The sequence below is a fragment of the Nocardia amikacinitolerans NBRC 108937 genome (genome assembly GCF_001612615.1).
Taxonomy (GTDB): domain Bacteria; phylum Actinomycetota; class Actinomycetes; order Mycobacteriales; family Mycobacteriaceae; genus Nocardia; species Nocardia amikacinitolerans.
In genome coordinates this window covers 285,167-397,126 of record NZ_BDAU01000009.1, presented here as the reverse complement: position 1 = coordinate 397,126, position 111,960 = coordinate 285,167, and the positions used below count along the sequence as shown (strand labels likewise).

Below are 111,960 nucleotides of genomic sequence, written 5' to 3'. Positions count from 1 at the left end.
CAAAGGGGCACATGATGACTCGCAGACAGCGGAATCATGAACATGGATGAGCTAGAGATTGCCCAAATCGAAATCCGTGTGATCAGAGACGTAATCGAGGCAACAGAGAAGCGATTACAAGCACTCGGCGCACACGGACCGATAGCCGTACCGCGTTCCCAGATATACGCAAGAGTCTTGTATGAGGTACTGGTGAGTGCGCAGCAATCAAACCGTGGTCAAGGTTTCCTGATCAATGCTGCGGTACTCGATTCGATCCTAGACGGTGCCGATGTTGTCGAGGGCATCAACCTGTTTGATCGAATCTTGGAAATGGCTATCACCAACTGAATAGCTTCCCGCGTTCCGCCCATTGGATACGTAGCACGCGGGATAGAGAGAACCCCCGGAAATGACTCAGGCGATGTATAACCGGGGGTTCTCGCATGTCTAGGGCCTCTCATTGCCCCGTAGACGAAATATCAGGGCTCAGGGGTACTCAGACCCTCATCCGTTGCGCCAGTGGCGCTGTACGCCTTCCCGGTACTGTTCCAGCGGTACGCCAGCGTTGTTGATGAAGCCGTCACCGACTTCTTTCGTATCGCCACGAATGACAAGAGCCGCTAGCGAGTCTTCCCCTCTGCGCTCACAATCCAAAGAGATAACGTCAAGCAATCCCCTAAAGTTGCGGTAATTGAATCGACTGTCTTCTATGGCTTTCTCTAGTCCCTTATAGGTAATCGTTCGACCCGTGTAGGCAATGGCTATCAGCGCTGCCCGCGCTTTGCTCAATGCGGCAATCATCCGTTCGTCAACGTCCACAGTGAAGCCCGGACGCCAAGGAAACGTGAGCGTTTCACCAACTGTGATCATGCAAGCATCCTCGCACACCCGGCCGGACTCTGCACACAAAAATACCCAGTTGCCTAGTCTCTGGTAGGACTGTTGTTGTGACAACTGGGCACTTTTGCCGTTCTAATCGAACAGAAAGGAAGCATCAACATTGATGCCTACTAATTATATCAAATAATAGAGATGTCCCCCGCCTCCCTTCCGAAGGAGTAGAAGGTTACCAATTACAGGCGGGGGACTGAAAGGAGACCGGAAGTGAGTACCGTTCTCAGTCTCAGTATATCAAATCTCCAAGGTTCCGAAGTATTCGAGATAGCTAACATGACACACAGCATTGCCCAATACATCAACCTGAGTGCTGATACCGCTTACGTTAAATATCATGGGTAGTCTAGGTGACCCGTAATAATAAACTTGCTCGTCTTTACGTCTCAGGTTCCCGGCCTGATCGGATAGCTTTACCGTATCGGTAGGATGCTCAATCTTGAGAAAGACTTTCTTCTCATAATCGGTGCTGAATCTTTCCAACGACTCTTGCGGATTGATGGCAGTAACATTGCAAGGGATAGTTACCGGGTTCTCATAATCCCAAGTATTGATGACTTCTCCGGTCTCTTCGTTCACTTCGGTTATCTTGGCGTAGACATCAACCAAGCTCGGATAGGTCTTGGTAATCAGTCTCACCATGTCCACCACCAAGGCATTTCATTACGTTTGCAATCATACGGCTTTGTCTTTACGCTTCTACTCCCCCGCCAAGATAGGTGCTTGATTGCCTCAATTGTCAGTCTCGACACCGCATAGACCTTATCGCCAATGGTTACCGAGCTATCGTCTTGCGTCACCTTATCTACATTGGCTTGCTGGTAAACGTCGCCATGTTCCATATAGGCAGCTTGCCAAGCGCATGCGTACATTAGCCATTGCTTGTCATCTTCTCGGGTAACCAACGACTCAGGTCTACCGCTCATCACTTCCACTATGGCTTGCGCACGTCGTATAGCCGAATCATCAACCGAGTATCCGGTTAGAGTCGAAACCTCGCTAGGTGTTACATACATTACTCATCAAGTCCTCTCAATACTTCAATCTCTCCGATATCCGACCAATCCCACCGATCACCGTCTATCAACTTCACTTGTATTCGATACCTTCCAACCGTGCCGAACACACTATTGCCGGTAAAAGTGAAGGTGATTCGACCGTTAGCGGCATCGGTGATTGAAGCCGTACCGGCATCATCGAAACCAAATCCATTAGTGCCAGAAATGAACACTTGTGCGCTGTCATAGGCGGATAGGTTTCTAGGTACCCCCCGCTCGTCTCGCACGGTCAATACCAACGGCTCTACCGGCTTTTGCTCTACGTAATATCGCTTGTTCATAGTTGCTTACGATCCATCCTCACATCAAAAGTATTACCCGGCATCAATGCATCAAGCTCAGCCCTAGGCATTACTAGGTCTAGCTCAAACGGATTGTTGATTATCAGAGTCGGCGCATATGCGGATACGGCCAGCGCTGCGGCTGAATCGCTCGCTACCGATATTCCAGGGCTAACGACACCTACACTCGGAGTCTTGGCGTAAAACTCCACACGGGCCGCTGAGCCGCTAGCAATCGATACCGGGGCGGTAGCGACACTTAGTGTTGGCTTCTTGGCTTCAAACCAGACGCTCGGCGAGGCATTGGTACTCAGGATCGGCATTAGAACCTCATCACCAACAGACCGGGCAATGTGTCGGTCTCGCCGGTTTCATGGCTCAGACCTTCAAATTCCCATCTCAAAGTTAAGTCCTGTGCCGTGACGGTTTGGGTAGTGAGGAAATCGAGTGCGGCAATCAACGGCTTACCCGTAGCTGTATCGTCATACAACACGGCATATCTGAAAGCTGTAGTTACTGCCGTCCAAGTCGTATTGGCCGCAAGGAATATATAGCCCTCATACTGGTTTTCTTCTAATGCCTTACCAGTAAGAACCTTACCCCCGGCTGTGTATCCGGTACCCGTTGCCTGATTGGTCAAGGCAGGATAGAACTCGTGTGTTTCGTAGTTCGGAACGTAGCTAGACGTAAATAGAGCGACCTTGATTGAGTCGTCTAATAGGTCTATCTGCTTATCTAAAATCTTCGGTATGGCCTTGCCGTACCATCGTGTTGCTATTGTCCTGTTCCTTCTTTCCTTAGATTTAAAGAGAGGTTGTGTCCCCGAACCTCAATAAAGAGACACAACCTCTCAGCTTCTTATGCCGAGGTGACCTCTAGCACACCAAACGCGGTAGCTCTACCGACTGCAAAAGCTCTACGGCTACGCATCTTTAGATGGATTTCGTCTGTACCAAATCCGGCTTCTGTGCTCAAAATTGATTCGGGACCACTGCGCACACCTAGAATCAAATGGTTCTTGTTGCCGACAACCAATAGCGGGTTACCAGTTGGATTGACAACGTTAGTTGCACTTGTCTTGGCTCCCGCACTGAACTGGATTGGATATCCGAACAGAGTGCTTGGCTGTGTATCCGGGATAGCGTCAATGAACAATGGTCGGCCGGTAGTGTCCTTTAGTCCGCGCAATGCCTCTTTTAGGCTGACATGCGCAACTACGATGGTGTCAGGATCGCTAAAGTATCCGCCATTTTCGTACTTACCCAATACCGATGACACATGGTCATAGGTAACCGCTCCGACTGTCTGCACTCGGTGGGTTGCCGCGTTCTGGCTTACCTCACGATATACAGAGTTGAATGGAACCGTAGTTAGGTTTCCTGCCGCTGTAGTGCCGAATACGGCATTATCCAGCTTGCGCGCATACGAACGTGCCCAAGAGCTTTGTAGCTCGGTCACAATTCCGATATTCGAGTCGTCTAGCTGTTCGTATGGCACTAGCACACGTCCACCGAACTTGACTGCCTCTAGCAAAACCGTATCTAGGTTTGCTGAATCTTCCGGGTATGCACCGGACATAGGAATAACGGTTACGTCTACATCGCTCATACGTGGAACACGTAGCGCGTCGCTATCCATATTCTCTCTGCGGGCATAATTCTCTGCCGCGCTGTTTTCAGTAACTGTCGTAAGAACCTTTGAACCGGTCTCTTCACTTACCCAGTTACTCGCATTAATTGCTGCTATTGTAATTCACTTCTTTACTTAAATTTACGCTTCAGGCGCGCATAGCCTGTAACCTCCGTTCCATCTCGGAACTCGATAGGTGTAGAGTCCATCTCGGATTCTTACTATGTTAATTGTAACAATTATGAGTAGTGTTTGTTTTGCGCATAGTAATCACGTCTGTACGCTCTCCAACAATCCTTACACCACCGCATTAGCCCATCTTTACCCGTCTTGCGCTTATAGAACTCTTCGGTTGGTTTCGTCTCGCTACATTTCGAGCACGTACGCTCATAGGGCCAAACTCGAACGCTCACCGTGCATGCTGCCTTAATAGCTTCTCGGCTGAGCTTAGAACCTTTTTCGATGCCTTCTTGTCGGCAGCATCGATAGACGGGGCACGACGCTTGGAGTCGAAGAACTCTGGAAACTCTGCCTTGATTTCGGTTAGCTGTTCGTCAAAACCAATCAACTCCCCCGAGTCGTCTACATCGATCTTGCTTACGTCCAGCACACGCACAATCTTCGGATTAGTCGCACCATGATCTTTCAGCGCCGCGTTAATCTTTGACTGTACATAGCTCTTCTTATACTTCTCGGCTGCTGCGGTAGCGGTTTCCAATTGTGTTTGTAGCTCTGTGTTTCGATGTCTGAACGTTGCCGCTTCTCCGTTGGCGCTCTTCAACGCTTCCCGAACCTTAGCTAGTTCATCACCTGTCTCTGTCTCTACATTCTGATTCTCAGTGTCACTCATTTATGTTTTCTCCTTCCTTTAAATTGATAGAATCGGCCGGCCGTTTTGCATTATTTAATTGGCCAGCATCCTTCCATTCATTGATTTTCTCAACGTCATAGCCTTGTTCCAATAGCACTTGTTCAATCGGCAACCCGGCTTGAATCTTCTTATACGCAATGGTCCACTTCTCGGACTCGTCAATAGACTCGACTTGTCGCCATTGGATTTGTACGTCTTCCTCAATCCCGTTGAGCTTCAAGACGAACAGGAACAACTTGCGTAGCGCGTTGCCTATGGCCAGCTGGCGCGTGCGGACCTTCTTCACTAGGGGTGCCTCTGCGGCGCGTACCGCTTCGCCGCTCACGTTCGTAGCCACTGCCTCGAACACGTGGAACGGCGTGTCAGTGACAGACGCCATCGTGCGTACTTGCTCCCTGAACGGCTCTATGTACGTCTTCGGGTCGGCGGGGGTGAACTGACCTACCTTGATGACGTTCTGTAGCCACAGGAACGCGCCTGGCTCGTTGCTCAGGGCCTCCGTGTCGTCGGCTGTCTCGTCCCAGTCGCTCGGGGTGCCGGTGTGCTCCCCCTGTAGCGCCCAGCGCTGCGGGAACCCGTAGTATTCGATGCTGGCTAGCTGGGATACCAAGAGCTTGTTAATGGCATCCTGCGGACCATAGGCATTGATGTGTTCGGGTCGGCCGTACTGATCTATACCGGTAGTGAAGTGGAATACCGGAATGACGCCGAACTCATTCGGCACTGTCCAGTCTTCGCCGAACGGGTCGAAAGCGGTATCTTTGACGTTCATAGGCAAAGTGGTAGCTTTGCTTATGTACTTCTCGATTCGATCCGCATAGAACAGATTCAAACGGCTTCTAGGTTTGCCGTCTACCTCGATAGTCCATAGCTTGGCAGCAACCAACGGTTTGCGTGGATTCTCAGGATCATAGAGAACCACTGTACTTAATGGACTGTTGTAGTAAATCTGAATCTCGCCGGATTCATCCGGCCAACAGATCACATAGGCCGAACCATAGATCAGCGTCTTTGTAATGAGCTGTGTTAGCTCAAGTTCCAGGTTGTTCAGTTGCCAAGTCTGATCAATGACCGATTCAGCTTCGGTCGATAGTGTTGTTACTCCGGTAACTTCAAGTCGATTGGCTACCGCATTGACGGGGGTAGCGGCGTAGTTGACTCGGTGCCCGCTTCCCGCTTCGGCTAGTGCCTGCTTTACTCGCTTACTGGCGAATATTTCATCTACGGTGCCGTAGTAATAGTTCTCAGCGCGTATGTACTCGTCTTGGTTGTCCAAGATGGTTTGTACGGCTTGCGTTAAATCTGACAATGTTTGTCAACATGATTCCCTTCATAGTATTTGCATAACAATTGTAACAACTTATATGTAACTTCGCTTTCTCACTCTAGGCACTACCGATTGACTCAAGAAGTATTCGATACCCGTACCCAAAGCGTCTACCAAGTCGTCATGTGCAACCTTTGGAAAGCTGTACATCTGTTCTTCTAGTTGGTCAAAGTGTCGAGTATGACGAACCTTATGCTTACGGTAATGATCTAATGCTCTACCCGCGCGAATCGTCTTAGGTTCGGTTTGATGCACTGCCCTGTACTTGGCCTTGATGCCATCAAATACCGATTTCCACAACATGCCGCCCTGGTTTGTCTCGCAATACACTAGGCCGATATCGAATCTCTCTATCAGTTCGTTTACCCGGTCTCGCAAGTCGGTAGATACCAATCTGACTTGTTCGGCATGTCTGACATATACCAAACCATCTAGACCCAGTGAAACCACTACCAGCGCCGTATAGTCGTTGGTTGTCTTGGTAGACACGGCAGGATCAACAGACAATAGGGTTCGCTTGTATCCTTCGGCACACTCGGCTATCTCGATATCAGACTCTATCCAGTATTGTGCGTCTACGTTTACCGGCCGATTCTGATAGTTCATCTGAAACGCACGAGTATGTCTAATGCGTTCTAGTTCCTCAAAAGTTTTGAACTCAGGCCACCAACTAGATTCGCTTCCATCGGCATTGATAACGATAGCTGGGTAATAGTGCACCCGGATACGTTCATCAATAACCCAACGTAGATCATTATCCAATGAGTCATAGAAGCTCAGTGAGCTTTCAGCTCTGTTGGCTTCGGTTTCCTGTTCTCCCCTATTGGGTGCTACAGGATCGGTCAACTTAGCTAGCTCAGTCTTTTCTCTATCAGCAAAGGTTGCTTGCTCGTTTTCAGGTTGTCTTATATGTGATGTAGGTATAGATGTACCCGAAAAAGAAGCAAAAAGTTTAAACTCAGATTCTCCGGCAGATGTCAAGCACTCAGCGGAATCTTTGTCAAGTCGAGTCTTTGCAAACTCTGCTAATGATAACGATTCTGTTTCAACTTCGTTGCCCTGATCTTGTCCCCCAGAGTTTGACAATCCATCGATGTTCTGAGTTGTTCGGCCGATTTCGTTTGTGGTAAAACTGGCCTCAGATTCGCCCGTGTGGCACTGTTGGGTACTAGTTGGACTAGGGAGGCCGGAAGCATGTTCATTAGCTCTGCGGGCCGAATAGACCCTATTTCCTGCCTGATCATTGGTTAGGTTACCCTTACCCAGGTTGACATAATAGCAAGTATCGGTAGTTGCATTGATTTCCATTGTCGTTAATGGTGTCAATGACTCTATACGCTCGGCTTGCAGCTCCCCCACCTTCCTAATCTGATCAATGATCGAATTAGACATAGTGGTAGTACCAATGATTACTATCCTTGCTTTGTCATTCAGATAGAACACACCATCTAATATCGTGCGTAATCTCTTCTTGGCTTCATGAGGGGAATAGTTGGATTCACTTGGTTCTATGTCATCCAACAGAATCAATTGAGGTCTAGTGTTTCCTATCTTCATACCAAGAGACTTACTATCTATTCCCTTTGCCATGAATGAGAAGCCGTTAGCCTGTTGTATTTCCTCATTGGATTGAGCTACGTATCTCTTCACTGCCCCGCCCATTAGCGGTTTGCATAGCTCTGGATAGTCGAGCTTCAATAGTTCGTTGCTATCTATTTCCTTCTTGAATGTCTGCAAGTGCTGAGTAGCTTGTGATGCTGAGTCACTGAATGCAGCGATAAAGGTTAGATGTCTATGCGCTGCCGCCCACATAGGTAGCAGTAGGAACAACCACGTAGTCTTGCCGCTTTGTCTCGGTGCGATGAAACAATCTCTATTTGTATTGCTCTGCTCAAGCCACGACTTGGCATAGTCGGCTAGGTCTAGATGAAACTGAGACAGGCTCGGCTCATCTTCTCCGAATCTCAGATGGTGAGGAAAGTACAGGATTGCGAACAGCAACGGGTCGTCACGTGACGCTATGCGCCTACCCATAGACGTACCCAGCAACTCACGCGGGTACTGGCTCAGGTACTCCCCTACCCTCATTTAGTATCACTGCCGTTCTTCCAACTGTCGTACAACTTCAAGGCTTCAAGCTCGGTGGTATCTTCCTTGGCTTGATAGTTGTTTGCCTTACCATTGATTACCCGAATCATTTCGATAGACTTCTTAATCGTATTTGATAGCTTGTCCAATTGTTCGGGGGAAAGATTTGGATCGTTCATCATTTCCCGTGCGCGGTCTATCAAGTCCTGTAATGCAATCTGCTGTTCGGTATCTTGGTAAAAACAGTTATAGTGTGCTGCTTTACTCTTTAGCTCGGAAAGTTCTATCTCCACTCCCCTATCTTTGCACCATCTATAAAGCGTATTCCATGACGATGGGTATTGAAGTGTTCTTCTAGTTGCGGCTATTCCAATATCCCCGGCCATTTCTACCGCAATAGCTATTTCCTCTTCGGTGTATTTAGCCATTCATTATCATTTCCTTTCATTTATTCCTTTCGTTATTCTAACTAATGTGATGATCATTAGCGACCTAAAGTAATGGGTTGCGCATTGAAAATAGAGCCCCGTTAAGCACAGGGCCGCGTTTGCAATACCTTAAATAACCTATCCCTCATCCCTCTTTACCGTTCACCAATACAGCTTTTGCTTTGCAGATTCTACAAATCGTACGATTATTGAAGCGGTAACTATTCGTATGATCCAATTGGTGACCAGACGTACAAAAGGTTTTCTTATCCCTCTCTCTATCGTCCACATTGTCTTGCACTGTTCCTATTAGTAGGTGCTTTGGGTTACAACATGATGTGTTTTGGCATTGATGCCTAACCACCATCCCCGGCGGAATCGTACCTACGTACTTCAAATAGTGGTATTGATGAGCCCTGTAGGCTTTGCCGTTGACTTTGAGCCGACCATAGCCCTTGTTGTCTTTACAGCCATCGAATACCCAACATCCCCTCTTGTTGACTGTGTACCGTAGTTCTTTTGGGTAATCCGGGTTACTCTCCTTCCCCGCCGACTTAATAGATGACATCACATCATTTTATCAATTTAGGTAACGACTCGCTCGCATAGTATTCCGTTAGACCAGTCTCGATAGTCCGTAGCATGACGATTGCCTTTAGATGAATTGCAGGGCTTACAGAGAATCTGGGAGTTGTAAAGGCTGTGTGTTGATTGAGGCCAGGTTATCGGTATTACGTGATCGTGCTGTGTATCGTCGCTAGAGCCACAGTGAGCACATTTGGACTTATAGAAGCCAAGCAAGATGTTCCACCACTCATTAGGCATTGTGTCGGGTATCTGCTTTCTTGCCACCCGGCGTTTCCTGTTGTGTTCGCGTGTCTTCTCTGGATTATCTTGCTTCCATCGTCGCCGTCTAACCTTTTCCTTATCTTGGTTGGCTTCCCGGTACGCTTTGGCCGAAGCCTTATTCCGGTCTAAGTTGATCCAATAATGTTGTTTTCTGTAGGCGGCAAAGCATGTCTTACAGTCGGCTCGCACGCCGTACTTGCCTGTCTTGCTTTTAAAGAACTCATCTAGACTCTTAGTCTCCTTGCATTTAGTGCATGTCTTAGTTTCCATTGGGTCTGTCCTTTACCAACCCCCGCCATCTTTCAGCCGCTAGGGCTAGGCGCATCGGTGGACAACCCACTAGCTTTAGCTCATCTATCAGTTCCTCGATTTGGTCAAGCAATCTGTCTATGGTCGGATCGTTCGGGTTGAGCTTGCGCGGTACGTTCGGCCCCTTACCCGGCTGTGTGGCGCTGTGGCGAAATATCTGCCCTAGCCTGCCCTTGGGTACCCCCGGAGTCTGTTCGTCCCTCTCTGGGCTCGCTGGCTCGCTCATAGCTCCCCCTCTACGTCGGACACGTCTAGGTAGTACTGCACACCTATGTGTTTCATCGTTTGCCCGCATGTAAGGCATTTGTTGTTATTTCTATCCCCGTACTTGCAGTCGCTACAAAAGTACAATTGGTCTTCTTTGAATCTATCGCTCATTGGCTCTTCCTTTCGTTATGAACTCGTTACTAAGATTTTGTCTTTTTTGGTCCGGTTTTCACGTTATATAGTTTGTGAGGCGAAGCCGAACTAGGTACATCATGTTATCTAGATAATAGGTAGATACTTCTCTGCCAACCTATCGAGAGAACGTAAAGACGTAGGATTAGGGTTAATGACGCTCTGCAAGAGCGCTTTGTGTTCACCCTTACTCATCATCTTATAGATAGAATACAACCTATCTTTAGTAAGAAGAGACAGAGTGTAGGGAGCTACTATAAATAGCATTAGCCCCGCCTTGAGGGTCTTAGCGGTAAAAGCTATTTCCTCATCCACCCCCGGCACATCGAACCGGGTATGTGTAATGACTTCATCTGTAATCTTGTTGACTTGCTGATACCCGATTTCTTGCCGGGCGTAGTCATGAACGGCGTTCTGTAATGATGTCATGATGTATGCGGGTTTGACCCAATCTCCCTTTTCGTCTAGGTGGTCTTCCAGTTCCCAAGCTTTGAGTTCTATTTCTTGGCTTATGTCGTCTCTATCGAGTTGCGGATACTTCTTGTATGCCCAAGCCTTGGCGTTCTTGATGAGTTGTTCTCGCTGGCTCAGTGGCTCATAGTCAACTACGGGCATGTCCGGCTGTGCGTCTACCTCATCGGCCCAATAGGTCGCATACAGAGTGCCTTTAGCTACTATGCGCTTCTTACCCCATTCGGCTTTATAGCGTTCGGTGCGCTGTCTCTTATCGTTGGGATTGGTACCGATTATCTCGTACCAATACTTTGGTCTAACATTGTTCAATTGGTCTTGCTCCTCATTTAGATATTAGAAAACCCGGTAAGAGCGACCACTCTCTTACCGGGTTATCATGTGTTATCTTCTTGAGGAGAAGTTTTCTTATGAATTCAGCCTTTCAGTCGTGGTCGTTACTGTCGGAACTTCGCTTACCATTATAGCAATAACGGATGCTATTCCGCTATTCGTGACTATTCCGTGTTGTCGAATATAAAACAAAAAAGCCAGCATACCTTTCGGCACACTGGCTAATTTGTATCTGGAATTAGGAGCTGTGCGCTTCCTCGAATTTGGTCCAAACTTCTTCGGACAGTCGGCCCTTTTCGCTGACCTTCAAGCCGTCCTGCTGCATTGCCCACGCTCGGACCTCTGCAAGCGTGTGGCCTGCTGCCTCTACGCGGACCTGAGCGGCAGGCTTGGCACCGAAACCACCACCCGCGCCCGCTGCGGTGCCCGCCGTGACCACCTCAGCGTCCTTAATGAACTTCTCCAGCGCCGTGTCCAGCTTGCCCTTGTTGATGTCGGAAAGATACAGCTTGTAGCTAGTGCCCTTGTAGGTGATGAACGTAGGTTCGGTGTCCTCTGGCAATTCCTTTCCATCCAAGTCGTCAAGGAACTGAACGATGGTCTTCTTAGGCATTGTGCTTACCCTTCGGGTCGGTTTGGCTGAGCTTGATACTACCCTATCGATAGCCTAGGGCATGTCGTTACCTATCAAACATCTTGTGTATGTCCTCATCGTTGTGTTCAGAGTATGCCCTCAAGGTAACGGCAATGTCCGAATGTCTCATCTGAGCTTGAACCAACGTCAACGGTGCCCCGCGTTCAAGCATCGTAGTGGCGTACCAATGCCTCAACAGATGAGGATTCAGGCTAATACCGCACTTATTACCGGCACGTCTAAGGCTTTCGCGTACCCGACTAGGTACCGCCGTGTCTTCAAGAGTCAATACCAACTTGGCCAACCAAAATGGTATGACTATCTCGGCTTCACTGCCCTTGACCGGAGCAAGTACACAGATTTTCTCTACCGCTCCCCCGGTGTCTCGCTCAGATGCATACAGTTCGAGTATTTGCCTATCAACTAGAAGCTTATCCCCATTTACTTGCTTCTTAGTCACTGCGCATGCTTCACCAATACGCAATCCGGCATACATCATCAATAGCCCTCGGATTTCATGAGGACTAGTCATCAAGGCAAGCCTCAGCGTGTCTTCGGCGGGGAGGACATAGGAGCGCTTAGGAGCCTTTGGAATCTTTATCTTGAATCCAAGTACCGATCTAACAGCAATGACTGTAGCTCGGCGGGTAGATGGGTTATCTATGTTGAATAGAAGTGCTTCTACTTCTTGCCTGGTTATAGAGTCATCCTCTACACCAAGCATGACAAGCAATCTTCTATAGCTAAAGATAGTGCTTTGCCTCAAGCCCTTTTCTTGGCCGATTTTCTGGCAAAGTTCCCTGATCTGCACTCAATTTCCTTCCAAGGATGGAAGAAACTACATCAAAGATTCAGGCCAAGATTCGCGTTCGATCGTGCACGTTCATCTGGCAACCGAAGGTGCGGACCTCGTAACTGCGTACGCCCGCCACAACCTGATCGATCGAATCCACCCATTAAGGGTACGGGGGCCGGTCGAGCGGGTTTCCAGCGCATCGCCGCAGGCTCCGGGCCTCGCCGCGGTCGAAGGCCGGAACCGGCCGCCAGGTTACAGAGCTGTGACGATGCGGCGTGGCGTCACGGTGTGTCGCGGAAACCGGGGCAAATTCGGTTTTTCCCCTTAAGGTCAAGGACCATGACCGACGCCGCCGCCGCGCCCGACACGACCGGGGACGCCACGAGCTTGGACAAGGGCCCCGCCACCAGCGCGCCGCCGATGATCTCGATGCGCAATGTGGACAAGCATTTCGGTGATCTGCACGTGTTGCGCGATATCAACCTCGAGGTACCCAAGGGACAGGTCGTCATCGTCCTCGGACCCTCCGGTTCCGGGAAATCGACCCTGTGCCGCACCATCAACCGGCTCGAGCCGATCGACTCCGGCGACATCGCCATCGACGGCGTGCCGCTGCCCGCGGAGGGCAAGGCGCTGGCCGCGCTGCGCGCCGATGTCGGCATGGTGTTCCAATCGTTCAACCTCTTCGCGCACAAGACCATCGTCGAGAACGTGATGCTCGCGCCGACCAAGGTGCGCAAGGTCAAGAAGGACCAGGCACGAAGCCGCGCCATGGAATTGCTCGAGCGCGTCGGCATCGCCAACCAGGCCGAGAAGTACCCGGCCCAGCTGTCCGGCGGACAGCAGCAGCGCGTGGCCATCGCCCGCGCGCTGGCGATGAACCCGAAGGTGATGCTGTTCGACGAGCCGACCTCGGCGCTGGACCCGGAGATGGTCAACGAGGTGCTCGAGGTGATGGTCTCGCTGGCCAAGGACGGCATGACCATGCTGGTGGTCACCCACGAGATGGGCTTCGCGCGCCGCGCGGGCAACCGGGTGCTGTTCATGGCCGACGGTCAGGTGGTCGAGGACACCGAGCCCGAAACCTTCTTCACCGCACCGAAATCCGAGCGCGCCAAGGACTTCCTGGGCAAGATTCTGAGTCACTGACCGGCCCGGCACAGACGACGGCATCGAAATTGATACAAGGAGTTAGGAACTCGATGAGGATCAACCGTGCACTTCGACTCGGTGTCGGGGCGATCGCCCTGGCTTTGGCCGCCACCGCCTGCGGCGGCGGTGACGAGGGCAGCGCCCTCGACCACGCCAAGGAAGGCAAACTGACCATCGGCATCAAGTTCGACCAGCCGGGTCTCGGTCTGCGCAACAAGGACGGCTCCTACAGCGGCTTCGATGTCGAGGTCGCCAAGTACGTCGCAGGAAAGCTCGGCGTGCAGCCGGAATCCATCACCTTCAAGGAAGCGCCGACGCCGCAGCGCGAGACGCTGATCGAGAACGGCCAGGTCGACTTCGTCGTCGCCACCTACTCGATCAGCGACAAGCGCAAGGAGAAGGTCGATTTCGCGGGCCCGTACTACGTGGCGGGCCAGTCGCTGCTGGTGAAGGCCGACAACACCGACATCACCGGCGTCGAATCCCTCACCGGCAACAAGAAACTGTGCTCGGTGAAGGGCTCAACGCCCGCGCAGAACGTCAAGGAGAAGTACGCCAAGGACGTTCAGCTGCAGGAGTTCGACACCTACTCGCTGTGCGTGGAGGCGCTGCGCAACGGCTCGGTCGACGCGGTGACGACCGACGACATCATCCTGGCCGGCTTCGCCGCGCAGTCGCCGGGCCAGCTGAAGGTGGTCGGTAAGCCGTTCACCACCGAGAACTACGGCATCGGCCTGAAGAAGGGCGACCAGGAGACCCGCGACAAGATCAACGACGCGATCGAGGCGATGATCGCCGACGGCTCGTGGGCCAAGGCGATCCAGCAGACGGTCGGCGGCGCGAGCTTCACGCCCTCGCCCGCTCCGCAGGTCAACCGCTACTGAGATTCCGCACACGGGTGGTCCGGGGCGATCCTCCGGGCCACCCGCTCGGCTCACCACCGATGAACCACACCGCACCGATGGGAGGGACGCGCCCGCCGTGTTCGATCTGATCTCGGAATACGACACCAAGATCCTGGAAGCCTTCTGGGTCACGATCAAATTGACCGCGTTCTCCGCGGTCGGGGCGCTGATACTCGGCACGATCGTCGCCGCCATGCGCGTGTCCCCCGTACCGGTCGCCCGCTGGGTGGGCACCGCCTACGTCACGATCTTCCGCAACACCCCGCTGACGTTGATCATCATCTTTTGTTCGTTCGGGCTGTACACCACCTTGGGCTGGAAGATCGCGGGCGATTCGATCACCGAAAACAATTACCGCTGGGCCATCATCGGTCTGAGCGTCTACACCGCGGCCTTTGTCTGCGAGTCGCTGCGCTCGGGCATCAACACGGTGCCGTTGGGCCAGTCCGAGGCGGGCCGCTCACTCGGCTTCGGTTTTCTCCAAAACCTCCGGCTCGTGGTGCTGCCGCAGGCCTTTCGCTCCGTGATCGCCCCGCTGGGCAGCGTGCTGATCGCGTTGACCAAGAACTCCACCATCGCCGCGGTAATCGGCGTGGCCGAGGCGGCCAGCCTGATGGCCGAGATGATCGAGGTCGAGGCCGCCTTGCTCGCGATCGGTGCGATCTTCGCGCTCGGGTTCGTCATCATCACCCTCCCAATGGGCCTGCTGTTCGGTTGGCTCGCCAAGCGATACGAGGTGGCCCGATGAGCAGCGCTTCCGTCCTCTTCGACGCGCCGGGCCCGAAGGCTCGGTTGCGCAACAACATCTACTCCGTGGTGGTTGTCGCCGCCGTCCTGGTGGTCGGCTTCGTGCTCTACCGCGCATTCGAGGAGCAGGGTCAATTCGAGGCGGCGAAGTGGAAGCCTTTCCTGGAGGCCGACGTATGGTCCACCTACCTATTGCCGGGCCTGCGGGGCACCATCGTCGCCGCGCTGATCTCGATCGTCTTCGCCTTGGTGATCGGCATGGTCTTCGGCATCCTGCGGCTCTCGGAGCACCGCTGGGTGCGGCTGATCGCGGGCGCGATCGTCGAGTTCGCCCGGGCCATTCCAGTGCTGATTCTGATGATCTTCCTGTTCGCCCTCTTCAGCGAATACAACCTGTTCAAGTCTGGCGATCTCGCGCTCGCTGCGGTAGTCACAGCGCTGACGATCTACAACGGCTCGGTCATCGCGGAAATCGTGCGCGCGGGCATCCGCTCGCTGCCCAAGGGGCAGACCGAGGCCGCGGTCGCGCTCGGCATGCGCAAGAACCAGCTGATGCGGCTGATTCTGCTGCCGCAGGCGATCACAGCCATGCTGCCCGCGCTGATCTCGCAAATGGTTGTCGTCCTGAAGGATACGGCGTTGGGTTATCAGATCACTTACGTCGAGATCGTCCGCTCGGGCCGGCAACTGGGCGCGGCGGTGCCGAACATGCTGCCGGCGCTGATCGTGGTGGCGATCATCATGATCGCGCTGAACAGCACGCTGACGATGGTTGCCACCAAGCTGGAGCGGCGGCTGCGGGAACGCAAGAGCGGCAAGGGCGGGGCGGTCCTGGCGGCCGATTCGATCATCACCGACGCCGCACCGGGTGTCGATGTAGTGAAGAGGCCTTAAGGCTCCAGGACGGTCGCTAGTACCGGTAGAACCCTTCGCCGGTCGCGATGCCGAGTTTGCCCTTGTCGATGTAGTTGTCCTTGAGCCAGGTCGCAAGGCGCTGCGCATCCTCGTCGCCGTGGACGAGGATGTTGTAGGGCGTGGTGAGACCGATGACGTCGAGGATCTGGAACGGGCCCATCGGCGCGCCCGTGGCGATCCGCCAGGTCTTGTCGACGGCCTCCGGGTCGGCGTAGCCGCCCGCGCCGAGCGCCATGGCCGAGTTCAGGAACGGCACGAGCAGCGAGTTGAGCACGTAACCCGCCTTCTCCTTGTGCACTTCGATCGGGACCATGCCGATCGCCTCGGCGAAGTCGACAAGGGCGCGAAAGACCGCGGGATCGGTCTCGGGCGTGCCCATGATCTCGGCGGTGTTGAACTTCCACACCTGGTTCGCGAAGTGCAGCGCGAGGAACTTGTCGGGGCGGCCCGTGGAGTCCTTGATATCGCTGGGCAGCAGGGTCGAGGAGTTCGTCGCGAAGATGGTCCGTGCGGGGGCGACCTCGCCTAGGTGGCGGTAGAGCTCCTGCTTGATGGTCAGCACCTCCGGCACCGCCTCGATCACCAGGTCGGCGTCCTTCACCGCGTCCGCGAGATCGGTGGTGAGCGCGATGCCCGACGCCGTCTGCTCCGCCTTGCCGCCCTCGGCGCCCGGCACCTCGGCCGCGTAGACCGCCGCGAGTTTGGCGAAACGCTCCCGCGCGGCCTCCAGCGCGGGTTCGTTGATGTCGTAGGCCGAGACGGCGAAGCCGCGGAACGCGGTCTGGAACGCGATCTGCGAACCGAGCACCCCGGTCCCCAGGACCGTCACCTTACGAATAGCGATGGTCATACTCCTTCTCCTCCTCTGTCGCGTGGCACCAACCACCCCGGAATACGCACGGCAGCGAGACAGACCCCACGAGCACCGGAGCCACGGCGCACACTTCGCGCGACACGACCCCACGCTCCGTGGACTCCATACCCCCATCATGGTCCCGCGCACCCCACCGCGCCGCCGAACCACCGTCCGGTATCGGACATACCAGACAAGCGCGAGTAACAATGCGGCAAACCGCTGCGGCCCTCCTACCCTCCGCGATCGGCGACAAACGAACTCGCGATCCTCCGTCCGGCTGGGTGGTGACACGTCGTTGCGAGCCACGGGCGCGATCGGGTCGACATGTTCGGTGCATGCCGCTTCACCGAACGCTGGAACGTTCCCGGTGTCGGCGAGATCGCGGCCTCGGGCGCTGTGCTCGTCCGGGCCGACGGCTACCTGGTTTCAGGTGACCGACAGATCTCGCGACGACGGCTTCCGGGAAACGCTCCGAGGTGGGCGACGACGGGCGGGTGAGGTCAGTCCGGTGGGTTGTCCGGCTCGTCGAGCGGTTCGGAGGCCCAGTCGGCTTGGGCGAGTTCGGCTTTCACCACCGTGAAGGCGGTGGATTGGCTGTAGCCGCGGCGGGCGAGCATGCCGACGAGGCGGCGAATGGCCTTGTCGCGGTCGAGGTCTCGGGGCAGGGTGCGGAGTTTGCGGCGGACCAGTTCGATGGCGCGGGCTTGCTCGTCGTCGGAGCTGATCGCTTCCAGCGCGGGCGCGGCGTCGGCCGGGGCGACGCCTTTGCGGCGCAGCTCCTGGGCCAGGGCCTGTTTGCCCTTGCCGGAGAAGGTGTGCCGGGAGTGCACCCACTGTTCGGCGAAGGCGGCGTCATCGATGAGGCCGACCTCGGCGAGGCGGTCGAGCGCACGCTCGGCGACCTCGGCGGTGTATCCCTTGGCGGCCAAGCGCTGCGCCAGTTCGGCGCGGCTGCGGGCGCGGACGGCGAGCAGACGAAGACACGCCTCCTTCGCCTGCTCGACCGTCCCGCCGTCGGGGGTGCGTTCCGACGTCGACCGGCTCGCGCCCGCCTCCGTCTCCCGCGCATCCCCTTCGGATCCGGCCGCCACCGGATCCACCCGTCGGCCGGTGCTTCGACCAGTATCGACCGATCGGGAGTCGTTGCGGCGGTGTGTGTTCCGCCGTTCGCGCCGGGACGGGTGCGGGGCCCCGGTCGAGCCCGCCCGCTGCGGATCGGGCGTGCTCGACCGGGCTCCCAGGATGTCCGAATCGGCCGAACCACCATCGGCCGACCGGACAGGTCCCGGCTCCCGTCCGCCGGGGCGGGATCCGCGGCCTTCCGCGGATCGCCCGTCGGCGGACAGGAGTTCGTGCAGTCGGCGCCGCATGTCGTGCACCGGATCGGGCCGCTCGGCGGCGGCTCGATCGGTACGGCGCGGCTGCCGACCCGAGGTGAACTCAGAAATCGGCGGGCACCTCGCCCGCGGCGTCCGCGGTCACGTCGGCGCCGATCCCGAGCTTCTCCTTGATCTTCTTCTCGATCTCGTCGCGCACGTCGGTGTTCTCCAGCAGGAACTTGCGGGCGTTCTCCTTGCCCTGGCCCAGCTGGTCGCCCTCGTAGGTGTACCAGGAGCCCGACTTGCGGATGAAGCCCTGCTCGACGCCCATGTCGATGAGCGAGCCCTCCTTGGAGATGCCGTGCCCGTACAGGATGTCGAACTCGGCCTGCTTGAACGGCGGCGAGACCTTGTTCTTGACGACCTTGACGCGGGTGCGGTTGCCGACCGCGTCGCTGCCGTCCTTGAGGGTCTCGATGCGGCGCACGTCCAGGCGCACCGAGGCGTAGAACTTCAGCGCCTTACCACCGGTGGTGGTCTCGGGCGAGCCGAACATGACGCCGATCTTCTCGCGCAGCTGGTTGATGAAGATGGCGGTGGTGCCGGAGTTGTTCAGCGCGCTGGTCATCTTGCGCAGCGCCTGGCTCATCAGGCGGGCCTGCAGACCGACGTGGCTGTCACCCATCTCGCCCTCGATCTCGGCGCGCGGCACCAGAGCGGCGACGGAGTCGATGACGATGATGTCGATGGCGCCGGAACGCACCAGCATGTCGGCGATCTCCAGCGCCTGCTCACCGGTGTCGGGCTGGGAGACGAGCAGCGCGTCGGTGTCGACGCCGAGCTTGCGCGCGTAGTCCGGGTCGAGGGCGTGCTCGGCGTCGATGAACGCCGCGACACCGCCCGCCGCCTGCGCGTTGGCTACCGCGTGCAGCGCGACGGTGGTCTTACCCGAGGACTCCGGACCGTAGATCTCGACGACGCGGCCGCGCGGCAGACCGCCGATGCCGAGGGCGACGTCCAGCGCGATGGATCCGGTCGGAATCACCGAGATGGGCTGGCGGGCCTCCTCGCCGAGCCGCATCACCGCGCCCTTGCCGAAGCTCTTCTCCACCTGGGCGAGCGCGAGCTCGAGCGCCTTGTCGCGGTCGTACGCCTGTGGTGCCATGTCCTTGGTCCCCTTTTCGACGGGTAAGTCTCTCGATCTGTGGTTGGCGCCCACATTAGAGGGCGGCACCGACAAGTTCTGACGACAAGACTAGACGAACAGGTGTTCGAGTCAAGCGACGCGCCCGGCGACACGCGCCGAGCGTTCCGCGACCAGCAATTTCCGCGCAATCGGGCGGCGGACGCCCCGCGAATCCGCCCGCCGCCCAGACCTTCCGCTACCGCTGCGGCAGCGCGGCGTCCGCCTCCTCCGGCCCGCGCGGACCGAGGATTCGGCGCTCCGACTCCTCGATGGGCACGTCGTTGATGCTGGCCTCGCGCCGCGCCATTCGTCCGTCCGGCGCGAACTCCCACTGCTCGTTGCCGTAGCTGCGCCACCACCGGCCTGCTTCGTCGTGCCATTCGTACTGGAAGCGCACCGCGATGCGGTTACCGTCGAACGCCCACAGGTCCTTGCGCAGGGCGTATCCGTTCTCCTTCGCCCACTTACGGGTGAGGAATTCGACGATGGCCGCCCGCCCGGTGAAGAACTCGTCGCGATTGCGCCACACGGAATCCTCGGTGTAGGCGGCGGCGACGCGTTCGGGATCGCGGGTGTTCCACGCGTCCTCGGCGGCGCGCACCTTGGCTTCGGCGGCGGCACGGTCGAACGGCGGCAATGGGGGTCTCATGAGTAGGCCTTTCGAGTGATCAGGGGTTGAGGGGGGACAATTCCGGCGGGCTCCAGCGCAGCGGGCCCTCGGCCCGCCACACCACTTCGGTGACGGTGAAGTCGATCGAGCACTGCGCGCCCGCGGCGAAGGTGCTCGAGTCCCAGTTCAGTTCGGCCGTGCCGGTGAGCTGGAGCGCGCCGCCGGTCGGCCAGTGCGGGATCAGCAGTCCGCAGCGCGGGCGTACCGCGAGATTGCCGAGCGTCATGAACATCGAGTTGCCGCGATAGTCGGGCCAGCGCAGCCGCGTCGGCGAGAGGACGCGCAGCACGCCGGGATTCCCGCCGCGATGCGAGGCGTCGGCGTGTCCTTCGGCGTCGGCGCTGGCGACGAAGAAGGTGTCGGCGGCCGCGACGATCCGCCGCTGCCGAGCGTCGAGCGCGGTCCCGCGCCGCGCGTCGCTGCGCACGGCGCCGGGGTCGTAGGCCGTCACCCACCGGCGTGAGATGTATTTGGGGCAGTTCGAATACACCTGGTCGGTGGCTATCCGCAGCCCGTCGTCGTGCGGGCGCGCGACCCCGTTGACCCGCATGCGCCTGCGCCGTCCCGGCTCCAGCGCGATCATGCCGACCCGCGCCGGACGGGTCAGCGCCTCGGCCAGCGGGTCGTCCGCGTCGGGCCGCGCGTCGACGGCGATCGCCTCGGCGTCTACCGCGTGCACGAACCCGGGCCTGCCGACCAGCGGGCTCGCCCACAGCCGTCCCGCGGCGTCGGCGGCGGCGAGCACCACCATCGGCTGTACGGCGAGGAAATCCGCGGCCACCGAGGGGATGTCGCGCCGGATCATGCGACCGACCTTCGCCGCGATCTCCGCCTGCCCCATGCGCCGCTGCACGGCCAATTCGCCCGAGTGGTAGAGCGCCATCTCGACACGCTCGTCTCAGAAGAACCCGCACGTGGGTGCGGCGCCGCTCGGCGCGGGCGCGGATTCCGCACCGGAGGGCGCGTACACCTCGAGCCGGATGCCGTCGGGATCGGTGAAGAAGATGCCGCCGGAGGCCACCCCTTCGCCGTGCGCGACCACACCGTCGTGCACGAAGTTCACGGACAACTCGCGCAGCACGGATTCCACCGCGCGCACCCGCTCGATGTCGTCGACCTGGAACGAAAGGTGATGCAGCCCGGGCGTTTCCGTGGAGAAGACGCCGTCGGACTGCTCCCACAGGGTGATCACCAGCTTCCCGTCCGCGCCGAGAAACGCCCACCTGCGCCCGTCCGCGTCGCCCTCGGCGAGTCGCTCGAAACCGAGCGCGCGCCGATAGAAGTCCACCGAGCGGTCCAGCTCCGAGACGTTCAGTCCGATGTGCCCGGTCGCGAGGCGAGGTGTGGTCACTGCGGTCATGGCGTTGCCCTCCTGGAATTTCCAACCACTGTTGATCGTTTCAACGGTTAGAACATAATCCCGCATGACCGGGTCCGTCAACCATTGATATTTGTTTGATCGGTTAGAACGGTGGTGGTTGTCCTGACTCCCCTAGACGGCTCGTTACCCTCAGTCATGCTCGATCCACGCCCCCACCTCGGTGAACCGCCGGCGCTCGATCTGCTGAACACGCGGTGGATCGAGGGCGGCCCGCGGGATCTGCTCACCGATATCGATGGTCTGCGCGTCTGGCTGAACTCGGCGGGCCTGGCCGACAAGGCGTCCGCCGACGAACGGACCCTCGCCGCGGTGCTCGCCGCGCGCAGCGCGATCTACGACGTCGTCCAGCACGGTGCGCACGCGGCGCTCAACGACGTGCTCGAACACGGCAGGCTCAAGCGTCGCCTCACCGACGACGGACCCGAGAACCTCCCCGAAGTGACCGACCCGGCCTGGCTACCCGGCTGGCTCGCGGCCGAGAACCTGCTGCACCTGATCGCCAAGGCCCCGGACCGGATCCGCCAGTGCGCGCACCCGGAGTGCGTGTTGTTCTTCTACGACACGTCCAAGAACGGCACCCGCCGCTGGCACTCGATGGCGACCTGCGGCAACCGCACCAAGGCCGCCAGGCACTACGCCAAGAAGCCCTGAGGCTCAGAAGAGCTCGTCGAGCAGACGGTAGTAGTCCAACCGCGTCCGATCCGGCGCGTCGAGGCCGTAGGCGGCGAAGAAGGCGCGGACCTCGTGGTCGCCGAAATCCTCGCGCAGGTCGCGTTCGGCCAAGGCCAGATCGCGGTAGCGGTCGGCGACGCCGAGCCCGCCGACGTCCAGCAGGATGCCGTTCTCGAGCACGTTGGGCGGGGTGAAATCGCCGTGCGCCACCACGAGGTCCTCGGTCTGCGGACGCTCGGCGAGCAACCGTTCGAGGACCTGTTCCGGGTTCAGGTCGCTGTTGTCGTCGTCGAAATCGTCGGGATCGACCAGGCCCTCGAGCACGTGCCTGCGGGCCTGCGCCAGCACGGTGTCCAGTCGGCCGTCGAACGGGCATTCCGCGACGGGCAGCGCGTGCAACCACCGCAGCAGCTCGCCCATGACCGTGCCGATCGATGGCGCGGTCGCGCCGTCGCCTTCGCGCGCGGCCAGGCTCGGCGCGCCCGCGTCGGCGAGCACGAGCACGTCCTCGGCGAACGCGGCCACCTCCGGAACCCGGATTCCCCTGGCGCGCAACCAGTCCAGCCGATCGTGCTCGGCGGTCGCCCGCGGTCCGCGCTTCACCCAGTAGGCGCCGTTCACCAGGGCGACGCCGCCGCTGAGACCCTCGTGCTCGCCCGAGAACTCCGGGTCCTCGCCGAGCACGGCCCGCACGGCAGGCGGCAGCGGAATCCGCAGCTCCGCTAGCCCTTCCAGCGCGGTGCGGCTGGATTCGATCAACTCGGCGTCGCCCTCCGCGACCCGCAGTTTCAACGCCTCGGTCAGCAGTTCGCGGGCCTCGGCGACGCAGCCCTGTTCGGCCAGCGCCTTGCCGAGGTGCTGGGCGGCGAAGGAGAGCGCCTCGGCGTCGGTGCCGCGCGCGGCGTCGACGGCGCGCCGGTAGAGGATTTCGGCGGTCGGCGCGTCGCCGCGATACCGGTACACGTCGGCCAGGTTGATCCAGACCGAGATGCGCTGGCGCGGCGTGCGCGCCAGTTCGAGTGCCCGGTCCAGGTGATCGAGCGCCTCGTCGTGGCGGCCGAGCAGCATCAGTTCGAGGCCGGTCTGCCGGAAGCTCGGGAAATCGTCCGGGTGCGCCTGCGCCACGCGGGTGGCCAAGCCCTCCGGGTCGACGGGGACCATCCGCAGTCGCTCGTCGAATCGGTACGGCCTGCGCTCGGCCACCGGGTCGGGGGCGGTCACCACCGCACCTTCGGCACGTCGAAGTCGGCGCACAGCGCGCGCCACACATCACGCGGATCCACCCCGGCCTCGATGGCGGCGGCGCCGGTCCGGCCGCCGAGAGAGGGGATCACGTGGTCGGTCAGCAGCGCGTCACCGCGCGCCACCCCGAACTCGGTATGCAACAGTTCCTGGAACTCAGTCAACCGCACCGTATTCAAGATACTCCGGTCCCCCGCGACCGCCATTCAACGGCTCTTCGACGGCACCCGCACGCCGGTCGACCGCCGCTGCCGCGACGGGGCGTAGACGCCGCCCGAATGGACGGAAATCCATTCACGCGTTACGATACGACACGTGTCGTATCCAAACCTTTCCGGCGCTCCCGCGCGAGAACCGCGGCAGAGTCGGCGCGGAGGACGTCCACGAAACGACGAACGCGAGAGCGAGATCCTCGGCGTAGTGACCTCGTTGCTGACCGAACGCGGCTATGACGGTGTCACCTTCGAGGAGGTCGCGCGCCGCGCCGGTGCGTCGAAACCCACCCTCTACCGACGATGGAAGTCCAAGAGGGACATGGTCATCGCCGCATTGAAGGCGGGGCCTGCCGGTCGAGACGGACCGGACGACATCGACACGGGCAGCCTGCGCGGCGACCTGATCGCCTTGTGCCGACGACTCGTCACGACGATGCGGTCGACAGGCGGACAGACCGCGCTGCTGCTTCTTCAGGCAGGACTGGAAGACCCGGAGCTGTGCGAGGAGATCGAACGCGCGGTCGGCCCGACCGGGGCCCGACTCCCCGCATCGGTTGTGGACGCCGCCATCCGCCGCGGAGAGCTGCCCGAGGCCGTGGATCCGTTCGCCTTCGAAGAGGTGGCCGGAGCCGTGCTGCTGCTGCGGGGACTCAACGGTCTCGATACCGGCGACGACTATCTCGAAGCACTCGTCGATTCGATCCTCCTCCCCGCGTTGCGGGCCGAATCGTCCAGGCCGACACCACTACCGGGCGGAATCTTCTCCGGACGCCCGACCGCGCAATCGACCAGTGAAGGACACCTGTGATCACACCGACCATCGACGGATTCCACTACCAGACCCTGCGCGGCGCGGGAGGCGTCGAACTCAACGTCGCGGTCGCCGGAGCGGGACCGGCCGTCGTTCTGCTCCACGGCTTCCCGCAAACCCACTACATGTGGCGCGACGTCGCAGCAGACCTCGCCGAGGACCACACGGTCGTCGTCCCGGACCTCCGGGGCTACGGCGCGAGCGGCAAACCGCCGGAGAACGGTCCCCACACCTACTCCAAGCGCACCATGGCCGAAGACATCGTTCGGGTAGCCGAACAGCTCGGGCACGAACGCTTCGGACTGATCGGCCACGACCGCGGCGCCCTGGTCGGCGTGCGGGCCGGCCTCGACCACCCCGACAAGATCCGGTACCTCGGGGTGCTCGACGTCCTGCCCACTCTCGACACCTGGGAAGTCCTGCACGGGGTCGACGCGAAAGTCGCCTGGCACCTGTATCTCATGGCGCAACCAGCCGGGCTGCCGGAAAAGATGATCGCGGCCGTGGCACCGGAGTTCTTCGCTTCCTTCCTCGACGCCTGGGACACCGAAGGCACCACCTTCGCGCCAGAAGTACGGCAGCACTACATCGACAGCTCTGTCGGAGCCGTCGACTCGATCGTCGCCGATTACCGCGCCAGCGCGAGCATCGACCTGACCATGGACCGGGAGGACCGCAGGGCCGGCGCGACGCTCGCCATGCCTGTCGGTGTGATCTCCCAGGATTGGGGCACGCGGCTGGGCTTCGACGCGGCGGCGCTGTGGCGGGCATGGGCACCGGACCTGACCTACGAACCGATCGGCGCAGGCCACTTCATGGCCGAGGAGCAACCTCACGAGATCGCACGCTTCATTCGCGAACTCGCCACCCGGTGCGCGAACTGATCCTTGCCGACAACACACGGAGTCGGCGGCGGGGCTACGACGTGTGCACGCCCTCGCGGACCCGGTGGCAGAGCTCGATCGGGTCGGCGACGTCCGCGATGCTCATGGCCGCTTCCTCGGCCGCGGCGGTGTAGCGCGGGTGGTCGAGTACCGCGAGGACGGCGGCGCGTACGGACTCCACGGTGAGCGGTCGCACGACGATCGAACTGCCTTGGCGGGCCGCGCGGTTGGCCAGTTCCCACTGGTCGCCGCCGCCAGGAACGGTGACGATCGGCACGCCGGCGAGCAGCGATTTGGCGAGCAGTCCGTGCCCGCCGCCGCCGACGACGACGGCCGCGTGCCTGAGCAGTTCGTCCTGGCGGCCCAAGCCCGCGGTGGCCCAGGACGGCAGCCCGGTCGGCGGGGTGTCGATCATGGAGACGGCGACGCGGACGCCCGCGCCGTCGAGCGCCTCGAGCACCGTTTCGACCATGCCCGTGACGCCGGTGTGCGCGGTGGACGGCGCGACGACGACGAGCGGATCGTCGCCGGGCGGCGGCGTGAGGATGTCGTCGGTGGGCTCCCACAGCAGCGGGCCGACGACGTGGGCATTGTCGGGCCAGTCGGGGCGCGGCACTTCCAGGGCGGGCAGCGTGGCCAGCAGGCGGGCGGCCGGGCCCGGGTCGGCGGCGGGCAGCCCCACGCTCTCGCGTGCCCTCGCGCGTTGCTTCAGGCCGTTGTGGATCGCGCGTGCGGACATGGCCCGCAGCAGGTTGTCGCGCAGTCTGCCGCGCAGGTCCGCCCCGGGCGCGAGTCCGCTGCCGATCGGCGGCAAACCCTTGGACGGCAGGTAGAGCGGGTGCGGCGAGAGCTCAACCCACGGCACGCCAAGCCGCTCGGCGGCCATCCCGCCGCCCGCGGTGAGCACGTCGGAGACCACGAGTTCCGGCAGCATCGCGCTCAGGTCGGGCAGGATCTCGGTGGAGATGTGCGCGGCGCGCTGGTGGATGCGCTGACCCGCGTCACCGTCGTCGTCGACGGCGCGCGGTGCGAGACCCTTGAGCCTGCGCACCGCGATGCCCGCGTCCTTGGCGGCGTCGAACCAGCGGGGTCCGGTGAACAGCACCGGCTCATCGCCCGCGGCGAGAAAGCGCTCGCACAGCGCCAACGCCGGAAAGGCATGCCCCGGATCGGGACCGGCTACGACGGCAACACGCATCCGCCCAGCCTGCCACACCGCCGCACCGAACCGACGGCACCCGCCCTGAGATGCCGCGTTCACCGTGCCGCTATCCGAGCGCCACGCCACGGACGGGCGCCAAAGGCATTCTCGCCCAGATTATTCCGGCCACGCCCGCGTCCCCGGTGACGAGGCGGGCCACGGCAGGCACGGTGTGGCCGCGGTGCGCGCACTGCTCGGCGATCGGTCGCGCGCCTAGTGGAGTTGCACGCAGTAGCGAAACGCTATCTCGAATCCCTGGCGCGGCCTTCGAGCACGTGGCAGCGCGGTGCGAGCGGAAACCGCTCAGCCGAAGTAGTACAGCTCGAAGCCCACGGCGCGCTCGGCCGGGAAACCTTCCTTCGGCCCGGTGGCCATGTCGACGATGGCTGCGACCTGATCGGCGACCGGCTCGGAGCTGAGCACCTCCAGGTACCGACGGTGTTCGGCCAGCGAGGCGGCGGCTTGTTCCACGGTGGCGGTGACATCGACGGCGTGCGTCGCGATCGGACCGACGACCGCGGCCCAGCGCGGCGACCAAGGCGGCAGGTCGGACAGCTCAGGGAAGATCCACTCGTTGCCCGCGTCGGAGGCGGCGTCCAGTCCGGCCCGGCCGACGGCGCGGTGGTCGGCGCTGTTGGCGTAGCCGGGCGCCCAGGTGTCGCCGAAGTTGAACAGCACCAACATCTCCGGGCGGTGCCTGCGGATCGCGGCCGCCAGATCGCGACGCAGTTCCAGGCTCTCCTGCACCCGACCGTCCGGATACCCGAGGAACTCCACCTGCTCGACCCCCACCACCTTCGCCGACGCGATCTCCTCGGCCTGGCGCAGCGGACCCGCCTCCGCGGGCGGCATTCCGGCGATCCCCGCCTCGCCGCTGGTGACGAGCACGTAGCGAATGTCCTTGCCCTGCCCCGTCCATCGCGCGACGGCCGCGGCAGCGCCGTACTCGATGTCGTCGGGATGCGCGACGATCACCAGGCCGCGCTGCCAGTCCTCGGGAACCTGCTCCATGGCCCTATTGAAACACCCGAAACAGGCATGCGGCGGGTCCGGTTGCCCGCCCGAATCGGTCCTGCTGTAGACAGTGTGGCCATGACGAAGCTCACACGCGCCGCCGCCGTCCTCGGTCTCGCGCTCATCGCACTGTTCAGCCCCGGTCCGCTGACCGCGGCGCCCGCCAAGGCCGATCCGCTGCCCAGGGTGTTCTTCGATGTGTCGGTGGCGGGCATTCCCACCGGCCGCATCGTGATCGAGCTTCGCTCGGACGTGGTGCCCGAGACCGCGGAGAACTTCCGCGCGCTGGCCACCGGCGAGCAGGGCTTCGGTTACAAGGGTTCGGTGTTCCACCGCGTGATCCCCGGTTTCATGGCCCAGGGCGGCGATTTCACCAACGCCGACGGCACCGGAGGCAAGAGCATCTACGGCCCGACCTTCGCCGACGAGAACTTCGAGCTGACCCACGCCGTTCCCGGCACGGTGAGCATGGCCAACCGCGGGCCGGGCACCAACGGCTCGCAGTTCTTCATCACCATGAAGGACACCCCGTGGCTGGACGGCAAGCACGTCGTGTTCGGCACCGTGGTCGAGGGCATGCACGTGGTGCACGCCATCGAGCAGGTGGGCTCGCCCTCCGGAGCGCCGGTGCGTCCGATCGTCATCGACAACAGCGGTCAGCTCTGACCAGAGAAAACGCCACGGGCCGTGCGCCATCCCTCCCGGATGACGCACGGCCCGTTGACTTTTGGCGTTACAGCTTGCTGACGGTCGAGTTGTCCGAGCCCGACACCGCCTTGTACAGCAGGTACAGGCCGAACACCACGGCGCTGATCACCAGGATCGGGAACAGCCCCTTGATCAGCGCGCCGATGATGGCGAGCGCGATCCACACGACCGCGACGACACCGATGATCTTCCACAGCATTTCCAGCCTCCTGGACGTTTCTCCCGAACCGCCGTCCGGCGATCCGATACCTCCATGCTGGCAGTCGCTGGACCCGAAATCACCAGGTCAGTAGCGATATCCGGGTGTAAATCAGGGTTCACCCCGACACGGCGCGGAGAGCCTACTCCCCGCGCACGGCTGAAGCGGCCGTAGAGCCACGGCCGCCAGGCGTGGCCGGTCGGAGTTTGTCGACACCCCGCGCGGCCGGAGCGAAGGAGTACGCCCAGGGGCGCGATCGATGTCCGTCCTCAGCCCGAGCGAAGGCAGGGGTTCGCCTAGTGCGGCAGACCGGGAGGCGGCGGGGAAACGGTGAGGGTCGGACGGTCGGCGATCTCGGTGAGCGCCTGCGCCCAGCCGTCCAGGCGATCCGCGGCATGCCGTAGCTCCGCGACGATGCCGTCGAATTGGTGTGCGACGACAGTGGTTTCGGGCACCGCGAGCACACCGCTCGCCGCGGCGACGACGTGCTCGTATTCGGCGATACCGGATTCCAGCCTTGTCATCGCGAACCGCACGTTGGCGGTGAGCGCGGCGGTGGCCTCCGGATTGGTCCGGCCGACAACGGATGCGGCGCGCTCCATCTGGACGATGTCGGCGGCGAGCGCGTGCAACGCGGCGGCGCCGGAGGCGGCCGTCTCGACCATCTCGGCGAGTTCTTCGTGGGGCAGTCTGCGCGAGGCGGCGATCTGCGCGGTCAGCCCGTGCAGCGCGCGTTCGGCCTGCACAAGGCGGGCGATCGGGGCGCGGGCGGCCGAGCGCAACGGCGGCTGTTTGCGCGGCAGGAAAGCGGCCTGCGGCAACGGAGTTCGGCGCATCCGCAGGTAGCGCCGGGCGCTCAGCGCCGCACCGGTGACGAACGCGACCGCGCCGCCGCCGAGAACGACCACGGCCCAGGCGGGCGCCGAGACGACGACGAGACCGACTGCGCCCGCAGTGGTCAGCCCGGAGACGGTGCCGAGCTGATAGCTGCGCCGCCGGGCGCGGCGGCGCTTACGGAGTTCCCGCTCGCGCGGGTCGGCCCAGCGGCGCACCGCGACGAGCGCGTGTTCGCCCATGTCGCGCAACGTGTCCGGCAAGGGGCCCTGCGGCATCCCGAACGTCGGCTGCGCCGGCACCGCCGGAACGCCGGTTCTCGACGGAATTCGCTTGCGACTCATGCCCGCGCCTCGCTGACGCTCGGCTCCGGCATGCGTCGAGGACGCTGGCACACGATTCGCTCACTCCGTTTCATGCGTTTCCCTCACCCCGTTCGAGCCGAATCGCAGACCGGACCGGCCGATGACGACACGATGTGCGCGTCGCAGCCGCGGGGCGTGACGAGGGCGCCCCTCGGTGATACGACGATCTCGCGCTGCCCGCGTCCCGCACCGCACCGGTCCTTGCCTGTATCGAGCTGTTACTGCTGGGCGGCCTGGCCCTTGTTCATCTGGGGCTGCGCGGGGTTCGCCTGGGTCTGGGCGGGATTGATGGCGGACTGGCCGCCGCCCGCGGGCAACGCCTCGCCGCGCATCGAGGCGCGGATCTGCTCCAGCTTGCTGTGACCGGCCATCTGGATGCTGGCCTGCTGCACCTCGAGCATGCGGCCCTGCACCGAGTTCTGCGCGAGCTCGGCGGCGCCAAGCGCGTTGGCGTAGCGGCGCTCGATCTTCTCGCGCACCGCGTCCAGGCTCGGGGTGGTGCCGGGCGCCGACAGCGTCGAGTCCATCTGCTGCAGCGACGCGGAGACCTGCTCCTGCATCTTGGCCTGCTCGAGCTGGCTGAGCAGCTTGGTGCGCTCGGCGACCTTCTGCTGCAACAACATCGCGTTCTGCTCGACGGCCTTCTTGGCCTGGGCGGCGGCCTGCAGCGACTGGTCGTGCAGCACCTTCAGGTCCTCGACGGACTGCTCGGCGGTGACCAGCTGGGCGGCGAACGCCTCGGCGGCGTTGGTGTACTGGATCGCCTTCTCGGTGTCGCCCGCCGCGGTGGCCTGGTCGGCGAGCATGACGGCCTGGCGCGCGTTGGCGTTGAGCTTCTCGACCTCGTCGAGCTGGCGGTTCAGCTTCATCTCCAGCTGACGCTGGTTGCCGATGACCGACGCGGCCTGCTGCGAGAGGGCCTGGTGCTGGCGCTGAGCTTCCTCGATAGCCTGCTGAATCTGCACCTTCGGATCCGCGTGCTCTTCGATCTTGGCATCGAAGAGGGCCATCATGTATTTCCAGGCCTTGACGAACGGATTAGCCATCGATTGATCCCGCCTCCATCTGATGTACCGCTTGACGCGGCCCGGGTACACGACCCTCGCGCACCCGCTTGTGCCTATCCTCCACCATGCGGCACCTGGACCGGGGCGACCCGGCCCAACCGACGCCTACCTACCGAATCTATCCGTTTTCGGCGTCGGCCCGCAGCGTTGCCCGCGGCTGGGCGTCCGGCGTTCTGTTGTCAGTTGCTCTTCACCAAAACCAGCATGTCCGCCTTCGGCGCCGGAATGACGATCCGGGTGTCCTCGGCGATCTGTGGCCGGACGGCCGACATGGACGCGGAGGCCGGAGCGAGCGCGGGCTCCTGCGCGGGCGCGGCCTCGGCGGATTCCGCGGCGGCGGCCGTCTGCTCGGCTTCCGCGGCGGGCGTCGCCGCGGCCTCGGCGGACTCGCCGACCGGTAGCCCGTCGACCCCCGCCATGATCGTGCTCACATCCCATAGCACCCGCGACAACGGCACGTCGAGTGCGGCGCAGATCGCGGCGAGCAGTTCGCTCGACGCCTCCTTGCGGCCCCGTTCGACCTCCGACAGATAGCCCAGGCTCACGCGCGCCGAAGTGGACACCTCGCGCAGGGTCCGATGCTGGGCGAGACGAGCACGCCGCAGACTGTCCCCGATCGCCTCTCGCAGCAGCGTCATCTCGATCTCCTTCGCTCCGAACACCGGGCGCCGCTGGCGCAGTCGCCTGGCGAGCACCGTTCTTTCTGGCACAACGTCCGGGGGCGCCCGGATGGTTCCCGGCGGGTGAACTCGTCACGCGAATCCACGCGCGACGCGCTCAACCGACCTGAACGCACCGAAGCAGTTCCCGCACCGCGCTCTCGGTCGCGGTGAGTCTGATGGTCCACCGGTCGCCGGACAGTTGCAACCGCATCACTTCGGTATGCCACGGACTGGACAGCCCGAGGAAGACGGTGCCGACGGCGTGACCGTCCTGGCCGTCGGGTCCGGCGACGCCCGTCAGCCCGATCCCCCAGTCGGCGGCGCAGCGGGTGCGCGCGCCGACGGCCAGCTGTTCGGCGGTGCTCGCCGCCACCGGTCCCTCGGCGGCGAGCAGCTCCGCGCTGACACCGGCCAGGCTGCTCTTGAGATCGGTCGCGTACACCACGAGTCCGCCGCGCAGTACCGCGCTCGCGCCGGGCACCCCGGCGATGGTCGCGGCCACCAGCCCCGCGGTGAGCGATTCGGCGGTGGCCACGGTCTGGCCCGCCGCGCCGAGTGCGCGCACCAGGTCGGCGGCGGGGACGGACGCGGTCAGCGGATCTGTCATGCTCCGCGCGCCCGGCCGGAGCCGCCGGCGAACCACACCCGTGCGGCCTGCCCGACGTAATCCAGACCGGTGACGACCGTCAGCACCACCGCCAGGTACATCAGCGCCATGCCCGCGGTCTCGAAGCCGCCCGACAACGGCAGCAGCAACACCCCGATCGCCAGCGACTGCACCAGCGTCTTCAGCTTGCCGCCGCGCCCCGCGGGAATCACCCCGCGCCGCACCACGAGCAGCCGCAGCAGCGTGACCCCGATCTCGCGACCGCAGATCACCAGGGTGATCCACCAGGCCAGATCGCCGAGCACGGAGAGTCCGATCAGGGCCGCGCCGATCAGCGCCTTGTCGGCGATCGGGTCAGCCAGCTTGCCGAAGTCGGTGACCAAGCCGTACTTGCGCGCCAGCTGTCCGTCGAAGCGATCGGTGATGGCGGCGAGCCCGAACAGCGCGGCCGCCGCGATCCGCCACCCGGTCTCGTGCCCGCCGCCCGTGAAGAGCGCGACGACGAACAGCGGAACGATCGCGATGCGCGCCATGGTCAGCACGTTCGCGATGTTCATCAGCGGTACGGCGGTGTCGGCCGGAGTGGCCGCGAAGCTCCCGGATCGCTCGGTTCCCTGACGCAGGACACCCGCGTCGGGCCAGCGACGATCGATCTCTTCGGGTTGCACGCTCATGCCCTCGCCTCGAGGGCGCGCGATACGAGGACGGCCACGTCTCCATCCGGTTGCGCTACCCCGGCGCGATGCGGTGAGCGGAACGACAGGATGTGCGGCACATGTTCAGACTATCGGTAAGGGTGCCGACTACTGTGCACCCCATGACCTCTCGGGGACCACTAGGTGGTTCGACCAGCGACGCGAATACCAGCGCGGCCTCCGCCGCGCCCGGCTCCGTACCGGTTGTGCGACGCGCCCGAACCTCGGACGTGCCCGAGATCAAACGCCTCGTCGACGTCTACGCGGGCCGCATTCTGCTGGAGAAGAACCTGGTCACCCTCTACGAGTCGGTCCAGGAGTTCTGGGTGGCCGAGGTCGACGGACGCGTCGTCGGCTGCGGCGCGCTGCACGTGCTGTGGGCCGATCTCGGCGAGGTGCGCACCGTCGCGGTGCATCCCGACGCCAAAGGCACCGGGGTCGGCAAGCTCATCGTGCAGCGGCTCGTCGCGGTGGCCAGGGAACTGGAGCTGCGCAGGCTGTTCGTGCTGACCTTCGAGGTGGAGTTCTTCGGCAGGCACGGCTTCGTCGAGATCGACGGAACGCCGGTGACCGCCGAGGTCTACGCCGAGATGTGCCGGTCCTATGACACCGGTGTCGCCGAGTTCCTCGACCTCAGTTATGTGAAGCCGAACACGCTCGGCAACACCCGCATGCTGCTGACCCTCTGAAGCGCCGACCGAGAAAGCGATACGCCGTGCCGATCTTCGCCGTCCACTACACCTACTCCGAGGCCACCGTCCCCGGCCGCGACACCCACCGGCCCGAGCACCGCGCCTGGTTGTCGGGGCTGGTCGAGGCGGGCACGCTGCTGTCGAGCGGGCCGTACCCGGACGGGTCGGGTGCGTTGCTGATCTTCCGCGCGGCGGACGAGGCGGCGCTGAAGGACCTGCTCGCGCAGGACCCCTTCGCGCGGGAGGCGCTCATCGACGCGGTACGCGCCGTGGAGTGGTCGCCCGTCATGGGCGCTTTCACCGACTGATCGAGCGCCGCCCGATCGAACGAGAGAGCCCCGCACCGTGTCGATACGGTGCGGGGCTTCTCGTTGTCTTCGCGACGAGCGTTCTCGGACTCCGACGCCCTGATCGAGCGGAGACCGGTACGCCTACTGAGCGTCCTGGCGCGCCGCGCCGCGTGTCTTGAGAAGGCTGGCGACGGTGGCCACGATCAGCACGCCGATGATGACACCCAGCGAGACCGGGGTGGAGATCTCCGGTACGGCGACGTGCTCACCGCCGTTGATGAACGGCAGCGTGTTCTCGTGCAGCGCGTGCAGCACCAGCTTGATGCCGATGAACGCGAGGATCGCGGCGAGGCCGTAGGACAGGTACACCAACCGGTCAAGCAGGCCGCCGATCAAGAAGTACAGCTGACGCAGGCCCATCAGCGCGAACGCGTTCGCGGTGAAGACCAGGTACGGCTCCTCGGTCAGGCCGTAGATCGCGGGGATGGAATCCAGCGCGAACAGCAGGTCGGCGAAGCCGATCGCGAGCAGCGCGAGCAGTAGTGGGGTGACCGCCCTGCGGCCGTCGATCCGGGTGACGAGCTTGTCGCCGTCGTACTCGTCGGTGGTCGGCAGCACCCGCTTGGCCAGCGCGACGATGCGGCTGTCGCGCTTCTCCTCGGCCTCCACCTCGTGCCCGCTCTCGCGCAGCAGCTTGACCGCGGTGTAGATCAGGAAGGCGCCGAACAGGTAGAACACCCAGCTGAACGCGCTGATCGCGGCCGCGCCGACGGCGATGAACACACCGCGCATGACAAGCGCGAGCACGATGCCGATCAGCAGCACCTTCTGCTGGTAGATCCGGGGCACCGCGAAGGTGGTCATGATGATCAGGAAGACGAACAGGTTGTCCACCGAGAGCGCCTTCTCGGTGACGAAACCGGCGTAGTACTCCCCGCCGAAGGTCGAGCCCCATCGCCAGGCGACGAAGCCGCCGAAGGCCAGGGCGAGGGTGATGTAGACCGTCGACCAGAAGGCCGACTCGCGGAAGGTCGGTTCGTGCGGCGTGCGCACGTGGGCGAAGAAGTCGAAGACGAACAAGCCGAGGATCACCGCGATGGTGATCCCCCATTCCAGTGCGGTCACCTGCATGCTGCGGCCCGATCGGAGGCGGTAGTCATGACGGCCATCATGCCCGATTTGTCCGTTCTTGTCGGCTAGCGGGTTCGTTGCTGACCATCCTGTCACACTCCCGCGACGACCTCTGGGGCGCATAAGACGTGCATCCGGCGCCCTGAGCGCCGCATCACGACGATTGCGAGCGCGTTGCGAATCCCTCGAAATTCCTGGTTCCGACCGGTCTCGAAAAACCGGTTTCCCGTGGCGGATTCGGGTGTTAGCGTCGAAGACGACGAAGCACCGCTCCCGAAACCCGAGAGGCACAGGCGATGACAGCGCGAAACCGGCAACAGCGACAGTGGTCGCTCGGCGCCGCGCGCCCGAACGCCGCCCTTCGCCTACTCGGCGTGCGCTGGACGCGCGTCCGGAGCGGCCCCTGAGTTCTCGGCACCCGAGAACCTTTTCCAGGGGTCATTCCGCGGCGATCAGCCGGGAACGGCCCCTTTTCGTATGCGGGGGTAGCTCAACTGGTAGAGCACCGGTCTCCAAAACCGAAGGTCGGGGGTTCGACTCCCTCCCTCCGCGCCGTCCAACTGCACAGCGACCCGGCAGCATGCCCGAGCCCTGCTGCCACCAGAGTTCCGGCCTCCGGGCCGCACTCCCTCGTAGCCCAACTGGCAGAGGCACCGGCATTAGGAGCCGGGAGTTGCGAGTTCGAATCTCGCCGAGGGAACCGGGTTCGCGGGAAACCGCGGACGAGCGTTTGTAGCTCAACGGGAAAGAGCGCCTGCCTACGAAGCAGGAGGCTGGAGGTTCGAGTCCTCCCAAGCGCGCCGATGGAGTGTGGTGTAACCCGGCATGATTCCGCCGGTTCAGGTTCGAATCCTGGCGCCCCAGCTGCGATGGAGTGTGGTGTAACGGAAGCATGGCGGGTTTTGGTTCCGCCGGTTCAGGTTCGAATCCTGGCACTCCAGCCCCCGGCTTGAGCAGGGGTGGCCGCTGGGCTCCGATGTCAGCGGACGTGTCAGGGATTTGTCAGAGCGGTGTCAGCCGAGGCGGCGAAAGTGTGTACATCGAACAAAACGACCGGAACCGGAACCGGCACCAGTCGAAATCACAACGGAGCCAAAGGAGTACACACCATGTCCACCATCACCGTCGCCCTCACCGACCAGGACAAGTCGACCGTGCGGACCGCCGCCTACGGTGCCGTGTCGCTGATGGCCGCCGCCGGCGCGCCGCACAAGGGCATCGCGAACGGCTCGATCGCACTGACCTCGGCGACCGGCCTGGTCGGGCATGTGCTCGCCGCCAAGAGCAGGGACATCGAACTGCCGGGCAAGTCCGTCGCCGCACTCGCCGACCACGTGCTGCCCGCCCTGACCGCGGCCGTCGAGCTGCTCGAGCAGCGGGATCCGGCCGAGGCCGCCAACTTCCGCGACACGGTTCTCGTCGCCATCGAAGCAGCCGCCCGGTCCCATCGGAGCGAACCCAGCCCCGCCGTCGCCGCGATGACCCGCAAGATCACCGCGGCGCTCGACGCCTGAGTGCAGGTCCGGCCGCGCCGCGACAACTCGCGACGGGTCCGGCCCAACACCCGCACAGCCGCCGACTCACAGGGTTGCTCTCGCGCCAACCGCCGAGAGCGACCCTGTCGTTGCTCTTCCGGGAAGTAGCTGTGCGGCTTCGACTGTGGCCCCCGTACCCCTGCCGCCGCAGCTGTCTGACGGCGACCATGACGTAGCCAGCACCCGGCGCCAGGACCGTCGTCGCTCGAACCATTTCGACGTTCGCCACCCCTCCGGGCCACTCAGTCCCATAACTGTGCGCACGGCAGCAGCGGCAAATCCGCACGCACGTCGTCGTCGACCGCGACCGTCAGCTGCAAACCAGCGAGCGCGGCGGCAACGCTCTGCACCTGCTCAGCGCTCGCCTGGTAGTCGAGGATCAATGCACCGGACTCGATGTGGATGTGCCGGAGACGTCGGGATCCGGCAGCAGTGTCGTCAAGAGTCATCGCGGCTTACTGGACGGCACTATCCGGCCAGCCTCGACCAGAGTTTGCAGCGCTGCGCTCTTTCGCGGGCAGCGCTTCGCCCGGCAAGCGACGTGGTACCGCATAACCGTGTGCGCTTGCTCGATGGTGAACGGCACGTTCGGTGCCTGATGGGCGGATTCATCGCACAGTGCGAGGAGTTGGTAGATGGCAACGGAACTGGTAGTCATCGCGCAACCTGTCTTTCCGGTCCGGAGCGGCAACGGTTCGGGCGATACCCGGCACCGGGGGCTTCCGCCACCGACCTGCCACCCTGGCGCCCGGTGCGCCGCATGGGATTACGGCGTCGGCCCGGTGCCGGGTACCAAGGTCAACAGTGGTCTGGGTGAGGTGCACGGGCTATACCGCGCGGCGTAGGTGCCCTGTACGTGAGATGTATCTCCGGCGGCCGGTATGCCAAAAGACCAGTTACAGACCTATTTCGCGGTATGCGTAGAACGCATAATGGCATTCACTCCACGCTGGTACGGTCCAGTTGACCAGGGCAAACAACAACCGGGGACCAGGGGGGGCGGCATGACCCAGGGAGGGCAGGCGCGGCGATACTGCGCACGCTGCGGCAGCAAACTCAGCCGCTACAACCCTCGGACTCTCTGTGCCCCATGCGAAGCCAACCTTCGCGGTGACCGCCAAACGCCGCCATCGGTGCCATCGACGTTCTGGCAGACCGACCAGATGCGGGATGCTCTCGCAACCTGGCACATGGGGTTGGTGATCCATGCCTATCGGACACATCCATATCACGGACGCGCGCTGCCGCAAGAAGTCGTGGCAGCTTGGCTTGGCTTGACGCAAGCGCTACTGAGCCGAATCGAGAAAGGGACAGCGCCGGACCAGATTTCGAAGTTGACCCGGTGGGCCGAGGCTCTCGGAATACCTGGCGAGCTGCTCTGGTTCAAGTTGCCCCACGAACGGCGGCCGACCGACGTTGACGCGCCGCCCGGGGTCGAGGCGCATACTGATCTGGCACGGCCGATCGAGGAGGCGAATGCCGAACGGTGTGTGGCACCCGTGACTGCCGGACTTGTCCATGGCCTGTCCGAACCGGGAGGTGATCCTACGAACCGACGAGAAGCCTTGCGGGTGCTGAGCGGAAGCGGCCTCGTTGCCGGTGCCGCACTCCAGGATCTGATACTCGGCGCGGCTCGTGAATCCGCGCAACTCACCAATGCCTTGGATCGTCCGACGGTCGATCCGACGACGCTGTCCGAGGCCGCGGAAGATCTCCACCGGCTGGCCGGCGCCTATGCGCTCGATCCCGACCTGCACCGTATTTTCGTCCACCTGACCGTGCTGCGCGACCAGCTCGGTTCGATCATCCACCGCGCCGGAAAGCTGACCGATCTCCAAGAGCTGTATGTCCTCTTCGCCGCGACCTGCACATTGCTGGCTTCCGTATCGCACGATCTCGCGGAACCGCAGGCGGCGATGATCCAGACTCGTACCGCCGCACGGTTTGCCGAGCTGGCGGGTCATCGGTCGCTGGCGGCATGGGTGTCCTGCACCCGCGCCATGATCGCCGCATGGTGGGGCTCACCCGAGCAGGTACTCACTGAGGTGCACAAATCTGGCGGCGCCACAGGCATTTCCGGGATCAGGCTCGCGGGCCTCGCAGCCCGCGCGCACGCCCAGCTCGGTAACCGCCCTGCGGCGATAGACGCTATGCGTGCGGCACGGCGGCAACGTGAGCGGCAGTCCGGGGCCGACAGTCTGCGCGGACTCGGTCCGATCTTCGACTTTTCGCCGGCTCGTCAGCACTACTACGACGCAACCACCTACGCCCGGTTGGGCGAGTGGACGCAGGTTCACACAGAGGCCGGAATCGTCATCGACCTGTACGCGCCGGAGCAGTCCTCGACGTGGCCGACAACCTTGACGCTGGCGCAGATCCATCTCGCCCATGCCCGATTGCATTTCGACGGCCCAACTGCCGCAAGGGAAGCACTCGAACCGGTGCTGGCCGTACCGACGGGACAGCGGATCCCGCAAGTCACCACAGCTCTCCGCGCGCTCCGCGACGATCTTCAGGCGCAGCCGTTTGCCGCGACTGCCGGTAGGCGCGAACTCGTCGACGCCGTCGATGCCTTCGCAGTGGGGGCCGATTATGCCCACTGACAGCCCTCTTGGCATGGCCCATCGTCTGCTCGCACCGCGCATCGCATATCTGATCGGCACACGCGGCGAGAACGGCGCACCCAACCTCATTCCGGTGTCCAACCTCACCTCGGTATCGACGAAGCCGCAGCAGGTGGCGGTTGCCGTGTACAAGGAGTGGAAGACGCACCAGAACCTGCGAACGGCAGCAGGATTCACGGTCAGCGTGCCGACATTCGAGCAGCTGGACGGTGTCTGGAAACTGGGCGCACGATACTCGAAGTTTTCCATCACAGAACCCGCCGACAAGCTGGCTGCCAGCGGCTTGGCCCTGGACTACGAATCCTCGAGTTACGGCCCCGTAGTGCCCGCTGGCCTCGGATGGATGGCATGTCGCATAGTCGCGCGGCTCGATCTGGGCGGTGACCACGGGCTAGCAATCGGTGAAGTAGAGCAGGTTTGGTTCAATGCCGACTACCTCACACCCGATGGGGTGCCGCACAACGTGACTCACCCCCTGATGCAGCAGACCGGGAACCAATTCATCACTACCGCGGATACTTCGTCGACTATCTCGTACTTCTAGCAACGAAGTCCGCGACTCGACTGCGGAGGATTTCGTATCTCCGCCGGGTTCTTTCGTGGGAGAGGCAGTACTCGCGGGTCGAGGGGTAACGGCCTGGCTTTGGTTTCGGCGTCGTGAAGGTGGTCCCTTCGGGGAACTGTTCACGGGTCAGGTCGATCGTCTTGTTTTCGACGAGGTTGAAATAGTGCGAGATCGTTCGATTGTTCGGCAATGTGGCGATCGTATTGAGAATGTCCCCGCCGAGATAATCTTGAACCACGCATGCGGTGACGGCGCATTGGCCCTTGGAGGGGTTGGCTTCGGTCCAGTCCGCAGCGCTGCTGGTGTCCGCGGACCAGGATTTGTGGAGCGCTTGTTTCAGTGTCTCCAGCGTTCCGACACCCACCGCCCCAGCTTAGCGCTGGAGTATCCGTGGTCGCTCACGGTTGGGTGCGTGAAATTCGGGTGCGGCAAGCGGGGCTGGGGTGCGAGAGTCGAGGGTGTGGCCGATGACTATCGGGTCCTGAACAGGGCCAATTGGGATGAGCGGGCGGCGATGCATGTGGCGGCGCCGGAGTATCGGGTGTCGCGGTTTCTGGCGGAGCCGGATTTTCTGAGCGACGTGGTGCGGTTCGATCTGCCGCTGCTCGGGGACGTGCGCGGGCTGCGCGGGGTGCATCTGCAGTGTCACATCGGCACCGACACGATTTCGCTGGCCCGGCTGGGCGCGAACATGACCGGGCTCGACTTCAGTGCGGCGTCGCTCGCGCAGGCCCGTAAGCTCGCGGAACAAACGCAGTCGGACGTGGATTTCGTGGAAGCCGATGTGTACGACGCGGTTTCGGCGCTGGGTGCGGAGCGGTTCGATCTGGTGTTCACCGGTATCGGCGCGCTGTGCTGGTTGCCGAGCGTCGAGCGGTGGGCGAAGACCGTGGCTGGGTTGCTGCGGCCGGGCGGCCGCCTGTTTCTCCGCGAAGGGCATCCGATGCTGTGGGCCATCGATGAGACCGTCACCGATCGATCGACCCTCGGCTACCCGTATTTCGAAACGTCCGAACCGATGGTGTTCGCCGAGGACACCACCTACGTCGAGACCGACGGCCGCCTCGAGCAGACCACTACCCACGAGTGGAACCACGGTCTCGGCGAGGTCGTCTCGGCGTTGCTGGCCAACGGCATGACGATCACCGGCCTGACCGAACATCGCAGCGTGCCGTGGAACGCTCTGCCGGGCCGGATGACCTGCGACGAGCACGGCGAGTGGCGCATGATCGAGCACCCCGAGCGTCTCCCGCTCAGCTACACCCTGCGGGCGCGCAAGGACTGACCCGCACGGCCGAACGGGGCGTATATCCGATCGGCGCCATACCGGCGCCGAGCTACGGCCTCACGCCCCTCGCGTATGTTCGATGTGGTCATGGTGACTCTGCTCTTGGCGCTGACCGGCTTCGCCTTCCTCGACTCGCTCGATCTGCTGCTCGTCGGCGTCACGGTGGCGATCGTGTACGACAGCAAGCTCGGGCGCAGGTCACCGCTGCCGGGCGGGCTGAGTTTCGTCGCGGGCGTGTTCGCGATGACCACCACGTTCGGTATCTGCGCCGTCCTCGGCATCACCTGGCTCACCTCGCTGCTCGGCTTCGAGCTGACGCCGACCATCCGCTACTGGGGCGAGCTGGCGGTGGGCGCCGTGCTGCTCGTGCTCGCCGTGCTGCCGTCCGGCGCGCGCCGCGCCCCGCCCGCGTGGGCGACGAGAGCCCGGCGACGGCCCTGGGTGCTGGCGCTGGTCGGCGTCGCGATCGGCTTCGCTCAGGCGCCGACGGCGGTGCCGTATCTGGCGGGTCTGGCGATGCTGTCGGCGCACGACCCGCTGCCGCCGCTGTGGCCGCTGATCATCGTCGCCTATTGCGCGCTCGCGCTGCTCCCGCCGCTGCTGATCCTCGCCCTCTCCCTTCGCGACAGCGCCCGCGCCCGCCGCGTGTACCGCGCGATCGTCCGCACCCTGACCCGCTACGGCCCGCTCTCGGTGCGAATCATCTTCGGCCTCTTGGGCATCGCCCTGATCACCGACGCGATCGTGCACCACACGCACCTCTGGTGACCCCGGAACCGCCGTCACGATGGGCGGCTGCCCGCAACCTCTCGCCCACCGGCGATCTCGGATCCATCCTGACGCCGGTCACCCGTGGCGACCTCCACGGTCTGCACCAGCGGCTACGGCCCGCCGCCCACCGATGCGTCCGTCCACCAAGCGCACCCATGGTGATCGAGTGCCCGAAGTCGACGCAGCCGCGGCGGACGGCGTAGGAAACGCCTACTCCTCGCCGTCGCCCGGCTCCCCACCCCCACCGCGGATCGACCACAGCAACCCCTCCAGCTCGTCCGGCTTGACGAGCACATCCCGCGCCTTGGACCCTTCGCTGGGACCGACGACGCCGCGGGTCTCCATGAGGTCCATCAGGCGGCCCGCCTTGGCGAAACCGACGCGCAGCTTGCGCTGCAACATGGAGGTGGAACCGAACTGGGAGGTGACGACCAGTTCGATGGCCTGCAGCAGCACGTCGAGGTCGTCGCCGATGTCGGGGTCGACGTCCTTCTTCTCCCCGGCCTTCGCGGCGGTGACGCCTTCCTGGTACTCGGGTTCGGCCTGGTTCTTGGCGAAGTCGACGACGGCGTGGATTTCCTCGTCGCTGATGAACGCGCCCTGCAATCGGGTGGGTTTGCCCGCGCCCATGGGCAGGAACAGACCGTCGCCCATGCCGATCAGCTTCTCGGCGCCCGGCTGGTCCAGGATGACCCGGGAGTCGGTGAGCGAGGAGGTCGCGAACGCCAGGCGCGAGGGCACGTTGGTCTTGATCAGACCGGTGACCACGTCGACCGACGGGCGCTGGGTCGCCAGCACCAGGTGGATGCCCGCGGCGCGCGCTTTCTGGGTGATGCGGACGATCGCGTCCTCGACGTCGCGCGGCGCGGTCATCATGAGGTCGGCGAGCTCGTCGACGATGGCGAGGATGTAGGGGTAGGGCCGGTAGACCCGCTCGCTGCCCAGCGGCGCGGTGATCGCACCGGACTTCACCTTCTTGTTGAAGTCGTCGATGTGGCGGACCTTGTTGGCCTGCATGTCCTGGTAGCGCTGCTCCATCTCCTCCACCAGCCAGGCCAGCGCGGCGGCGGCCTTCTTCGGCTGGGTGATGATGGGCGTGATCAGGTGCGGAATGCCCTCGTACGGGGTGAGTTCGACCATCTTGGGGTCGATCAGGATCATCCGCACCTCGTCGGGCGTGGCTCGCTGCAACAGCGAGACCAGCATCGAGTTGACGAAGCTGGACTTACCCGATCCCGTGGAACCCGCGACCAGCAGATGCGGCATCTTCGCCAAATTGGCAGAGACGAATTCGCCCTCGATGTTCTTGCCGAGACCGATCACCAACGGGTGGTGGTCGTTTCGGGTGGACGGCGCTTTGAGCACGTCGGCCAACCGCACCAGCTCGCGGTCGGAGTTCGGGACCTCGATGCCGACGGCGGACTTGCCGGGGATCGGCGCGAGCAGCCGGACGTTCTCGGTGGCGACGGCGTAGGCGATGTTGCGGGCCAGCGCGGTGATCTTCTCCACCTTCACGCCCGGGCCGAGCTCCACCTCGTAGCGGGTGACCGTCGGACCGCGCACGAATCCGGTGACCGCCGCGTCGATCTTGAACTGCACCAGCACCTCGGTGATCGCCTCGATCATCGATTCGTTGGCGGCGCTGCGCTTCTTGGGCGGATCGCCGTCGGTGAGCAGGGTCAGCGGCGGCAACGTGTAGTCGCCCTCGATCACCCGGTCGGCGACGAACTCCGGCTCCTTGGGCGGAGGCGGAGTCTGATCCTGCGCCTTCGGCGCCGCGCGCTTCTTCGGCTTGGGGGGTTCCGGCGGCGGTTCGGTGGCGATCGGCTTCGCATCGCGCAGCGGCGGCTCGCCGAGCGATTCGGTGACCGCGTCCGATCCGGCGAATTCATCGGGCGGATAGTTCTCGGCCGGGGTGCGGCCGCGGCGCCGAGACGCGGTGCGGTGCACCGGGAAACCGTCGGCGTCGAAATCGGCCGAGTCGTAGTCGCGTTGCGGCTCGAACTCCCCGTACTCGTCGCCGCCCGCGGCGGTGCCGAAGTATTCGCGCAGCCGCTGCGGCACCTCGCGGACCGTGGTCCCGGTGAGCAGCAGCACGCCGAAGACGATGGCGAGCAACAGGATCGGCACGGCGAGCCACGCGGTGAGTCCGCCCGCCAGCGGGCCGCCGATCACGAAGCCGACGAATCCCGCGGCGCGGGAACGGCCGTGCGCGTCGGTGGGCGCGCCGGCGGCGAGATGCCAGATGCCCAACAGCGGCAGGCCGACCAGCAGCCCGCCGAGCACCAACCGCGGCCGGATCTCGGGATGCGGTTCGGTGCGCATGAGGATGATCGCGATGCCGGTAGCGACGAACGGCAATGCGGCCGAGGCGGAACCGGACACCGCCCGGATCGCTTCTTCGACCCAGTGCCCGATCGGGCCGCCCGCCGAGAGCCACACCGCGGCCGCGATGACGCCGCTCAGCGCGATCAGCGCGAGCGCGATGCCGTCGCGCCGGTGTCCGTGTTCGATCTCGCCCGCCCTGCTGAGCGTGCGGGTGGTGGCGCCGAGACCGCGGGCGAGCATGTTCCAGCCGCTGGTGATGCCGCGGCTGAACACGGCGAGAGGCGCGGTGTCGGACTTGCGCCGGACGGGTCTGCGGGCCGGTGTGGCGCGCCCGCGCGGTGCGGAACCACCCCGGGGTGTGGTGGAACGAGACCGCGCCGTGGTGGTCCTCCCCCGGGCCGATCCCGCCCGCGCACGAGGTGTCGTGGTGCTGCGGGACTTACCTGCCATGGACCCAGGCTAGCCGCAAACGCCCCATCCAGACCATCCGCAACACCCGTATCGCGGGCCTCGAGCGCCCCGGATCACAGTCGGACGCCCCGCTCGAGCGGCGCGTGCCAGCCGGTTCAGACCGAACGGTCGAGTTTCAGCACCGCTTGCACGGCGTCCGGTTCGCCCGCGGTCTCGAGGCGCACGTTGTCGCGCCCGAACGCGTGCAACACCAGTTCGGAGGGCTTGCCGATGAGTGTCACCCCGGCGCCGTCGCCCGACTTCACTCCGGCCCGGCGGCCGTCGGGCGTCGCGAGCACCACCGGCACCGGCGCGTTGCGGTAGGCCATCTTGCCCATCCGGCGCGCCACGTCCCACAGCTTCGCCTCGTCGGCGTCGGTGAGTTGGCGCGGCTCCCAACCGGGTCTGGCGCGGCGCACGTCCTCGTGGTGGACGAACATCTCGCTCAGATTGACCATCGCGTCCACCGGTTTCAGCGGTGACCACCAGGGCGGACCGGTCCGCACGAGTTCGAGCAGTTCCGGAAACGGCTTGCGCGCCATGCGCTCCTGCACCGATTCCAGGTAGCCCGCGAACGGTTTCAGCATGATGCCCGGGGCCGCGTCGGGACGGCGTTCCCGAACGATCAAGTGCGCCGCGAGATCTCGCACGGTCCATGCGCCGCAGAGGGTCGGCGCGTCCGGACCGGCGTCCGACATCGCGACGACCAGCGCCTGACGTTCCCGTTGTGCCATGCTCACGTGCCGACCCTAACCGATACCGGAGGGTCGCTCGGGTACCCCGGCCGGTCATCCGGACCCGCGCGATGCCGAAAAGGAACGCCTGGACTGGATTCCCGAATGGTTGCTCGGTAGCTTGTCACTGGTCCATAAGGGTCGTGGACCTCTCAGTTCGAAGGGATTCACCTTGAAGAAGTTCTTCACCGCTGCCGCGGTCATCGTGGCAACGGTCGGTTCGATGCTGGCCACTACGGCACCGGCGCAGGCCGCGTACGGGTACTACGGCGCGATCGCCGTGTCGAGCGACGGCGCCTACGGCATCGCCAACAACTACGGAAGTTACAGCGCCGCAGAGGATGCCGCTGTCGACGTCTGCGGGTACGGCTGCTCCACGCTGGTCTCCTGGACCAACGGCTGCGGCGTGCTCGCCAGCTCCAACACGCGCTGGAGCGCGTCGGCGCGGTCCAACTATTCCGACGCCCGCGCGGCGGCACTCTCGCGCCTGTCCGGCGGCTGGGTCGTCGACTGGCGTTGCACCGCGGGCTACTCGCTGTAAATCCGACACGTCGCGTCGTCCGCTTCGAGACCGCGACACCACTTCCATCAGGGGAAAATCGTGAAACACCGCTCCATTCGGGCCGCGGTCGCCGTCCTGCTGACCGCTTCGGCGTTCGCACTCGGCGCGTGCAGCTCCGACACCGACTCCTCCAGCACGAACACCAGCACCTCGCCCGCGGGCAAGTTCGAGGAGGGCAAGAACGAGGACAAGGCGGTCGAGGGCAAGGCGCCCGCGACCACCACGCCGCCGAACCTGCCCAAGCCTGCCGCCTCGCTGCTCAACGAGCGCATCAACCGTGCCTTCGATCCGTCGGTGAGCTCCGAGGAGAAGATCAGCTGGATTCAGGACGCCGAGCGCGATCCGCAGCTGGTCGACAAGCTGGTCGACGCGGCCAAGCGCAACAAGGTGACCGTCGAGATCACCAATGTGCAGGATCCCAAGGACGGCAAGCTGAAGGCCGACGCGAAGGTCACCATCGACGGGCAGCCGGTGGAGAACGCGTTCGTCGAGTTCGTCGCCGAGGGCAGCGACTGGAAGGTCTCCCACCAGTTCACCTGCAACATCGTGCGCTCGGCGAAGCTGGACTCGGCGGCTTGCCAGGCTCAGTGAGCCGTCGGTAGGCCGGTAACGAAAAGCCCCGGAAGACAACGTCTTCCGGGGCTTTTCGTTTCGGGAATCAGACAGCGATGACGGTCGGCACGATCATCGGACGGCGGCGGTAAGCCTCGGCGACCCAGCGCCCGACCACCCGGCGCACACCCTGGGCGATGCGGTGGGTGTCGGTGACACCCTCGCCCGCCAGCCGCAGCAGCTCGGCCTCGACCAGTTCCGCGGCGGCGGCCAGCGCGGTCGGGTCGTCGGAGAAACCGCGCCCGCTCAGTTCCGGCGTGCTCACGGCCTTGCCGGTGGTCTCGTCGATGGCGACGGTGATGCTGATGAAACCGCCCTCGCCGAGCACAAGGCGATCCGACAGCGTGGACTCGCCGACATCGCCGACGGACAGGCCGTCCACGTAGACGTGGCCGACCGGCACCCGGCCGACGATGGACGCGATGCCGTCCACCAGATCCACCACCACGCCGTCCTCGGCGAGCACCACCCGGTCCTCGGGGACGCCGGTGGCCACCGCGAGCGCGGCGTTGGCCCGCAGGTGCCGCCATTCGCCGTGCACCGGCATGGCGTTGGTCGGCCGGACCGCGTTGTACAGGTACAGCAGCTCGCCCGCTGAGGCGTGTCCGGAGACGTGCACCTTGGCGTTCTGCTGGGTGATGACCGTGGCGCCGAGCCTGGACAGCCCGTTGACCACGGCGAACACCGAGTTCTCGTTGCCGGGGATGAGCGAGGAGGCCAGCACCACCAGATCGTCGGGGCGGATGTGGATCTGGCGGTGATCGCCGCGCGCCATCCGCGACAGCGCCGAGAGCGGCTCGCCCTGGGAACCGGTCGAGATCAGCACCAAGCGGTCACCGGGCAGGGTCGCGGCCACGTCGAGGTCGACGACCACGCCGTCGGGCACGGTCAGATAGCCGAGGTCCTGGGCGATCTGCATGTTGCGGACCATCGAGCGACCGATGAAACAGACACGGCGCCCGTACTTCTGGGCCACGTCGACGACCTGCTGGATGCGGTGCACGTGGCTGGCGAACGACGCCACGATCACGCGGTTGCGCGCCTTGCCGATCACGTTGTCCAGCACGCCGCCGATCTCGCGTTCGGGCGTGACGAAACCGGGCACCTCGGCGTTGGTGGAGTCGACCAGGAACAGGTCGACGCCCTCGTCGCCGAGCCGGGAGAAACCGGCGAGGTCGGTCAGTCGTCCGTCCAGCGGCAGCTGATCCAGCTTGATGTCACCGGTGTGCAGCGCGACGCCTGCCGGGGTGCGGATGGCGACGGCGATCGCGTCCGGGATCGAGTGGTTGACCGCGAAGTACTCGCACTCGAACGGACCGTGGATGGTGGTCTCGCCCTCGACGACCTCCATGAGCTTGGGGTGCAGCCGGTGCTCACGGCACTTCGCGGCGACCAGCGCGAGGGTGAACTTGGCGCCGATGACCGGGATGTCGCCGCGCATGCGCAGCAGGAACGGCACCGCGCCGATGTGGTCCTCGTGACCGTGGGTGAGCACGATCGCGACGACGTCGTCCATCCGGTCCTCGATGGGACGGAAGTCGGGCAGGATCAGGTCGACGCCGGGCTGCTGATCCTCGGGGAAGAGCACGCCGCAGTCGACGATGAGCAGCTTGCCGCCGTACTCGAAAACGGTCATGTTGCGGCCGATCTCGCCGATGCCGCCGAGCGCGAAGACGCGCAGACCGTTCTTGGGCAGCTTCGGCGGGGTGCCGAGCCGGTCCTGCGCCGCGACCACGGGCGGCTGGGCGGGCGGCTGCTCGCGGCGTCCCTGGCGACCGCGGCCGGATCTGCGGCTCTGGCCGTTCTGCCGTGCTTGTTCCGGCTGCTTTTCCTGCGAGGCCTGCGACCGCTTGGCCCTGTCGGACCTCTTGGCCGACTCGGCGCGCGGGGATTCGGCGGGCTCGGGCCGCTGCGGGGTTTCGGGTTGTCGCTGCGCGAGGGCTTCGGGCTGCGCGCCTTCCGGTTGCGCTGGAGTCCGCGGCTGCGCGGTGGTCTCGGGCTGCGCGGCGGCTTCCGGCTGTGCGGCCACCGGTTCGGCGGCGGGTCTTTCGGTGCGTTCCCGTTCGACGGGAGCGGGTTCGGGCGCGCCCGCGGGGCGGGACGCGGTACGACGGGGGCGGCGTGGAGTCGTCATGCCGACACCTCCTGTGCGGTGGCGGATGGGTCACCTAGGTCGTTCATGCCAGCACTCCCGCGGTCTGCAGGTCCGCGGCGAGGCGGTCCAGCGCGTCGGTGCTCGGCATCAGCTGCGGCAGCCGCGGCTCGCCAACGTCGACCCCGAGCAGGCGCAGCCCGCCCTTGGTCATCGCGACGCCGCCGAGGCGCGCCATCGCGTGGTTCAGCGGGACCAAGCGTGCGTTGATATCGCGGGCCCGCGCCACATCGCCCGCCTGGTAGGCATCGACGAGTTCGCGCAGCCGCTCGGGCACCAGATGGCCGATGACGCTGATGAATCCGACCGCGCCGATGGACAGCCACGGCAGATTCAGGCAGTCGTCGCCGGAGTACCAGGCGAGACCGGTGCTCGCGATCAGCTCGGCGCCCGCGTTCAGGTCGCCCTTGGCGTCCTTCACCGCGACGATGCGCGGGTGCTCGGCGAGCGTGCGGATCGTGTCGGGACCTATGGGGATGATGGAGCGCGGCGGAATGTCGTAGAGGGTGACCGGCAGGTCGGTGGCGTCGGCGACCGCGGTGAAGTGCGCGATCAGGCCCTCCTGCGAGGGGCGCGAGTAGTACGGCGTCACAACGAGCAGACCGTGCGCGCCCGCCCGCTGCGCGTTGCGGGCGAGTTCGATGGAGTGGGCGGTGTCGTAGGTGCCCGCTCCCGCGATCACGGTGGCGCGATCGCCCACGGCGTCGACGACGGCGTGCAGCAGGTCGAACTTCTCCGACTCGGTCGTGGTCGGCGATTCACCGGTGGTTCCGGAGATCGCGAGCAGATCGACACCGCGGTCGACGAGACGGGCCGCCAGCGCGACCCCGGCATCGACATCCAGCTTGCCGTCGGCACTGAAGGGGGTCACCATCGCGACACCTACTGTGCCGGACGCGCGCAGCTCCGTTGGCGTCGATTCACCGTTCGTCATGGTCAGAAAGGCTACCCGGTCCGCAGGGCACCCTCGACACCCTGACCGGCGATCCGGCTGCCCGCCCGGGTGATTCACCTCCCACCGACGCCGCTACGACATCAATCTTTTCCTTGAATGATGTCATTTATGACGCCACACTGATGTCATGGATCTGAACAAATACACCGCGCAGTTGCGCGAGAACCTGGTGGCGGCCGCGGCGCTCGGCGACGAGAAGACCCAGGCCACCGCCGCCGCGCTGGCCTCGGCGACCGAGGCGTCGGCCCGGCTCGTGCTGCTCGCGGCGCTGTCCGAGCTGGCGGGCGAGGTCAGCTCGGCGCTGGAGGACCGCACCGTGCGCGTCTCGGTGGACGGCACCGACGCCACGGTCGACGTGCGCAAGAACCCCTCCGCCGAGGAACATCCGACCTTCGAGGAGATGACCGGAGACATCAGTCGCGTCACGCTGCGCCTCGTCGAGCAGATGAAGGCGAAAGCCGAGGAAGCGGCCGCGGCCAGCGGGGTCTCGCTGAACTCGTGGCTGTCCAACGCGGTGCACGGCGCGCTGCGCGACCAGATGCGGGGTTACGGACCCAAGCGCGACATCTGACCCTGCGCGCTGCGGCTGACAAGCGCCCGGCCACCGCCGCAGCGGCCCAGCGCTGGGCAAACCACGCCGCGACGCCGCCGGGCCGACTACAGCGATGTGGCGGACAAGGCCGCCGCCACCCGGCGCCGGTCCGACCGGTGCGACGCCCGCCGCGCCGACTACAGCAGCGCGGCCAGCTCGCCGCGTTCCCCGATGACCACCTCGTCCAGCTCGAGCCAGTCCGCCATCTCGCGCAGGGCCGTGCGCAGCGCCGCCGCGGTCTCCGCGTTGTCGCGGCCCTGCTCGGCGAACGCGCCCGGCACGAGCAATCGCCCCTTCGCGCGTTCGGCGCGCAGGTCGACGCGGCCGACCAGCTCCCCGTTCAGCAGGAAGGGGAAGACGTAGTAGCCGTGCACCCGCTTGTGCTCGGGGGTGTAGATCTCGATGCGGTAGTGGAAGTCGAAGATCCGCTCGGTGCGCGGCCGGAAGAAGATCAGCGGGTCGAACGGGCACAGCAGCGCGGCCCCCTCGACGCGGCGCGGTGTGGCGGCCCCTGACCGCAGGTAGGCGGTCTTGTCCCAGCCCGCGACCTCGACCTCTTCCAGTTCGCCCGCGTCCACCAGGGCCGCGATCGCCGGCTCGGTCTGCGACCGGTGCAGGCGGTAGTAGTCGCGCAGGTCGGTCTCGGTGCCGATGCCGAGCGCGGTGGCGGCCCTGCGGACCAGTTCCACGACGGCGTCCGCCTCGGAAACGTTGCGCGCCAACACTTCCGGGGGAATCACCCGCTCGGCGAGATCGTAGTGCCTGGTGAAGCCGACGCGCTTGTCGACGGAGAGCTCGCCCGCGGCGAAGAGTTGCTCGCAGATCATCTTGGTGTCGCTGAGATTCCACCAGGAGCCTTTGGGCCGGGGCTTGTCCAACTCCAGATGCCGCTCCACCTCACCGGCGGTCGCGGCGCCGACATCCCGGATCACGTCCAGGATGTCCTTGCCGAGCGTCGGATTGCGGTCCAGCACCTTGCGCATCCCCGACCAACGACCGTGCTCGTACTGGACCATCCGCCAGCGCATCAGCGGCCAGTCCTCGACCGGGATGAGGGCGGCCTCGTGCGCCCAGTACTCGACCAGCCGCCGCGGCCGCTTGGCACTGTGGCTCCAGGCCGCCTCGTCGAGCAGCGCGCGGTCGTAGCCGCCGATCCTGCTGAACACCGGGGCGTAGTGCGCGCGGACCACCGCCGACACCGAATCGATTTGCAGCAGCTGGGTTCTGGCGAGCACGTCGGCCACGGTCCGGCGCGTGACGGTGGCCGGGCGCCGCCTGCCGAACCCCTGCGCGGCCAGGGCCGTCCGCCGCGCGGTCGCCGCGCTCATCTTCCGCATATCCGAAGGATGCCACTGGGGTCCGACAAGTTCGGTCGGCGTACTTCCGGCCGAGGGTTCCGCCGGGAGGACAACGAGGGCGGAACGGCTGTGTCGAGCGTCACATGCCGGGCGGTCACAACCGGCGGCGGCGCTGTGTCGAAACGGGTGCGAGCAGCGAAAGGGTGCGGCGTGACGCGACACCCACGACACCGAAGGAGCCTCCCGTGGCCACAATCGACGTTCTCGATTCCTACATCTCCTACACGGACACCGGGTCGGGTGCCGTGCCCGTGGTGTTCCTGCACGGCAACCCGACCTCGTCCTACCTGTGGCGCAATGTGATTCCGCACGTCACCGACCAGACCAGGGCGCTGGCCCCCGATCTCGTCGGCATGGGCGACTCGGGCAAGCCCGACATCGACTACCGGTTCGTCGATCACGCGCGCTACCTGGACGCCTGGTTCGACAGCCGCGGCCTGGACGAGGTGGTGATCGTCGGCCACGACTGGGGCGGCGCGCTCGGCATGGACTGGGCCGCGCGCCATCCCGGCCGGGTGCGCGGCATCGCACTGATCGAGACCTTCCTGCGGCCGATGGAGTGGTCCGAGATGCCGCCGCTTGGCGCCGAGCTGTTCCGCAAGTTCCGCAGCGCGGAGGGCGAGCGAATGGTGTTGGAGGAGAACATGTTCATCGAATTCAACCTGCCGCACGGTGTGACGAATCTGGCGAAGGAGGACCACGACGTCTACCGCGCGCCCTACCCGACCCCGGCCACGCGCAAGCCACTGCTGATGTGGCCCAGGGAAATTCCGCTCGGCGGCGAGCCCGCCGACGTGGTGGACATCGTGCGAAACTACGGCCGGTACCTCGCCGAGACACCCGAGATCGCGACGCTGATCATGGTGTTGGAGAACGGCACCGGCCTCGGCTCGGCGGAGTCGGCGCGTTGGGCCGCAACGACTTTCGCCAACGCAGAGCTGGTTTCGATTCCACCCGCCGGGCACCACGCACCGGAGGATCGGCCGCGCGAGATCGGATCGGCTGTCGCCGAGTGGTTGCGCAAGCACGCGCTGGTGTCGCAGGCCGCGCGGTCGTGAGTCCGCGCTCGCGGTCCACGACGCCCCGGGCGCTCGTGCGGCGCACCACGGCCATCGAACGGCCGTGGTTCGCCTCGCCCGGGTCCACCTTCGCGACGCTCGCGTCGCCAGGCTCACCGGCCTGCAACGCCCCGGACCACCGTGGGCTTGCGGGAGCGGGGCAGGCTGCCGAAGATGACCCGATGCGCAGTACAGACGTCGCGGCAGGCAACGCCCCGGTCGACGGGATCGCGACAACCGAGGACGCTCGCCGCGCGGAGGCGGAGTTGGTCGCCCGCGCGGTGGACGGTGACCGGGACGCGGTCGCCGAAATCATTCGCCTGCTCCGAGATCCGATCTACCGGCTCGCCTTGCGGATGGTGTGGCGGCCCGCCGAGGCGGAGGACGCGACGCAGGAGATCCTGATCCGCGCGATCACCCGCCTCGCCACTTTCCGCGGCGAGGCGAAGCTGCTCACCTGGGCGTATCGCATCGGTGTCAACTACCTGATCAACCTCCGCACCCGAACGCCCCAGGAACAGCAGCAGCTCAGCCTGGACGAGTTCGGCGCGGGACTCGTCGACGGTTTGGCCGCCGAGGACTACCGCGGTCCGCAGGCCGCGCTGTTGTCCAGCGAAGTCCGGCTCAGTTGCAGCCAGGGCATGCTGCAATGCCTGGCGCGCGAGGAACGCGTCGCGTTCGTGCTCGGTCACGTCTTCGAACTGAGCTCGACGGACGCGGCGTGGGTCCTCGACATCACTCCCGCCGCGTACCGAAAGCGATTGGAGCGGGCCAGGAAACGTCTCGGCGCGTTCCTCGGCTCCTCGTGCGGGATAGCCGACCCGCGGGTGGCGTGCCGCTGTTCGAGACGGGTCGAGCACGCGGTGCGGCTCGGCCGCATCGATACGGCGGCACCGCAGTTCGCCACCCACCCCGTCAGCCCAGGCGGGCGGACCGTGCTCGAGGCCGAGGAGCAGATGATCCGCCTGCACGATGTCGCCGCGGTGCTGCGCGGGCACCCGGATTACGCCGCGCCGCAAGCGAAGATGGACGCCATCACCGGCTTGCTGACCTCGGGTCGGTTTCCGCTGCTCGAGTGAGCGGGCTCAGGTGGTGACGGTGACCTCGCCCGCCGCGTCGATCTCGGTGCGGCGGGCGGTGGCGGGGGCGTTGGCGAGCACCGTCGCCAGGATGCGGCGGCCCATCGGGAGCACCCGGACGGTGACCGTGCCCGCGTTCGCCGCGTCCAATTCTTTGATTGCCGCGTCGATCACCCGCTGGCGCACCCAGCGCGGCACACCGGCGAAACCGCCGTCGTCCAGCAGCACCACCTCCACGCCGCGGGAGCGCGCGCCGCGGGCAGCGCTGCTGAGTTCGTCGGTGACCAGCTGGGGCGCGCGCAGTCCGTCGCGCAGTTCGGCTTCCAGCAGCCTGCACTGTTCGCGCTCGGCGGCGGTGAGCTCGACGCCGTCGGCGATGCGCTCCAGAATCGGCCGCGCCACCCGGTCCAGCCTGGCCAGCTGCCGGTCGCGTTCGCCGTTCTCCGCGGCCATGGTGGCCTCGGCCGCCGCGCGCATGGTCGCCTCCTCGCGCAACAGGCGCAGCGAGCGCTGGGTGGGCCGCATGATCGCGGCGCACACCGACACTCCGGCGACCGTCGCGATCGGCACCACCGTTCCGGCGATGAACCCGCCGCGCAGCCCGGCCGTGGCGCCGACGGCAGCGACCACCGCGGCCACGCCCGCGACGCCGAGCCAGGCGGCGCCGAGCCTGCCGCGCAACACGAGCACGGCAAGCACGTAGGACGAGGCGAACGCCGACCACACCGGCTTCGACCAGCCGTGCTCGATGTGCAGGGTGGTCAACGCGGTCGCCACCGGTCCGGAAGCCGCCACGAAAACCGTTGCGGGCCAGGGCAAAGGATCGACGGGTATGACCAGCACCAGGATGCCCGCGACCGCGAGCAGGACCAGCCCCGTGACGGCCGCGAACGGCGACGCGTCGGAGAAGTTGCGGACCATGTACAGGACGATGGTCGCTTCGAGGATCAGCAGGAACAGCCAGGCCGCCGCGTCGCGCAGGCCGAGCAGATCGCGCACGCCCAATTCGGAATCGGCGTCAACCATCGCTACCCCACACCAGCGTCACCGACGTGCCCTCCCCCGGCTGCGATTCGACGAACGCCGCGCCGCCGGGCAGCTGCCGCATGCGACCCAGGATGCTCACCGAGATGCCGAGCCGGTCCGCGGGAACCCCGCCCGGATCGAAACCCGCGCCGTCGTCGCGGAAGACCACCCGGATCCCGCCCGCGCTCACGGTGACGGTGACGGAGCGCTGCACGGTGCGTCCCGGCACCGTGCCGTGCCGCAGACTGTTGCGCACCGCCTCGGCCAGCGCCGCCGCGATGGTGCCCGCAGCGTCCACCGGCAGCCGCAAATCGTCCACCCCGGACCAGCGCCGCGCGCTGAACGCGATGCCCGGATTGACTTCGTGCACCGCCGCACGCAGGAAGCCGACCGCCGCCTGCGCGTTCAGCCGGTCGGGTTCGGTCTCGCCGCCGCGCAATTGGTCGAGCTGGGCGAGTGTGCGCTCGGCTTGCTTGCGCAGCACCGGCGAATCGGTTCCGGTGCGCGAGGCGTCCAGCAGCGTGGAGAGCACCGCGTCGTGGATCAGCGCCGCGAAACGGGCCCGCTCCCGGTCCCGCGCCGCGGCGCCCGCCACGGCGGCGGCGCGGCTGCTCGCGATCGCCGACTCCCGGTCGACGCGGGCGGCCGCCGCCCTGGCATAGACCGCGCACCACAGGAACAGCGCGCACAACCCGACCGAGCGCGCGAAATCACCGAGCAGCGCCAAGGCCGACCCGTCCGGCACCACGTACTTGTTGGCGACAGCGGCCACCGCGCCGCCGACGATCAGATACCCGACCGCGACCGCCGGCCGCCACGCCAGCGCCGCCGCGAGCACGCCGAGCGCGAACACGCGGTACAGCCACACCGAGGTGGCGTCGGTCGCGGGCTGCCGGTAAGCGAACGGGATCAACGCCATCGCGACGACGTAGCCGACCGCCGCGGCGCCCGCGACGGACTGGATGACATACCTGTTCATGCCGACCGACACGACGGCGAGCACCGGGAACAGCCCGAACGCCAGCACGAACGCGAGCACGGTCCAGCCGAACGGGGCGAAGCGACTCTGATCGGCGATTTCCGGCAACTCGACCACCGCGGCGATCATCCCGGCGATGCCGAAGGTCAAGCCGAGTCTGCGCAGGATCCGGTCCGAGGCGGCCTCATCGATGTCGTTTCCGCCCACCGCACGCAGCAGTCGACGCCACCGGCACGACCTCGAGTCGGGTCCGGGTTCGAGTGCGGTCGATGCGGTGTCCAGCGCGCTGGACGGGATCATCCGCGCGGATGCCGCTCGGGAACCGGTAGCCATCCGTCCTCCACGGCGCGCTTGTAGAGGTCGGTCTTCGTCGGGGCGGGACGGCCCGCGTCGGCGTACTTCTGGCGGATGCGGCCGAGGTAGTCGTTGACGGTCTGCTCGGACAGGCCGGTCAGACGCGCCACGCGAGAAGCCTTCTCGCCCGAGGCGTACAGCGTGAGCACTTCCTCCTGGCGCGGGCTCAGGCCCACGTCGGACAGTTGCGGATCGCCGTCGATGGCGGCGGCCCAGTCGGTGGTGACGACCTGCTGACCCGAGGCCGCGCGCCGCACGGCCGCCACGACCGTCGGAACGTCCTCGGATTTGCGCACCACGCCGAGCACGCCTGCGCGGGCCGCGGAACGGACCAGGAACGCGTTGTCGGCGCCGGTGAACACCAGCACCTCGATGCCGCGTTCGCGCAGCGCGCGCACATTGTCCTCCGGCGCGGAGCCGTCGGCGAGGCGCAGATCCAGCACCACCAGGTCCAACGCGGGCGCCGGCCCGGCCGCCGCGAGCAGCTCCGGCACCGTTCCGGCCGTACACACCAGATCGAGATCAGGTTCCGGCGCAAGCATCGCGGCCAGACCGATCGCGACCGATTCGTGGTCTTCGACCAACCCGATCCGTCGCACCGCTCGCTCGCCACCGTCGGCCCACGTCACCCTCGCCACTCCCATCCCGAGCAACTCGTCCACAATCCCCCCGCTACAACGTCACCACGCAGTATGACCGCCGCGGCGCCCGGTGGTCAGACACCAAAAATCGGGGCCGACCTCATGCCGTCAGCCCATCAGCTGGGCCGCGACCGTCGCCCCCAACTCCCAGCAGCGCTCGATGTCCTCCTTCGACGGCGGCCCCGACACCACCACCGGCGCGACCACCTTCACCCAGCCGAGACCGGTCGTCACGCGGTCGACACCGCGCTCGGCGCCCTCGGTGCCCTCGTTGCCGTGCAGGTACAGGCCGTACGGGCGACCCTTCGTGGAGTCCAGGCACGGGTAGTAGAACGTGTCGAACGCGTGCTTGAGCGCACCCGACATGTAGCCGAGGTTCGCGGGGCTGCCGAGCAGGTAGCCGTCGGCTTCGAGCACGTCGGGCGCGGTGACGGCCAGCGCCGCGCGGCGCACCACCTCGACGCCCTCGATCTCCGGATCGGTCGCGCCGGACACCACCGCCTCGAACATCGCCTGCATGTGCGGCGACGGAGTGTGGTGAATGATCAACAGTCGGGCCACGTTTCGCTACCCTTCGCGCTGCTCGCGTTCCAGTTTCTCCAGCGCCACCGCGCGGCGCATGGTCTCGCGGGCTCTGGTGCGGTCGCCCGCGTAGTCGTAGGCGCGGGCCAGGCGGTAGGAGACCCGCCAGTTGTCCGGATCGGCCTCCCATTCCCGCTTCACCTGCTCGAACAGTTCGTCGGCCGCGCCGCGCTCGATGCGGCCCGACGGTCGCCGCGCCAGCGTGGAGGTGTCCAGTTCCAGACCCTCCTCGTGAATGCGGCGGGCCAGGTGCTGGTGGGCGAACGCCGCGCGCACGGTGGCGGCCGTGACCCACACACCGAGGATCGGCAGCAGCAGCACGCCGACACCCAGCGCGATCCCGGCGGCTTCACCGGAACCGATCAGCGCGAACGCGATTCGGCCGAGCAGCAGGAAGTAGAAGCCGAGGGCGAACACCAGCGCCGCGATGAGTCCCACGACGCGGAAGATCTGGCCGCGGCTGGCGTTGGCCTCGGCATTCACGGGCGCGCCTTCGACGCGGTCGCGGCGCACATGCGGCTCGATGCGGCCGTCTCCGCTGTGCCGACGATTCGCTCGCTCACAGGTCGAGGAACGGATCGAGCCCGACGGTCAGACCGGGCCGACCGGCGATCTCCCGCACGCCGAGCAGCACGCCCGGCGCGAAGGAGGAGCGGTCGATCGAGTCGTGCCGGATGGTCAGCGTCTCGCCCTGGGTACCGAACAGCACCTCCTGGTGCGCGACGAGTCCGGCCAGCCGCACCGAGTGCACCCGCACGCCGTCGACGTCGGCGCCGCGCGCGCCCTCCAGTTCGGTGGTTGTCGCGTCGGGGCTGCGGCCCACGCCCGCGCGCTCCCTGGCCCCGGCGATCAGGCCCGCGGTCCGGTAGGCGGTGCCGGACGGCGCGTCGGCCTTGTTCGGGTGGTGCAGCTCGATGACCTCGACAGATTCGAAGAACCGCGCGGCCTGCTCGGCGAAACGCATGGACAGCACCGCGCCGATGGCGAAGTTCGGGGCGATCAGCACGCCGGTCTCGGGCCGCTCGGCAAGCCAGCCGCGCACCTCGGCCAGCCGCGCCTCGTCGAAGCCGGTGGTGCCGACGACCGCGTGAATACCGTGCTCCACCAGGAACTTCAGATTGCCCATCACCACGTCGGGGTGGGTGAAGTCGACGACGACCTGGGTGCCGCTCTCGGTGAACGTCTCCAGCGCGTCGTCCTTGTCGACCTGCGCGACCAGTTCCAGGTCGCCCGCCGCCTGCACCGCCGCGCAGATCGCCTGACCGACTTTCCCGCGTGCTCCGAGCACTCCGACCCGAATGGTCACCGCACCTCCTCGTTCCGCTGGTGTTGCGGCAAGCCTATCGAGGGGTGCGGTGCGCGGGGTTCGCCGGGCGTCCGGGTGGGCTTGCGGCAGTTCGGCCCGGGGGCCCGTCCTTAGCTGGCCGCAGGCCGGGATGCCGCGATACCCGGACTCCGCGTTCCTTGCCCACCTGGGCGCTGTCTGACTAATGCGCATAGCGACATATGACTATGTCCGGTCAGTCAGTCGCGCACCTGAGCGTCCCGACGGCTGGCGCCGCGTCCGAATGGTTGACGCGGCAACCGACCGAAGGCCGCCTTCATCCCGCCAGACAGACTGGATGTCACCTTTATTCACCCGACCTGCGTGCACCGGTGAACCGACCGAGGGTGACATTTAGTGCGGTGGGGCGATCAATGGTGACCTTCGGTCGGTGTTGGTTTGGCCGACCTTTATAGGTTGCGGCACTGGCACGCCTCCAGGATCACGCCGAGAGGTTGCCGATCATCCGCTGTAAGGCGAGCAGGGTGGTCTCGAACTGCTCGGGTTCGATGCCGCGCGCCATCGCGCGGCGGCGTTCGGCGATGCGGACGAAGGTTTCGTCGTGGGCGGCCCGGCCCGCGGCGGTCAGGTCGAGCGCGTCGACGTCCGCGGATATCAGTCCCGCCGACGACAAGCGGTCGATCTCGATCCCCCACTCCCCCTCGGTTTTCCAGAACGGCGAGAGCGCCTCGCGCAACTCCTCCGCCGAGCGCGGCCCCTCGGACAGCGAATGCAGCAGCTGCCAGTGCCGTCGGCTCAGGCCGCCCGCCGCGAGGTCGTCGTCGAACCGCGCTTCGATCAGGCGGTCGAGTTCCTTCAGCAGGTATCCGATTCTGCGCTCGGCCATCGAGCCCTCCATGTACATGTACGATCACATCTATATGTAGTCTGACATGGAGATGAGGCCGATGGAAGAGCGCGACGCGTCCGCCGAGGCGGTCGCTGCCGCCATGGTCCGCATCCGGCGCAGGCAGACGCGCGGTGCGCTGGCGGGCGAGAGTCGAGTTCCCCCCGCGGTTTTCCGCGTGCTCGACGCCGTATCGACCCTCGAATATCCCACCGTCGGAGCGCTGGCCCCGGCTCTCGGTGTCGATCAGCCGCGCGCGAGTCGACTTGTCGCCCAGGCAGTTTCGGAGGGCTGGCTGGAGCGGGTCGCCGACCAGCGCGACGGCCGCAGGGCGGTGCTGCGGCCGACCGCACTCGGCGACCGAATGCTCACCGAAGCCCACCGGCGTCGCGCCATGGCGACCGCGGCCGCCATGGCCGACTGGTCCGAGCGCGAACGCGCCGAATTCGCCCGGCTGCTCGGCCTTTTCGTGGAGGCGATGGATGCGGCGGAGGCTACGTCGCCGGGTTCTTGAGCACCTCGATCAGCGCCGTCACGCTGTGTTCGCGATGCCCGCGCGCGATCGCTCGGCGCAGCAGTTCCGCCATCGGCGCATGCCACGACATGTCGACGCCCGCTTCGACGCCGACCCGCATGTCGCTGTCGACGGCATCGTGGAACAGCCCGACCGAGGAACCGAGCTTCGTGTAGTCGCCGGTGTCGATCTCCTCGGCGAGCAGCGGCAGCAGCGACTCGATCATGCGCAGCCACTTGGCCGAGTACGGCACCATCGCGCGGGCCTCGATACCGCGCGACGCGAGCACCGCTGCGCCCTCGAAGAACCCGAGCAGGGTCGGCAAGAGGGTCGCGCCGACGGCCGCCTCGTACAGCGCGGCGAGGTCGGGTTCGTCACCGAGGTGAACGTTCTCGCCGCCGAGAACGCCAAGGGTGGAACGGTATTCGTCGAACACGCCGCGGTCGCCGCCGTAGTACAACAGCGTGTCGGCGGCGCCGACGGCCGCGGGCACGTTCTTGATCGCACCACCCAGGAACCGCGCACCGTGCGCGGCGGCCCACAGGGCCACCTCGCGCGCGCCCGCCGGTGCACCGCTGTTGAGCGTGATCAGCGTACGTCCGGCCAGCGCCGCCCCCGCGGGGGCGAGCGCATCAAGGGTGGCTTCGAATCCCGTGAGCACCGAGAGGATCAACGGGCTCGCCGCGACCGCCTCGTCGATCGTCGCCGCGTGCGTCGCGCCCAGCGCCACCAGCGGCGCGGCCTTGCCGGGGCTGCGGTTCCACACGGTGGTCGGGTGCCCGGCCGCGACGAACGCCGCCGCTACCGCACTGCCCATCGAACCGAGACCAAGCACGGTCACGGGCACGCGTGTGTCGTCGGTCATCTTGCCTCCCAAGCCGCTTCGTCCCCGTGCGGGGCGTGCAAGAGGCGAGTCTGCGCGGGGCGGCGGTGGCCGACAAGTACCTACTTTTCGGTCGAATACGCACGTCCGGGTAAGCAACGAGCTACCGGCGACGAGGCGGTGACGACCGTCACCGCTCAGTCGAAGACGATCACCTGCCGCAGCGCGTGCCCGGCCGCGAGTTCGTCCATGGCGCGGTTGATCTCGTCCAACCCGATGTGCGCCGACACCAGCCGTTCCACCGGAAGCCGCCCTTCCCGCCACATCCGCACGTACTCCGGGATGTCACGCGAGGGCACCGCGGAGCCGAGATAGCTGCCGACGATGGAGCGGCCCTGCGCAACGAGGGCCAGCGGTGAAATGCTCGCGCGGGCTTCCGGGGCGGGCAGACCGACGGTGACGGTGGTGCCGCCCGCGGCGGTCGCCGCGACCGCGGTCTCGAACGCGCGCACGTTGCCCGCCGCCTCGATCACCACCTCGGCCTGCACGCCCTGCTCGGCGACCTCCGCAGGGGTATAGGCGGCGGTCGCGCCGAGATCCTTTGCCAGGTCCAGCTTTTCGGGGACGGTGTCGACGGCGATCACGTCCTTCGCTCCCAGCGAGACCGCCACGAGCACCGCCGCCATGCCGACACCACCGAGCCCGACCACCATGATCCGGTCCGCAGGCCCCGGACGAGCCGAATTCAGCAGTGCGCCACCGCCGGTGAGCACCGCGCACCCGAGCACGGCCGCGACCTCCGGCGGCACGTCGTCGTCGACCGGGACCACCGAGCGGCGGTCCACCACCGCGTGCGTCGCGAACGCCGAGACACCGAGGTGGTGGTGCACCTCCGCGCCCTCGCGCCGCAGCCGCCGTCCGCCGTTGAGCAGCTCTCCGGCGTTGTTGGCCGCGCTGCCCGGCACGCACGGTGTGCGGCCCTCGCTCGCGCACCCCGCGCACCCGCCGCAGCGCGGCAGGAAGGTCATCACCACGCGCTGACCGACCGCGATATCGCCGTCGCCGGGGCCGACCGCCTCGACGCGGCCCGCGGCCTCGTGGCCGAGCAGCATGGGCACCGGCCGGACCCGGTTGCCGTCCACGACCGAGAGGTCGGAATGGCACAGCCCGGCGGCCTCGATCCGCACCAGCAGTTCGCCGGGTCCGGGTTCGCCGAGCTCCAGCTCACAGACGTTGATCGGCGCCGACTCGGCGAACGGTACCGGCGCCGCGATCCGCTCCAGGACCGCCCCACGAATCTTCATGGCTGCGACGCTACCGGGCACGGCGTCGAGCGGAACCGACACCGCCGAAACTGGCGCCGCCCGAAAATTTTCCGGTAACCGGGGGTTGGCGAGACCGGTGATCGACCGCTATCGTCGATCGACGTGACGGTGCTCCTGTAGGCCGCCTTGTACCGAGCCCAGGGTCGGGACCGTCACGATTCGAGGAGAAATCCACTGTCCATTCAGTTCAATCACACCATCGTCGGCTGCCGCGACAATCGCGTCTCGGTGGAATTCTGGGCCGACATCCTCGGCCTGGAAGTAGGCAAGGAGTGGGGTCCGTTCATCGAGCTACGGATGAGCAACGGAGTCGGTTTCGACTTCGCGGTCGTGCCGGGCGAGAACCCCGAAATCCAACCCCAGCACTACGCCTTCCTGGTCTCCGAGGCCGAGTTCGACGCGGCCTACGCCAAGATCCAGCGCTACGGGCTGGAGCACTGGGCCGATCCGCGCCAGCAGGCGCCCGGCGAGATCAACCACAACGACGGCGGGCGCGGGGTGTACTTCCTGGACCCGAGCGGTCACTTCCTGGAGTTGATCACCGTTCCGTACGGCGGTTGGCCGGAGTAGCGGGGAGCCGCGCGAGCAACGGCAGACAGCGGCGGGCGGCGTCCATCGAGTCGCCGCCCGCCGCGCTGCGTTCTCCTTCCGCGCTGCGCTAGCCGTGGACGCCGCTGCGCTGAGGGGATGCTCGGGGCTCGGCGGCGTCCTTGGTATCGGGTGAGGCAGTACTAAATGCTGGATGCGGGGGCGGGCTCCGGGGCGGGTGGCCAGGGATTCGGTTTGACGGAAGCCGGTTTGGCGGTGGGATTGTCGTCCCAATCGAAACGCACGCCCACCCACGCCTTCGGCCGGGCGAAATCGGTTTCGCCCGCGGTGAAGCGAGTCGCGACGAAAAAGATCTCGCCGAAGAAGTCGCCCTCGCGGAAGTCGGCGGCCTGTCCGGCGATGGTGCTGCGGGCGAAGCTCACCGCGCCGTGGAATTCCGCTCCGACGAAATCGATCTCGCGGGTACCGCGGCCGCGCAGGCGAGCGGCGGCACCCAGCTTGGCCTCCTCGAAGCCGACGGTCGTGGCGTAGAGCTGTGCCGAGGTGAACGCGAGCCGTTGGCCGGAGAAGACCGACTGCTCGAAGGACACGTGCTCGCCGTCCAGGGTCGCCCGCGCGAAGGAAGTCATCTCGGCCCGGAAAACGGCACTGCGCCAAGATGTTCGCGCACCGAGGAATTTGGCGGCGACGAAGCCGGTGCGCAGGCCCGCGAATGTCGCTTCGTCGAAACAGGTCCGCGGGCTCTCGAAGGTCGCGCCGTCGAAGGTGGTTCGTTCCGTGCGGAATTCGGCGTTCTCGAAGTTCGTGATCGGGGTGACGAAGATTGCGTCGCGGAAGGTCACGTGGTGGCCGGTGAAGCGGGCGCGGTTGAAATCCGCGAACCGGTCGCCGACGAACCGCACTCTGGCGAAAGTGGTTCGGCGCCCGCCGAATTCGGTCGCTTCGAAGTCCGCGTTCTCCAAGACCGCGCCAGTGAAGTCGAAATCGCACCGCGACCAGGACGCTTCGCCGTACGGCCGCAGGTGATCGGCGATCACCCGGACGATGGTGCCGCGCACCTCTCGATCGTTGTGCCGCACCCGATAGACGCGCTCGACCTCGCGATCCGATTCCCGCGCGGTCTCGGCGCGCGAGATCAGGTGGTTGGCTCCGTCGTCCGGTTCGTAGGGCAGGCGCAGGTACCCGCACAGCACGTCGACGCACTGCTGCCGTCGCACGGGCGCCGAGAACTCGTCCGCCACACCGGCCATCGCGTACACGCCGGCGAGCCGCACGGCCGGATCCTCGTCACCCAATTGCCTCGCCGCCGTCCCGAACAGCTCGGCGAACCGGCCGCGCTCCAGATCCCGCTGCCGCCGGTATGCCACGACCAACGCCACCGCGCCGCCGACGCCCGCCGTCACCGAGAGCGCGATCTTGGTGAGATCCAGCTGATTCGGCGTCTCGGCCTTGGCGCCGAGCCCCAACCACAACAACCACCAGGTGAACCCCGCGACGGCCAATCCGCCGACCACCGCGGCGAGCACCGCGAACAACAACGCCGCACGGTGCAACCTGCGCACCGACCTCCCCCACCATCGCATGAGCTGCATGGTAGCCCGATCGCGGTACGCGGCACAGCTGGTACAGCTACCGCGAAGCATGGGAAAGCGCTGCGAAGCAGCGTCTTTCGTAGGATACGGGTATGGACATCGAGGACTCGATCGCATCGCTGCACGCCGATCTCGCCGCGTGGCTCGGCTCGCCCGCGCCGTTCGAAGTCTTCGAGCGGTTCGCCGCGGCGCAGCACGAGCGGTTCTCCATGGTCAGCGTTTCCGGCGCGGTCCTCGAACGTGACGCACTGCTGGCCGGGTTGCGGGAAGCGCGAAACGCGTGGCCGGGGTTGCGAATCGAGATTTCCGAGATCACCGAGCTCGCCCGCTTCGGCGAGAACGTGGTGGTGCGGTTCTTGGAGCGGCACCTCACCGAGGACGAGAACTCCGCGCGACGGGTGACCGCTGTGTTGAGTGCTGTCGAGGGGTTCGAACTCGGGTATCGCTGGCTGACGGTGCACGAGACGCCCGTGGCGGAGTGATTCGACGGGTTCGGGCCGGAGTCATTGACCGGTTGATCTCGGGAGGCCTATTGGCGTGTCAAGGGCTCGACCACCATTTGACTACCGTCGATAGTGAAATGGATTCGACGGTAGTCAAATGGTGGCTTTTCAAGGATCAAGTAGCCGCCATTCGACTACCGTCGATTTCCGGAGCGCCGAGCGCGGCCGCAACTGGGCGAGGTCTACTTCGAGACCATCTCGGGCTCGATCGCTTCCTCGTGGCTTCCGCGCAGCCCCAGCCCCGCTGCCACCAGACACGCCACCGCGACCACACCCACGAACCACGGGAACACCGTCTTCAAGCCCCAGGTCGTCGCGGCCCACCCGGCCAGAATCGTCGGCAATGCCATCGCCGAATAGGCCAGCAGGTAGTACGCCGACATCGTCTCCCCGCGCTTGTGGTGTGGCACCACGTTGGACAGATGGCGTAGCGATCCGCCGAAGCCGAGGCCGAAGGTGGCGCCGAGGGCGACACCGGCGCCGAGCACCGCGACCCAGCTGTGGGTGGCCAGTGCGGGCACCGTGAGCAGCAGGGCAAGCGCCATGCCGGTGTCGCCGAGGATGGCGGCCCTGCGGGCCGGGATACCGGTCGCGAACAGTTGCGCGGTCGCGCCGGAGAGGGCTGTCGAGGCGACGACCGCGCCACCGAAGACCAGATTGTGGATACCGGTCTGCTGCGCGGCCAGCGATGGGTACAGCGAGAGCAGCACGCCGAGCACCGACCAGGCGGCCATCACACCGATCGCGGAGAACCAGAAGTCCGCGCGGATCTCTTGCGGCACGGCGGGTTTCGCGATGCGGATGCGTCCGGCCTGCCTGGCGCCGTGCGGTTCGCGCAGTGCGAGCACACCCGCGGCGATCGCCAAACAGACGACCGTGATGACGACGTACGGCGTGCGCAAAGGATGCGGCGCGTACTGGGCGAGCAGCGCCGAACCCAGGATCGCCACGGCCATACCGACATTGAAGGCAACGCCGCTGAGCTGCCCCGACCGCGCGCCGCGGTGCGGACGCAGGTCGAGCAGCGCCGCCGCGCCCGCCACCACGGTGGAGCCGACGGCCATCCCGTGCAATGCCCTGGCCAGCAACAACATCGGGACCGAGTCGGCGAGCACGAACACGACGAGGCCGGCGATCATGGTGGCGAAAGCGCCGAGCAGCACCGGCTTTCGGCCCACCACATCGGAGATGCGACCGGACACCAGCACCGCGCCGAGCGCGGCGACGGCGTACACCGCGAAGACGATCGTGGTGGTCAGCGGCGAAAGGTGCCACTGCGTTTCGTAGATCCCGTACAGCGGAGCGGGCACCCCCGAGACGCCGAGCGCCACGCCGCTGGCGACCAGCACCAGGGCGTAGGCCCAGCGTTGCGTGGTCTGCTCGTCGGCGGCCACCGCCATTGTCGCTGCCATCGATCCCCCGATCAGGTAAGTTTGATATTGATCGAACTCCATCGACCATACAACCGGTTCGATGATCATCAAACCCCCGAGTGAGGTAGATCATGACCGATGCCACCGAAGCCGCTCCGCCCATCGCACCGCTGCCCACAGTGCTAGGCGCTTTGCAGGATCCGGTGCGCCTGGAGATGGTGCGCCGACTGCGGAACGCCGGTACCCCTGTGCGCTGCGGCGCGCTCTACGACGTGATCAACAAATCCACCGCGACCCACCACTTCAAGATCCTGCGCGAGGCGGGCGTCATCGAGCGCATGAACGTCGACGGCCAGACCTGTCAGCGGCTGCGCGCCGAAGACCTCGACGCCGCGCTTCCCGGACTGCTGGACGTGGTGGTCGACGCCGCCAATCGCGCCTACGACGGCGCGACGGCTGACGCGCACCGCTGACAAGCCGAGTGCCTCGCCATCGACGGCCAGACATGTCAGCGGCTGCGCACCGAGAACCTCGACGCCACGCGCCCCAAACGATTGGACGTGGTGGTCGACGCCGCCAATCGCGCCTACAACGGCGCGGCGGCCGACGCCCACCGCTGACCGCCCGCGCCGGACCCGTCAATCCGACCGGGTGAACGTCTCCACCGCCATCCACGCGAAGCTCCACTTCGTGCCGAGGACAGCGAGCACGAGCAGCACCAGCAGGGTGGTGCAGTAGGTCACCGGCCGCCGCCAGTACCTCGGCCCCACCGCGAAGACGAGCAGCAGCTCGAGCAGCAAGGTCACCACAACGATGCCGAGCAGTCCGGCGAGCACCGGAAGGGCCTCCGGCGCCCGCGACCAAGACCGCAGCGCGCCCAGCACGCCGAGCACCACCAGCCCGAAGCACACCACCGCGATGACGCTCAGCAGCGCGTATTCCTCGGCGGCGTCGTGGTCGGTCTCGTCGCCGAAGCGGCGCAGCCACGCCGCGAACAGCATCAGGTGCGCGAGGCTCGCACCGAACAGACCGAGGAGCAGCAGCGCGTAGCCCGCGCCGACCAGCGAGGTGCGCAAGACCACCGCGCCGAGATCGACGATCAAACTCGCGAAGACCAGCCCGCACAACCCGAGCAGCGCTTCGGGACGGCGCAGCAGCCGCTTGCGCAGATAGCGCGGCGGCAACTGTTTGCGCAGATGACGGAAGACGCGAAACCAGGCGACGAACACGACGCAGAACAGCACCGGCGTCACGACCCGCAGCACACCGGGACCGGCCCACATCGAGAGCGCCACCACCGCGCCCGCGAAGAACCACACCCAAACGGCCAGCCGCAGCAGCGCCCGCCACATGATCTCGGCGAGCAGCCGCCGCGCGGGCGCGTGGTTCGGGCTCGCGCCGAGCAGTCCGCGCAGCGTCGCGACCGCCTTGTCGCGGGTGGAGAAGTCCTCGAACTCCAGGCGTGCCCGCAATTCCAGCAGTTCGACGTGCAACGGATCCTCCGCGAGCCCACGCTCCACGTGGCGCCGCGCCTCGGCACGATCGGGCAGCTTCCGATAGCTTTCGGCGGCATGGGCGAGAGCGCCCGCGTCCAGGGGCGCGGCCGCGCACGCGCTCTCCAATGCCGTGCGTGCCTCGGCGCGCAACGAGTCCGTCATCTGCCCGCCGACGATGATCCTGGCGAGGGTGAGCAGCGCGCTGACGCTGTGCGGCGCGATCCGCACCGCAGTGCGGGCATACCGCAACGCCTCGTCTCGTTCGTCCTCGCTGTGCTGGACCAAAGCCGCCGTCAGGTAGGCGTCGATCCGATCCGGGTCAGCGGCGATCGCCGCCCGCGCATGGCTCAGCGCCGCGACGTGCTCGTCCAGCCGGTACTCGATATCGGCCAGTTCCGCGAGCATCAACGGATCCTCCGGCGCCGCGGCCAACGCCTCCCCGAGAATGCGCCTCGCCTCCGGCAACCGCTCCAGATCTCGCGCGGCCCTGGCCCGGGTGACCGCCTCCCACGCTGTACGCATCAACTCCCCTCCCCACAGCAATGCATCGACCGCACGCTACCCGTTCTACTTCAGCGCACACAGGCCGAAACGAGCCAACGGCCCGCGTTCACGAGCTGCAAACCGCCGATCGACGATACCCACACCAGAACCACAGTCGGCACGAGCAACAGTCGGCGCATGCCCACCACCGCGACGCCCCCAGGCCAAGTCACCAGTGCGCCGCTACCCGCACGAGATCCACAGCCGCAACCAGCACCGGCGACAGTCGGCAATCGCGGTCGCGCTCACCAGGACCCGGCCGCCAATTGGACGACACTCCAACACGTTCCGAGCAACAACACCGAGAACAGGACGAGCCGCAGAACGCCGGCACCGCCACGAAGCCGTATCCGCGGCGGAAGCAGGAGCGCCAAGCGGGACTCGAGCTCGAAGGCGATCGCCACGCCACAGCCGAGCACCACGAAGATATTCGCGGCCACCGGCTGCACCGACCACGGTCGCAGCACCGCGAGCACCACGCCGATCAGCACAGTGCCCAATGCCGCCAACGCCGCGCCTGCCTGCGCATAGTTCCAGCCCGTACGTCGCACCATCGGAAGGAGCGGACGACGCTGCCATCCGACGAACAACAGCACGTGTCCCACACCGGCGATCACCGACCCGATCGACAGCAGTGCGTATCCGGTACCCACATCGGCTGCGCGACCGCTGATTTCGAACCCGCCGCACCCGGCGACCACACCCCCGACCGCGGCGAGCGCCACTCCGGCCCATCCGGCAGGGCCGCGCAGCACCCGCCCGCGCAGCGACCCCGGCGGCACTTCCGCCCGGAAGAGCCGGAACGCGCGGTACCAGGCTCTCCCCAGCAGCGCGAACACGGCGAGCACGACGTTCACCCGACCGCGCGAAATCTTACGCGCGGCTCAGTGGTCGACGAGGCGGCGCACCGCGGCGGGGAGGTCGCGGGTGCGACGGTACGGTCCGGCGACCGAGGCTCCGAACGGGCGGGCGAGCAGGGTGCGGGCGATGGCGGTGACCTCGTCGGTGGTGACCGCGTCGATCCTGGCCAGCGTCTCCGAGACGCTGCGGTGGTTGCCGTAGCTCAGTTCGCTGCGCCCGATCCGGTTCATCCGCGAGGCCGAATCCTCCAGTCCCAGCACCAATCCGCCGCGCAACGAGCCCTTGGCGCGGGCGCATTCGGCGTCGGTGATGCCGTGCTCGGCGACCTCCTCGAGCACACCGCGCGCCAAACCGGCCACCTTGCCGAGGTTTTCGGGCTGGCAGCCGATGTACACCGAGAACGCGCCGGTGTCGGCGAAGGTGTCCACGCTGGAGTACACCGAGTACGCCAGGCCGCGCTCCTCCCGGATGGCTTGGAACAGACGGGAACTCAGTCCGCCGCCGACGATGGTGTTGAGCACCGACAGCGGCCACCGGCGATCGCCCTCGTGGCGGCCGAACGCGCGGACACCGAACGCGAGGTGCGCCTGTTCGCTGTCGCGGTGGTTCCACTGCAATTCCGGGTTGCCGTGCGGCCGAAACCTGCCCTCCCGGCGCGGCGCAGGCTGCGCCTCCGGATCCAAGCGGCTCTCGAACGCGCGGTGCACCAGCTCCACCGTGTGGTCGTGCTCGACATTGCCCGCGACCGCGACGACCATCCGATCCGGCCGGTACCTGCGCAGGTGGAAACCCCGCAGCTGACCGGCCCGCATGGCCTCGATGGACTCCACGGAACCGATCACCGGGCGGCCGATCGGATGGTCGCCGAACAGCGCGGTGAGGAACGCGTCGCCGACCAGGTCCTCGGGGTCGTCGTCGCGCATGGCGATCTCCTCGAGCACCACCTGTCGTTCGACGTCCACGTCCACCGAACGGCACAGCCCGTTGAGCACGACGTCGGAGACCATATCGACCGCGAGCGGCAGGTCCTCGTCGAGCACGTGCGCGTAGTAGCAGGTCTGCTCCTTGGCGGTGAAGGCGTTCAGCTCACCGCCGACCGCGTCCATGGCCTGCGCGATGTCCAGCGCGCTGCGGGTCGGAGTCGCCTTGAACAGCAAGTGCTCCAGGAAATGCGCCGCCCCCGCGACCGTGCGCCCTTCGTCGCGTGAGCCGACGCCCACCCAGACGCCGATCGAGGCCGACCGGACGCCCGGCACGTGCTCGGTGACCACCCGAAGCCCGCCCGGCAGCACCGTGCGCCGCACCCCGGTATCCGCCATCCGAGCCTCGTCCACCCGCCGCTGTAGTGACGAACCCCCCTGCCCGGTCGGGAGCAGGGGGGTTGCCGTCTTCTTCTTCGTCACACCGACAAGTACTACTCGTTTTCGGCGTCGACGGCATCCGTGGCGGCGGACTCCTCGGCGCTCTCGTCGACCGGGATCAGCGAGATCTTGCCGCGGTTGTCGATGTCGGCGATCTCCACGCGCAGCTTGTCGCCGACGTTCACCACGTCCTCGACCTTGGCGACGCGCTTGCCGTTGCCCAGCTTCGAGATGTGCACCAGACCGTCGCGACCCGGCAGCAACGAGACGAACGCGCCGAAGGCAGTGGTCTTGACGACCGTGCCGAGGAAGCGCTCGCCGACCTTCGGCAGCTGCGGGTTGGCGATGGCGTTGATCGCGTCGATCGCGGCCTGCGCCGACGGGCCGTCGGTCGCGCCGACGAACACGGTGCCGTCGTCCTCGATGGAGATGTTGGCGCCGGTGTCCTCGGTGATCTGGTTGATGACCTTGCCCTTGGGCCCGATCACCTCGCCGATCTTGTCGACCGGGATCTTGATCGCGGTGACGCGCGGCGCGTACGGGCTCATCTCGTCCGGGGTGGCGATGGCCTCGGCCATCACGTCCAGGATCGTGGTGCGCGCGTCGTGCGCCTGGCTCAGCGCACCGGCGAGCACCTGCGAGGGGATGCCGTCCAGCTTGGTGTCGAGCTGGAGCGCGGTGACGAAGTCACGGGTGCCCGCGACCTTGAAGTCCATGTCGCCGAACGCGTCCTCGGCGCCGAGGATGTCGGTCAGCGCGACGTAGCGGACCTCGTCCTCGCCCTTGTCGTTGGTGATGGTGTCGGAGACCAGACCCATCGCGATACCGGCGACCGGGGCCTTCAGCGGCACACCGGCGTTCAGCAGCGCCAGGGTGGAGGCGCAGACCGAGCCCATCGAGGTGGAACCGTTGGAGCCCAACGCCTCCGAGACCTGACGGATCGCGTACGGGAACTCCTCCTGGCTGGGCAGCACGGGGATCAGCGCCCGCTCGGCCAGCGCGCCGTGGCCGATCTCGCGGCGCTTCGGCGAACCGACGCGACCGGTCTCACCGGTGGAGAACGGCGGGAAGTTGTAGTGGTGCATGTAGCGCTTGGAGGTCTCCGGGCCGAGCGAGTCGACCTGCTGCGCCATCTTCACCATGTCCAGCGTGGTGACGCCCAGGATCTGGGTCTCGCCACGCTCGAACAGCGCCGAACCGTGCGCGCGCGGCACCACGGCGACCTCCGCGGACAGCGCGCGGATGTCGGCGAGGCCGCGGCCGTCGATGCGGAAGCCGTCGGTCAGGATGCGCTGGCGCACCAGCTTCTTGGTGACCGAGCGGAAGGCGGCGCCCAGCTCCTTCTCGCGACCCGCGAAGTCGTCGCCCAGGCGGGAGAGCACGTCGAGCTTGATCTCGTCGATCTTCGCCTCGCGCTCCTGCTTGTCGGCGATGGACAGCGCCTCGTTCAGCTCGCGCTTGGCGGTGCCCTCCACGGCCTCGAACACGTCGGCCTCGTAGGGCGGGAACAGCGGGAACTCGCCGGTCGGCTTGGCGGCCAGCTCGGCGAGGTCGGCCTGCGCGCGGCACAGGCGGGCGATGAACGGCTTGGCGGCCTCCAGGCCCTCGGCGACAACGGCCTCGGTCGGCGCCTGCGCGCCGCCCTCGATCAGCTCGATGACCTTGTCGGTGGCCTCGGCCTCGACCATCATGATCGCGACGTCACCGGACTCGACAACGCGACCAGCGACCACCATGTCGAACACGGCGCCCTCGAGCTGCTCCACGGTCGGGAACGCGACCCACTGGCCATCGATCAGCGCGACGCGCACGCCGCCGACCGGGCCGGAGAACGGCAGGCCCGCGAACTGGGTGGACGCGGACGCGGCGTTGATCGCCACCACGTCGTACAGGTCGTTCGGGTCCAGGCTCATGACGGTGACCACGACCTGGATCTCGTTGCGCAGGCCGTCGACGAACGACGGACGCAGCGGACGGTCGATCAGGCGGCAGGTCAGGATCGCGTCGGTGGACGGGCGGCCCTCGCGGCGGAAGAACGAGCCGGGAATGCGGCCCGCGGCGTACATGCGCTCTTCGACGTCGACCGTCAGCGGGAAGAAGTCGAACTGATCCTTCGGCGACTTGCTCGCGGTGGTCGCCGACAGCAGCATGGTCTCGTCGTCCAGGTAGGCGACGACCGAACCGGCGGCCTGGCGGGCCAGCCGACCGGTTTCGAAACGCACGGTGCGGGTGCCGAAGGAGCCGTTGTCGATCAGCGCGACGGATTCGAACACACCCGGCTCGACCTCTACGGCCGAGGACTTGCGTTCAGTTGTTTCGGACATTCTCTTCTCTCAACCTCTCGTCTCGCCGGCTCGAGCGCGCGGTGGCGCGAACCGGCTGTCGTCAGCCGTATCCGGATACGGACGCGCGGCAACCCTCCTGGCTGCGACGCGCACACCCGGCCGAATCCCCTTGGACGCGGCGACGCGGAGGCGGTCATCGATCGAAGCCCGCCGGCGACGCGCCGGGAGGCCACTACCGAAGACCGACGCCACGCGGGCGGGTGCATACGGCTGTCCATGTTGTCGTACGACGGGATGCTCTCCACCCCTCATACACAAATAGCCAACGGGGAGATTGTACGTCTCGCCGTTGGCGATATGACGACCGCCTCTGGCGGGCAGCGTGTCGCGTGGACCCGCCGCCTCGCTCGCGGCCGTCGAGCACCGAGCTCAGCCCGAAGTCGCGGGAGGCCGGTGCTTCGCGGTCCGCGCCCCGCGGTCGTTCGATCGCGGGGCACGGAAGCCGGGAATCATGCCGCGCCGTTGGCGCGGCAAGAGATCACCTGCGCAGGCCCAGGCGCTCGATCAGCGAGCGGTAACGCTCGATGTCGTTGTCCTGCAGGTACTTCGAGAGGCGCTTGCGACGACCGATCAGCGCCATCAGGCCGTGGCGGGTGTGGTGGTCGTGCTTGTGCTTCTTCAGGTGCTCGGTGATGTCGGCGATCCGCTTGGACAGCAGCGCGATCTGCGCCTCCGGCGAACCGGTGTCCTTCTCGTGCAGGCCGTACTCGGCGAGAATCGCCGACTTCTGCTCGGTGGTCAGCGCCACGTGGCATCCACTCCTGTTTCTCAGTTCCGCGTTCGAAGGTTCCGGTTACCCGGGGCGGGCGCCACCGCGGACCGCAGCAAACCCGAGGATCCACCCTACCGGAGCGTCTCGCGCGAACCCAATCGCGGTACGGACGCCGGATCGACGTGTTGCAATCGAGCCATGGACCCCGCCGTACGCGATGTGCTGGACACCCTTGCCCGCGAGGACTATGCCGCTCTGCGCCCGCTGCTGCACCCGTATCTGCGGTGGACCGACGGCCCCGACACGATCCGCGGGCGCACCAGGGTCCTCGCGCACATCGCGGCGAATCCGACCAGTGCGCCACCGGCCTCCTACGAGCTGCGCGACGGTCAGATCTACCGCTGGACGGTCCCGACCGAGGATCAGGATGCCGCCGACACCGCGCCCGGCCGAACCCAGGACACAGTGCCCAACTGAAATCGGGTTCCGGCGGCCTACGAGCTCAGGACTCGGCGCCGGGCCGGGCTCCCGTGTCGGCGGCGGTGAGCACCTTGCGCGCGTTCTCGACGTCGCGGCCCATCGCGTCGATGAGGTCGTGCATCGTGTCGAACTTGCGCATGCCGCGCAGGTGCTCGACGAAGTCGACCGCGACGTGCTGGCCGTAGAGGTCGGCCTCGCCGTCGATGACGTACGCCTCGACGGTGCGCGCGCGGCCGGAGAAGGTGGGGTTGGTACCGACCGAGATGGCGGCCATCGCCCGCTCACCGGGGGTCACCGTGCCGATCGTCGGTCCGGGGCCGAGCACCGTGAACCAGCCCGCGTAGACGCCGTCGGCCGGAATCGCCGCGTGCATGGGCGGGGCGACGTTGGCGGTGGGGAAACCGAGTTCGCGGCCGCGGCCGTCGCCGTGCACGACCACGCCCTCGACGCGGTGCGGTCGGCCGAGCGCCTCGGCGGCCGCGGCCATGTCGCCCGCGTCGACACAGGCCCTGATGTAGGTGGAGGAGAACGTCACCGCGTGCTCGCCGAGCAGCTTCACGCCGTCGACTTCGAAACCGAAGCGCTCACCGAGTTCGCGCATGGTCTCGACGGTGCCCGCCGCCTTCTTGCCGAAGGTGAAGTTGTCGCCGACCACGACCTCGGTGACGTGCAGCCGCTCGACCAGCAGGTCGTGCACGTAGCGGCCGGGGGTGAGCTTCATGAATTCCTGGGTGAACGGCATCACGCAGAACACGTCGACGCCCAGTTCCTCGACCAGTTCCGCGCGCCGGGTCAGGGTGGTCAGCTGCGCGGGGTGCGAACCGGGCCGCACCACCTCCATGGGGTGCGGGTCGAAGGTCATCAACACCGAGGGGACGCCGCGCGCGGCCGCGGACTTCACGGCGCGGCTGATCAACTGCGCGTGGCCGCGGTGCACTCCGTCGAACACACCGATCGTGAGTACGCACCGTCCCCAGTCCGCGGGCACCTCGTCGAGCGATCGCCATCTCTGCACGTTCGCAGCCTACGCAAGTCGAGGTCCGAACAGTATTCGGGCGTACCAGATGTCACAGAACGCTTGCCCGCCGTCCACCGGGCCGGGGTCCGATTCGCTCGAGACTTTCGCGCGCGGCCTGCGATCGAACGGTTCTCGGCGCACCTCCGCCACGCCCAAGGACCCCGAGCGACAGGGGTTTTCGATGAAGACCACAGTCCACGCTACGACCTCGAGCGCTCGCTGCGCCTCCGAAGCGAGGGTCTCGGACTCTCCTCGTACGCAGGGCCCAGTCGGCACGAGCTTCCGCTGAATTTCGTCCGCGCTCCCCGCCGTCGAACCGCGCCGACGAGCGGCCCGCGACCTGCGGATCCACGCGCGAAGTGGCAGCGGGATGGCCGGTCCGCGACCGGCGGAACACGAGTGGCGAACGAGTTCGCCGCATCCCGGTGTCCGACTGTGTGAATCGCGTCGGATGTGCATAAGCTCGGATATGTGCCCGGTAAACGAGACATCGCCACCCGCCGCGAGCTGACCGACAGCTCCGCGCCGGGCGAACCGCACGGCAGCACCGCGACTCTGGCGCCGGAGCTGACCTCGGTCGCCCAGGACTACCTGAAGGTCATCTGGACCGCACAGGAGTGGTCGCAGGAGAAGGTCTCGACGAAGCTGCTCGCGGAGCGGATCGGCGTCTCGGCCTCCACCGTCTCCGAAGCCGTCCGCAAACTCGCCGACCAAGGCTTGGTCGAGCACGCGCGGTACGGATCGATCACCCTCACCGAGCACGGTCGCCGCGCCGCGGTCGCCATGGTGCGCAGGCACCGGCTGATCGAGACGTTCCTGGTCAACGAGCTCGGCTACGGCTGGGACGAGGTGCACGACGAGGCCGAGGTGCTAGAGCACGCGGTCTCCGAACTGCTCATGGCCCGCATCGACGCCAAGCTCGGCTACCCGGACCGCGACCCGCACGGCGACCCCATCCCGTCGGTGGACGGCGCGGTACCGACACCGCCCGCGCGCCAGCTCAGCGATTTCGAGGCGGGCCAGGCCGGGCGCGTCGCCCGCATCTCCGATTCCGACCCGGACATGCTGCGCTACTTCGATTCCGTCGGCATCGCGCTGGACACCGCCATCGCCGTCGTCGAACGCCGCGATTTCGCGGGCACCATCGCCATCCGCATCGGCGACGGCGAAGCCACCACCGACCTCGGCCGCCCCGCCGCGGAAGCCATCTGGCTCACGACCTGAGATCCGGTTCGACGCCTCGACGAGTGTTCCGAGACGGTCAGCAGGGCTGGAAGTAGGACTCGAATCGGCCGGGAACGCCGTCGGCGGCGGCCGTGGACCAGCAGACGTCGTGCGGGAACGCGACGTAGGTGCGCCAACCGTCGGCTGTGCGGTGGACGATGCGCTGGCTGTCGCCGGGGACGTCCCAGACGATCACCGCCCAGGAGCCGTCGCATTCGGTGACCGTCGCCCCCTCGGCGGTCAGATCGCCCGCGTCGTCCAGCTCGCCGACGATGGTCTCGGCGGCGCAGGCCGCGGGGGCCGGATCGTTGAAGCGCAGCTGACCGGTCACGACCTGACCGGCCGCCGTCACGAACAGCGTGTGCATGCCCTCGGGCACCGGATCGGTGCCGGGCGGCGGATCCATCCGGAATCGGAAGCAGCCGACCGGAACCACGAACACCGCGCGCCCGTCGGCACCGGTCACCGCATCCCAGCGCGCGATCTCGCTGGCGCCCAAGGGAATATCGAGCTGAGCCATATCGCACGGCCGCATCTGCCACACGCTGACCGGGACGTCGGGCACCGCGACGCCGCCGAGGGTCACCGTCTCGATGATCGCGGTGCCGAGCACCGGTGAAGCGGGCGGTTGCGGCGCCGGAGCGGGCGCAGGGGGCGCGGGTCGCGGCTGCGGTGCCCTGGTGGCGGCGGGCTCCTCGGCGATCTCCGGTGTGCCGTCGACGGTGGTCGCGCCGACGGTGGCGCTCGCCCGCGGGCGCTCCACTTCCTCGGCCTCCCCGGCGCACCCCGCCATGAGCGCGACCACCGCGCACACCACCCCGACGATTCCCACCGCACGCATCGCCAAGCCTCCGAATCGAGCAACTGTTACCCAAGTATCGACCGAAGGGAAACATCGTTAACGCAGGTCAACCCGGGTGTACGGGGGTGTTGCTCCCGCGTGTCGAAGCCGTGACCGGACCGTGCCGTGCGGGAGGGACATCGCTTCCGCAGAGCAGGGACCAGCTCCGCGCCGAGCAGACAGTCGGTGGTGCGGCGGACCGCGCCGACGAAGTCGAGCAGGCCAACAGCCCACCGCGCCGAGCAGCCGGCCGAAAAGCGGCGGCCGCGCGCCAGTGATGCCGAGCGGGCCAACCTGCCCAGGGCGCCGAGCAGTCAGACGATGGCGCGGACCGCGCCGACGATGCCCGGCGGGTCTGTTTGCTCGCCGGGCCGAGTAGCAGCCCCGCGTGGACGTGTGGGCAGGCCGCTAGCTCGCCGCGTCGAGGACTCGCACGGTGGTGGGGGCGGCAAGGGGTTCGCGATGTTCGGTGAAGAGTTTGGCGACCAGTTCGCCGCGGCTGGTGACGCCGACCTTGTCGAAGATCGACTTCAGGTGGTCGCGCACGGTGTGCGGGGAGAGGAAGAGGCGGGCGGCGATGTCGGCGGTCGGCAGGCCGCGAGCGACGAGTTCGGTCACCTCCAGTTCCCTCGGCGTGAGCTCGTAGGCGGCGACGATCAGTTCGGCCACTTCCGCGGGCTTCGCGGGTTCGATCACGAGAGCCGTTGTGCGGGTTCGCCCTTCGGCGTCGCGCAGGCAGGTCGCGTGGCACACCAGCCAGCGCCCTGCGGTTGTGCGAACCCGGATCCGCGAGGCAGCGCCGGTGAGCCGGGCGCGGCCCGCCGTGTTGAGGATCCAGATCGGCAGCGGCAGATCGATGCCCAGCGGCGTCGGCGCGGCGGGACCGGGCGGCATCTCGGCGAGCAGGTCGCGGGCTTCGTCGTTGAGCGAGAGCAGTTCGCCGCCCGCGCCGAACAGCAGCAGGCCGGGGGCGGTGGCGGCGGACGGTGGCGTCACGGCCGGGAGCGCGAAGGCACGCAGCCGCTGCGCCATCGGCGTGCAGAGCGCTCGGACCAAGGCGATGTCCGCGGCGCCGAACGGCGGCCGTCCGCGCTCGCGGAACAGACTCAGCTGTCCCCACGGCTGGCCGTCCACCCGGAACACCGCGCGCAGCTCGTCGTCGAAACCGCGCGGACGCATGAAACCGCGGTACAGCGCGCTCAGTGCCGGCCGGTCGCCCGTCACCTCGCGCAGCCCGGCGACCGGGACCTTCGCCACCGCCAGATCCCGGAACAGATTCACGTGCTCGGCGAAAAGCTCCGATTCCCAATAGGTTCCGCAGCCGCCCTCGTGCAGGTTCTCCACCCGGACGGGGGCCGTGGTGAGCCCGTTGACCGGATCGGTCGCCACCCACACGGCGGCGTCGAACGGCGTGATCCGCCGCAGGCGAGCCGAGGTGTCGGCGAACAGCGCGTGCGCGTCGGGCGCGGCGGTGATGCTCGCGAGCAGCGCGTCGAGGGCGGGTGTGCCGGTCATGGGTGTCATCGTCCGCTGTCCGTCGCGTGTCCGCCATCCCGCATATGAGGGGTTAGCGTCGAGCAGGTCGGTGAAATTCCGGCCGGGCGCCGCGAACCCCTCGATCGCGGGATGGTTCGCACCGCCCAACCCCGCGACGCTGGGTGTCCCGATCACGAAATCGAAGGAGCCCCATGCACATCGGAATCATCGGAGCTGGCGCGGCCGCCCTCGCGCTGCTCGACGCGCTCGCCGCGGCCGACGACAAACCGAGTGGTGTCACCGTGTTCGACAGCGCGCCCGTGCCGTGGCGGGGTCGTCCGTACCAACCGGATCTCGACGCGGTTCGCGTGAACGCGCCGCCGCCAATCATGTCGGTGCGGGCGGGCGATCCGGGGCACTACCAGCGCTGGCTGGCGGGACGCGATGTCGCGGGCTACCTCGACGAAGGGCTGGGTCAGCCGCTCGTCCCCCGCGCGGTCTACGGCGAATATCTCGAGGACACCGCGCGCGACGCGATCGCGCGGCTGGATCGTGCCGGCTGCCCGGTTCGTGTCGTGCGATCGGCTGTCACCGGATTCACCCGCGACGAACGGGCCGTGCCGCACACCGCGAGCGGCGATCGCATTCCACAAACCTTGCCGCACACCGCGAGCGGTGACCGCATCCCTCGAACCGTGCCGAATACGGCAGGTCTCCAGACCGTGCTGCACACCGCGGACGGCGACCGTGTCCCGGTCGACCGTGCCGTCTTGGCGGTCGGCGGCGGCGGTCCGCGCGACCACTACGGGCTCACCGGCGCACCCGGATACGTGAACGAGCCCTACCCGCTCGCCCGCACCCTTGCCGAGCTCCCCGCCGACCGGCACGTCGCCGTGATCGGCAGCGGACTGACCGCCGTGGACATCGCCGTCGCACTGGCCGCCAACGGACACACCGGACCGATCAGCTTGCTCTCGCGCAGCGGTCGGCTCCCCTTCGTCCAGCAGCGTCCGGTCCGGCTGGAGCCGGTACACCTGACGCCCGCGGCGGTGCGCGAGCAGGCCGGGCACGGTGAACTCCGCTTCGCCCAGCTCATTTCGCTCATGCGCGCCGAACTCGACTCCCTGGGACAGGATTTCGACACCTTGGCCGCCGAGATCACCGACGACGGGGATCCGATCGCCCTGCTGCGCCGCCACCTCGACGCCGTCGACGCACCGCACCTCGGGCGACGCCTGCTGGCCATGGTCATCCGCACCGTCGGCCCGACCGTCTGGCCGCTGCTGGCGGACGATGACCGAGAGATGCTGCGCACCGGGCATTTCCGCACGATCAACAGCCTGAGCTCGCCGATGGTCCCGCACAACGCGCGTATCGTGCTGCGGCTGCTGGATTCCGGTCAACTGCGGTTGCGCGCGGGTCTCACCAAGATCGAGGCGCGCTCCGGCGGCGGCTTCACCGTGCACGACGGGCGGAGCTGGGCCGCGGACACCGTGTTCAACGCGGTCAACCCGCCCGCGTACACCACGCCCCCGGAATCCCAATCGCTGATCAGCGCGTTGCTCGCGGCGGGCGCGGCCGAAACACATCCGGCGGGCGGTCTGCGCGCCGAACCCGGCTCCCGTCGCCTAGTGGTCGGCGGCGCACCGGATCCGAGCTGGCACGTCCTGGGCAATCTCGCGGCCGACTCGATGTTCATCGCCACGAATCCACCGGGGTTGGCCGCCGAGGCGGCTGGACTGGCCAGGGCACTGCTCGACGGCTGATCGGTCCCCTTCGGGCTCAGCGCGCGAGTTCGTCCAGCAGAGCTCGGAATTCGGCCGGGGAGAGATAGCCGTCCGCGTCTCGGTCGGCGGCGGCGAGCAGGTCGGCCGCGGGGACGTCGATGAGTCCCGCGCCGACGTGGCGGATGAGGGATTCGAGTTCCTCGACCGAGATCCGCCCGTCGCCGTTGGTGTCGAAGACGCGGAACGCGGCGTCGGCGTCGGTCACCTCGAGGCGTCCGGTCACCAGTGCCGCGTCGAATTCGGCCTTGGAGACCAAGAAGTCGCCGTTGGTATCGGCCGCGGCGACCAGGCGCTCGACCGCGTCGGTGTCGATTTCGAGCCCGAGCGCGCGGATTCCGTCGGTGATGTCCTGGACGGAGACGAGTCCGTCACCGTCGCGGTCCCACAGCTCGAACGTGTCGACCGAATGTTCACTCATGCCCACTGCCTTCCCACGGCCGCCGACGATTTCGGACGGCGAACCCACGACCACTGTACGGTTCGGCCCGAATCGCGTTGTCGGCCTGCGCCGCTAGGAAACGGCTACCCGCTCACCCGCTACCCGCTTCTCGTCGGCATCGGCCAGCCAGAAATACACGGGCGGGAAGACGAATTCGATGACGGTGAGCACGATCTGGAACCAGTGCGGCCATCCGTACACGGCGACGGACAGCACCCGCCCGACCGCGCCGAGCAGGAAGATGCCCGCCAGCCACCGCACCGCCACCGCCGGAATCGGCGTGCGGCGCGCGGTCCAGATCCACGCCGCGCCGTACCCGACGAAGATGGCGCCGAAGAAGCGACTCTGGCTGTCGGCGGTGACGCCGGAGGAACCCATGTCGGGCACCGAGTCGATGCCGAGCGCCAAGTGAAAGAAGCCGATCGCGACACACGCGACGCCCATCGTCATCGCCAGGATCTTCAACAGTTTCGCCATGGCTTCCCCCTCGACGGGACATAATCCCTTGCCGCACAAGGATCTTCACCCGATGGATCTCTCGATGTGCGCCTACTACAAGCAATAGTAGAGTCAGGGTAGACCCGCGTCAACATCCGGAAGCTGGACGAGCTCGGCGGCCGCGAGGCGAACGACGGCGGCCGGAGCGACGTCAGTCCACGAGTCCGCGGGCGCGGATGACGAAGACCGGCGAGGAGCGCTTGCCCTTCTCCTCGAGCAGCGCGATGGCGGTGCCGTCGGCGGTCAGCGCGGCGTGCACGCCCGCGATGCCGATCGGGTCCAACCACCGTCCGTCACGAAGGGATTCGGCCTCGCGGTCATCGATCGTCCGGTGCGGGAAGGCGATTCGGACCGCCGCGTCGATGCCGAGATTCAGCGTGGGATCCTCGGCGAGCCGATCCAGCGTTCGCGCGTGTTCCAGCGTGAAGGGGCCGACCCTGGTGCGGCGCAACGCGGTCAGGTGACCGCCGACGCCCAGCGCCGCGCCGAGGTCGCGGGCCAGCGCCCGCACGTAGGTCCCGGAGGAACACTCCACCACGACGTCGAGATCGACGAAGCCGTCCGAAATATCGCGCCGGGCAAGCACATCGAAGCGCGACACGGTCACCGGTCGGGCGGTGAGGCGCACTTCCTCGCCCGCGCGGTGGCGGGCGTAGGCGCGTTCGCCGTTGACCTTGATGGCGCTGACGGTGGCGGGCACCTGCTCGATGTCGCCGGTCAGTTCCGCGATTCGCGCGGTGATGTCGGCGTCGATGAGGTGCAGCGCGGGGACGGTCGTCAGGATCTCGCCCTCGGCGTCGTCGGTGGTGGTGGACTGGCCGAGCCGGATGGTGGCGGTGTAGGCCTTCGTGGTGAGCGTCAGCAGACCGAGCAGCTTGGTGGCCCGTTCGACGCCGAGCACGAGCACCCCGGTCGCCATCGGATCGAGGGTGCCCGCGTGCCCGACCTTTTTGGTGCGCAACAATTTCCGGCACTTGGCCACCACGTCGTGGCTGGTCCAGCCGCCGTCCTTGTCGACGATCAACAGGCCGCCGAGTACGTCGGGTCGCTGCGCCTGGGTGGTCGGTTCGGTCATCAGCCGTGCGCGATCGCGGTCAGGATCAGCCCGTCGGTGATCAGCCAGCGTCCGTCGAACGCGGTGAGCGGCAGCCCGCCGTCGTTGGTCTGGCCCGGCACCAGCAGCTTGCTGTGGAAGGTGCCCGAACCGGTGCCGTCGGCGTTCTCCTCGACGGTGAAGGTGATGTGCGCCTCCTCGAAACCCAGCCAGCGGGTGGTCAGCGGGAACCACGCCTTGTAGGTGGCCTCCTTGGCGCAGAACAACAGCCGATCCAGGTGCAGGCGAGAATCGGTGTCGCGCAACCAGTCCCGCTCGGCGGGCAGGCTCACCGAGTCGAGCACGCCGTCCGGCAGCGCGCCGTGCGGCTCGGCGTCGATCCCGATCGAGCGGAAGCGCATCTTGTGCGCGAGTGCCGCGGCGCGGTAGCCGTCGCAGTGCGTAAGACTGCCCGTGATGCCGCGCGGGAACACCGGCATACCCCGCTCGCCCTTGCCGATCGCGACCGGCGGCTCACCGAGCTCCTCCAAACACACCCGCGCGCAGTGGCGGGCGCCGATGAAATCGCGACGCCGCTTCTCCACCGACTGCGCGATGAGATGCTCTTCGGCCGGATGCGGCTTCAGATCCTCCGGGTACGCCAACAGCTCGGCCGAGGCGACGCCATTGGGCAGAATGTTCTCGATCATCGGTTCCGAGCCTAGTCGAGGCGTAGGCCTGATCAGACTCCGCGCCGCTTTTGGGCGCGGCTGCGCATCTCGGCCGCGGCCGCCTCCATCTCGGGGGTGACCTTGAAGTGGCCGCCCCACTTGTTCAGCGTGCCGGGCGGATACTCCGGGGCGGGCAGGATCTGCCGCAACAGCTTGTCCGGCAGGCCGCGGCGCTGCCATTCGCGCGGGTAACCGAGCGAGACCTCCTCGAAGCGGACGCCGTCGTAGTAGGAGGTGCGCGGAATGTGCAGGTGCCCGTACACCGAGCACACCACGTTGTAGCTGGTGTGCCAGTCGGCGGTCAGATCGGTGCCGCACCACAGCGCGAACTCCGGGTAGAACAGGACGTCGGTGGGCTGGCGGACCAGCGGGAAGTGGTTGATCAGCACCAGCGGCGTCTCCGGCGGGAGGGCGTCCAGCTTGCGCTTGGTGACCTGCACCCGCGCGTGACACCAGGCGTCCCTGGTCAGATACGGCTCGGGCGAGAGCAGGAACTCGTCGGTGGCGACCACATTGCGCTCGCGGGCGATCGCCAGGCCCTCGGCCTTGGTTTTCGTGCCCTCGGGGAGGAACGAGTAGTCGTAGAGCAGGAACATCGGGGCGAGCGTCACCGCGCCGCCGTGCGCCTCGGCGCCCGAGCCGCGCCACACCGGAAATGGGTCCTCGGGCGTGACGACGTCCAGGTCGCGGCAGATCGACACCAGGTACTCGTAGCGGGCGACGCCGTGCATCTGCACGGGATCCTTCGCCGTGGTCCACAGCTCGTGGTTGCCAGGCACCCAGATCACCTTGGCGAAACGCTGGCGCAGCAGCTCCAGCGCCCAGCGGATGTCGTCGGTCTTCTCCCCCACGTCACCGGCGACGATCAGCCAGTCCTCCGGCGAGTCCGGCTGGATCTGCTCCACGATCGGCCGATTCCCCTGATGCCCGACGTGTACGTCGCTCACCGCCATCAACTTGGGTATCACCACACCCACCTTGTCACATCCGAGGCAACAACCCGCCGCCCGCCTCCGCCAACACGATTCATCCCCGATCGGAACGCGAGGGACGCGCGCGGCATTCCGCGGCAGGCCCGCGACGCCTTGCCGTTCCTATGTCGGTGCGTGCGCGGAGCACTTCGACGCGAGTTCCCGCCGAGCGACTGGCACCGACTGTGCCGCGAGCTGTCCAGTCGCCGGTCGCGATCCATGGCGGCACCGGCATCGCTTCGGCGCCGAGCCCGGCGACTGGTCTATGCGTGCGTCCAGTGGATCCGGGCGCCCGGCGCGAACCCCGCTGCCACGGTGAGCTTGCCGTTGGGCTCGCGGCGGCACGATGCCACGGCGATGTGGCAGGGGCGCGGCAGGTCGGGCGGGACGCGGACGCCGCCGTCGATCTCGTACCGCGTGTTGGTGACCTTCCACGCGCGTGCTTCCGGCTCGTCCGGTGCGAGGGGTGGACGTTCGGGGCGCGCCACCACCATCACCTCGGTGATCCCCGTCGGCCACACGAAGGTCAACAGACCAGCACGCTCGGCCAAACCGGTGACCACCGGAATGCCGCTCGGCATGGGATCGTCCGACACGAGCGGCACGGCCGGTTCGACGCCCGGACCGGTCGCAGCCCCCGCCGGAAACTCGGCGGACGCACCGCTTCCCGCGGACTGCGCGACCGGACCGTGCTGAGCCGAATCCGGTGACGACACCTGGTCGGCAGTCGGACCCGGCCGAGAAGCACTGCCGGAATCGGTTGCCGCCCCGGCCTCGATCACCGAGCCGGGTGGACCGCCGACATCCTGCCGAACGGCGGGTTCGGCCTGTGTCGCCGAGCCGGACCGATCGACCGCCGCGCCCGGCACTGCATGGGCACGCCGGCCGGACGAATCGGGCTCCGCCCCCGGACCGGGAGTGTGGCTCGGGTCGTGCTCGATCGCGCCGGTCCGAGCCGCCGGATCCCCGTTGGCAGTTCGGCCGTACCCACTTACCGGGGCCGGACGGCCCATCGAGCACTGCTGAACCACCGAGCCCGGCGGCATATCCGACGCGGAACCGGCCGACTCGGCCGAGCCGGAACGGTCCACCGAATCGGGCTGGGCCGCGTGTTCGGCGTCGGCACGCGCGCCCGGCACCATCGTCGTGCCCTGTTGCGCGGCAGGACCCGCGTCGGCGGCTCGACCGTGCCCATCCAGCGAGGCGGGCTCAGCTGTCGGCCGAGCGGCTTGTCCGTGCACGTCCGTCGCGGCGGTCGGTAGCCGCTGTGGCTCAGGCCCGGCGTCCGAGCGTGTGGCTTCGGAGTAGGTCCCCGACGCGGCGGCGGCGACGGCGTACACCGGAACTTCGCCGGGCGGAGCGCCGCCGTCTTCGAGTTCGGTGCCTCGGGTTCGTCCGATCACTCGCCAGGAGCCGTCCGGCTGGAGCCGGGTGACGCGGTAGGCCACGTCGTCGGCAGGCGCGGGCGACCAAACGATCTGCACGGAACCGTTCGCCATGCGGGTCGCCGTCACGCGGCCGGGGGCGGGAACGGGGGTGGCGGCCAGCGCCTCGCTCGCGCCGGGATGGTCGACGCAGGCGGCTTGGGCAGCGCGCAGCGTGCGGGAGCGTTCGGCAGACGGTCCCGCGGCCGCGGCGGCGACCAAGTGGTCGGCCGTGGCGACGGCTCGCTCCGCCTCGGTGAGCAGTTCGTCCAGACTCGCGGCGGATCCGGTGGGCGGCGGCACGTCGGCGGCGACGCGTCGCAGCTGCCGGAGGTGTTCGAGCGCCTCCACGTAGCGGGTGGCCGCGCGGGCCGCGAGAGCGACGCGCCAGTGCCTGGCCGCCTCGGCGAGCACTCGTTCGACGTCGTCGGAGACCGAGCGGATCGGTGTGGTGCCCTCGTTGTGCGGATCGAGGCCCCTGGCCTCGGCGATGTGGCGCGCGGCCTCCTGTGGACGGCCGCCGCGCAACGCCGCCCGCGCCGCCTTGAGCGGTTCCTCCCACTGCCGCCGCGGCGGAGCGGGCGCCGCCGGTCGTCCCGTGCTCGATGGGGAAGGGGCGGGCGTCGGACGCGCGGATCCGACGGCGCGCGAACCCAATTCGACGGCCAAGTCTTCGAGCAGCCGACCCGCGGCGTGCGGGTCCATGCCGAGCGCGATCGCCTCGTCGAGCAGGAACTCGTAGTCCTCCCCCACCAGCTCGTCCTCGACGAGCACGGCGGCCCGCACCTTGGGCCGCAGCTCCGCGGTGACGTCCTCGACGATCGAGGCGACGTACTCGTCCACCACGGACCCACCTGGCTCCAGCAGGTCCTGCACGTGAACGAGCAGTTCGTCGAGCACCACGCGCATCCGACCGGGCGGCAGTTCGCGCGACCGAGCGCGCAACGCGTCGGCGCGCAGCCGGATCTCGCCGGTGTGGGTGGCGCGGCTGGGATCCAGCCCGAGCAGTCCGAGCAGCGTCGGCGCGGGCGGACCGTCCACCAGCCGCCCCCATTCGGCGAGCAGCCCGCGAATCTGTTGGCGTCGTTGGTCGGTGAGCGTGCCCGTGGGCGCGGCGGGCTGCGGCACGTCCTCGATGATCCAGTGACGACGCAAACGGGTGGCGACCTCGGCGGCGGACAGCCCGCCCATCGTTCCGATCTCCTCCAGCCCGGGCACTTTCGCGGCGGGCACCCCGCCGTGGCGCTGCACCAGCCGGGAGATCGCGGTGTCCAGCATCTCGTAGCGTTCGGCGTCGCGCTGTTCGCGCTCGTGCCGGATCCGGATCGCTTCGGCCCGCCGCGCGGACCCGTCGAGCAGCAGATAGGACAGTTGGTCGTGGTTTTCCACCAGCAACCCGACGAGCACCCGGTACTTCGGATGGTCGCGCTGGCGCTGCCAGAAACCCCACACCTCGCGCACCCGCGCGGAAACCTCGGCGTCGCTGAGGCTCTCGGCCTCGTCGAGCGGAATGTCGTAGAGCTCGAACGGGTCCGACTGGTCGATGCCGCCGCGGCGCTCGACCGCGGCGAGCACCCGCTTGCGGTAGTCGTTGGGGTCGAAGGCGTGCATGGCGGCTCAGCTGTCGCGGCGGCGGGAGCGCTGCACCTGGTCGAGCTCACGCGCGACATCGGCCTGGGACAAGGTGGCTCCCGTCTGCGCCGACAACGTCAACGGCATATCGGCGTCGACGTGATGCGCGGTCACGTGCAGCACGCCGTCGAATCCCATCTCGAAGGTGACGCGCACCTCGCTGCCCGCCGGATAGCCCGGGGGTATACCGCGAATCCGGCCTTCCACAAGCACTTTGGTGTCCTCGGGACGCATCGAGGCGGCCTGTCCCTGCTGTTCCACGATCGTCAGCTCGATCTGATCCTGGTCCTCGCGCACGGTGCCGAACGACCGACGCACCCGAACCGGCAGCGTCTGATTGCGGTGCACCAGCCAGGCGGCCGCCAGCCCGTAGTGCGAATCCAGCGCGAGCACACCGAATCCGCGCGAGACCACCGTGTCGACCTGGATCTCCAGCATCCGCCGCACCAGGCTGACCGGCTGACCGAACGATTCCGCGACCCGCGCGATCGACTGTTCCAGGTCAGCGGGCGCCGCCTCGTTCAGTCCGGAGCCGTCGCGCAGCCGACCGCGGGTCACGAGGTCGGCCACGATCAACCGTTCCATCTCGAGCTTCTCGCCGTAGAGCGCCGCGCCGCGCGCCACCGACAGATCGGGGTCGCGCAGTTCGCCGATCAGGCCGAGTTCCTTCTCCAGTTCCCTGGCGACCATCGGCATCCGGGAGGAGCCGCCGACCAGCAGCAGCCGGTCGACCGATGCCACGCCGCGCTTGCCCGCGGCGGCCAGACAGTCCTTGGTGAGATCGAGCGTGCGGCGCATCAGCGAGGCCGTCATCGACTCGAGCTCGTCCCTGGTCAGCGTGATGACGGCGCGGGCGCCGTCGTGCGCGACGACGACCTCCGTGCTCTCCTGGTCGCTGAGCTCGCGCTTGGCGCGCTCGGCGGCCAGCACCAGCGCCTGCGAACCGGCCGAATCGTCCAGCGGGTCCTCGGCATCGGGATTGGCCGCGCAGAACTGCTGGGACAGATACAGGGCGATCCGCTCGTCCCAGTCCGCGCCGCCGAGCTGATGATCGCCTTCCACCGCCAGCACCGAGATGCGGCGATCGGCCAGCTCGATGACGGTGGCATCGAAGGTGCCGCCGCCGAGGTCGTAGACGAGCACGGTCTCGCGCGCACCGGTCTTGCCGATGTCTACGCCGCCGTCGAGCCTGCCGAACCCGTAGGAGAACGCGGCGGCTATCGGCTCGGAGAGCACGCCCGCGACGTCGAAGCCCGCGTAGGTGCCCGCTTGAATGGTGGCGCGCCGCTCCTCGTCGCCGAAGTACGCGGGCACGGTGATCACGGCACGGCGCACCGGCTCGCCGCCGCCGAATTCCGCGTCGGCGGCCAGACTCTTGAGGATCAGCGCCGAAACGGCGGGCGCCGACCAGGTCTCGCCGTGCGCGGCGAAACGCCACTCCGCGTCGCCCATCCGGCGTTTCACCAGCGAGCACACGTGCTCGGGATCCAACCGGGCCTGCCGCCTGGCGCCCTCGCCCACCAGATGATCGAACGCGGACGCGAACAGCACGACGGAGGGAACCGTCGGTTCCCCGTTCATGCCGATCATTACTTCGGGCCGACCGTCGGCGTCGATCCGCGCGATCGCCGAGTTCGTTGTGCCCAGGTCGATGCCGTAGACCCCCATGGCAGGCGATGGTATCAGTCACCGCCGACAGTGGCGCAGCGACCGATGGGCGAATCCGGCTGACGCCCAAAACAATCGATGCGTGTCCCGGCTATGGTGCGAGCATGACGGAACCAGTCGCGGAATCGCTCGCCCAACTCGTCGAACGCGTCGAGGACCTGTCCCGGGTCGTCGCCCGCCAGGCCGCCACCATCGAGCGCCTCGCCGACGAGGCCAAGGCCCGCGCCCGCCAGGACCGCGCGGGCGCCGATCTGCCGCTGGTCGTCGAGCTGTTCGCCCTGCACAACGACACCGCCGCGTGCGCGGCCACCGCCGAATCGCCAAGGGAGCGGGCGGCGTTCGAGGCCATCGGCGCGCGCATCGAGCGGCTGCTCACCGGTCGCGGGGCGGCGATCGTCACGCCGCGCCCCGACGACGCCTTCGATTCGCTCACCATGGAGGCCGCCGACGTCACCGCCACCGCCGACCCGTCCGCCGACCGCACCGTCGACGGACTCGTGCACCCGGGGCTCACCGTGGCGGGCCGGTCGGTCCGTCCCGCGGGGGTCGTCGTCCGCCGCTATCGCGCGGTCGAAGAATCCGCGTGAGTCAGCGCCCCCGCTCGTAGGAGTGATCGGGCCGTTCGACGCGGTGGTACTCGCGGACGACGAGCGTCGGGGTCGAGTCGCGGTCGCGGCGCGCGCTGTCCGGTTCCACCACGCCGCGAACCTCGAGCCAGGTGTCCTCGTCGAGCGGTTCCTCGATGCCGGACAGGTGCAGCCGGATGTAGCGGGCGTCGGCCACACAGCAGGTGATCACCACGCGCGCCAGGTCGATGCCGTAGCCGCGCATGCGGCGCAGCACGAAACCGCTGACGGTGATCTCCCGGCCGTCCAGCGACCGTAGGGAGTCGAGCGTCGCGCGGTTCACCACCTCGCTGATCGACAGGAAAGGCGCGGGTTCGTCGGGCAGCGGCGCGTAGGCGACCAATTCCGGTTGCGCCACAACAGGATCCGGCGGACGGATCGCCGAACTCGTCACGGCGGCGCCCGCCCCGAGCGCGGGCGGAGCGACGAGCAGCAGCGTGGCGACCGGCGCGAGCAGCAGCCACTGGACACGTCCGTGTCCGTGCTCGTGCGCCGCGCGCCCACGGTACAGGTCGCCGATGATGGCCGCGGTGCCGAGCGCGACGATGCCGATCCCGCTGATCAGCAGGAACGGGAAGAGTCCCGGCTTCACGTAGCGCAGGTAGGTGCCGTCGAAGGTGGTGCGCAGCACGGCGATTCCGATCAGCAGCAACAGCAGGTTCTGCGTTTCCCGCCTCATCGCGCACCCCCGAGGAAGACGTAACCCGCCACCGTCGCGCAGACGATCGCGACCGCGAAGGTCGACGGCGCGAACCACAGCGCGAACCGCCGCCCGAACGCGCCCGCCTGCATCGCGAACAGCTTGACGTCCACCGCGGGTCCGACGACCAGGAATACCAACCGCGGCAACAACGGCAGTGTCGACATGCTCGCCGCGACGAACGCGTCGGCCTCCGAGCACAGCGCGAGCACCACCGCCAGTACCGCGAGCACCACGATGGCCAGCAGCATCTGGGTCGCCAGGTGTTCGAACCACCGCGGCGGAACAAGGACGTGCAGCGCCGCCGCGGTCGCCGCGCCCAGCACGAGGAAGGCTCCGGCCTGGAGCAGATCGTGTCGCGCCGCCTCGGCGAAGACCTCGGCTCGGGTGCGTCCGGTCACGCAGTGGTCCGGCCCGCCGCGCGGCAGCATCCAGGTGGGGCTGCCGAACCGCGACCACAGCAGCCCCATCACGAGGGCGGTGGCCAGCGAGCCCGCGAACCGCGCCGCCACCATCCCCGGTTCGCCGGGAAACGCGACCGCGGTGGCGATCAATACCACCGGGTTGATCGCGGGCGCCGACAGCAGAAAGGCCAGCGCGACCGAACTCGGCGCGCCCTGATCGATCAGCCTGCGCGCCACCGGGACGACGCCGCACTCGCAGCCGGGCAGCGCCAGGCCCGCGAGCCCGCCGACACCGATCGCGGCGGTCTCGTTGCGCGGCAACACCTTCCGCAGCAGCGCGGGCGAGACGAACGCGGCGATGACGCCGCTGACCACCACACCGAGCACGAGGAAGGGAATGGCCTGCACGAAGACTCCGACGAACATCGTCAGCGCGGTCTGGAGGCGCAGCCGCGCGTCGATCGCCGAGGCCAGCTGGGCCTGCCAGACGATTCCCGCCACCAGTAGTCCGGCGAGAACGTAGGTCGACGACACCCGGATTCGCGTCCGGCGCGCGGGCAGGTGCTCGAGCATTCCCACATCTTGCCAGGAATGAATATCGTTTTCGAAATAACGAACCGGTCGGTCAGGCGCGGCCCAGCGGGATCTCCGCCCCCACCTGCGCCCAGCGACCCGTCAGCGTCCGCCAGACCACCGCGGCGAGCCGCAGCACCATGAAGGCGACCAGACCGGACCAGATGCCCGCGATCCCCCAGTCGTAGACGAGCGAGAGCCAGATGGCGGGCAGGAAGCCGATCAGCGCGGCGCCGAGCGTCGCGGTCCGCAGGAACGCGGCGTCACCGGCGCCGAGCAGCACGCCGTCGAGCGCGAACACCACGCCGGCGACCGGAATGATGCCCACGAAGAACCACCACACCACGTGGGTGCGATCCAGCACCGCCGGGTCGTCGGTGAACAGCGGCGGGACGACCGCGTACCCCGCGGCGAAGGCACCGGCCAGCGCGAGCGCGAAGATCTCCGACCACCGCGTGACGCGCCACGCGAGCCGCCGCGCGCCCACGGCATTCCCGCCGCCGAGCGCCGCACCGACCAGGGTCTGCGCGGCGATGGCCAGCGAATCAAGGGTCAGCGCAAGGAAGTTCCACAGTTGGAGGACCAGCTGGTGCGCCGCGACGGACGCCGCACCGAACCGCGACGCCACGGCCGCCGCCGACACGAAACAGGCCTGAAAGGCCAAGCTGCGCATGATCAGATCGCGGCCGAGCACCAGTTGGGCGCGCATCACCACCCAGTGCGGGACCAGTGAAACCCGTTCGCGCACCAAGGCCGCCAGGAACAGCGCGGCCGTCACCGCCTGCCCGGCGACGTTGGCCAACGCCGAGCCTGGCAACCCGAGCGTGGGCGCGCCGAGCAACCCGTGCACCAGAACCGGGCACAGCACGGCCGAAAGCGCAAGACCGGCAACCACATACAGCAGCGGACGGCGGGTCTCCTGAACACCGCGGAACCACCCGTTGCCCGCCATCGCGATCAGAATCAGCGGCACCCCGAACAGCGCGATCCGCACCCACGGCAGCGCCTCCGCGGCGATATCCCCGCCGCCCGCGATCGCGCTGGTCAGCGGAACGGCGAACGCCTGCACCGTGATCAGGATCAGCAGGCCGACCAGCACCGCGAGCCAGGTGGCCTGCACGCCCTCGGCCACCGCGCCGCGCTCGTCGCCCGCGCCGTGCCTGCGCGCGGCGCGCGCGGTCGTTCCATAGGACAGGAAGGTCAGCTGGGTACTCACCTGCGCGAGAATCAATCCGCCGACGGCCAGCCCGGCCAGCGCCAGCGCGCCGAGCCTGCCGACCACCGCGAGATCGAACAGCAGGTAGATCGGTTCAGCGACAAGCACACCGAGCGTAGGCAGCGCGAGTCCGAGGATGCGCCGCGGCCCGGCCTCGACGGGATCGGCGTCCAAAGTGGCGCGGACACTGTCGGTGTCGTCGATATCCTGCCTGGTCATCCGAGCGCCGCGAGCAAGGCCCGCACCACGTCCTCCGGGCGTCCGTCGGTGGTGTACCCGGCCGCGTAACGATGCCCGCCGCCGCCGAGCGCGGTCGCCACCTCCGCCACATCGACACCGTCGTGCGCGCCTGGCCCGGAATCGCGCGAGCGCAGCGACACGGTCCAGCGTCCGTCGACGGTGCGCGACTCCTTGAACACCGCGGCCACCCCGGCTTCGGCCGTGGTGCGCACGATATCGATGACGCTCTCGACCTCCTCCGAGCGCACGCCGGTGACATCGTCGCGACGCACGAACGCGTACGCCAGTCCGGTACCACCGCGCGCGGCGGGCTCGAGCCGTGCCGTGCCGAGCACTCGCGACAGCATCGGCAGCCAGTCGAACGGGTGGGTGTCCATCAACGTGCGCGCGATCTCGGCGCCGTCGATTCCGGTGGCCAGCAGTCGTTCGGCCAGCTGGTGGGTTCCTGGTCGCACCCAACGGAACGAGCCGGTGTCGGTGACCAGGCCCGCGTACAGGCAGTGCGCCACCTCGGCATCGATCGGCTCACCCCAGGCGTCGAGCAACCGGGCGATCAGGCTGGTCGTCGATTCCGCGCCCGAGTCCACCACGTTGATCGCGGCGAAGCGAGTGTTCGAGCGGTGATGGTCGAGAACCAGCGTCGTCGCCGCGCCGGACAGCCGGTCGGCCAGCGCGCCGAGCCGCCCCGCGCTGCCGCAGTCCACCGCGACGAGCAGGTCCACTTCGCGCGGCACCTCCGCGGGCCGGGCCAGATGCTCGATCCCGGGCAGCGAGCGCATGGAAGCGGGCAGTTCGGCGGGTTCGGCGAACGACACCCACACCGGGATGCCGCGCCGATGCAGCACGAGCGCCAGCGCCAAACCGCTGCCGATGGTGTCGGCATCGGGTTGCACATGGCACAGGATGGTGACCGATCCCGCGGCGTTCAGCGCCGCGACGGCCGCGTCGAGCTCGGCCTCGTTACCGCTCGTCGTCATCCGCGCCGCGCGTCACTCGGCGCTGTCGCGCTCGACCTTGTACGGGTCGGCCTCGCCCGCGGGCCTGGCGTTGGCGGCCGTCCTGGCCACCGCGTCGTCGGCGGCCCTTGCGCGGGCCAGCAACTCCTCCATCTGGCGCGCGGCGTCGGGCACCTTGTCCAGCACGAACGCCAGCGTCGGCGTGAACTTCACCCCGGTCCCCGCCCCGACCTTGGAACGCAGCACCCCCTTGGCCTTTTCCAGACCGGCGGCCGCGGCCGCGTAATCCGGTTCGGCGTCGAGGGTTTCACCCATCACCGTGTAGTACACCGTGGCCTCGCGCAGATCACCGGTGACCTTCGCGTCGGTGATCGTCACGAAACGCAGCCGCGGATCCTTCACCTCGTATTCGATCGCGGTGGCGACGATCGAGGAAATCCGCTTCGCGAGTCGGCGTGCCCTGGCTTGATCCACCATGGCCGTCTCCTCCTCACTGTTGTCTGTATTCGGTTGGCGTCGCGGGCCTTAGTCCTCGGGCCCGAAGATCCGGCGGCGTACTGCCAGCAACTGTAACTCCGGGCGCGCCGCGACGTGCCTCTCACATTTGTCGAGCACCTCGGTCAGGTGATCCATGCCGGCACTGACCATGGCCACTCCCAGCAACGAGCGCCGGTACCGATCGTGTTCCCCGCCCTCGGCCGCGCTCACACCGAAGCGTTGCAGCTCGGCGAGTATCGGCCGGATGACCGACCGCTTCTCCTTCAGCGAGTGCACGTCGCCGAGCAGGATGTCGAACTCCAGTGCACCTAGGTACACCCACACACCTTTCAGTGTTCTAGGCCGAACCGAACACCGCACCTCGCGCCCGGCGCCCCGCCGGGTGGGCGGGGCCACGGACGCTGGTGCGGTGTTCGAATACTCGGACCGGTCAGTCGCGCGGCTTCTCGCGGAGCTCGTACGCCTCGATGACGTCGCCCTCCTTGATATCGGAGTAGGTCAGCGTCATACCGCACTCGAAGCCCTCGCGGACCTCGGTCGCGTCGTCCTTCTCCCGCTTCAGCGAGGAGATGGTGACGGTCTCGGCGATCACCACGTTGTCGCGCAGCAGACGCGCCTTGGCGTTGCGCTTGACCGACCCGGAGGTGACCATGCAGCCCGCGATGTTGCCGACCTTCGACGAGCGGAAGATGGCCCTGATCTCGGCGCGACCCAGCTCGACCTCTTCGTAGATCGGCTTGAGCATGCCCTTGAGGGCCTTCTCGATCTCGTCGATGGCCTGGTAGATCACCGAGTAGTACCGGATGTCGACGCCCTCGCGGTTGGCCAGCTCGGTCGCCTTGCCCTCGGCGCGCACGTTGAACCCGATGATGATCGCGTTCGACGCCGAGGCCAGGTTGACGTTGGTCTCGGTGACGCCACCGACACCGCGGTCGATGACCCGCAGGCGCACCTCCTCGCCGACCTCGATACCCATGAGGGCCTCTTCGAGGGCCTCGACGGTACCGGAGTTGTCGCCCTTGAGGATCAGGTTCAGCTCCGAAGTCTCCTTCAGCGCGGCATCCAGATCTTCCAGGCTGATCCGCTTGCGGCTGCGCGCGGCCAGCGCGTTGCGCTTGCGCGCGTTGCGGCGGTCGGCGATCTGGCGAGCGATGCGGTCCTCGTCGACGACGAGCAGGTTGTCACCGGCGCCGGGCACCGAGGTGAAACCGACGACCTGGACGGGCCGCGACGGCAGCGCCGCCTCGACGTCGTCGCCATGCTCGTCGACCATGCGGCGTACGCGACCGTAGGCGTCGCCCGCCACGATCGAGTCGCCGACGCGCAGCGTGCCGCGCTGGATGAGCACGGTCGCCACCGGACCACGGCCGCGGTCGAGGTGCGCCTCGATGGCGACACCCTGGGCGTCCATGTCCGGGTTGGCGCGCAGGTCGAGGGCGGCGTCCGCGGTGAGCAGGACGGCCTCGAGCAGTGCGTCGATGTTGGTGCCCTGCTTGGCGGAGATGTCGACGAACATCGTGTCGCCGCCGTACTCCTCGGCCACCAGGTTGTACTCGGTCAGCTGCTGCCGGATCTTCTCCGGGTTCGCGCCTTCCTTGTCGATCTTGTTGACCGCCACGACGATCGGCACGTCGGCCGCCTGCGCGTGGTTGATCGCCTCCACCGTCTGCGGCATGACGCCGTCGTCGGCGGCGACCACCAGGATCGCGATGTCGGTGGCCTTCGCACCGCGGGCACGCATGGCGGTGAACGCCTCGTGACCCGGGGTGTCGATGAAGGTGATCAGTCGGTCGTCGTCGCCGAGGTGGGTCATCACCTGGTAGGCGCCGATGTGCTGGGTGATGCCACCGGCCTCGCCCTCGCGGACGTTGGCCTTGCGGATCGTGTCCAGCAGTCGGGTCTTACCGTGGTCGACGTGACCCATGACGGTCACCACCGGCGGACGGACCTGCAGGTCCTCCTCGTCGCCCTCGTCCTCGCCGTAGGTGAGGTCGAAGCTCTCCAGCAGCTCGCGGTCCTCGTCCTCGGGGCTGACCACGTGCACGACGTAGTTCATCTCGCTGCCGAGCAGCTCGAGGGTCTCGTCGTTCACCGACTGGGTCGCGGTGACCATCTCACCGAGGTTGAACAGCGCCTGGACCAAGGCGGCAGGGTTCGCGTCGATCTTCTCGGCGAAGTCGGACAGCGACGCGCCGCGGGCGAGCCGGATGATCTCGCCGTTGCCGCGCGGCAGCCGCACGCCACCGACGGCGGGCGCCTGCATCGACTCGTACTCGGCGCGCTTCGCCCGCTTCGACTTGCGGCCACGACGCGGCGCACCACCGGGACGACCGAACGCACCGGCCGCACCGCCACGGCCACCGGGACCGCCGGGACGACCGCCGCCGCCACCGGGACGACCACGGAAACCACCGGCCGCGGGAGCACCCGCACCGGCACCGGGCGCACCGGTACCGCCGCCGCCACCGCGGTAGCCGCCGCCACCGCCGCCGGGACGACCGGCGCCACCGGCGCCGCCACCTGGACGACCGGGACGACCCGCACCGGCGCCGCCGGGACCCGGACGAGCCGAACGCTGCGGCATCGCACCGGGATTCGGACGCGGAGGCATCGAGCCGGGGCTCGGACGCGGACCGCCGGGACGGGCGCCGCCACCCTGGGCAGCGGCCGGACGCGGACCGGCCTGGCCGGGACCAGGACGCGGGCCACCCTGGGCCGGACCCGGACGCGGGCCACCCTGAGCGGGACCAGGACGCGGGCCACCCTGGGCCGGACCCGGACGGGGACCGCCCTGGGCCGGACCCGGACGCGGACCGCCCTGGGACGCCGGACGCGGGGCGCGCTCGGGCGCGGGCGTCGACGAGTAGGGGTTGTTACCGACGCGCGGGGTCTTGGGACCTGGCTTCGGCCCACCGGGGCGCGGACCACCCTGCGCGGGCGCACCGGGACGCTGCTGCTGGCCCGGACGCGGCCCACCAGGGGTCGGGCGCGGACCGGACGGAGCGGGCGCGGCCTTGGCGGCGGGCGCCGAGTCCTGCGCGGGCGTCGCCGGGCCCGGCTTCACGGCCGGACCGGGGCGAACGCCGTCGCCGGGACGGGTGGTGGCCGGGCTGGGAGTCGCGGCGGCGGCCTGGGCCGCAGGCGCGGCCGGGGACGACGCGGCGGCTTGCGCCGGAGCCGGGGTACGTGGGCCGGGGCGCGGACCGCCCGCGGCGGGCTTCGCGGCCGGGCGGGCCGACGAAGCGGGCCCGGGGCGTGCCCCGGACTTGGCGTCTCCCGCCGGCGCGGACTTCGCCGCCAGCGACTCGCGCAGCCGACGCGCGACGGGCGCTTCCACCGTCGAGGACGCCGACTTCACGAACTCGCCCTGCTCCTTGAGCGTTGCGAGTAGTTCTTTACTCGTGACACCGAGTTCTTTTGCCAACTCGTGCACGCGGGCCTTGCCTGCCACTGCTCTCCTCACTGAGAGGTCGAGCAGTGCCACCGTTTCAGGGGACGGCGGCCCGCACGACCTCGGGTTATCTCCGATGGACGTTCATCGTTGGTACTTCACGGTGTGCTCATGAGTGCTCGTGCCTGTTCTCGAGGTAATGCTCCAGGGCTGAGATATCCAGATGTCCGGACACTCGTAGTGCTCTGCCGAATGCTCGGCGCCGTTCTGCGGTGCTCAGACAAGACGAAAGGGGGTGCAACCAGGCACCCCTCCCGGGAAGTCTGCGCCGCGGATCGGGAACGATCACGACGATACGGGATCCGTCGCCGGTTTCCCGATCTTGTGCCACGATCCGCAACAGATCGACGGCCAACTCGCGCTTCCGGCATCCGATGCACGTACGCACCGGGGCCGACCGCCGCTCGGAAGCGGGGAGTCGATCGGTGGTGCGTTCGGGCAAAGAAGCCGAAGGCTCGTGCTGAACCTTGGACCACTGTACCGCTGCCCGGCCCCGAACGCCGAACCCCTCCCCCGCGGAAGTTACCAACATGTCATCCCCGGGGCGGGATTCCCTGTTCGCGGTGTGAGCTTCGCTCAACTGCGATGCGCCTCCGTCCGCACGCCGCCGCCCACGTCCGGGGCCGCGTCGCTGCGAATATCGATCCGCCAGCCGGTCAAACGCGCCGCCAAGCGGGCATTCTGCCCTTCCTTGCCGATGGCGAGCGAGAGCTGGAAGTCGGGCACGACGACGCGGGCGGCCCGCGCGTCGGGATCGACGATAGTGACGGAAACCACTTTCGACGGCGAGAGCGCGTTGCCGACGAAGGCGGCCGGATCCTCGGCGTAATCGATGATGTCGATCTTCTCGCCGGCCAGCTCGCTCATCACGTTGCGCACGCGCTGGCCCATCGGGCCGATACAGGCGCCCTTGGCGTTGACGCCAGGCACGGTGGAGCGAACGGCGATCTTGGAGCGATGCCCGGCCTCGCGGGCCACCGCGACGATCTCGACCGAGCCGTCGGCGATCTCGGGGACCTCCAGCGCGAAAAGTCTGCGCACCAGATTCGGGTGGGTGCGCGAGAGGGTGATCTGCGGGCCGCGCGGGCCGCGGGAGACGCCGACCACGTAGCACTTGATGCGATCGCCGTGCTCGTAGGTCTCGCCAGGCACCTGCTCGGCGGGCGGGATCAGGCCCTCGGTGCCGTGCAGTTCGCTGCCGATGCGCACCACCACGGTGCCGCGGGCGTTGGCGCGCGCGTCGCGCTGCACCACACCGCCGACGATGTCGCCCTCGTGGGTGGAGAACTCGCCGAAGGACTTCTCGTTCTCCGCGTCGCGCAGCCGCTGCAGCACCACCTGGCGCGCGGTGGTCGCCGCGATCCGGCCGAAACCCTCTGGGGTGTCGTCCCATTCGGAGATCACGTTGCCGTCGGCGTCGAGTTCGCGCGCCATCACGCGCACCACGCCGGTCTTCTGGTTGATGTCGATGCGCGCGTTGGGCTGGTGGCCCTCGGTGTGCCGATAGGCGGTCAGCAGCGCCGACTCGATCGCGGAGATCACCGTCTCGATCGAGATCCCCTTGTCGGCGACGATCGCGCGCAGGGCTTCGATTTCGATGTTCATTCCACGATCCCTTCGGTCGAATCGGACGCTGTTACGGGTAGTGCATCGGTGTTTCCTCGGGCATCCGCGGCGTCGTCGACCGCGAGAGCATCGTCTTCGTGCCCCGGTTTCGGACGACCGGGCGCCACCCCACCCGCCAGCTCCAGCTCTCGCTCGCCTGGCGCGGAGAACTCGACCTGGACGACGGCCTCGGCGATATCGGCCAGCGGCACGTGCACCCGGTGCGGGTTGCGTTTGCCGCCGAGCACCAGCGCCACCGAATCCTGCCCCAGCGCACCGACTCGCGCCTCGAACCGCGCCGAGCCGCCCGGATCCGGTGGCTCGGCCCCCGGTCTGAGCGTGACGCGCACCTTGCGGCCCTGCGCGCGGCGCCAGTGCCTGTCGGCGGTGAGCGGACGGTCGATGCCGGGAGTCGAGACTTCCAGCAGATAGGGCGTCTCGCCGAAATCGCCCGCGTCGTCGAGCAGCAGCGAGAGTTCCGAGCTGAGGGTGGCGATGGTGTCGAGATCGGCGGTACCGTCGCTGTCGACAGTGACCTTGACCTTGGCCTGCGCGTCCGCGTGCTTGCCTGCCGTCGAGATCTCGACGCCCTCGAGGTCGAATCCCCGGCGTTCGACGAGCCCAGCAACTAGCTGGCTCACCCTTTCCTCGGTCGGCATCGGCATGTGGGGCGGCTCCTGGTTCAGTTGTGACGCGGTCGGAATTTTCTGTACCGAAGGTCTAGCGTAACGCGCCACGAGAGTGTAAAGGACCATCGGGCCGAGACATGCGTCCCGGGTGCGCGGCGCGCAGGGCGGGTCGCTCGGCGTGAGCGGAGTGGTCGGACCGGTCTGGCACGATGGTGCCGTGCCTCTCCGCCTCCTCGCCCCGCCCTCGGCCGGGCGCACCTTCGGCAGCCGGGTCGACCGGCACGCGTCCCAGGACACCGTCGCGCACCGCGTCCCCCTCGTCGACCGCCGTACCGCGTTGCGGCTCGCGGGCGGCGGAGCGGTCGGCGCCCTCGCGCTCGGCGCCGCGACGGGCTGCGCGGACGAAACCGTCTACGAACCGGATCCGCTTGCCGCACAAGAGGTCATGGCTCGCACCGACGCCGCGGCGGCGACCGCGGCGATCGCGCTCGCCCCGCAGCGGCAGACCGCGCTGAGCACGATCGCGAACGAACGCACCGCGCACGCGGACGCGCTGCGGACCGAGATCGCCCGCGCCGTCGGCGTCTACGGCGACGGGACCACCCCGGCGCGCAAGACCCGGGACAACGCCCTGCCGTTCGCCGCGGTCACGACCGGCCCGGAGCCGACGGGTACGGACGTACCACCGATCTCCCCGCCGAGCCTCGACCAGTTGCGCGAGCAGCTCGCCCGCTCCCGTAAATCCGCGGCCGATCTCGCGGTGACCCAGTCCGGTTACCGCGCGGGTCTGCTCGCCTCGATCAGCGCGTCCTGCGCCGCGCACGCCGGGGTGCTGCTGGCATGACCGACGCCGAACGCCAAGCCCTGCTCGACGCGCTCGCCGCCGAGAACGCCGCGGTCTACGCCTACGGCGTGATCGCCGCCTTCGCCTCCCCGGAACGCGATCGCCTCATCGCCGAGAACACCGCGGCGCACCGGGCCCGCCGCGACACCACCGTCGACGCGCTGCGCGCGGCGGGGGCGAGCGTGCCGCCGCCGGAGCCCGCCTACACGATCCCGTTCCCGGTGGACGGCCCCATCGACGCGGCGCGACTGGCCGTCACCGTCGAGAACGACACCGCCATCGCCTGGCGCGCGGTGGTCGAGCACGGCGCGTCCGAGCCGAACCGCCGCATCGGTGTCGACGCGCTCACCGAATGCGCGCTGCGCATGGCCGCGTGGCAGGCGATTCTCGGCACGAACCCGCCGACCGTCGCCTTCCCCGGCAAGCCATGAGGCCCGTCGGGTAGCCCGACGTTCGCCGCCCTCGGCACGCCGCCGCACGCGGCCGGGGCCATCCAGCTGTGCACGAGCCTGGCACCGTCGACCACCGGCCGCGCACGCGGCTGAGGGCATCCAGCTGCGCACGACCCAGGCGGCGTCGACCACCCGTCGCGAGACGGAGTCCCGCCTCGCGCGCCTCGACCAGGTCCGGCCGAAGACCGAAAGCGGGTGCGGCCGAAGCGTATTCGGCCGCGCCCAGCTCACTCAGGGACGCATCTCGTAGGCGCCGTCGTAGGACGCCACCTGGGCCCACACCCGGTCGAAACGCTCCCGGTCGACCTCCGGGGTGCGCAGCGCCGCCACGGCCCACTCCCGCTGCGCGGCGGTGGCGGAGGCCTTGCCGTACAGGGTGGTGGCGTGCGCGTTGAAGTCGCGGATCTGGAAGTCGAAGATCTGGTCGAGCACGTCGCGGTCCAGACCGGTGATCGCGGCCTGTTCCAGGATCAGCTGACCGTAGACCACCAGGGAGAACAGGTGGCCGATGGTGAGCATGAAGTCCAGGTCCTGCTGCTGCGCCTCGCCGGGGGCCGCGGTGGCCATCAGCTCGCGCAGCGCCGTGGCCTGCTCGTAGAAGCGCGCCACGTTCGCGACGTCGGAGTGCTTCTGGTACACCGGGTTCCAGTCCGCGAACTGCACCCGGCCCGCGCCGCGCGCCGGGCCCTGCCGCCAGAAGAACTCGTCGTCGGCCGCGTCCTGGCGGGTGCCGACCTCGGGGTAGTCCTTCGGGTTGAACAGGTAGTTGGGCAGGAACTTGAGGATCTGTCCGACGTTCACGTGCACCGTGCCCTCGAGCCGGGGCAGGGTGTTGATCAGGCGCTGCACCTCGTTGAAGTAGGTGTTCTTCTCGAAGCCCTTGGCCGCGAGCACATCCAGCAGCAGGGTCATGACGACCTCGCCCTCGGAGGTCACCTTGGACTTGGTCATCGGGTTGAACAGCAGGTAGCGCCGGTCGTCCAGGCTCGCGCTGCGGAAGTAGTCCACGGCGCGGTCGCTGAACAGCTTCATCGCGACGATGCGGCTGTAGGCGTCGACGAAATTGCCACGCACGTGCGGGAAGTCGGTGACCAGCTTGCCGTAGAGGACGCGGTTGTTGGCGTGCGTGATGGCCTCGTAGAAGGAGTGCTCCACCATGCCGATGCCGCCGTGGCACAGGTTGAACTTGCCGACGTTGACCGTGTTCAGCGCCGCGGAGAACGCCTCGGGGCCGGCGTGCAGGATGTCCTCGGCGCGCACCGGGTAGTTCTCCAGCCGGAACGTGCTCACGTACATCTGCTCGTTCACGACGTTGTCGATGAGGTGGTAGTTCTCGTGGCGACTGTCCGCGGCGAACCAGATGTAGCCGTCGGCGCCCTCGATGTCACCGCGACGGGAGAACACCGAAACCATGCTCGCCACATTGCCGTTACCGATGTAGTACTTGGCACCGTTGGCGCGGAACAGGATTCCGGCCTCGGCGTCGGCGCTGCCCGGCTCGGTGGGGGTGAGCACCATGTCGGTGTTGTAGATGTCCGCGCCGTGCGACTGCTCGGACAGCGCGAAGGCCATCACCTGTCCGTCGGCCAGGTCGGCGGCCGCGCGCCGCTTGGCCGCCTCGTTGTCGCTCTGCCAGATCGGTCCGAGGCCGAGGATGGTCACCTGCTCGGCGTACCAGTAGGCCAGGCCGTAGAAGCCGAAGATCTCCGAGAGCGCGGCGTTGCGCGCGGCGTCCCAGCGGCGGTTCTCGTCGCCGTCGGCGTACGCGGCGGGAGTCAGGAAGGTAGCGAAGAGCTTCTCCTTCGCGACGAACTCGAGGAAGTCCGCGGTGAATACGGCGTTGTGATCGTCGGCGAGCAGCTGCCGCTTCCCGCGGCTCTCGAACCACTCGATGGTGGCCTTCAGCAGGCGGCGGGTCTCCGCGTCGAAATGCTGCGGATCGTAAGTGGCGGGGTTGAACAACAACGCCTCGGTGTTCGTCATGCCGGTTAACTTACCAGCGGGTAACAGCAGCGTGTGGGCGGTCCGTCGGTTCGCTGACCAGCAAATGCAGGCTACGGAAGCGTAAGGAGAAGGCTAGTGTCCAACCTTCTCACCACGGAACGATCGAGGAGGCGATAGAGGGGGCGCCGTGGGACTAATCCTCATGGTCCGCACGCGGTTGGCCGCGGGGTCGCAGGGTAGACGACAGCCCAGGTCGACCGTCGAGCGTCTGGTCGGCCCGAAACGACCGCCGCCCCGGTCTCCACTGGGGACCGGGGCGGCGAATGGGATGCTCGGATCAGCCGCGGATCTTCGCGACCACTGTCTCGACGGCCGAGTCGGCCGGAATCTCCTCGGCCTCGCCGGTGAAGCGATTGCGCAGTTCCACCTTGCCCTCGGCCCAGCCGCGGCCGATGACGAGAACCCAAGGCATGCCGAGGAGTTCGGCGTCCTTGAACTTCACGCCGGGCGAGGCGGTGCGGTCGTCGAAGAGCACGTCCATGCCCCGCGCGTGCAGGCCGGACACCACGTCCTCGGCGCCCGCGCGGGCCGCCTCGTCCTTGTTCGCGATGACGACGTGCACGTCGAACGGCGCGATCTCGGCGGGCCAGCGCAGACCCTTCTCGTCGTGCTGCTGCTCGGCGATCACCGCGACCATCCGCGAGATACCGACGCCGTAGGAGCCCATGATCAACCGCACCGGCTTGCCGTTCTCGCCGAGCACGTCGACCTCGAACGCGTCGGTGTACTTGTAGCCGAGCTGGAAGATGTGCCCGATCTCGATGCCGCGCGCGGACACCAGCGTGCCCCGCCCGTCCGGCGAGGGGTCGCCGTCGCGGACCTCGGCGGCCTCGATGGTGCCGTCCGGGGTGAAGTCGCGGCCGGCGAGCAGGCCGACCACGTGCTTGCCCTCGCTGTCCGCGCCGGTGATCCAAGACGTGCCGGTCACCACCCTGGGATCAACCAAGTAGCGGATGCCGTTCTCCTGCAACGCCTTCGGACCGATGTAGCCCTTCACCAGGAACGGGTTGGCGGCGAAATCGGCCTCGGTGAGCAGCTCGACCTCGGCGGGCTCGATGGACGCGCCGAGACGCTTGTCGTCCACCTCGCGGTCGCCGGGGATGCCGATGCCGACGATCTCGGTCTTGCCGTCCGGGTGGCGCAGCTTGACCATCACGTTCTTCAGGGTGTCGGCCGCGGTGACGGGCCTGCCGTACTGCTCGGCGATGCCCGCCGCGTTGGCCCACTCGACCAGCGTCGCGATGGTCGGGGTGTGCGGGGTGTCGTGCACGACGGCCTCGGGCCTGCCCTCGATCGGCTGCGCTTCGGGAGCGGGCGTGATCACCGCCTCCACATTGGCCGCATAGCCGGACTCGCGGCAGATCACGTAGGTGTCCTCACCCACGGGGCTGTCGGCGAGGAATTCTTCCGAGGCGCTGCCGCCCATCGCGCCCGAGGTGGCGGCCACGATCACGTACTTGACGCCGAGCCGGTCGAAGATGCGCTGGTAGGCCTCGCGGTGCGCGTTGTAGCTGGCCTTCAGGCCGTCCTCGTCGAGGTCGAAGGAGTAGGAGTCCTTCATGATGAACTCGCGCCCGCGCAGGATGCCCGCGCGGGGCCGCTCCTCGTCGCGGTACTTGGTCTGGATCTGGTACAGCGCGACGGGCAGATCCTTGTACGAGTTGTACTCGCCCTTCACGGTGAGGGCGAACAGCTCCTCGTGGGTCGGGCCGAGCAGGTAGTCCGCGCCCTTGCGATCCTGCAGCCGGAACAGCGCGTCGCCGTACTCGGTCCACCGGTTGGTGGTCTCGTACGGGTCGCGCGGCAGCAACGCGGGCAGCGAGATCTCCTGCGCGCCGATGCCGTTCATCTCCTCCCGGACGACGTCCTCGATCTTGCGCAGCACCTTCAGGCCCAGCGGCAGCCACGAGTAGACGCCGGGGGCGATGCGGCGGACGTATCCGGCGCGCACGAGAAGTTTGTGACTGGGCACCTCGGCGTCGGCGGGGTCGTCGCGCAGGGTACGCAGGAAGAGGTGGGAGAGGCGGGTGATCACGGGTGCACAGCGTAGTCTCCGGCCACCGCCCCTCCGCAACGCGTTATCCATTTCGGGGCGCGCCGGAGGTCTTCATGATCGCGGCGCGCTACCGCCATCGGTTCGCGGGAGTTCGCGGCGCCGCTGTTTCGGCACTATTCGGCCGTGCCGCGACACCCGGATCGCCCGCACCGGCTCCTGCGCAGCTCTTGTCGCGTCAGCTCAGGGGCCTATACGGCCAGAGCGCTCCATCGAGACTCGGCTGGACCCGCGACGGCATTCGCGCGGTCCATGGGCACCCAGGTGCTACGGCCGGACGTTGCCAGTGCACGCCATGCCGGTTCCAGCATCGACTGGCGACCGACAAGGCAGCACTACCCTCCGGCGACCAACTTCAGTCCGGGGGATCATGGGCGCGCCCGCTGCGGCATCGGCCCAGCGGCCTCCGTAGCCCACGCTGGGCTTGCGGCTCTGTTGCTCACCGGCCCCGGGTAGTGCGCTTCCCGAGCTCGGGAGTCACGGGATCCCGTTGCGCCGACGCCCTCGAGCCGAGCTCAGGGGTCTGCCAGATCACGTTGCGCTGCCTTGCGCCGACGCGCGCTGCACCCGTTTCGGCGTGAACCCCGGTCGTGAGCGACCGCTCCGCCCTTCGGCCCTCCCACGGTTCCTACTTCATGCGCCTGCCGCAGCACACGCCGTATCGATTCCGGCGGCGATCCGGGGCTCGGATGGCGCGCCCCGCTACCGGCTCCGGTCAGCCGCGACGCGCGCCGGTACCGTATCGCCTCGTGCTGGTGCTGCTACCTCCCTCTGAAACCAAGTCCGACGGCGGCGCGGGCGGGCCGCTCGACCTGGACTTGCTCGCCATGCCGCAGCTCACGCCGGTGCGCGACAAGCTGGTGACCGAACTGGTGCAGCTGGCCGCCGATCCGGACGCCTCCCGTGCCGCGCTCGGTCTCGGCAAGGGAGCCGACGCCGAGATCGCCAGGAACGCGGCGCTGCGCACGGCCGCGACCCGGCCCGCGCTGGAGCGCTACACCGGCGTCCTCTACGACGCGCTGGACGCGAAGTCGTTCACCAAGGTCCAGCGCGCCAAGGCGTACGCGCGGCTCGGCGTCGGGTCGGCGCTGTTCGGCGCGGTGCGCGCGGGCGACCCGATCCCCGCCTACCGCCTCTCCGGCGGTTCCAAGCTGCCCGGCCTGCCGACCCTCTCGGCTGTGTGGCGCGACGTCCTGCCGGACGCCCTGGTGGCCGAAGCCGCGGGCGAACTCGTCGTCGACCTGCGCTCGGGCACCTACCAGCAGCTCGGCCGCGTCCCCGGCGCCGTCACGGCGAACGTCCTCACCGAGCACCCCGACGGAACCCGCACCGTGGTGAGCCATTTCAACAAGCACCACAAGGGTCTGCTGGCCCGCGCGCTGGTTCTCACCCGCGCCGAACCGACCGACATCCGCGGCGTGGCCCGGGTCGCGGAGAAGTCCGGCTTGCGAACCGAAATCGCCTCTCCCACCGAACTTCTCATCATCACCTGAGCCCGCCCAAGAGCCCTCGCCCGAGCGAGGCGAGCGCAGCCCAGATGTGGGCCTGCGCAGCCCAGATCGGCTACACCTACCTTCCACACTCTGCGCAGCAGGGCGTGCGAACGTCCCACGCCACCAAGGTGATTCGCCCCGCAGCCCCGAGCGCGGACGCAGGCCGCAAGCTCAGCGCCACATAGCCTGCACACGTCTCACATAGGCACCGCCTGTGCGAGGCGTGCAAACGGTCTGTGGCAACCACAGAGTGGGCTTCCGTCGAGGCTCGGGGGCCTGAACGCAGCGCCACAACGCGTGCGCACGCAGAGACGAAGCCGGGTGTGTCGTCGGGGCTCAGCGCGGCGGTTCGGCCAAGGTGTCGAGTTCGCGCTGAAGGTTGGCGCGGGCGATGGGTTCGAGGCGCCGCTTGGCGGATTCGGTGTGGAACAAGTGGGGCTGGCGGGCAAGGCTTTCGAGGATGGCGGTGCGGCCCGCGCGGTACAGGTCGTCCGGCACGTGGGCGTATTCGGCACGGACGGCGGCGGTGTACGCGGCGTAGCCGGGTTCGTCGGCGGCCAGTACGGCGAGATCGGCGTCACAGAGCACGCCGCCGTTGTGGTCGTCTGGCGCGGGATCATGGGATTTCGTGAGACGCACCAGTCGGCCGACTTCGCGCACGAGTTCCGTTGGCGCGCCCAGTTTCTCGAGCGCGACCTCGGCGAGTTCGGCGCTGCGCTCCTCGTTGTCGGTTCGGTCGACGGCGTACACGGCGTCGTGAAAGAACGCCGCGTAGCGCACGGCGGCCGCGTCCTCGGCCTGGTCGGCCAGCTCATCGATGACGCGCAGCATGCCCGCCAAATGCTCGACGGTGTGATAGTGCCGGTGCGGCTCGCTGTACCGCCGCACCAGGTCTCTCCCGACCGGCTCGGCGGCCGGACCAGCCAGCGCCGCCCACCGCTCCAGCAGCTCCCGCTCCACCTCAGGTGACATCCGCCCAGTCTTCTCCACGAGACCACCGCCGACAACGCCTCCGGCAATGGAGTTCGTCACCGCGCCAAGCCATCCCGCCGTCGCCCAAAGACTCCGAACTACCGCGGCACTCGAACCACAGCCACCGCAGCCAGCAGTGGAACTCGCCACCGCGACAAGCGATCAGCCACCCATGAAGCCCACCGATCTACCGGCCCAGAAAATGGAATGCACCGTCCACTACCCGCCGGTACCGTCACCAGAGCGACGACGGGGGGATTCCGAAATCTGGCGTCGCCCACATCGAATCGAAGCGTCCGGGCAACTCGTCATGGCGCGATCGGGGAGGACGAATGACCAAGCTGAATCAGATCATCGCGGTGGAGAAGGGCGTGAAGAGCGGCGCGCTGCGCGAGCTCGCCGAGACCCAGAACCTGCTGCAGAAGCCGTCGCTACTGGCCGGCATCACCCGCACCTACCAGCCGAAGGACGAAGAGGGCGAACAGCTTCCGCCGGAGGCGACGCGGGTGCAGGTGAAGTCCGAGGAGGTGTTGCGGCAGACCGCCGCCACGCTGACCCGCCTGTTCGACGTGACCGCGACCAAGGACTGGGCCAACCGCACCGCAGCGGCCGACGTGGTGGTCGACGGCGAGACCATCCTCGACGACGTCCCGGTGCCGTACCTGCTGTTCCTGGAGAAGCAGCTCGCCGACCTACTGACCTTCGTCAAGCGGCTCCCGGTGCTCGACGCCGCCGAGGCCTGGGGATTCGACGACTCCTCCGACACCTGGCGCACCGAGCCCGTCCGCACCATCCGCACCAAGAAGGTGCCGCGCAACCACGTGAAGGCCGAGGCCACCGACAAGCACCCGGCCCAGGTCGAGGTCTACTACGAGGACATCGCCGTCGGCTACTGGACGACGGTCAATGCACCTTTCAGAGAGCAATGACATGACCTGCGCAAATACCTCCGGTCCGCCAGTCTCACCAGGGACTTTGCACCGGAGGTGAGTTGTATCACAGCGGTTCCGGTTCGAGCTCTAGACACAGCACTTCCACGAACGAAGCCGCGCTCGCACGGGAGAAGTCGAACCCTCATACAGTCGCAGGTAGCCTCAGAAGACGCTCCGCAGACCGGGAAACCAAGCAGCGATTTGACGGCAACCGATCCACGATCCGCCAGATTCGGCGGCAGAGACGGCACCAACGAACTGTCGCAAGAGATCCGAATGTGACTTCGTGACGCACTATCAAAGCTAACCTGTGCTCAGAACGCACCGCCGCAGACCTACGCTTCGGGGTTCGCGCGCCGAGAAGCGGTGGTGCCCTATGCTTTTGCACACCAGAGGGTGCCACCCTCAACAGGGAGGAGTTGCGGCGGTGTGACAGGAGTTGGCAAAAATGCAGTCAGAGCCCTGGTGATGTGGATCGGATAGCATGACAAACCTTGCGATGTCGGTCAGTTATACCGGTGAAGAGTGGCAAGATCTCTGTGTCAGAGTGCTACATGAGCACCACGCTGCGCCGTCCTTGATTGAAGTTCCGGATGGCGATCGGGGCGACGCCGGACTAGAGGCGTTCTCTTTGGATGGCTGCGCGTACCAATGCTATGCGCCCGAAAACGATCCCATGCTTTCCACGAAGACCAGATATGAAAAGCAGCGGGATAAGATGACGACAGACCTTAACAAGTTCGTCAATAACGCCGAGAAGATACAGAAATTAATACCACCGGATCTACGCATTAAGTATTGGATACTTCTCGTACCGACGATAAATACTCGAAGCATCGTTGAGCACTCAAGGACAAAGACCGTCGAAGTGCGACAAGCATGTCTGCCCTATGCCGCCCCAGACATTACGATTGTCGCACAGACCCTCGCGTCATATCCCCGAGCTCGAGAGGCGGTTGTCCGAAGGCAGCTGGATAAACTGGCGCTCCCACTCCCCGAACCGATCGATTACAGCAATCTAGCTGACGACCTTGTCAAACACGTCGATAGCAAACTTGCCCATACGTCAGCTTTTTCCGATGCGGAAAAGCGAAGCAAGTTAGTATCTAGACTGATGAAGAATTATGTCGTTTCGCGCGGCTATCGGGACCATATACGGGACCAGTACTCAGAGCTAGGTGATGATCTTGAAAAACTACTTGACGATATAGAGGAACGGCTGTCTCTTCAGTATGCGTTAGACCAGCCAGTTCCAGATCGCCGATTAACAGTAGTACTCAAGGATACCGAAGAGGCGGTCAACGAATTACTCAATACTCGAAGTGATAACGGTCGCGAGATTGCAGAAGGTCAAGTTGCCGACTGGCTTATGCGCTGCCCGTTGGATTTCGCATGAATGAGAAGAACAGTGAACGTCGAGATGTCGAGTTAGCCGCATCTGATCTGGAGGTCGTGTTCAGGCGTCAGCGTAAACCGATCGAGGCACGACATAGGATTGCTTATCGGACTTCACTACTAGTTGTGGTTCTATCCAGATTCAACCGCGGTGCAGCGGATCTACAAAATCTGAACACAATCATGTGGGCCACCCGCAGCAGTCGCACTAGGCACATGTTCATTGCCTGGTGGGAAGGGCGCAGATTCAAAGATACCGTTACTGTTCGCGTAGATCCCGATCTGACAGTCACCCTAAACTTAGCACTAGTCGACGGAGTAGTTTCTCCCGCTAGCGCGGGGAAGCGCGTAAAGTTGACGGAGATCGGCTGGGCATTGAGTCGGCTAATCGATGACGAGGATGGCATTCTAGTGAAGGAGAAAGAGTTCCTCGGAAGACTGGATCGGCTCAGCGATTCAATGATGAGGAGAAGACTGGGGGAAGGACTAGCATAAATGAAGATGACGATTCGAGCTGTGCGAATTCGGGTCAACACCCTCGAAGGAGCGTACGGGCGCACAATTAAGTTGGGACCGGGATTCAACATCATCACTGGAGGCAATGCGCGAGGTAAGTCGCAAATTGTGCTAGGGATTATCTACGCGCTCGGTATGGAGCGCATGTTGAAAGCCAGAACCAATAATCCGATGGGCAGCGCTCTGACAACCGAGATTCAGACATCCGACGGCGACGAGTCGGTCGCTCTTGAGGTCAAGACAAGCTGGGTTGCCGTCGAAATGGAGAACGAAGCTGGCGAAGTAATGACAGTGCAGCGCTACGCTCGTCATCCTAGATTCGATCGGAACCTGGTCTATGTATGGCCGGGACCTGCATTGACTGACGCTGCGTTAGGCTTGGCACCGGATCAAATGTTTCTTCACTTACCCGGAAGTGCTTCTCGCGAGTACGGCTTCCACCATCGACTGACAGAGTTTCTGCGGTGGGACCTACCGGTGGTGACGACATATCGCGGCGAGCTAACCAAACTGTATCCCGATGTCATCTTCCCATTTCTTATTGTCGATCAGCAGTCGTGGGGATCCACAGGGCCTCGCAAAGTAGATAGGTATCAGATTAGGGAGTCCATACGGAAATCGGTCGAGTTTCTGGCAGGATTTTCGGGGCCAGGAACCGAAATCAGACGTGCTGAATTAGACCAGGCAATGAGCCACTTACGAACCAGGTGGGCTACCCAACTGGGTGCGGTTGAATCACTCGCCAGCTCGATCGGCGGACGCATAGTGGGACTGCCATCATGGGGGGGCTCTTGCCCGCGCACGAAGTTTTGAGCCACTCGGCTTGCAGAATGTTGAGCTTCAGGTCCTTGATTCCGAGGAGTGGCGGCCCGCCGGTACTCTCGCCGAAGCAATTTCCCAACAGATCCATCAGATTACGGATGCCGAGAAGCAGCGCGCATCGGCAGAACGGGACGAAGATCTGAACCGGAGGCTGGATGCTGCAAAGGCCGAGCTTGCAGACCTAGTAGCGGCTATGCGGCTCTTGGAACAGGATCTGGCACTGGGTGAGTCGCAACTTTACGCTTTAGACAGGCGGATTTCGATCCTAAAGGAGGAGAGGGATCGAAATGCAGATATACGAACTCTCGTCCGTTTGGGGGGGACAGTTTCGGCGTCGCACATGTCGGACCATAATTGCCCCACTTGCCAACAGTCTCTTGATGCCGTTGAGGCTCGTGAGCTGGGTCCAGTTCTGGACGTCGATGAGACCGTTAAATTGCTCAACGCGCAGGTATCTACAACAGAAAAAATGCGCGAACGCGCCCGGCTTGCGATTGACCAATCTTCAAGTGCCTATTCTGCGATGCAGAATAGGGCCGATGAACTCCGTACGATCGTTCGAGCGTTCGAATCGGATACTCTGTCCGCCAACACCACACCGAGCGCCGGGGATATAGCGCAGAGAATTTCGCTAGAACTCAGGTATAGCGAGATTGAGCGCACTCGAAATAGGGTTGGCGAACTTCTTGACGAACTTGTACAAACAGCCGGCGAAGCAGTTCAAATCAAGCTTGAATTGGACTCTCTTCCTACGGGCGTGCCCTCATCTGATGCGACGAAGATTGACCTCATAGTTTCTAACATGAGAAATCGGCTAAGTGCCTCGAACTTCCGAAGCTACAACATCGGCGATGTAGGATTGAATAGCGATTCACTACTTCCCGGACGATCCGGATTTGACATAGATACCGATGTCAGCGCGAGTGATGTTGTCCGTATCAAAATTGCCTACCTGGATTCGATCAGAGTTGTCGGCCGAGAGATTGGCCGGCATCCGAGCTTGCTGATTCTCGATGCGCCCAAACAGCAGGATATCGCCTCCAGTGATTACTCGTCCATTCTCCAATATTTGGCTCAGAGCTCCACCGACGGCAGTCAAACAATTATCACTGCGGGCGGACTGACTGGCGATGCCTTAAAGAAAGGCCACTTCGTTGATATAGGGGAAACTCGAC

At 66.5% G+C, this 111,960-nt stretch carries 113 protein-coding genes and 4 tRNA genes (1 of these 117 running past the window's edge); 40 read left to right on the top strand and 77 right to left on the bottom strand.

What is annotated here, in order from left to right; translation table 11 throughout:
- Positions 1-36 precede the first annotated feature (36 nt).
- Positions 37-330, top strand: coding sequence for a hypothetical protein (locus NAM01S_RS34930; RefSeq protein ID WP_157107673.1), 294 nt, complete (start codon positions 37-39; stop codon positions 328-330).
- Positions 331-486: 156 nt separating this feature from the next.
- Here the strand turns inward: NAM01S_RS34930 and NAM01S_RS34925 are convergent, their stop codons facing one another.
- From NAM01S_RS34925 to NAM01S_RS33855, 14 genes are all read right to left on the bottom strand, one after another.
- Positions 487-852, bottom strand: coding sequence for a hypothetical protein (locus NAM01S_RS34925; protein ID WP_157107672.1), 366 nt, complete (start codon positions 850-852; stop codon positions 487-489).
- Between the two features lie 261 nt (positions 853-1,113).
- Positions 1,114-1,527 (bottom strand): hypothetical protein, encoded by a 414-nt coding sequence (locus NAM01S_RS34920; protein ID WP_157107671.1) that lies wholly within the window; start codon positions 1,525-1,527, stop codon positions 1,114-1,116.
- Positions 1,528-1,891: 364 nt separating this feature from the next.
- Positions 1,892-2,215, bottom strand: coding sequence for a hypothetical protein (locus tag NAM01S_RS34915; protein ID WP_157107670.1), 324 nt, complete (start codon positions 2,213-2,215; stop codon positions 1,892-1,894).
- A 322-nt stretch (positions 2,216-2,537) separates the two neighbouring features.
- Positions 2,538-2,855: a hypothetical protein gene (locus NAM01S_RS34910; protein ID WP_157107669.1), complete on the bottom strand. Its 318-nt coding sequence runs from the start codon at positions 2,853-2,855 to the stop codon at positions 2,538-2,540.
- Between the two features lie 218 nt (positions 2,856-3,073).
- Entirely contained in the window at positions 3,074-3,952 is an 879-nt protein-coding gene (locus NAM01S_RS33880) for a phage major capsid protein (protein ID WP_253798580.1), read from the bottom strand.
- Between the two features lie 301 nt (positions 3,953-4,253).
- The gene (locus tag NAM01S_RS33875; RefSeq protein ID WP_084482722.1) at positions 4,254-4,694 is read right to left on the bottom strand and encodes a phage scaffolding protein; all 441 of its coding nucleotides are present in this window, start codon (positions 4,692-4,694) and stop codon (positions 4,254-4,256) included.
- Positions 4,687-5,991, bottom strand: coding sequence for a phage portal protein (locus NAM01S_RS33870; RefSeq protein ID WP_169810827.1), 1,305 nt, complete (start codon positions 5,989-5,991; stop codon positions 4,687-4,689). The genes NAM01S_RS33875 and NAM01S_RS33870 overlap by 8 nt, the downstream gene beginning before the upstream one ends.
- 84 nt (positions 5,992-6,075) lie before the next feature.
- Positions 6,076-7,779, bottom strand: coding sequence for a phage terminase large subunit family protein (locus NAM01S_RS33865; protein ID WP_169810826.1), 1,704 nt, complete (start codon positions 7,777-7,779; stop codon positions 6,076-6,078).
- A 347-nt stretch (positions 7,780-8,126) separates the two neighbouring features.
- Positions 8,127-8,558: a hypothetical protein gene (locus tag NAM01S_RS34905; RefSeq protein ID WP_157107668.1), complete on the bottom strand. Its 432-nt coding sequence runs from the start codon at positions 8,556-8,558 to the stop codon at positions 8,127-8,129.
- Positions 8,559-8,703: 145 nt separating this feature from the next.
- The gene (locus tag NAM01S_RS37225) at positions 8,704-9,126 is read right to left on the bottom strand and encodes an HNH endonuclease signature motif containing protein (protein ID WP_084482716.1); all 423 of its coding nucleotides are present in this window, start codon (positions 9,124-9,126) and stop codon (positions 8,704-8,706) included.
- Positions 9,127-9,143: 17 nt separating this feature from the next.
- Entirely contained in the window at positions 9,144-9,383 is a 240-nt protein-coding gene (locus tag NAM01S_RS37220; protein ID WP_373862655.1) for an HNH endonuclease, read from the bottom strand.
- Between the two features lie 819 nt (positions 9,384-10,202).
- Positions 10,203-10,898 (bottom strand): hypothetical protein, encoded by a 696-nt coding sequence (locus tag NAM01S_RS34895; protein WP_157107666.1) that lies wholly within the window; start codon positions 10,896-10,898, stop codon positions 10,203-10,205.
- A gap of 259 nt (positions 10,899-11,157) precedes the next feature.
- The gene (locus NAM01S_RS09870; RefSeq protein ID WP_067782583.1) at positions 11,158-11,532 is read right to left on the bottom strand and encodes an Lsr2 dimerization domain-containing protein; all 375 of its coding nucleotides are present in this window, start codon (positions 11,530-11,532) and stop codon (positions 11,158-11,160) included.
- A gap of 67 nt (positions 11,533-11,599) precedes the next feature.
- The gene (locus NAM01S_RS33855; protein ID WP_084482714.1) at positions 11,600-12,364 is read right to left on the bottom strand and encodes a tyrosine-type recombinase/integrase; all 765 of its coding nucleotides are present in this window, start codon (positions 12,362-12,364) and stop codon (positions 11,600-11,602) included.
- Positions 12,365-12,769: 405 nt separating this feature from the next.
- Here NAM01S_RS33855 and NAM01S_RS09865 point away from each other — a divergent pair, with 405 nt between their 5' ends.
- The 4 genes from NAM01S_RS09865 (at position 12,770) to NAM01S_RS09850 (ending at position 16,047) form a co-directional block, all read left to right on the top strand.
- Complete coding sequence (locus NAM01S_RS09865) at positions 12,770-13,498, top strand: amino acid ABC transporter ATP-binding protein (protein WP_067782861.1); 729 nt, start codon at positions 12,770-12,772, stop codon at positions 13,496-13,498.
- A gap of 53 nt (positions 13,499-13,551) precedes the next feature.
- Positions 13,552-14,385 carry a glutamate ABC transporter substrate-binding protein gene (locus NAM01S_RS09860; protein WP_067782580.1) on the top strand — a complete coding sequence of 278 codons (834 nt, stop codon included), beginning with the start codon at positions 13,552-13,554 and terminating at the stop codon, positions 14,383-14,385.
- Positions 14,386-14,482: 97 nt separating this feature from the next.
- A complete protein-coding gene (locus NAM01S_RS09855) occupies positions 14,483-15,154 on the top strand; it encodes an amino acid ABC transporter permease (RefSeq protein WP_067782577.1) in 672 nt (223 codons plus the stop codon).
- The gene (locus NAM01S_RS09850; RefSeq protein WP_067782574.1) at positions 15,151-16,047 is read left to right on the top strand and encodes an amino acid ABC transporter permease; all 897 of its coding nucleotides are present in this window, start codon (positions 15,151-15,153) and stop codon (positions 16,045-16,047) included. The genes NAM01S_RS09855 and NAM01S_RS09850 overlap by 4 nt, the downstream gene beginning before the upstream one ends.
- A gap of 16 nt (positions 16,048-16,063) precedes the next feature.
- Here NAM01S_RS09850 and NAM01S_RS09845 read toward each other — a convergent pair whose 3' ends face one another.
- The 6 genes from NAM01S_RS09845 to NAM01S_RS09820 all read right to left on the bottom strand — a co-directional run bounded on the left by NAM01S_RS09845 (position 16,064) and on the right by NAM01S_RS09820 (position 21,459).
- Positions 16,064-16,918, bottom strand: coding sequence for a 3-hydroxyacyl-CoA dehydrogenase (locus NAM01S_RS09845; RefSeq protein WP_067782571.1), 855 nt, complete (start codon positions 16,916-16,918; stop codon positions 16,064-16,066).
- 506 nt (positions 16,919-17,424) lie between these two features.
- Positions 17,425-18,015 (bottom strand): recombination regulator RecX, encoded by a 591-nt coding sequence (gene recX / locus NAM01S_RS09840; protein ID WP_084482755.1) that lies wholly within the window; start codon positions 18,013-18,015, stop codon positions 17,425-17,427.
- A 349-nt stretch (positions 18,016-18,364) separates the two neighbouring features.
- Positions 18,365-19,408, bottom strand: coding sequence for a recombinase RecA (gene recA / locus NAM01S_RS09835; RefSeq protein ID WP_067782568.1), 1,044 nt, complete (start codon positions 19,406-19,408; stop codon positions 18,365-18,367).
- Positions 19,409-19,625: 217 nt separating this feature from the next.
- A complete protein-coding gene (locus NAM01S_RS09830; RefSeq protein ID WP_067782565.1) occupies positions 19,626-20,078 on the bottom strand; it encodes a nuclear transport factor 2 family protein in 453 nt (150 codons plus the stop codon).
- A gap of 19 nt (positions 20,079-20,097) precedes the next feature.
- Complete coding sequence (locus NAM01S_RS09825; RefSeq protein WP_067782562.1) at positions 20,098-20,982, bottom strand: pyridoxamine 5'-phosphate oxidase family protein; 885 nt, start codon at positions 20,980-20,982, stop codon at positions 20,098-20,100.
- Between the two features lie 15 nt (positions 20,983-20,997).
- A complete protein-coding gene (locus NAM01S_RS09820; RefSeq protein ID WP_067782559.1) occupies positions 20,998-21,459 on the bottom strand; it encodes a VOC family protein in 462 nt (153 codons plus the stop codon).
- Between the two features lie 156 nt (positions 21,460-21,615).
- Here NAM01S_RS09820 and NAM01S_RS09815 point away from each other — a divergent pair, with 156 nt between their 5' ends.
- Complete coding sequence (locus NAM01S_RS09815; protein ID WP_067782556.1) at positions 21,616-22,131, top strand: CGNR zinc finger domain-containing protein; 516 nt, start codon at positions 21,616-21,618, stop codon at positions 22,129-22,131.
- Between the two features lie 3 nt (positions 22,132-22,134).
- On the opposite strand, the gene NAM01S_RS09810 is transcribed toward NAM01S_RS09815, so the two are convergent.
- Both NAM01S_RS09810 and NAM01S_RS09805 read right to left on the bottom strand, forming a co-directional pair.
- A complete protein-coding gene (locus NAM01S_RS09810) occupies positions 22,135-23,373 on the bottom strand; it encodes an aminoglycoside 3'-phosphotransferase (RefSeq protein ID WP_253798490.1) in 1,239 nt (412 codons plus the stop codon).
- Positions 23,370-23,564, bottom strand: a complete 195-nt coding sequence (locus NAM01S_RS09805) for a DUF3046 domain-containing protein (protein WP_067782853.1) — start codon at positions 23,562-23,564, stop codon at positions 23,370-23,372. Before NAM01S_RS09805 ends, NAM01S_RS09810 begins: the two co-directional genes overlap by 4 nt.
- 250 nt (positions 23,565-23,814) lie before the next feature.
- Between NAM01S_RS09805 and NAM01S_RS09800 the strand changes: the two genes are divergently transcribed.
- Both NAM01S_RS09800 and NAM01S_RS09795 read left to right on the top strand, forming a co-directional pair.
- Complete coding sequence (locus tag NAM01S_RS09800; protein WP_245910475.1) at positions 23,815-24,417, top strand: TetR/AcrR family transcriptional regulator; 603 nt, start codon at positions 23,815-23,817, stop codon at positions 24,415-24,417.
- Positions 24,417-25,304: an alpha/beta fold hydrolase gene (locus tag NAM01S_RS09795; RefSeq protein WP_067782850.1), complete on the top strand. Its 888-nt coding sequence runs from the start codon at positions 24,417-24,419 to the stop codon at positions 25,302-25,304. The genes NAM01S_RS09800 and NAM01S_RS09795 overlap by 1 nt, the downstream gene beginning before the upstream one ends.
- A gap of 34 nt (positions 25,305-25,338) precedes the next feature.
- Here the strand turns inward: NAM01S_RS09795 and NAM01S_RS09790 are convergent, their stop codons facing one another.
- The gene (locus NAM01S_RS09790; RefSeq protein WP_067782550.1) at positions 25,339-26,502 is read right to left on the bottom strand and encodes a glycosyltransferase; all 1,164 of its coding nucleotides are present in this window, start codon (positions 26,500-26,502) and stop codon (positions 25,339-25,341) included.
- A 306-nt stretch (positions 26,503-26,808) separates the two neighbouring features.
- Complete coding sequence (locus NAM01S_RS09785) at positions 26,809-27,516, bottom strand: PIG-L deacetylase family protein (RefSeq protein WP_067782547.1); 708 nt, start codon at positions 27,514-27,516, stop codon at positions 26,809-26,811.
- 81 nt (positions 27,517-27,597) lie between these two features.
- Between NAM01S_RS09785 and NAM01S_RS09780 the strand changes: the two genes are divergently transcribed.
- Positions 27,598-28,185: a peptidylprolyl isomerase gene (locus NAM01S_RS09780; protein WP_084482712.1), complete on the top strand. Its 588-nt coding sequence runs from the start codon at positions 27,598-27,600 to the stop codon at positions 28,183-28,185.
- A gap of 67 nt (positions 28,186-28,252) precedes the next feature.
- Here NAM01S_RS09780 and NAM01S_RS35660 read toward each other — a convergent pair whose 3' ends face one another.
- From NAM01S_RS35660 to pgsA, 6 genes are all read right to left on the bottom strand, one after another.
- The gene (locus NAM01S_RS35660) at positions 28,253-28,426 is read right to left on the bottom strand and encodes a hypothetical protein (protein ID WP_169810825.1); all 174 of its coding nucleotides are present in this window, start codon (positions 28,424-28,426) and stop codon (positions 28,253-28,255) included.
- A 296-nt stretch (positions 28,427-28,722) separates the two neighbouring features.
- Complete coding sequence (gene pspM / locus NAM01S_RS09775) at positions 28,723-29,604, bottom strand: phage shock envelope stress response protein PspM (RefSeq protein ID WP_084482710.1); 882 nt, start codon at positions 29,602-29,604, stop codon at positions 28,723-28,725.
- 239 nt (positions 29,605-29,843) lie between these two features.
- The gene (locus NAM01S_RS09770) at positions 29,844-30,671 is read right to left on the bottom strand and encodes a PspA/IM30 family protein (RefSeq protein ID WP_067782544.1); all 828 of its coding nucleotides are present in this window, start codon (positions 30,669-30,671) and stop codon (positions 29,844-29,846) included.
- A 200-nt stretch (positions 30,672-30,871) separates the two neighbouring features.
- Entirely contained in the window at positions 30,872-31,330 is a 459-nt protein-coding gene (locus tag NAM01S_RS09765; RefSeq protein WP_067782841.1) for a helix-turn-helix domain-containing protein, read from the bottom strand.
- 139 nt (positions 31,331-31,469) lie between these two features.
- Positions 31,470-31,961 carry a CinA family protein gene (locus tag NAM01S_RS09760; protein ID WP_067782836.1) on the bottom strand — a complete coding sequence of 164 codons (492 nt, stop codon included), beginning with the start codon at positions 31,959-31,961 and terminating at the stop codon, positions 31,470-31,472.
- On the bottom strand, positions 31,958-32,635 hold the full coding sequence (gene pgsA / locus NAM01S_RS09755; protein WP_084482708.1) for a CDP-diacylglycerol--glycerol-3-phosphate 3-phosphatidyltransferase: 678 nt from the start codon (positions 32,633-32,635) through the stop codon (positions 31,958-31,960). The genes NAM01S_RS09760 and pgsA overlap by 4 nt, the downstream gene beginning before the upstream one ends.
- Before the next feature lie 143 nt (positions 32,636-32,778).
- Here pgsA and NAM01S_RS09750 point away from each other — a divergent pair, with 143 nt between their 5' ends.
- Positions 32,779-33,345 (top strand): amino-acid N-acetyltransferase, encoded by a 567-nt coding sequence (locus tag NAM01S_RS09750; protein WP_084482706.1) that lies wholly within the window; start codon positions 32,779-32,781, stop codon positions 33,343-33,345.
- Between the two features lie 26 nt (positions 33,346-33,371).
- The gene (locus tag NAM01S_RS09745; RefSeq protein WP_067782538.1) at positions 33,372-33,656 is read left to right on the top strand and encodes a YciI family protein; all 285 of its coding nucleotides are present in this window, start codon (positions 33,372-33,374) and stop codon (positions 33,654-33,656) included.
- A 123-nt stretch (positions 33,657-33,779) separates the two neighbouring features.
- Here the strand turns inward: NAM01S_RS09745 and NAM01S_RS09740 are convergent, their stop codons facing one another.
- Positions 33,780-34,769 carry a TerC family protein gene (locus NAM01S_RS09740; RefSeq protein WP_067782535.1) on the bottom strand — a complete coding sequence of 330 codons (990 nt, stop codon included), beginning with the start codon at positions 34,767-34,769 and terminating at the stop codon, positions 33,780-33,782.
- A gap of 479 nt (positions 34,770-35,248) precedes the next feature.
- Here NAM01S_RS09740 and NAM01S_RS09735 point away from each other — a divergent pair.
- The 5 genes from NAM01S_RS09735 to NAM01S_RS09715 all read left to right on the top strand — a co-directional run bounded on the left by NAM01S_RS09735 (position 35,249) and on the right by NAM01S_RS09715 (position 36,283).
- Positions 35,249-35,321 (top strand) — tRNA-Trp (locus NAM01S_RS09735).
- Positions 35,322-35,395: 74 nt separating this feature from the next.
- Positions 35,396-35,469 (top strand) — tRNA-Leu (locus tag NAM01S_RS09730).
- A gap of 26 nt (positions 35,470-35,495) precedes the next feature.
- Positions 35,496-35,569: transfer RNA gene (locus tag NAM01S_RS09725), tRNA-Arg, on the top strand.
- Between the two features lie 70 nt (positions 35,570-35,639).
- Positions 35,640-35,710, top strand: a tRNA-Gln gene (locus tag NAM01S_RS09720).
- A gap of 168 nt (positions 35,711-35,878) precedes the next feature.
- Positions 35,879-36,283, top strand: coding sequence for a hypothetical protein (locus NAM01S_RS09715; RefSeq protein ID WP_067782532.1), 405 nt, complete (start codon positions 35,879-35,881; stop codon positions 36,281-36,283).
- A 263-nt stretch (positions 36,284-36,546) separates the two neighbouring features.
- Here the strand turns inward: NAM01S_RS09715 and NAM01S_RS09710 are convergent, their stop codons facing one another.
- Complete coding sequence (locus NAM01S_RS09710; protein ID WP_067782529.1) at positions 36,547-36,753, bottom strand: hypothetical protein; 207 nt, start codon at positions 36,751-36,753, stop codon at positions 36,547-36,549.
- A 684-nt stretch (positions 36,754-37,437) separates the two neighbouring features.
- On the opposite strand from NAM01S_RS09710, the gene NAM01S_RS34890 reads away from it, so the two are divergent.
- Both NAM01S_RS34890 and NAM01S_RS09700 read left to right on the top strand, forming a co-directional pair.
- The gene (locus NAM01S_RS34890) at positions 37,438-38,907 is read left to right on the top strand and encodes a helix-turn-helix domain-containing protein (protein WP_253798492.1); all 1,470 of its coding nucleotides are present in this window, start codon (positions 37,438-37,440) and stop codon (positions 38,905-38,907) included.
- A 13-nt stretch (positions 38,908-38,920) separates the two neighbouring features.
- Entirely contained in the window at positions 38,921-39,472 is a 552-nt protein-coding gene (locus NAM01S_RS09700) for a flavin reductase family protein (protein ID WP_067782523.1), read from the top strand.
- On the opposite strand, the gene NAM01S_RS37505 is transcribed toward NAM01S_RS09700, so the two are convergent.
- Positions 39,456-39,857: a YunG family protein gene (locus tag NAM01S_RS37505; protein WP_443678273.1), complete on the bottom strand. Its 402-nt coding sequence runs from the start codon at positions 39,855-39,857 to the stop codon at positions 39,456-39,458. The genes NAM01S_RS09700 and NAM01S_RS37505 overlap by 17 nt on opposite strands.
- 96 nt (positions 39,858-39,953) lie before the next feature.
- Between NAM01S_RS37505 and NAM01S_RS09695 the strand changes: the two genes are divergently transcribed.
- Positions 39,954-40,778: a class I SAM-dependent methyltransferase gene (locus NAM01S_RS09695; RefSeq protein ID WP_218018367.1), complete on the top strand. Its 825-nt coding sequence runs from the start codon at positions 39,954-39,956 to the stop codon at positions 40,776-40,778.
- 90 nt (positions 40,779-40,868) lie between these two features.
- Complete coding sequence (locus NAM01S_RS09690; RefSeq protein ID WP_067782830.1) at positions 40,869-41,549, top strand: GAP family protein; 681 nt, start codon at positions 40,869-40,871, stop codon at positions 41,547-41,549.
- A gap of 213 nt (positions 41,550-41,762) precedes the next feature.
- Here the strand turns inward: NAM01S_RS09690 and NAM01S_RS09685 are convergent, their stop codons facing one another.
- Both NAM01S_RS09685 and NAM01S_RS09680 read right to left on the bottom strand, forming a co-directional pair.
- Entirely contained in the window at positions 41,763-44,330 is a 2,568-nt protein-coding gene (locus tag NAM01S_RS09685) for a DNA translocase FtsK (RefSeq protein WP_067782520.1), read from the bottom strand.
- Between the two features lie 116 nt (positions 44,331-44,446).
- A complete protein-coding gene (locus NAM01S_RS09680) occupies positions 44,447-45,070 on the bottom strand; it encodes a TIGR03085 family metal-binding protein (protein WP_067782517.1) in 624 nt (207 codons plus the stop codon).
- 166 nt (positions 45,071-45,236) lie between these two features.
- Between NAM01S_RS09680 and NAM01S_RS09675 the strand changes: the two genes are divergently transcribed.
- Complete coding sequence (locus NAM01S_RS09675; RefSeq protein ID WP_084482702.1) at positions 45,237-45,605, top strand: DUF4189 domain-containing protein; 369 nt, start codon at positions 45,237-45,239, stop codon at positions 45,603-45,605.
- Between the two features lie 60 nt (positions 45,606-45,665).
- Positions 45,666-46,217, top strand: a complete 552-nt coding sequence (locus NAM01S_RS09670) for a WKL family lipoprotein (RefSeq protein ID WP_067782514.1) — start codon at positions 45,666-45,668, stop codon at positions 46,215-46,217.
- Between the two features lie 67 nt (positions 46,218-46,284).
- On the opposite strand, the gene NAM01S_RS09665 is transcribed toward NAM01S_RS09670, so the two are convergent.
- Positions 46,285-48,372, bottom strand: a complete 2,088-nt coding sequence (locus tag NAM01S_RS09665; RefSeq protein WP_067782511.1) for a ribonuclease J — start codon at positions 48,370-48,372, stop codon at positions 46,285-46,287.
- Between the two features lie 43 nt (positions 48,373-48,415).
- Positions 48,416-49,324, bottom strand: a complete 909-nt coding sequence (gene dapA / locus NAM01S_RS09660; RefSeq protein ID WP_067782509.1) for a 4-hydroxy-tetrahydrodipicolinate synthase — start codon at positions 49,322-49,324, stop codon at positions 48,416-48,418.
- A gap of 148 nt (positions 49,325-49,472) precedes the next feature.
- Between dapA and NAM01S_RS09655 the strand changes: the two genes are divergently transcribed.
- Complete coding sequence (locus tag NAM01S_RS09655) at positions 49,473-49,916, top strand: toxin-antitoxin system HicB family antitoxin (RefSeq protein WP_067782507.1); 444 nt, start codon at positions 49,473-49,475, stop codon at positions 49,914-49,916.
- Between the two features lie 158 nt (positions 49,917-50,074).
- On the opposite strand, the gene NAM01S_RS09650 is transcribed toward NAM01S_RS09655, so the two are convergent.
- Positions 50,075-51,274: a winged helix-turn-helix domain-containing protein gene (locus tag NAM01S_RS09650; RefSeq protein WP_067782505.1), complete on the bottom strand. Its 1,200-nt coding sequence runs from the start codon at positions 51,272-51,274 to the stop codon at positions 50,075-50,077.
- Between the two features lie 206 nt (positions 51,275-51,480).
- Here NAM01S_RS09650 and NAM01S_RS09645 point away from each other — a divergent pair, with 206 nt between their 5' ends.
- Both NAM01S_RS09645 and NAM01S_RS09640 read left to right on the top strand, forming a co-directional pair.
- Positions 51,481-52,353: a haloalkane dehalogenase gene (locus tag NAM01S_RS09645; RefSeq protein ID WP_067782502.1), complete on the top strand. Its 873-nt coding sequence runs from the start codon at positions 51,481-51,483 to the stop codon at positions 52,351-52,353.
- A gap of 182 nt (positions 52,354-52,535) precedes the next feature.
- Complete coding sequence (locus tag NAM01S_RS09640) at positions 52,536-53,432, top strand: RNA polymerase sigma factor (protein ID WP_084482700.1); 897 nt, start codon at positions 52,536-52,538, stop codon at positions 53,430-53,432.
- Between the two features lie 6 nt (positions 53,433-53,438).
- Here NAM01S_RS09640 and NAM01S_RS09635 read toward each other — a convergent pair whose 3' ends face one another.
- From NAM01S_RS09635 to NAM01S_RS09605, 7 genes are all read right to left on the bottom strand, one after another.
- Positions 53,439-54,458 (bottom strand): DUF8320 family protein, encoded by a 1,020-nt coding sequence (locus tag NAM01S_RS09635; RefSeq protein WP_067782499.1) that lies wholly within the window; start codon positions 54,456-54,458, stop codon positions 53,439-53,441.
- Positions 54,451-55,770, bottom strand: coding sequence for an ATP-binding protein (locus NAM01S_RS09630; protein WP_253798493.1), 1,320 nt, complete (start codon positions 55,768-55,770; stop codon positions 54,451-54,453). The genes NAM01S_RS09635 and NAM01S_RS09630 overlap by 8 nt, the downstream gene beginning before the upstream one ends.
- Entirely contained in the window at positions 55,734-56,420 is a 687-nt protein-coding gene (locus NAM01S_RS09625; RefSeq protein WP_253798495.1) for a DNA-binding response regulator, read from the bottom strand. Before NAM01S_RS09625 ends, NAM01S_RS09630 begins: the two co-directional genes overlap by 37 nt.
- 120 nt (positions 56,421-56,540) lie before the next feature.
- Positions 56,541-56,993: a flavodoxin family protein gene (locus tag NAM01S_RS09620; RefSeq protein ID WP_067782493.1), complete on the bottom strand. Its 453-nt coding sequence runs from the start codon at positions 56,991-56,993 to the stop codon at positions 56,541-56,543.
- Positions 56,994-56,999: 6 nt separating this feature from the next.
- Positions 57,000-57,497, bottom strand: coding sequence for a hypothetical protein (locus NAM01S_RS09615; RefSeq protein ID WP_067782818.1), 498 nt, complete (start codon positions 57,495-57,497; stop codon positions 57,000-57,002).
- Positions 57,498-57,573: 76 nt separating this feature from the next.
- The gene (gene dapB, locus NAM01S_RS09610) at positions 57,574-58,320 is read right to left on the bottom strand and encodes a 4-hydroxy-tetrahydrodipicolinate reductase (protein ID WP_067782490.1); all 747 of its coding nucleotides are present in this window, start codon (positions 58,318-58,320) and stop codon (positions 57,574-57,576) included.
- Between the two features lie 460 nt (positions 58,321-58,780).
- Positions 58,781-59,185, bottom strand: coding sequence for a MarR family winged helix-turn-helix transcriptional regulator (locus NAM01S_RS09605; RefSeq protein WP_067782815.1), 405 nt, complete (start codon positions 59,183-59,185; stop codon positions 58,781-58,783).
- Positions 59,186-59,246: 61 nt separating this feature from the next.
- On the opposite strand from NAM01S_RS09605, the gene NAM01S_RS09600 reads away from it, so the two are divergent.
- Complete coding sequence (locus NAM01S_RS09600) at positions 59,247-59,699, top strand: MarR family winged helix-turn-helix transcriptional regulator (RefSeq protein WP_067782812.1); 453 nt, start codon at positions 59,247-59,249, stop codon at positions 59,697-59,699.
- Here the strand turns inward: NAM01S_RS09600 and NAM01S_RS09595 are convergent.
- Positions 59,680-60,564, bottom strand: coding sequence for an NAD(P)-dependent oxidoreductase (locus tag NAM01S_RS09595; protein ID WP_067782487.1), 885 nt, complete (start codon positions 60,562-60,564; stop codon positions 59,680-59,682). The two genes, NAM01S_RS09600 and NAM01S_RS09595, sit on opposite strands and share 20 nt — an antisense overlap.
- Before the next feature lie 155 nt (positions 60,565-60,719).
- Positions 60,720-61,826: a zinc-binding dehydrogenase gene (locus tag NAM01S_RS09590; protein WP_067782809.1), complete on the bottom strand. Its 1,107-nt coding sequence runs from the start codon at positions 61,824-61,826 to the stop codon at positions 60,720-60,722.
- 195 nt (positions 61,827-62,021) lie between these two features.
- Between NAM01S_RS09590 and NAM01S_RS09585 the strand changes: the two genes are divergently transcribed.
- The gene (locus tag NAM01S_RS09585) at positions 62,022-62,417 is read left to right on the top strand and encodes a VOC family protein (protein ID WP_067782806.1); all 396 of its coding nucleotides are present in this window, start codon (positions 62,022-62,024) and stop codon (positions 62,415-62,417) included.
- A gap of 161 nt (positions 62,418-62,578) precedes the next feature.
- On the opposite strand, the gene NAM01S_RS09580 is transcribed toward NAM01S_RS09585, so the two are convergent.
- Positions 62,579-63,979 carry a pentapeptide repeat-containing protein gene (locus NAM01S_RS09580; protein WP_067782803.1) on the bottom strand — a complete coding sequence of 467 codons (1,401 nt, stop codon included), beginning with the start codon at positions 63,977-63,979 and terminating at the stop codon, positions 62,579-62,581.
- Between the two features lie 101 nt (positions 63,980-64,080).
- On the opposite strand from NAM01S_RS09580, the gene NAM01S_RS09575 reads away from it, so the two are divergent.
- A complete protein-coding gene (locus NAM01S_RS09575; RefSeq protein ID WP_067782485.1) occupies positions 64,081-64,470 on the top strand; it encodes a hypothetical protein in 390 nt (129 codons plus the stop codon).
- A gap of 203 nt (positions 64,471-64,673) precedes the next feature.
- Here the strand turns inward: NAM01S_RS09575 and NAM01S_RS09570 are convergent, their stop codons facing one another.
- Positions 64,674-65,945: an MFS transporter gene (locus NAM01S_RS09570; RefSeq protein ID WP_342747042.1), complete on the bottom strand. Its 1,272-nt coding sequence runs from the start codon at positions 65,943-65,945 to the stop codon at positions 64,674-64,676.
- A gap of 50 nt (positions 65,946-65,995) precedes the next feature.
- On the opposite strand from NAM01S_RS09570, the gene NAM01S_RS09565 reads away from it, so the two are divergent.
- On the top strand, positions 65,996-66,337 hold the full coding sequence (locus NAM01S_RS09565) for an ArsR/SmtB family transcription factor (RefSeq protein WP_067782482.1): 342 nt from the start codon (positions 65,996-65,998) through the stop codon (positions 66,335-66,337).
- Between the two features lie 165 nt (positions 66,338-66,502).
- Here NAM01S_RS09565 and NAM01S_RS09560 read toward each other — a convergent pair whose 3' ends face one another.
- The 5 genes from NAM01S_RS09560 to rpsO all read right to left on the bottom strand — a co-directional run bounded on the left by NAM01S_RS09560 (position 66,503) and on the right by rpsO (position 73,218).
- On the bottom strand, positions 66,503-67,882 hold the full coding sequence (locus NAM01S_RS09560) for a tetratricopeptide repeat protein (protein ID WP_067782479.1): 1,380 nt from the start codon (positions 67,880-67,882) through the stop codon (positions 66,503-66,505).
- 266 nt (positions 67,883-68,148) lie between these two features.
- Entirely contained in the window at positions 68,149-68,760 is a 612-nt protein-coding gene (locus NAM01S_RS09555; protein ID WP_067782476.1) for a hypothetical protein, read from the bottom strand.
- Positions 68,761-68,787: 27 nt separating this feature from the next.
- Positions 68,788-70,083 (bottom strand): M16 family metallopeptidase, encoded by a 1,296-nt coding sequence (locus tag NAM01S_RS09550; RefSeq protein WP_067782473.1) that lies wholly within the window; start codon positions 70,081-70,083, stop codon positions 68,788-68,790.
- 95 nt (positions 70,084-70,178) lie between these two features.
- Complete coding sequence (locus tag NAM01S_RS09545; protein WP_067782470.1) at positions 70,179-72,449, bottom strand: polyribonucleotide nucleotidyltransferase; 2,271 nt, start codon at positions 72,447-72,449, stop codon at positions 70,179-70,181.
- A gap of 499 nt (positions 72,450-72,948) precedes the next feature.
- Entirely contained in the window at positions 72,949-73,218 is a 270-nt protein-coding gene (gene rpsO / locus NAM01S_RS09540; RefSeq protein WP_067782467.1) for a 30S ribosomal protein S15, read from the bottom strand.
- Between the two features lie 162 nt (positions 73,219-73,380).
- Here rpsO and NAM01S_RS09535 point away from each other — a divergent pair, with 162 nt between their 5' ends.
- Positions 73,381-73,659 carry a nuclear transport factor 2 family protein gene (locus NAM01S_RS09535; RefSeq protein WP_174554790.1) on the top strand — a complete coding sequence of 93 codons (279 nt, stop codon included), beginning with the start codon at positions 73,381-73,383 and terminating at the stop codon, positions 73,657-73,659.
- A 25-nt stretch (positions 73,660-73,684) separates the two neighbouring features.
- Here the strand turns inward: NAM01S_RS09535 and NAM01S_RS09530 are convergent, their stop codons facing one another.
- Positions 73,685-74,677, bottom strand: a complete 993-nt coding sequence (locus NAM01S_RS09530; RefSeq protein WP_067782464.1) for a bifunctional riboflavin kinase/FAD synthetase — start codon at positions 74,675-74,677, stop codon at positions 73,685-73,687.
- A gap of 558 nt (positions 74,678-75,235) precedes the next feature.
- On the opposite strand from NAM01S_RS09530, the gene NAM01S_RS09525 reads away from it, so the two are divergent.
- Positions 75,236-75,904 carry a metal-dependent transcriptional regulator gene (locus NAM01S_RS09525; RefSeq protein ID WP_174554793.1) on the top strand — a complete coding sequence of 223 codons (669 nt, stop codon included), beginning with the start codon at positions 75,236-75,238 and terminating at the stop codon, positions 75,902-75,904.
- A gap of 37 nt (positions 75,905-75,941) precedes the next feature.
- Here NAM01S_RS09525 and NAM01S_RS09520 read toward each other — a convergent pair whose 3' ends face one another.
- Together NAM01S_RS09520 and NAM01S_RS36975 are read right to left on the bottom strand one after the other, a co-directional pair.
- On the bottom strand, positions 75,942-76,745 hold the full coding sequence (locus NAM01S_RS09520) for a hypothetical protein (RefSeq protein WP_253798497.1): 804 nt from the start codon (positions 76,743-76,745) through the stop codon (positions 75,942-75,944).
- A gap of 408 nt (positions 76,746-77,153) precedes the next feature.
- Positions 77,154-78,260 (bottom strand): LuxR C-terminal-related transcriptional regulator, encoded by a 1,107-nt coding sequence (locus NAM01S_RS36975; RefSeq protein ID WP_174554789.1) that lies wholly within the window; start codon positions 78,258-78,260, stop codon positions 77,154-77,156.
- Positions 78,261-78,433: 173 nt separating this feature from the next.
- Between NAM01S_RS36975 and NAM01S_RS09510 the strand changes: the two genes are divergently transcribed.
- Positions 78,434-79,987, top strand: coding sequence for an FAD/NAD(P)-binding protein (locus NAM01S_RS09510; protein WP_067782461.1), 1,554 nt, complete (start codon positions 78,434-78,436; stop codon positions 79,985-79,987).
- A gap of 16 nt (positions 79,988-80,003) precedes the next feature.
- On the opposite strand, the gene NAM01S_RS09505 is transcribed toward NAM01S_RS09510, so the two are convergent.
- The 7 genes from NAM01S_RS09505 to NAM01S_RS09475 all read right to left on the bottom strand — a co-directional run bounded on the left by NAM01S_RS09505 (position 80,004) and on the right by NAM01S_RS09475 (position 88,404).
- Positions 80,004-80,426, bottom strand: a complete 423-nt coding sequence (locus NAM01S_RS09505; RefSeq protein WP_067782458.1) for an EF-hand domain-containing protein — start codon at positions 80,424-80,426, stop codon at positions 80,004-80,006.
- 93 nt (positions 80,427-80,519) lie between these two features.
- Positions 80,520-80,924, bottom strand: coding sequence for a DUF4345 domain-containing protein (locus tag NAM01S_RS09500; protein ID WP_067782455.1), 405 nt, complete (start codon positions 80,922-80,924; stop codon positions 80,520-80,522).
- A gap of 172 nt (positions 80,925-81,096) precedes the next feature.
- Positions 81,097-82,020 (bottom strand): tRNA pseudouridine(55) synthase TruB, encoded by a 924-nt coding sequence (truB, locus tag NAM01S_RS09495; RefSeq protein WP_067782452.1) that lies wholly within the window; start codon positions 82,018-82,020, stop codon positions 81,097-81,099.
- Positions 82,020-82,688 carry a 4'-phosphopantetheinyl transferase Npt gene (npt, locus tag NAM01S_RS09490; RefSeq protein WP_067782449.1) on the bottom strand — a complete coding sequence of 223 codons (669 nt, stop codon included), beginning with the start codon at positions 82,686-82,688 and terminating at the stop codon, positions 82,020-82,022. Before npt ends, truB begins: the two co-directional genes overlap by 1 nt.
- A gap of 32 nt (positions 82,689-82,720) precedes the next feature.
- Positions 82,721-83,677, bottom strand: a complete 957-nt coding sequence (locus tag NAM01S_RS09485; RefSeq protein WP_157107663.1) for a metallophosphoesterase family protein — start codon at positions 83,675-83,677, stop codon at positions 82,721-82,723.
- Between the two features lie 266 nt (positions 83,678-83,943).
- The gene (locus tag NAM01S_RS09480; protein WP_067782447.1) at positions 83,944-86,715 is read right to left on the bottom strand and encodes a SaeA-related protein; all 2,772 of its coding nucleotides are present in this window, start codon (positions 86,713-86,715) and stop codon (positions 83,944-83,946) included.
- Positions 86,716-86,721: 6 nt separating this feature from the next.
- On the bottom strand, positions 86,722-88,404 hold the full coding sequence (locus tag NAM01S_RS09475) for an Hsp70 family protein (protein ID WP_067782444.1): 1,683 nt from the start codon (positions 88,402-88,404) through the stop codon (positions 86,722-86,724).
- 104 nt (positions 88,405-88,508) lie between these two features.
- Here NAM01S_RS09475 and NAM01S_RS09470 point away from each other — a divergent pair, with 104 nt between their 5' ends.
- Positions 88,509-88,991, top strand: coding sequence for a nucleotide exchange factor GrpE (locus NAM01S_RS09470; RefSeq protein WP_067782442.1), 483 nt, complete (start codon positions 88,509-88,511; stop codon positions 88,989-88,991).
- 1 nt (position 88,992) lies between these two features.
- On the opposite strand, the gene NAM01S_RS09465 is transcribed toward NAM01S_RS09470, so the two are convergent.
- The 10 genes from NAM01S_RS09465 to rimP form a co-directional block, all read right to left on the bottom strand.
- A complete protein-coding gene (locus tag NAM01S_RS09465) occupies positions 88,993-89,709 on the bottom strand; it encodes a TIGR03943 family putative permease subunit (RefSeq protein ID WP_067782440.1) in 717 nt (238 codons plus the stop codon).
- Positions 89,706-90,707: a permease gene (locus NAM01S_RS09460; RefSeq protein WP_067782438.1), complete on the bottom strand. Its 1,002-nt coding sequence runs from the start codon at positions 90,705-90,707 to the stop codon at positions 89,706-89,708. Before NAM01S_RS09460 ends, NAM01S_RS09465 begins: the two co-directional genes overlap by 4 nt.
- A 52-nt stretch (positions 90,708-90,759) precedes the next feature.
- Positions 90,760-92,142: an MATE family efflux transporter gene (locus NAM01S_RS09455; RefSeq protein ID WP_084482696.1), complete on the bottom strand. Its 1,383-nt coding sequence runs from the start codon at positions 92,140-92,142 to the stop codon at positions 90,760-90,762.
- A complete protein-coding gene (locus NAM01S_RS09450) occupies positions 92,139-93,140 on the bottom strand; it encodes a DHH family phosphoesterase (protein WP_067782437.1) in 1,002 nt (333 codons plus the stop codon). Before NAM01S_RS09450 ends, NAM01S_RS09455 begins: the two co-directional genes overlap by 4 nt.
- A gap of 12 nt (positions 93,141-93,152) precedes the next feature.
- Positions 93,153-93,596, bottom strand: coding sequence for a 30S ribosome-binding factor RbfA (gene rbfA, locus NAM01S_RS09445; protein WP_067782435.1), 444 nt, complete (start codon positions 93,594-93,596; stop codon positions 93,153-93,155).
- Positions 93,597-93,644: 48 nt separating this feature from the next.
- Positions 93,645-93,935 (bottom strand): DUF503 domain-containing protein, encoded by a 291-nt coding sequence (locus tag NAM01S_RS09440; protein ID WP_067782782.1) that lies wholly within the window; start codon positions 93,933-93,935, stop codon positions 93,645-93,647.
- 112 nt (positions 93,936-94,047) lie between these two features.
- Positions 94,048-97,068 carry a translation initiation factor IF-2 gene (infB, locus tag NAM01S_RS09435; protein WP_067782432.1) on the bottom strand — a complete coding sequence of 1,007 codons (3,021 nt, stop codon included), beginning with the start codon at positions 97,066-97,068 and terminating at the stop codon, positions 94,048-94,050.
- Between the two features lie 109 nt (positions 97,069-97,177).
- Positions 97,178-97,510, bottom strand: coding sequence for a YlxR family protein (locus NAM01S_RS33845; protein WP_084482749.1), 333 nt, complete (start codon positions 97,508-97,510; stop codon positions 97,178-97,180).
- Positions 97,511-97,644: 134 nt separating this feature from the next.
- Positions 97,645-98,673 carry a transcription termination factor NusA gene (nusA, locus tag NAM01S_RS09430; RefSeq protein WP_067782429.1) on the bottom strand — a complete coding sequence of 343 codons (1,029 nt, stop codon included), beginning with the start codon at positions 98,671-98,673 and terminating at the stop codon, positions 97,645-97,647.
- On the bottom strand, positions 98,670-99,338 hold the full coding sequence (gene rimP, locus NAM01S_RS09425) for a ribosome maturation factor RimP (protein WP_067782426.1): 669 nt from the start codon (positions 99,336-99,338) through the stop codon (positions 98,670-98,672). Before rimP ends, nusA begins: the two co-directional genes overlap by 4 nt.
- Before the next feature lie 181 nt (positions 99,339-99,519).
- On the opposite strand from rimP, the gene NAM01S_RS09420 reads away from it, so the two are divergent.
- Entirely contained in the window at positions 99,520-100,146 is a 627-nt protein-coding gene (locus NAM01S_RS09420; RefSeq protein ID WP_307188664.1) for a hypothetical protein, read from the top strand.
- A complete protein-coding gene (locus NAM01S_RS09415) occupies positions 100,143-100,577 on the top strand; it encodes a ferritin-like domain-containing protein (RefSeq protein ID WP_067782423.1) in 435 nt (144 codons plus the stop codon). Before NAM01S_RS09420 ends, NAM01S_RS09415 begins: the two co-directional genes overlap by 4 nt.
- A 252-nt stretch (positions 100,578-100,829) precedes the next feature.
- On the opposite strand, the gene NAM01S_RS09410 is transcribed toward NAM01S_RS09415, so the two are convergent.
- Together NAM01S_RS09410 and NAM01S_RS09405 are read right to left on the bottom strand one after the other, a co-directional pair.
- Positions 100,830-102,581 (bottom strand): acyl-CoA dehydrogenase family protein, encoded by a 1,752-nt coding sequence (locus NAM01S_RS09410; RefSeq protein WP_067782420.1) that lies wholly within the window; start codon positions 102,579-102,581, stop codon positions 100,830-100,832.
- Between the two features lie 298 nt (positions 102,582-102,879).
- Positions 102,880-104,637 (bottom strand): proline--tRNA ligase, encoded by a 1,758-nt coding sequence (locus NAM01S_RS09405; RefSeq protein ID WP_067782417.1) that lies wholly within the window; start codon positions 104,635-104,637, stop codon positions 102,880-102,882.
- 767 nt (positions 104,638-105,404) lie between these two features.
- On the opposite strand from NAM01S_RS09405, the gene yaaA reads away from it, so the two are divergent.
- A complete protein-coding gene (gene yaaA, locus NAM01S_RS09400; RefSeq protein WP_067782776.1) occupies positions 105,405-106,148 on the top strand; it encodes a peroxide stress protein YaaA in 744 nt (247 codons plus the stop codon).
- Between the two features lie 336 nt (positions 106,149-106,484).
- On the opposite strand, the gene NAM01S_RS09395 is transcribed toward yaaA, so the two are convergent.
- Positions 106,485-107,120, bottom strand: a complete 636-nt coding sequence (locus tag NAM01S_RS09395) for an HD domain-containing protein (RefSeq protein ID WP_067782414.1) — start codon at positions 107,118-107,120, stop codon at positions 106,485-106,487.
- A 332-nt stretch (positions 107,121-107,452) separates the two neighbouring features.
- Between NAM01S_RS09395 and NAM01S_RS09390 the strand changes: the two genes are divergently transcribed.
- From NAM01S_RS09390 to NAM01S_RS34875, 4 genes are all read left to right on the top strand, one after another.
- On the top strand, positions 107,453-108,049 hold the full coding sequence (locus tag NAM01S_RS09390; protein WP_218018363.1) for a DUF7873 family protein: 597 nt from the start codon (positions 107,453-107,455) through the stop codon (positions 108,047-108,049).
- A 487-nt stretch (positions 108,050-108,536) separates the two neighbouring features.
- Positions 108,537-109,448 carry a hypothetical protein gene (locus tag NAM01S_RS34885; RefSeq protein ID WP_157107662.1) on the top strand — a complete coding sequence of 304 codons (912 nt, stop codon included), beginning with the start codon at positions 108,537-108,539 and terminating at the stop codon, positions 109,446-109,448.
- A gap of 494 nt (positions 109,449-109,942) precedes the next feature.
- Positions 109,943-110,776, top strand: coding sequence for an AAA family ATPase (locus tag NAM01S_RS34880; protein ID WP_157107661.1), 834 nt, complete (start codon positions 109,943-109,945; stop codon positions 110,774-110,776).
- Positions 110,777-110,786: 10 nt separating this feature from the next.
- A protein-coding gene (locus tag NAM01S_RS34875; RefSeq protein ID WP_157107660.1) for a coiled-coil domain-containing protein crosses the window boundary here: on the top strand, positions 110,787-111,960 show its 5' portion. It continues 41 nt past the right edge of the window; only the first 1,174 of its 1,215 coding nucleotides appear in the window; the start codon lies at positions 110,787-110,789; the stop codon falls past the right edge of the window.

What these genes read in the sequence shown, in the direction of transcription:
- NAM01S_RS34930 (WP_157107673.1), top strand. Translation starts at nt 37, where the DNA reads ATGAACATGGATGAGCTAGAGATTGCCCAAATCGAAATCCGTGTGATC.
- NAM01S_RS34925 (WP_157107672.1), bottom strand. Translation starts at nt 852, where the DNA reads ATGATCACAGTTGGTGAAACGCTCACGTTTCCTTGGCGTCCGGGCTTC.
- NAM01S_RS34915 (WP_157107670.1), bottom strand. Translation starts at nt 2,215, where the DNA reads ATGAACAAGCGATATTACGTAGAGCAAAAGCCGGTAGAGCCGTTGGTA.
- NAM01S_RS33875 (WP_084482722.1), bottom strand. Translation starts at nt 4,694, where the DNA reads ATGAGTGACACTGAGAATCAGAATGTAGAGACAGAGACAGGTGATGAA.
- NAM01S_RS34905 (WP_157107668.1), bottom strand. Translation starts at nt 8,558, where the DNA reads ATGGCTAAATACACCGAAGAGGAAATAGCTATTGCGGTAGAAATGGCC.
- NAM01S_RS37225 (WP_084482716.1), bottom strand. Translation starts at nt 9,126, where the DNA reads ATGTCATCTATTAAGTCGGCGGGGAAGGAGAGTAACCCGGATTACCCA.
- NAM01S_RS37220 (WP_373862655.1), bottom strand. Translation starts at nt 9,383, where the DNA reads ATGCCTAATGAGTGGTGGAACATCTTGCTTGGCTTCTATAAGTCCAAA.
- NAM01S_RS09870 (WP_067782583.1), bottom strand. Translation starts at nt 11,532, where the DNA reads ATGCCTAAGAAGACCATCGTTCAGTTCCTTGACGACTTGGATGGAAAG.
- NAM01S_RS09865 (WP_067782861.1), top strand. Translation starts at nt 12,770, where the DNA reads ATGATCTCGATGCGCAATGTGGACAAGCATTTCGGTGATCTGCACGTG.
- NAM01S_RS09860 (WP_067782580.1), top strand. Translation starts at nt 13,552, where the DNA reads ATGAGGATCAACCGTGCACTTCGACTCGGTGTCGGGGCGATCGCCCTG.
- NAM01S_RS09850 (WP_067782574.1), top strand. Translation starts at nt 15,151, where the DNA reads ATGAGCAGCGCTTCCGTCCTCTTCGACGCGCCGGGCCCGAAGGCTCGG.
- NAM01S_RS09845 (WP_067782571.1), bottom strand. Translation starts at nt 16,918, where the DNA reads ATGACCATCGCTATTCGTAAGGTGACGGTCCTGGGGACCGGGGTGCTC.
- recA (WP_067782568.1), bottom strand. Translation starts at nt 19,408, where the DNA reads ATGGCACCACAGGCGTACGACCGCGACAAGGCGCTCGAGCTCGCGCTC.
- NAM01S_RS09830 (WP_067782565.1), bottom strand. Translation starts at nt 20,078, where the DNA reads ATGAGACCCCCATTGCCGCCGTTCGACCGTGCCGCCGCCGAAGCCAAG.
- NAM01S_RS09825 (WP_067782562.1), bottom strand. Translation starts at nt 20,982, where the DNA reads ATGGCGCTCTACCACTCGGGCGAATTGGCCGTGCAGCGGCGCATGGGG.
- NAM01S_RS09820 (WP_067782559.1), bottom strand. Translation starts at nt 21,459, where the DNA reads ATGACCGCAGTGACCACACCTCGCCTCGCGACCGGGCACATCGGACTG.
- NAM01S_RS09815 (WP_067782556.1), top strand. Translation starts at nt 21,616, where the DNA reads ATGCTCGATCCACGCCCCCACCTCGGTGAACCGCCGGCGCTCGATCTG.
- NAM01S_RS09790 (WP_067782550.1), bottom strand. Translation starts at nt 26,502, where the DNA reads ATGCGTGTTGCCGTCGTAGCCGGTCCCGATCCGGGGCATGCCTTTCCG.
- NAM01S_RS09785 (WP_067782547.1), bottom strand. Translation starts at nt 27,516, where the DNA reads ATGGAGCAGGTTCCCGAGGACTGGCAGCGCGGCCTGGTGATCGTCGCG.
- NAM01S_RS09780 (WP_084482712.1), top strand. Translation starts at nt 27,598, where the DNA reads ATGACGAAGCTCACACGCGCCGCCGCCGTCCTCGGTCTCGCGCTCATC.
- NAM01S_RS35660 (WP_169810825.1), bottom strand. Translation starts at nt 28,426, where the DNA reads ATGCTGTGGAAGATCATCGGTGTCGTCGCGGTCGTGTGGATCGCGCTC.
- pspM (WP_084482710.1), bottom strand. Translation starts at nt 29,604, where the DNA reads ATGAGTCGCAAGCGAATTCCGTCGAGAACCGGCGTTCCGGCGGTGCCG.
- NAM01S_RS09770 (WP_067782544.1), bottom strand. Translation starts at nt 30,671, where the DNA reads ATGGCTAATCCGTTCGTCAAGGCCTGGAAATACATGATGGCCCTCTTC.
- NAM01S_RS09765 (WP_067782841.1), bottom strand. Translation starts at nt 31,330, where the DNA reads ATGACGCTGCTGCGAGAGGCGATCGGGGACAGTCTGCGGCGTGCTCGT.
- NAM01S_RS09760 (WP_067782836.1), bottom strand. Translation starts at nt 31,961, where the DNA reads ATGACAGATCCGCTGACCGCGTCCGTCCCCGCCGCCGACCTGGTGCGC.
- pgsA (WP_084482708.1), bottom strand. Translation starts at nt 32,635, where the DNA reads ATGAGCGTGCAACCCGAAGAGATCGATCGTCGCTGGCCCGACGCGGGT.
- NAM01S_RS09750 (WP_084482706.1), top strand. Translation starts at nt 32,779, where the DNA reads ATGACCTCTCGGGGACCACTAGGTGGTTCGACCAGCGACGCGAATACC.
- NAM01S_RS09740 (WP_067782535.1), bottom strand. Translation starts at nt 34,769, where the DNA reads ATGCAGGTGACCGCACTGGAATGGGGGATCACCATCGCGGTGATCCTC.
- NAM01S_RS09715 (WP_067782532.1), top strand. Translation starts at nt 35,879, where the DNA reads ATGTCCACCATCACCGTCGCCCTCACCGACCAGGACAAGTCGACCGTG.
- NAM01S_RS09710 (WP_067782529.1), bottom strand. Translation starts at nt 36,753, where the DNA reads ATGACTCTTGACGACACTGCTGCCGGATCCCGACGTCTCCGGCACATC.
- NAM01S_RS09700 (WP_067782523.1), top strand. Translation starts at nt 38,921, where the DNA reads ATGGCCCATCGTCTGCTCGCACCGCGCATCGCATATCTGATCGGCACA.
- NAM01S_RS09690 (WP_067782830.1), top strand. Translation starts at nt 40,869, where the DNA reads ATGGTGACTCTGCTCTTGGCGCTGACCGGCTTCGCCTTCCTCGACTCG.
- NAM01S_RS09685 (WP_067782520.1), bottom strand. Translation starts at nt 44,330, where the DNA reads ATGGCAGGTAAGTCCCGCAGCACCACGACACCTCGTGCGCGGGCGGGA.
- NAM01S_RS09665 (WP_067782511.1), bottom strand. Translation starts at nt 48,372, where the DNA reads ATGACGACTCCACGCCGCCCCCGTCGTACCGCGTCCCGCCCCGCGGGC.
- dapA (WP_067782509.1), bottom strand. Translation starts at nt 49,324, where the DNA reads ATGACGAACGGTGAATCGACGCCAACGGAGCTGCGCGCGTCCGGCACA.
- NAM01S_RS09655 (WP_067782507.1), top strand. Translation starts at nt 49,473, where the DNA reads ATGGATCTGAACAAATACACCGCGCAGTTGCGCGAGAACCTGGTGGCG.
- NAM01S_RS09650 (WP_067782505.1), bottom strand. Translation starts at nt 51,274, where the DNA reads ATGCGGAAGATGAGCGCGGCGACCGCGCGGCGGACGGCCCTGGCCGCG.
- NAM01S_RS09640 (WP_084482700.1), top strand. Translation starts at nt 52,536, where the DNA reads ATGCGCAGTACAGACGTCGCGGCAGGCAACGCCCCGGTCGACGGGATC.
- NAM01S_RS09635 (WP_067782499.1), bottom strand. Translation starts at nt 54,458, where the DNA reads ATGGTTGACGCCGATTCCGAATTGGGCGTGCGCGATCTGCTCGGCCTG.
- NAM01S_RS09630 (WP_253798493.1), bottom strand. Translation starts at nt 55,770, where the DNA reads ATGGCTACCGGTTCCCGAGCGGCATCCGCGCGGATGATCCCGTCCAGC.
- NAM01S_RS09605 (WP_067782815.1), bottom strand. Translation starts at nt 59,185, where the DNA reads ATGGCCGAGCGCAGAATCGGATACCTGCTGAAGGAACTCGACCGCCTG.
- NAM01S_RS09600 (WP_067782812.1), top strand. Translation starts at nt 59,247, where the DNA reads ATGGAAGAGCGCGACGCGTCCGCCGAGGCGGTCGCTGCCGCCATGGTC.
- NAM01S_RS09595 (WP_067782487.1), bottom strand. Translation starts at nt 60,564, where the DNA reads ATGACCGACGACACACGCGTGCCCGTGACCGTGCTTGGTCTCGGTTCG.
- NAM01S_RS09590 (WP_067782809.1), bottom strand. Translation starts at nt 61,826, where the DNA reads ATGAAGATTCGTGGGGCGGTCCTGGAGCGGATCGCGGCGCCGGTACCG.
- NAM01S_RS09580 (WP_067782803.1), bottom strand. Translation starts at nt 63,979, where the DNA reads ATGCGATGGTGGGGGAGGTCGGTGCGCAGGTTGCACCGTGCGGCGTTG.
- NAM01S_RS09575 (WP_067782485.1), top strand. Translation starts at nt 64,081, where the DNA reads ATGGACATCGAGGACTCGATCGCATCGCTGCACGCCGATCTCGCCGCG.
- NAM01S_RS09570 (WP_342747042.1), bottom strand. Translation starts at nt 65,945, where the DNA reads ATGGAGTTCGATCAATATCAAACTTACCTGATCGGGGGATCGATGGCA.
- NAM01S_RS09565 (WP_067782482.1), top strand. Translation starts at nt 65,996, where the DNA reads ATGACCGATGCCACCGAAGCCGCTCCGCCCATCGCACCGCTGCCCACA.
- NAM01S_RS09560 (WP_067782479.1), bottom strand. Translation starts at nt 67,882, where the DNA reads ATGCGTACAGCGTGGGAGGCGGTCACCCGGGCCAGGGCCGCGCGAGAT.
- NAM01S_RS09550 (WP_067782473.1), bottom strand. Translation starts at nt 70,083, where the DNA reads ATGGCGGATACCGGGGTGCGGCGCACGGTGCTGCCGGGCGGGCTTCGG.
- NAM01S_RS09545 (WP_067782470.1), bottom strand. Translation starts at nt 72,449, where the DNA reads ATGTCCGAAACAACTGAACGCAAGTCCTCGGCCGTAGAGGTCGAGCCG.
- NAM01S_RS09535 (WP_174554790.1), top strand. Translation starts at nt 73,381, where the DNA reads ATGGACCCCGCCGTACGCGATGTGCTGGACACCCTTGCCCGCGAGGAC.
- NAM01S_RS09520 (WP_253798497.1), bottom strand. Translation starts at nt 76,745, where the DNA reads ATGCGTGCGGTGGGAATCGTCGGGGTGGTGTGCGCGGTGGTCGCGCTC.
- NAM01S_RS36975 (WP_174554789.1), bottom strand. Translation starts at nt 78,260, where the DNA reads ATGACCGGCACACCCGCCCTCGACGCGCTGCTCGCGAGCATCACCGCC.
- NAM01S_RS09510 (WP_067782461.1), top strand. Translation starts at nt 78,434, where the DNA reads ATGCACATCGGAATCATCGGAGCTGGCGCGGCCGCCCTCGCGCTGCTC.
- NAM01S_RS09505 (WP_067782458.1), bottom strand. Translation starts at nt 80,426, where the DNA reads ATGAGTGAACATTCGGTCGACACGTTCGAGCTGTGGGACCGCGACGGT.
- NAM01S_RS09500 (WP_067782455.1), bottom strand. Translation starts at nt 80,924, where the DNA reads ATGGCGAAACTGTTGAAGATCCTGGCGATGACGATGGGCGTCGCGTGT.
- truB (WP_067782452.1), bottom strand. Translation starts at nt 82,020, where the DNA reads ATGACCGAACCGACCACCCAGGCGCAGCGACCCGACGTACTCGGCGGC.
- npt (WP_067782449.1), bottom strand. Translation starts at nt 82,688, where the DNA reads ATGATCGAGAACATTCTGCCCAATGGCGTCGCCTCGGCCGAGCTGTTG.
- NAM01S_RS09480 (WP_067782447.1), bottom strand. Translation starts at nt 86,715, where the DNA reads ATGCACGCCTTCGACCCCAACGACTACCGCAAGCGGGTGCTCGCCGCG.
- NAM01S_RS09475 (WP_067782444.1), bottom strand. Translation starts at nt 88,404, where the DNA reads ATGGGGGTCTACGGCATCGACCTGGGCACAACGAACTCGGCGATCGCG.
- NAM01S_RS09470 (WP_067782442.1), top strand. Translation starts at nt 88,509, where the DNA reads ATGACGGAACCAGTCGCGGAATCGCTCGCCCAACTCGTCGAACGCGTC.
- NAM01S_RS09465 (WP_067782440.1), bottom strand. Translation starts at nt 89,709, where the DNA reads ATGAGGCGGGAAACGCAGAACCTGCTGTTGCTGCTGATCGGAATCGCC.
- NAM01S_RS09460 (WP_067782438.1), bottom strand. Translation starts at nt 90,707, where the DNA reads ATGCTCGAGCACCTGCCCGCGCGCCGGACGCGAATCCGGGTGTCGTCG.
- NAM01S_RS09455 (WP_084482696.1), bottom strand. Translation starts at nt 92,142, where the DNA reads ATGACCAGGCAGGATATCGACGACACCGACAGTGTCCGCGCCACTTTG.
- NAM01S_RS09450 (WP_067782437.1), bottom strand. Translation starts at nt 93,140, where the DNA reads ATGACGACGAGCGGTAACGAGGCCGAGCTCGACGCGGCCGTCGCGGCG.
- rbfA (WP_067782435.1), bottom strand. Translation starts at nt 93,596, where the DNA reads ATGGTGGATCAAGCCAGGGCACGCCGACTCGCGAAGCGGATTTCCTCG.
- nusA (WP_067782429.1), bottom strand. Translation starts at nt 98,673, where the DNA reads ATGAACATCGAAATCGAAGCCCTGCGCGCGATCGTCGCCGACAAGGGG.
- rimP (WP_067782426.1), bottom strand. Translation starts at nt 99,338, where the DNA reads ATGCCGATGCCGACCGAGGAAAGGGTGAGCCAGCTAGTTGCTGGGCTC.
- NAM01S_RS09415 (WP_067782423.1), top strand. Translation starts at nt 100,143, where the DNA reads ATGACCGACGCCGAACGCCAAGCCCTGCTCGACGCGCTCGCCGCCGAG.
- NAM01S_RS09410 (WP_067782420.1), bottom strand. Translation starts at nt 102,581, where the DNA reads ATGACGAACACCGAGGCGTTGTTGTTCAACCCCGCCACTTACGATCCG.
- NAM01S_RS09395 (WP_067782414.1), bottom strand. Translation starts at nt 107,120, where the DNA reads ATGTCACCTGAGGTGGAGCGGGAGCTGCTGGAGCGGTGGGCGGCGCTG.
- NAM01S_RS09390 (WP_218018363.1), top strand. Translation starts at nt 107,453, where the DNA reads ATGACCAAGCTGAATCAGATCATCGCGGTGGAGAAGGGCGTGAAGAGC.
- NAM01S_RS34885 (WP_157107662.1), top strand. Translation starts at nt 108,537, where the DNA reads ATGACAAACCTTGCGATGTCGGTCAGTTATACCGGTGAAGAGTGGCAA.
- NAM01S_RS34880 (WP_157107661.1), top strand. Translation starts at nt 109,943, where the DNA reads ATGAAGATGACGATTCGAGCTGTGCGAATTCGGGTCAACACCCTCGAA.